Source organism: Psychroserpens mesophilus (genome assembly GCF_000826645.1).
In the GTDB taxonomy this organism is placed as follows: domain Bacteria; phylum Bacteroidota; class Bacteroidia; order Flavobacteriales; family Flavobacteriaceae; genus Psychroserpens; species Psychroserpens mesophilus.
Genome location: NZ_JXJP01000003.1, coordinates 346,028 through 449,207, shown reverse-complemented (window position 1 = coordinate 449,207; position 103,180 = coordinate 346,028). Strand labels below are relative to the sequence as shown.

General features: G+C 33.7%; 74 protein-coding genes and 3 tRNA genes (1 of these 77 only partly in view). 32 read left to right on the top strand and 45 right to left on the bottom strand.

Annotation, left to right across the window (positions count from 1 at the left end; all coding sequences use genetic code 11):
- The coding region (locus TD18_RS17180; RefSeq protein ID WP_040249709.1) for a T9SS type A sorting domain-containing protein at positions 1 to 2,292 on the top strand (2,292 nt) is incomplete at its 5' end.
- A gap of 265 nt (positions 2,293 to 2,557) precedes the next feature.
- Here TD18_RS17180 and TD18_RS05790 read toward each other — a convergent pair.
- Positions 2,558 to 2,941, bottom strand: a complete 384-nt coding sequence (locus TD18_RS05790) for a hypothetical protein (RefSeq protein WP_040249706.1) — start codon at positions 2,939 to 2,941, stop codon at positions 2,558 to 2,560.
- Between the two features lie 83 nt (positions 2,942 to 3,024).
- Complete coding sequence (locus TD18_RS05785) at positions 3,025 to 5,574, bottom strand: ATP-dependent Clp protease ATP-binding subunit (protein ID WP_040249821.1); 2,550 nt, start codon at positions 5,572 to 5,574, stop codon at positions 3,025 to 3,027.
- 257 nt (positions 5,575 to 5,831) lie between these two features.
- Between TD18_RS05785 and gyrA the strand changes: the two genes are divergently transcribed.
- A complete protein-coding gene (gene gyrA / locus TD18_RS05780; RefSeq protein ID WP_040249703.1) occupies positions 5,832 to 8,381 on the top strand; it encodes a DNA gyrase subunit A in 2,550 nt (849 codons plus the stop codon).
- A gap of 32 nt (positions 8,382 to 8,413) precedes the next feature.
- On the top strand, positions 8,414 to 9,679 hold the full coding sequence (locus tag TD18_RS05775) for a tetratricopeptide repeat protein (protein WP_040249701.1): 1,266 nt from the start codon (positions 8,414 to 8,416) through the stop codon (positions 9,677 to 9,679).
- Positions 9,680 to 9,733: 54 nt separating this feature from the next.
- On the opposite strand, the gene TD18_RS05770 is transcribed toward TD18_RS05775, so the two are convergent.
- Both TD18_RS05770 and TD18_RS05765 read right to left on the bottom strand, forming a co-directional pair.
- Entirely contained in the window at positions 9,734 to 10,483 is a 750-nt protein-coding gene (locus tag TD18_RS05770; RefSeq protein ID WP_040249698.1) for a C40 family peptidase, read from the bottom strand.
- Between the two features lie 9 nt (positions 10,484 to 10,492).
- The gene (locus TD18_RS05765; RefSeq protein ID WP_040249819.1) at positions 10,493 to 11,671 is read right to left on the bottom strand and encodes an acetyl-CoA C-acyltransferase; all 1,179 of its coding nucleotides are present in this window, start codon (positions 11,669 to 11,671) and stop codon (positions 10,493 to 10,495) included.
- A 163-nt stretch (positions 11,672 to 11,834) separates the two neighbouring features.
- Between TD18_RS05765 and TD18_RS05760 the strand changes: the two genes are divergently transcribed.
- The 5 genes from TD18_RS05760 to TD18_RS05740 all read left to right on the top strand — a co-directional run bounded on the left by TD18_RS05760 (position 11,835) and on the right by TD18_RS05740 (position 14,887).
- The gene (locus TD18_RS05760; protein WP_040249695.1) at positions 11,835 to 13,877 is read left to right on the top strand and encodes an HD family phosphohydrolase; all 2,043 of its coding nucleotides are present in this window, start codon (positions 11,835 to 11,837) and stop codon (positions 13,875 to 13,877) included.
- A gap of 94 nt (positions 13,878 to 13,971) precedes the next feature.
- Positions 13,972 to 14,056 (top strand) — tRNA-Ser (locus TD18_RS05755).
- Between the two features lie 25 nt (positions 14,057 to 14,081).
- Positions 14,082 to 14,156 (top strand) — tRNA-Pro (locus tag TD18_RS05750).
- Between the two features lie 42 nt (positions 14,157 to 14,198).
- Positions 14,199 to 14,272 (top strand) — tRNA-Arg (locus tag TD18_RS05745).
- A gap of 186 nt (positions 14,273 to 14,458) precedes the next feature.
- A complete protein-coding gene (locus TD18_RS05740) occupies positions 14,459 to 14,887 on the top strand; it encodes a hypothetical protein (protein WP_040249693.1) in 429 nt (142 codons plus the stop codon).
- Here TD18_RS05740 and TD18_RS05735 read toward each other — a convergent pair.
- The 7 genes from TD18_RS05735 to TD18_RS05705 are packed head-to-tail and all read right to left on the bottom strand — an operon-like array spanning position 14,874 to position 20,713.
- Entirely contained in the window at positions 14,874 to 16,055 is a 1,182-nt protein-coding gene (locus TD18_RS05735; RefSeq protein WP_040249691.1) for a class I SAM-dependent methyltransferase, read from the bottom strand. The two genes, TD18_RS05740 and TD18_RS05735, sit on opposite strands and share 14 nt — an antisense overlap.
- Before the next feature lie 5 nt (positions 16,056 to 16,060).
- Positions 16,061 to 17,149 carry an AI-2E family transporter gene (locus tag TD18_RS05730; RefSeq protein WP_040249688.1) on the bottom strand — a complete coding sequence of 363 codons (1,089 nt, stop codon included), beginning with the start codon at positions 17,147 to 17,149 and terminating at the stop codon, positions 16,061 to 16,063.
- A gap of 21 nt (positions 17,150 to 17,170) precedes the next feature.
- Positions 17,171 to 17,671, bottom strand: coding sequence for a TrmH family RNA methyltransferase (locus TD18_RS05725; RefSeq protein ID WP_040249684.1), 501 nt, complete (start codon positions 17,669 to 17,671; stop codon positions 17,171 to 17,173).
- Entirely contained in the window at positions 17,672 to 17,878 is a 207-nt protein-coding gene (locus TD18_RS05720) for a hypothetical protein (protein WP_040249683.1), read from the bottom strand.
- 8 nt (positions 17,879 to 17,886) lie between these two features.
- The gene (locus TD18_RS05715) at positions 17,887 to 18,546 is read right to left on the bottom strand and encodes a DUF4159 domain-containing protein (RefSeq protein WP_040249682.1); all 660 of its coding nucleotides are present in this window, start codon (positions 18,544 to 18,546) and stop codon (positions 17,887 to 17,889) included.
- A 49-nt stretch (positions 18,547 to 18,595) separates the two neighbouring features.
- Entirely contained in the window at positions 18,596 to 19,714 is a 1,119-nt protein-coding gene (locus TD18_RS05710) for a hypothetical protein (protein ID WP_040249681.1), read from the bottom strand.
- 12 nt (positions 19,715 to 19,726) lie between these two features.
- Complete coding sequence (locus tag TD18_RS05705; protein WP_040249679.1) at positions 19,727 to 20,713, bottom strand: transporter; 987 nt, start codon at positions 20,711 to 20,713, stop codon at positions 19,727 to 19,729.
- A gap of 66 nt (positions 20,714 to 20,779) precedes the next feature.
- Between TD18_RS05705 and TD18_RS05700 the strand changes: the two genes are divergently transcribed.
- The 4 genes from TD18_RS05700 to TD18_RS05685 are packed head-to-tail and all read left to right on the top strand — an operon-like array spanning position 20,780 to position 26,341.
- Entirely contained in the window at positions 20,780 to 21,094 is a 315-nt protein-coding gene (locus TD18_RS05700) for a DUF4834 family protein (RefSeq protein ID WP_316931626.1), read from the top strand.
- Between the two features lie 28 nt (positions 21,095 to 21,122).
- Complete coding sequence (locus TD18_RS05695; protein WP_040249675.1) at positions 21,123 to 23,579, top strand: YfhO family protein; 2,457 nt, start codon at positions 21,123 to 21,125, stop codon at positions 23,577 to 23,579.
- Positions 23,566 to 24,861: a glycosyltransferase family 4 protein gene (locus tag TD18_RS05690; protein WP_040249673.1), complete on the top strand. Its 1,296-nt coding sequence runs from the start codon at positions 23,566 to 23,568 to the stop codon at positions 24,859 to 24,861. The genes TD18_RS05695 and TD18_RS05690 overlap by 14 nt, the downstream gene beginning before the upstream one ends.
- A gap of 19 nt (positions 24,862 to 24,880) precedes the next feature.
- Complete coding sequence (locus TD18_RS05685; protein ID WP_040249672.1) at positions 24,881 to 26,341, top strand: polysaccharide biosynthesis C-terminal domain-containing protein; 1,461 nt, start codon at positions 24,881 to 24,883, stop codon at positions 26,339 to 26,341.
- 105 nt (positions 26,342 to 26,446) lie between these two features.
- Here the strand turns inward: TD18_RS05685 and TD18_RS05680 are convergent, their stop codons facing one another.
- Positions 26,447 to 27,619, bottom strand: a complete 1,173-nt coding sequence (locus TD18_RS05680) for a hypothetical protein (RefSeq protein ID WP_040249670.1) — start codon at positions 27,617 to 27,619, stop codon at positions 26,447 to 26,449.
- 173 nt (positions 27,620 to 27,792) lie between these two features.
- Entirely contained in the window at positions 27,793 to 28,473 is a 681-nt protein-coding gene (locus TD18_RS05675; protein WP_040249668.1) for a hypothetical protein, read from the bottom strand.
- A 222-nt stretch (positions 28,474 to 28,695) separates the two neighbouring features.
- Between TD18_RS05675 and TD18_RS05670 the strand changes: the two genes are divergently transcribed.
- Positions 28,696 to 29,793, top strand: a complete 1,098-nt coding sequence (locus tag TD18_RS05670) for a DUF3667 domain-containing protein (RefSeq protein WP_052461055.1) — start codon at positions 28,696 to 28,698, stop codon at positions 29,791 to 29,793.
- On the opposite strand, the gene uvrA is transcribed toward TD18_RS05670, so the two are convergent.
- Complete coding sequence (gene uvrA, locus TD18_RS05665; RefSeq protein ID WP_040249666.1) at positions 29,790 to 32,573, bottom strand: excinuclease ABC subunit UvrA; 2,784 nt, start codon at positions 32,571 to 32,573, stop codon at positions 29,790 to 29,792. The genes TD18_RS05670 and uvrA overlap by 4 nt on opposite strands.
- A 230-nt stretch (positions 32,574 to 32,803) precedes the next feature.
- Between uvrA and TD18_RS05660 the strand changes: the two genes are divergently transcribed.
- A complete protein-coding gene (locus TD18_RS05660) occupies positions 32,804 to 33,388 on the top strand; it encodes an RNA polymerase sigma factor (RefSeq protein ID WP_040249664.1) in 585 nt (194 codons plus the stop codon).
- Between the two features lie 57 nt (positions 33,389 to 33,445).
- The gene (locus tag TD18_RS17375) at positions 33,446 to 33,589 is read left to right on the top strand and encodes a hypothetical protein (RefSeq protein WP_162835790.1); all 144 of its coding nucleotides are present in this window, start codon (positions 33,446 to 33,448) and stop codon (positions 33,587 to 33,589) included.
- Between the two features lie 28 nt (positions 33,590 to 33,617).
- On the opposite strand, the gene TD18_RS05655 is transcribed toward TD18_RS17375, so the two are convergent.
- Entirely contained in the window at positions 33,618 to 34,169 is a 552-nt protein-coding gene (locus tag TD18_RS05655) for a hypothetical protein (RefSeq protein ID WP_040249662.1), read from the bottom strand.
- A 66-nt stretch (positions 34,170 to 34,235) separates the two neighbouring features.
- Positions 34,236 to 34,892, bottom strand: coding sequence for an endonuclease III domain-containing protein (locus TD18_RS05650; RefSeq protein WP_040249659.1), 657 nt, complete (start codon positions 34,890 to 34,892; stop codon positions 34,236 to 34,238).
- 35 nt (positions 34,893 to 34,927) lie between these two features.
- Here TD18_RS05650 and bcp point away from each other — a divergent pair, with 35 nt between their 5' ends.
- The gene (bcp, locus tag TD18_RS05645) at positions 34,928 to 35,383 is read left to right on the top strand and encodes a thioredoxin-dependent thiol peroxidase (protein WP_040249656.1); all 456 of its coding nucleotides are present in this window, start codon (positions 34,928 to 34,930) and stop codon (positions 35,381 to 35,383) included.
- A 142-nt stretch (positions 35,384 to 35,525) separates the two neighbouring features.
- On the opposite strand, the gene TD18_RS05640 is transcribed toward bcp, so the two are convergent.
- Positions 35,526 to 36,977 (bottom strand): hypothetical protein, encoded by a 1,452-nt coding sequence (locus TD18_RS05640; RefSeq protein WP_040249653.1) that lies wholly within the window; start codon positions 36,975 to 36,977, stop codon positions 35,526 to 35,528.
- A gap of 94 nt (positions 36,978 to 37,071) precedes the next feature.
- Here TD18_RS05640 and TD18_RS05635 point away from each other — a divergent pair, with 94 nt between their 5' ends.
- Positions 37,072 to 37,833 carry an MBL fold metallo-hydrolase gene (locus TD18_RS05635; RefSeq protein WP_040249650.1) on the top strand — a complete coding sequence of 254 codons (762 nt, stop codon included), beginning with the start codon at positions 37,072 to 37,074 and terminating at the stop codon, positions 37,831 to 37,833.
- Positions 37,834 to 37,842: 9 nt separating this feature from the next.
- The gene (locus TD18_RS05630; RefSeq protein WP_241480647.1) at positions 37,843 to 38,358 is read left to right on the top strand and encodes a hydrolase; all 516 of its coding nucleotides are present in this window, start codon (positions 37,843 to 37,845) and stop codon (positions 38,356 to 38,358) included.
- Here the strand turns inward: TD18_RS05630 and TD18_RS05625 are convergent.
- From TD18_RS05625 to TD18_RS05555, 15 genes are all read right to left on the bottom strand, one after another.
- Positions 38,355 to 40,073 carry an FAD/NAD(P)-binding protein gene (locus tag TD18_RS05625; RefSeq protein ID WP_040249645.1) on the bottom strand — a complete coding sequence of 573 codons (1,719 nt, stop codon included), beginning with the start codon at positions 40,071 to 40,073 and terminating at the stop codon, positions 38,355 to 38,357. The two genes, TD18_RS05630 and TD18_RS05625, sit on opposite strands and share 4 nt — an antisense overlap.
- A gap of 31 nt (positions 40,074 to 40,104) precedes the next feature.
- Positions 40,105 to 40,752 carry an alpha/beta hydrolase gene (locus tag TD18_RS05620; protein WP_040249642.1) on the bottom strand — a complete coding sequence of 216 codons (648 nt, stop codon included), beginning with the start codon at positions 40,750 to 40,752 and terminating at the stop codon, positions 40,105 to 40,107.
- Positions 40,753 to 40,758: 6 nt separating this feature from the next.
- The gene (locus tag TD18_RS05615) at positions 40,759 to 41,088 is read right to left on the bottom strand and encodes a membrane protein (protein WP_040249639.1); all 330 of its coding nucleotides are present in this window, start codon (positions 41,086 to 41,088) and stop codon (positions 40,759 to 40,761) included.
- A 12-nt stretch (positions 41,089 to 41,100) separates the two neighbouring features.
- Positions 41,101 to 42,357, bottom strand: a complete 1,257-nt coding sequence (locus TD18_RS05610) for a dihydroorotase (protein WP_040249636.1) — start codon at positions 42,355 to 42,357, stop codon at positions 41,101 to 41,103.
- On the bottom strand, positions 42,354 to 44,279 hold the full coding sequence (locus tag TD18_RS05605; RefSeq protein ID WP_040249633.1) for a BatA domain-containing protein: 1,926 nt from the start codon (positions 44,277 to 44,279) through the stop codon (positions 42,354 to 42,356). The genes TD18_RS05610 and TD18_RS05605 overlap by 4 nt, the downstream gene beginning before the upstream one ends.
- A gap of 85 nt (positions 44,280 to 44,364) precedes the next feature.
- Complete coding sequence (locus TD18_RS05600; protein WP_040249630.1) at positions 44,365 to 46,695, bottom strand: choice-of-anchor L domain-containing protein; 2,331 nt, start codon at positions 46,693 to 46,695, stop codon at positions 44,365 to 44,367.
- Between the two features lie 81 nt (positions 46,696 to 46,776).
- Complete coding sequence (locus tag TD18_RS05595; RefSeq protein WP_084205851.1) at positions 46,777 to 52,443, bottom strand: T9SS type B sorting domain-containing protein; 5,667 nt, start codon at positions 52,441 to 52,443, stop codon at positions 46,777 to 46,779.
- A 160-nt stretch (positions 52,444 to 52,603) separates the two neighbouring features.
- Positions 52,604 to 57,448 (bottom strand): T9SS type B sorting domain-containing protein, encoded by a 4,845-nt coding sequence (locus TD18_RS05590; protein ID WP_040249628.1) that lies wholly within the window; start codon positions 57,446 to 57,448, stop codon positions 52,604 to 52,606.
- 511 nt (positions 57,449 to 57,959) lie between these two features.
- Positions 57,960 to 59,756: a gliding motility-associated C-terminal domain-containing protein gene (locus tag TD18_RS05585; protein ID WP_040249625.1), complete on the bottom strand. Its 1,797-nt coding sequence runs from the start codon at positions 59,754 to 59,756 to the stop codon at positions 57,960 to 57,962.
- Between the two features lie 40 nt (positions 59,757 to 59,796).
- Positions 59,797 to 63,192, bottom strand: a complete 3,396-nt coding sequence (locus tag TD18_RS05580; protein WP_052461053.1) for a T9SS type B sorting domain-containing protein — start codon at positions 63,190 to 63,192, stop codon at positions 59,797 to 59,799.
- A 174-nt stretch (positions 63,193 to 63,366) separates the two neighbouring features.
- The gene (locus TD18_RS05575) at positions 63,367 to 64,191 is read right to left on the bottom strand and encodes an ABC transporter permease (RefSeq protein WP_040249619.1); all 825 of its coding nucleotides are present in this window, start codon (positions 64,189 to 64,191) and stop codon (positions 63,367 to 63,369) included.
- Between the two features lie 68 nt (positions 64,192 to 64,259).
- Entirely contained in the window at positions 64,260 to 65,156 is an 897-nt protein-coding gene (locus TD18_RS05570) for an ABC transporter ATP-binding protein (RefSeq protein ID WP_040249615.1), read from the bottom strand.
- Positions 65,157 to 65,271: 115 nt separating this feature from the next.
- Complete coding sequence (locus TD18_RS05565; protein ID WP_040249611.1) at positions 65,272 to 65,790, bottom strand: IS1096 element passenger TnpR family protein; 519 nt, start codon at positions 65,788 to 65,790, stop codon at positions 65,272 to 65,274.
- A gap of 14 nt (positions 65,791 to 65,804) precedes the next feature.
- A complete protein-coding gene (locus tag TD18_RS05560) occupies positions 65,805 to 66,821 on the bottom strand; it encodes a COX15/CtaA family protein (RefSeq protein WP_040249811.1) in 1,017 nt (338 codons plus the stop codon).
- A 97-nt stretch (positions 66,822 to 66,918) separates the two neighbouring features.
- The gene (locus tag TD18_RS05555; RefSeq protein ID WP_040249608.1) at positions 66,919 to 67,482 is read right to left on the bottom strand and encodes a hypothetical protein; all 564 of its coding nucleotides are present in this window, start codon (positions 67,480 to 67,482) and stop codon (positions 66,919 to 66,921) included.
- A gap of 39 nt (positions 67,483 to 67,521) precedes the next feature.
- Between TD18_RS05555 and TD18_RS05550 the strand changes: the two genes are divergently transcribed.
- Entirely contained in the window at positions 67,522 to 67,995 is a 474-nt protein-coding gene (locus TD18_RS05550; RefSeq protein WP_040249605.1) for a heme-binding domain-containing protein, read from the top strand.
- Between the two features lie 14 nt (positions 67,996 to 68,009).
- On the top strand, positions 68,010 to 69,248 hold the full coding sequence (locus TD18_RS05545; RefSeq protein ID WP_040249602.1) for a glycosyltransferase: 1,239 nt from the start codon (positions 68,010 to 68,012) through the stop codon (positions 69,246 to 69,248).
- A 34-nt stretch (positions 69,249 to 69,282) separates the two neighbouring features.
- On the opposite strand, the gene TD18_RS05540 is transcribed toward TD18_RS05545, so the two are convergent.
- The 10 genes from TD18_RS05540 to TD18_RS05495 all read right to left on the bottom strand — a co-directional run bounded on the left by TD18_RS05540 (position 69,283) and on the right by TD18_RS05495 (position 78,272).
- A complete protein-coding gene (locus TD18_RS05540; protein ID WP_040249599.1) occupies positions 69,283 to 69,993 on the bottom strand; it encodes a flavodoxin family protein in 711 nt (236 codons plus the stop codon).
- Positions 69,994 to 70,075: 82 nt separating this feature from the next.
- Positions 70,076 to 70,750 carry an aspartate/glutamate racemase family protein gene (locus tag TD18_RS05535; RefSeq protein WP_040249596.1) on the bottom strand — a complete coding sequence of 225 codons (675 nt, stop codon included), beginning with the start codon at positions 70,748 to 70,750 and terminating at the stop codon, positions 70,076 to 70,078.
- A gap of 1 nt (position 70,751) precedes the next feature.
- Entirely contained in the window at positions 70,752 to 71,699 is a 948-nt protein-coding gene (locus TD18_RS05530) for an L-histidine N(alpha)-methyltransferase (protein ID WP_040249808.1), read from the bottom strand.
- A 34-nt stretch (positions 71,700 to 71,733) separates the two neighbouring features.
- Positions 71,734 to 72,882, bottom strand: a complete 1,149-nt coding sequence (gene egtB, locus TD18_RS05525; protein ID WP_040249594.1) for an ergothioneine biosynthesis protein EgtB — start codon at positions 72,880 to 72,882, stop codon at positions 71,734 to 71,736.
- A gap of 86 nt (positions 72,883 to 72,968) precedes the next feature.
- Positions 72,969 to 73,691 (bottom strand): hypothetical protein, encoded by a 723-nt coding sequence (locus TD18_RS05520; RefSeq protein ID WP_040249590.1) that lies wholly within the window; start codon positions 73,689 to 73,691, stop codon positions 72,969 to 72,971.
- Complete coding sequence (locus tag TD18_RS05515; RefSeq protein ID WP_040249588.1) at positions 73,681 to 74,589, bottom strand: ATP-grasp domain-containing protein; 909 nt, start codon at positions 74,587 to 74,589, stop codon at positions 73,681 to 73,683. Before TD18_RS05515 ends, TD18_RS05520 begins: the two co-directional genes overlap by 11 nt.
- Before the next feature lie 56 nt (positions 74,590 to 74,645).
- Positions 74,646 to 75,203 carry a GNAT family N-acetyltransferase gene (locus TD18_RS05510; RefSeq protein ID WP_040249585.1) on the bottom strand — a complete coding sequence of 186 codons (558 nt, stop codon included), beginning with the start codon at positions 75,201 to 75,203 and terminating at the stop codon, positions 74,646 to 74,648.
- Positions 75,204 to 75,215: 12 nt separating this feature from the next.
- On the bottom strand, positions 75,216 to 75,941 hold the full coding sequence (locus tag TD18_RS05505; protein WP_040249582.1) for an acetolactate decarboxylase: 726 nt from the start codon (positions 75,939 to 75,941) through the stop codon (positions 75,216 to 75,218).
- Between the two features lie 28 nt (positions 75,942 to 75,969).
- Complete coding sequence (gene ggt, locus TD18_RS05500; RefSeq protein WP_040249579.1) at positions 75,970 to 77,673, bottom strand: gamma-glutamyltransferase; 1,704 nt, start codon at positions 77,671 to 77,673, stop codon at positions 75,970 to 75,972.
- Positions 77,670 to 78,272: an acyl carrier protein phosphodiesterase gene (locus TD18_RS05495; protein WP_040249576.1), complete on the bottom strand. Its 603-nt coding sequence runs from the start codon at positions 78,270 to 78,272 to the stop codon at positions 77,670 to 77,672. Before TD18_RS05495 ends, ggt begins: the two co-directional genes overlap by 4 nt.
- Before the next feature lie 74 nt (positions 78,273 to 78,346).
- Between TD18_RS05495 and glmM the strand changes: the two genes are divergently transcribed.
- Both glmM and TD18_RS05485 read left to right on the top strand, forming a co-directional pair.
- Positions 78,347 to 79,735, top strand: a complete 1,389-nt coding sequence (glmM, locus tag TD18_RS05490; protein ID WP_040249574.1) for a phosphoglucosamine mutase — start codon at positions 78,347 to 78,349, stop codon at positions 79,733 to 79,735.
- Positions 79,736 to 79,878: 143 nt separating this feature from the next.
- The gene (locus TD18_RS05485; RefSeq protein ID WP_040249572.1) at positions 79,879 to 81,384 is read left to right on the top strand and encodes an aminotransferase class V-fold PLP-dependent enzyme; all 1,506 of its coding nucleotides are present in this window, start codon (positions 79,879 to 79,881) and stop codon (positions 81,382 to 81,384) included.
- A 1-nt stretch (position 81,385) separates the two neighbouring features.
- Here TD18_RS05485 and TD18_RS05480 read toward each other — a convergent pair whose 3' ends face one another.
- Entirely contained in the window at positions 81,386 to 82,276 is an 891-nt protein-coding gene (locus TD18_RS05480; protein WP_040249569.1) for a lysophospholipid acyltransferase family protein, read from the bottom strand.
- 56 nt (positions 82,277 to 82,332) lie between these two features.
- Between TD18_RS05480 and TD18_RS05475 the strand changes: the two genes are divergently transcribed.
- A complete protein-coding gene (locus TD18_RS05475) occupies positions 82,333 to 82,983 on the top strand; it encodes a rhomboid family intramembrane serine protease (protein ID WP_040249565.1) in 651 nt (216 codons plus the stop codon).
- A gap of 12 nt (positions 82,984 to 82,995) precedes the next feature.
- On the opposite strand, the gene TD18_RS05470 is transcribed toward TD18_RS05475, so the two are convergent.
- Complete coding sequence (locus tag TD18_RS05470; RefSeq protein ID WP_040249563.1) at positions 82,996 to 84,162, bottom strand: TlpA disulfide reductase family protein; 1,167 nt, start codon at positions 84,160 to 84,162, stop codon at positions 82,996 to 82,998.
- Between the two features lie 5 nt (positions 84,163 to 84,167).
- Positions 84,168 to 85,331 carry a TlpA disulfide reductase family protein gene (locus TD18_RS05465; protein WP_040249561.1) on the bottom strand — a complete coding sequence of 388 codons (1,164 nt, stop codon included), beginning with the start codon at positions 85,329 to 85,331 and terminating at the stop codon, positions 84,168 to 84,170.
- 120 nt (positions 85,332 to 85,451) lie between these two features.
- On the opposite strand from TD18_RS05465, the gene mnmE reads away from it, so the two are divergent.
- The 9 genes from mnmE to TD18_RS05420 all read left to right on the top strand — a co-directional run.
- Positions 85,452 to 86,843 carry a tRNA uridine-5-carboxymethylaminomethyl(34) synthesis GTPase MnmE gene (gene mnmE / locus TD18_RS05460; RefSeq protein ID WP_040249559.1) on the top strand — a complete coding sequence of 464 codons (1,392 nt, stop codon included), beginning with the start codon at positions 85,452 to 85,454 and terminating at the stop codon, positions 86,841 to 86,843.
- Between the two features lie 306 nt (positions 86,844 to 87,149).
- A complete protein-coding gene (locus tag TD18_RS05455) occupies positions 87,150 to 89,903 on the top strand; it encodes a helix-turn-helix and ligand-binding sensor domain-containing protein (protein WP_241480646.1) in 2,754 nt (917 codons plus the stop codon).
- A gap of 338 nt (positions 89,904 to 90,241) precedes the next feature.
- On the top strand, positions 90,242 to 93,397 hold the full coding sequence (locus TD18_RS05450) for a glycoside hydrolase family 2 TIM barrel-domain containing protein (protein WP_040249555.1): 3,156 nt from the start codon (positions 90,242 to 90,244) through the stop codon (positions 93,395 to 93,397).
- 11 nt (positions 93,398 to 93,408) lie between these two features.
- Entirely contained in the window at positions 93,409 to 95,367 is a 1,959-nt protein-coding gene (locus TD18_RS05445; protein ID WP_174435319.1) for a carbohydrate-binding protein, read from the top strand.
- Between the two features lie 42 nt (positions 95,368 to 95,409).
- A complete protein-coding gene (locus TD18_RS05440) occupies positions 95,410 to 96,237 on the top strand; it encodes a glycoside hydrolase family 16 protein (RefSeq protein WP_040249552.1) in 828 nt (275 codons plus the stop codon).
- A 112-nt stretch (positions 96,238 to 96,349) separates the two neighbouring features.
- Positions 96,350 to 99,814, top strand: a complete 3,465-nt coding sequence (locus TD18_RS05435) for a hypothetical protein (RefSeq protein WP_084205850.1) — start codon at positions 96,350 to 96,352, stop codon at positions 99,812 to 99,814.
- A 13-nt stretch (positions 99,815 to 99,827) separates the two neighbouring features.
- The gene (locus TD18_RS05430; protein WP_040249550.1) at positions 99,828 to 101,120 is read left to right on the top strand and encodes a glycosyl hydrolase family 17 protein; all 1,293 of its coding nucleotides are present in this window, start codon (positions 99,828 to 99,830) and stop codon (positions 101,118 to 101,120) included.
- Between the two features lie 24 nt (positions 101,121 to 101,144).
- Positions 101,145 to 102,662, top strand: a complete 1,518-nt coding sequence (locus TD18_RS05425) for a glycoside hydrolase family 30 protein (RefSeq protein WP_040249547.1) — start codon at positions 101,145 to 101,147, stop codon at positions 102,660 to 102,662.
- 4 nt (positions 102,663 to 102,666) lie between these two features.
- On the top strand, positions 102,667 to 103,180 hold the 5' portion of the coding sequence (locus TD18_RS05420) for an MFS transporter (RefSeq protein WP_040249544.1). Its footprint extends 1,052 nt past the window's final position; the window shows 514 of its 1,566 coding nt (coding positions 1-514); it begins with the start codon at positions 102,667 to 102,669; its stop codon lies off the right edge, out of view.

Below are 103,180 nucleotides of genomic sequence, written 5' to 3'. Positions count from 1 at the left end.
CCACCAACAGAGCAGGAGATAGAAGCATTATTTACAGATAACTGTGGTAATGTAAATGCGACCTTAGAGATTGTATCTCCAGCGGAGAATACAGATTGTCTATGGGCAGTATTATACAGATATACTATTGTAGATGACTGTGGAAACTATGCAGCACCAGTTAAGATCTACCATAATGGTGGAGATAAGACAGCACCAGAATTGGTAGGAGACTTACCAGAGGGTGTAACAGGATTACAGTGTTTAAGTGAAAACCCAGGAGCACCAGATTTAGGAGCTATCCAGGCCGCTTATACAGATAACTGTGGTGATGTTGTAGTAACACCATTTGAGCCTAATATTGTAGGTGACGATTGTGGATGGACAGCGACTTACGAGTATGAAATTAAAGATACTTGTGGTAACAAGTTACCAAACTTGGTAATTGTGAATAGTGGTGAAGATACTATGGCACCAGAATTAGACGGAGAGATCCCAATGGGAGAGAATACGGTTAACGCTTGTAAAGATTCTGATTTAGGAGAGCCAACAGAGGAAGAGATAGCAGCGTTATTCTCAGATAACTGTACAGATATCACAGCTGATAATGTATTGAAAGTAGAGAAGTTAGCAATCGGATCAGATTGCGAGTGGATTAGAGTATTTGAATATACAGTGTCTGATAACTGTGGTAATCTATACCCAACATTCAAGATCAACTACCAAGGTGGTGATTCAGAAGCTCCAATGGCAACAGGTGAGTGTGCTGATGAAGTGATGGTAATTGGAACAGAGAATGGTGCAGTATGCCCAGCTGATGCTTCAATCTCACTAAACATTGGTGATGAAATCTCTGCAGGTGATAATTCATGGTCTGTTGCTGGAATAACAGTAGCTCAAATGAATGGTACATTAGTACCTTGCTTTACAGACAACTGTGCTGATGTTGATGAATTAACGTTTAGAGTAATTGGTAAATCAACAGCTCAAGGAGATTGTTCTACAACTTTAACAGTAACATTTGAAGTGGAAGATTTATGTGAAAACGTATCTGAACCTTTCTTATGTACATTTATCGTTGTCGATGACACAGCTCCAGTAGTAGAGTGTCCAGAAGGTGAAGATTTTGGTTTAGTTACTGAAACTCCAACTGAGTTTGCTGATAAAGCAACTTGGACTGACAACTGTCAAGGTTCTGGTGAAACTGAAGCGTATTCTGATGATTTACAAGAAGATCAAGGTGAAGTTGTATATGTTGGTGGAGACTATGTCTTTACTTTTGAAGCAGGATATGTGCTAACATTAGAAGGTCAGCCAGCTGGTACTCAAAATGATGAACCATATTACACAGGGGCGATTACTAACTTAAACGGAGCCATATTAACAGAATATGGAACTTTCGAAGTTATTTACAATCCTTCTAGTGGACAGTATGATGTATGGCAAGACTTCGGTAACGGAAACGGACCATTCGTAGCAGGAACAGCAAGTGCAGATGCATTTGAAATTTGTGATGCTAATGCATGGTACTTTGAAGCACAAGATGGTCATAATAAAGCATTTACTTTACAGTGTCCTGAGTATACAAGTACAACCATATTTACATTAGTTCGTACGTTTACAGCAGATGATGGTTGTGGTAATGTTGGTACATGTGATGTAACGTACACTTGGTCTATTTCTAATCAGTGTAATGAAGAACCAATAATTACGTGTCCTAATCAAACTGGAATATTATTTGATCCATGGGGCTTTTTAGGGGAACCTCAAGAAACATTTGATTCATCACCTGATAATGCTGGGTATGCAGTAGCAACCAATGGTTGTGGTAATATAATTTCTGCTATATCTTATACAGATGAATTAGGTGAATCTTTGTTGTTTGACAATCCTTTTGGAGGAGAACCTTTGGAAGTAAACCAAATAATTCGAACTTGGACTGCAACTAATGCCGCTGGTCTTAGCTCTAGCTGTATACAAATAATTAGTGGATCCCCTATTTATTTTAATATTAATAGAGAAAGTGGGCTAGATCATCAAGAAGAGAAAATCGATTTCAAAGCGTTCCCAGTACCATTTGATAATGAGGTAACGATTACTTATGAATTTGATTACAGAACAGATGTGACTATTGAGTTCTTCGATACTAAAGGATTATTAGTATTAACAGAAACGAACACAAGATATGTTGCAGGTTCAACAGGTAGAACGACATTAGATCTATCAAGAACTTCTAATCAGGTATTCTATGTGAAGTTAACGACTAATCAAGGTTCGGTTACTAAGAAGATTGTATCTTCAGGTAAGAAGTAATGAGTAATGAGAATTAAATAATTAGGGAATTCCCTAAGGGTATATATAAAAGACAGCTAGAAATAGCTGTCTTTTTTTATGCTTTAGGTTGTAAAAGAATATTAATCATTTATAGTGAAAACAAATTTCAAATTAATAAGACAAAAAGATATATGATATTTAAAGAGTTCTAGATTTTTTTTTACTAAAGAAATGCTCTTAAAGATAGGGGTACTTGAATGGTATGGAATAATTTTAATAATTGGAGGCTAAATAAAAACGATATCTAGATTTGATTTTGTTTTGTATTCAAAATAGAATCAGCCCAAGATGTGGCCTCATCAATAGTATCTAAAATTTCAAAAGGTTTATTTAAAAACAATTTTTCTATTTCCGCGTTGCGTTTGGCTTTGTAATCTGAAGAAACTACACAGAAGCCAGCAAGGTTCTCAATTTTAGATGTCTCTCTATAAACAGCAGGATCAACGGCATAAGAATAAAGCCGATGTGTAATGTAAACGAATCTGGTGTTTTTATAATACGTATCTGCTACATTTAACAATACAGAATTATGCTCAGGTGTAACTGTCACACCTTCATTTATAACTACAATCATGTAGTGATCATAAATATGCATTGTACAAAAATCATATTTTAAAACATCAGTCATACTTAAAGTTAACAATATCTTCTGTTAAAGCAAAAAAAAACGTCTAGAAATTTTCTAGACGTTTATCAATTTATGTGTAAAATTTACGATTCAGAATGCTTTTTTGGCTTTTCAATTTTTATGGTTAATTCATCAGATTTTGTATCCAGATCCATAATTATTTTATCGCCTTCCTGCAACTGTGAATTAATGATTTCTTCAGCCAATGCGTCTTCAATGTATTTTTGAATAGCGCGCTTTAAAGGTCTTGCACCATATTGTTTGTCAAATCCTTTTTCAGCAATATAGTCTTTAGCTTTATTTGACAGTTTTAGTTCGTAACCCAAATCTTTGATTCTCTTGATAAGAAATGCTAATTCAATATCAATAATCTTATTGATGTCTTCTTTTTCAAGAGCATTAAAAACCATAACATCATCAATTCTATTTAGGAATTCAGGAGCAAATGCTTTTTTCAGAGCATTTTCTATGATGCTACGGCTATTGTCATCGGCTTGTGCTGTTTTGGCTGCTGTTCCGAAACCAACTCCTTGTCCGAAATCTTTCAATTTTCTAGCACCAATATTCGAGGTCATGATAATGATCGTATTTCTAAAATCAATTTTACGCCCTAAACTATCAGTAAGATAACCATCATCAAGTACCTGAAGCAACATATTAAAGACATCAGGATGTGCTTTTTCAATTTCATCTAAGAGAATAACAGCATAAGGCTTACGTCTCACTTTTTCAGTAAGTTGTCCGCCTTCTTCATAACCAACATAACCAGGAGGTGCTCCAATAAGTCTGGAGATTGCAAATTTCTCCATATATTCACTCATATCAATTCTGACTAAGGCATCCTCGCTATCAAATAGCTCACGAGCTAATACTTTAGCTAATTGCGTTTTACCAACACCAGTTTGACCTAAAAATATAAATGAACCAATTGGCTTATTAGGATCTTTAAGTCCAGCACGATTACGCTGAATGGCTTTAACAACCTTTGCGACAGCTTCATCCTGACCAATAACTTTTCCTTTTATCAATTCTGGTAGTTGTGCGAGCTTGTTGCTTTCGGTCTGAGCAATTCTATTTACAGGAATTCCTGTCATCATAGAGACCACATCTGCAACATTATCCTCTGTAACAATTTCTCTATGCTGTTTCGTTTCTTCTTCCCATTTTTCCTGAGCTAAAGCTAAATCTTTCTCCAAGCGCTTTTCATCATCTCTTAATTTAGCAGCTTCCTCGTACTTTTGTTTTTTAACAACCGTATTTTTAGTTTCTTTGACTTCTTCCAGTTTCTTCTCAAGCTCCAGGATTTGTTTTGGCACATCTATATTTGTGATGTGTACACGTGAACCAGCTTCATCTAAAGCATCAATCGCTTTATCTGGTAAGAAGCGTTCAGTCATATATCTGTTAGTTAATTTTACACACGCTTCAATAGCTTCATCTGTATAATCAACATTGTGATGTTCTTCGTATTTTCCTTTAATATTATTAAGGATTTCAATGGTTTCTTCTACAGTAGTAGGCTCGACTATGACTTTCTGAAAACGACGCTCTAAAGCACCATCTTTTTCGATGTATTGTCTGTACTCATCAAGCGTAGTTGCACCAATACATTGAATTTCTCCTCTGGCTAAAGCAGGCTTAAACATATTAGACGCATCTAAACTTCCAGTTGCGCCTCCAGCACCAACAATAGTGTGAATTTCATCAATAAACAAAATGATATCGTCATTCTTCTCAAGCTCGTTCATAACGGCTTTCATACGTTCTTCAAATTGTCCTCTGTATTTTGTTCCAGCGACTAAGCTCGCTAAATCTAGAGTAACCACACGTTTGTTGAAAAGAATACGTGATACCTTACGCTTTACAATTCTAAGCGCTAAACCTTCAGCGATGGCAGATTTACCAACACCTGGTTCTCCAATTAATAAAGGGTTATTCTTTTTACGTCTGCTTAAAATTTGCGAGACACGTTGTATTTCTTTTTCACGACCTACAACGGGATCTAATTTGCCTTCCTCAGCCATAACCGTTAAATCTCTACCAAAATTATCTAAAACAGGTGTTTTGGATTTTTTAGTAGACTTAGAACCAGTCTGACCAAATGGATTTTGTTTAGCATCATCATCTTCAGTTGGTTCATCATCTGAAAAAGATTCTGCTTTTGGCTCGTCTATAAAATCATCTTCGTTTGTTATCATAAATTTGAATTGTTCTTTAACATTATCATAATCTACTTTCAACTTATTTAAAAGTTTAGTTGTAGGATCGTTTTCATTTCTTAAAATACACAATAATAAATGTGCAGTATTAATAGAAGTGCTTTGAAAAAGTTTAGCTTCTAAAAAAGTAGTTTTTAAAGCGCGTTCAGCTTGTCTCGTAAGATGAAGATTCTTCTTTTCATTAGAGGTTATCGTAATATTAGGGTTGGCAGGACTTAATATTTCTACTTTGCGTCGTAGGTGATTCAGATCTATATCTAAAGCACTTAAAATATCAATTGCCTTTCCGCTACCATCGCGAAGTAAGCCTAACATTAAATGTTCGGTACCAATAAAATCGTGGCCTAAACGTAAAGCTTCTTCTTTGCTAAACGCAATTACGTCTTTGACTCTTGGGGAAAAATTATCATCCATAGTAAACTCTTTCTGCATTAAAAATAGTAAAAACAAGTATAAAAAGGCAAAAACTATACCTTAAAATATAATATTAGTCTAATAGACTAAAAAAACTTTACAAAATCAAAGTTTTTAACAAGTAACTTATTAAAAATAAATGCCAAATTTTGTTAATAAAAAATATTAAAAAAGAGTTTTATAAGTTCTGTAAACACTATGAAATTGGTTATCTTAGCATGTTTTGAAAACCTACAAAAAATCTAATTATTTTATTTATGGCAGAAGGAGAAAAATTGATCCCTATTAACATAGAAGATGAAATGAAATCGGCTTACATTGATTATTCAATGTCAGTCATTGTGTCACGTGCATTACCAGATGTGAGAGATGGTTTAAAACCTGTTCATAGACGTGTGTTATACGGTATGCATGAATTAGGAGTTAGATCGAATACAGCCCACAAAAAGTCGGCTAGAATTGTTGGAGAGGTACTTGGTAAGTATCATCCCCATGGCGATACTTCGGTTTATGATGCAATGGTGCGTATGGCTCAGGAATGGAGTTTGCGTTACATGTTAGTTGACGGACAAGGAAACTTTGGTTCTATCGATGGTGATAGTCCTGCAGCAATGCGTTACACGGAAGCTCGTATGCGTAAGATATCTGAAGATATGCTTGCTGATATTGATAAGGAAACTGTTGATCATAAATTAAATTTTGATGATACTTTACAAGAGCCTACGGTGTTACCTACTCGTATTCCTGGGCTTTTAGTAAATGGAGCATCTGGTATTGCAGTAGGTATGGCTACCAATATGCCACCTCACAATTTAAGTGAAGTGGTTGATGGAACAGTAGCTTATATCGATAATAATGACATTGAAATTGACGAGCTCATAACGCATGTCAAAGCTCCTGATTTCCCAACTGGAGGTACGATCTATGGTTACGATGGTGTTCGCGAAGCTTTTAAAACAGGACGCGGACGAATTGTCATGAGAGGAAAGGCTATTATTGAAGAAGTTCAAGGTAGAGAAACCATTATCGTGACTGAAATTCCATATCAGGTGAATAAAGCTGATATGATTAAAAAAACAGCAGACCTTATTAATGATAAAAAGATTGATGGGATTTCGTTAATTAGAGATGAGTCTGATAGAAATGGAATGCGCATCGTTTATGTATTAAAACGTGATGCTATTCCAAATATCGTATTGAATATGTTGTATAAATATACAGCATTACAATCGTCTTTTAGCGTTAACAATATTGCATTAGTAAAAGGTCGTCCACAATTATTGAATCTTAAAGATATGATTCATCATTTTGTGGAACACAGACATGAAGTTGTTGTTAGACGTACAAGATATGAATTACGCAAAGCAGAAGAACGTGCTCACATCTTAGAAGGTTTAATTATAGCTTCTGATAATATTGATGAAGTTATTGCACTTATCAGAGCCTCTTCAAATGCAGATGAAGCCCGAGAAAAGTTAATCGAACGCTTTAAGCTTTCAGAAATTCAAGCGAAAGCTATCGTAGAAATGCGTTTACGTCAATTAACTGGACTGGAGCAAGATAAGCTACGTAGTGAGTATGAAGAATTGATGAAAACCATTGAAGATTTAAAAGACATTCTTGATAAGAAAGAGCGTCGTATGGACATCATCAAAGAAGAACTTTTAGTTGTAAAAGATAAATATGGTGATGAGCGTCGCTCAAAAATAGAATATGCTGGAGGCGATTTAAGTATTGAAGATATGATTCCAGATGAGCAGGTTGTGATTACAATCTCTCATGCAGGTTACATTAAAAGAACATCACTTACAGAATACAAAACCCAACATAGAGGAGGCGTTGGTCAAAAGGCTTCAACGACTAGAAATGAAGATTTCTTAGAACATTTATTTGTTGGTACAAATCACCAGTATATGTTGTTCTTTACTCAGAAAGGAAAATGTTTCTGGATGCGAGTTTATGAAATTCCTGAAGGAAGTAAAACGTCTAAAGGACGAGCTATTCAAAACTTGATTAACATTGAGCAAGATGACAAAGTCATGGCTTTTATCTGTACTCAAGATTTAAAAGATGAAGATTACATTAATAGTCATTATGTCATTATGGCGACTAAAAACGGTCAGGTTAAGAAAACAGCTTTAGAACAATATTCTCGTCCGAGAACTAATGGAATCAATGCCATTACAATCAAGGAAGATGATGAACTACTAGAAGCAAAATTGACGACTGGAAACAGTCAGGTTATGCTTGCGCTTAAGTCAGGTAAAGCGATTCGATTTGAGGAAGCCAAGACGCGACCAATGGGAAGAAATGCTTCAGGAGTTAGAGGAATTAAACTGGCAAATGATAAGGATGAAGTAATTGGAATGGTTGCTATAGAAAATCCTCAAGAAGAATCTGTTCTTGTGGTTTCTGAAAAAGGCTATGGAAAACGAACCTATATCGATGATCCAGAAGATGGTGAAGCTGTTTACAGAATAACTAATCGTGGAGGAAAAGGTGTTAAAACTATTTCTATTACTGAAAAAACAGGACACTTAGTAGCTATTAAAACAGTAACAGATGACGACGACTTAATGATTATTAATAAATCAGGTATTGCAATTAGAATGGCGGTTAATGATTTACGAGTAATGGGTCGTGCCACACAAGGTGTGAAATTAATCAACCTTAAAGGAGGTGATTCTATTGCTGCAGTGGCTAAAGTTATGAAAGATGAAGATGAAGACGATTTAGATTTAAATGCTACCGATATTCAAGATGTTAATGAAGATGGCACAACTCTTGATATCAACGAAGAAGAATAACTATAATTAACACTAATTAAAACTATTTAATAATGAAAAAGCAAATCATAATTGCTTTAGCACTTCTAGTAAGTACTTTTTCCTTCTCTCAGAAAGATGAACTGAAAGCTGCTGAAAAAGCAATTAAAAACAAAAATTTCGCAGATGCAAAAGCTGCAATTCAATCTGCTGAAGCACTCATCGGCTCAGCGGATGATAAGACAAAGGCTAAATTCTATTTTTTAAAAGGAGAAGCACTCTATGCTAATGGAGCTGGTTCTAATGAAGATACAGATAAAGCTATTAAAAGTTTCAATATGGTAAAAGATATTGAAGCCAAGTCTGGTAAAATAAAATACTCTTCCAATGTTGAAGACATGAAAAAAACCATGTTAGGTAATTTTCTAACAAAAGCAAATACAGCTTTACAGGAAAAGCGTTACATGCAGTCTTCTGATGGTTTTAATAAAGCGTATCGCATGTCTCCAAAAGACACCTTATATCTTTACTACGCTGCGTCAACTGCAGTTACAGGTCAAGATTATGATACTTCTTTAAAGCTTTATGAAGAATTAAGAGATTTAGGTTATACAGGTATTGAGATGGAATATTCAGCAACTAATAAAGAAACTGGAGAACCTGAAAATTTTGATAATAAATCTCTGAGAGATTTTGCAGTTAGAGGCGGAACGCATATTGTTCCTAAAGAAAAGAAAACAGAGTCAAGATCTGGTGAAATCATAAAGAACATAGCTCTGATTTATATCAGTAAAGGAGAGGATGAAAAAGCGATTAAGGCAATTAAAGAAGCTAGATCTGAAAATCCGGATGATGCATCATTAATTATTTCAGAAGCTAATATTGAATTGAAATTGGGTAATAATGAAAAATTTAAGAGCTTAATGGAAGAAGCAACCTTAAAGGACCCAAATAATGCATCACTTCGTTATAATATAGGTGTGATGACGATGAAAGAAGGTGATTATGAAGAAGCTAGAAAAGCTTTTAAGAAGGCTTTAGAATTAGATCCTTCTATGAAAGATGCAGCGCTTAATATTTCTACTACTTACATTGAAGAAGGAAATAAATTAGTAGAAGAGATGAACAATCTAGGTACGTCTAACGCTGATTTTCAAAGGTATGATGAATTAAAAGAACAGAAAGTTAATTTGTTTCGAGAAGGAGCTAACATATTAATTAAGTTTTTAGATGGTAATCCAAGTGGGAGTAATGATATTTACCAACAATTGAATAACATTTATCTAGCTATTGGAGAAGTCGATAAAGCTAAAATGTACAAATCAAAGATCAAAGAATAGATATATATATCTATTGTAATAAAAAAAAAGCCACTCATTTCGAGTGGCTTTTTTTTATATTATTTTCTTGATAACTCTGAGTTTATGCGTATGACTGTTTTTGTCAACATTATATATACCAGAATGATCTAATCTGTCAATTCGTACTTTTCCGTGAGCATGAATAATATAATTATTTTCCATAATGATACCAACATGAGTAATTTGCCCTTCACTATTATCAAAAAACGCTAAATCTCCAGGTTCACTTTCTTCAATAAAACTTAAGGCTAGTCCTTGATTAGCTTGTTGAGAAGCATCACGCAGAAGATGATAACCATTTAATTTATACACCATTTGAGTAAAACCAGAACAATCAATACCAAATGGCGTTTTTCCTCCCCAGAGATAAGGTGCATTTAAATAGGTGAATGCTGTTTTTATAAGATTTTCTTTAGGTTGTTTTGTAGATATAGAACTGCCTTCAAAAGTATGCTTTAATAAACTTAAACCATTCAGTGATGCACCAAATGGGATGGTTGTTAATTGCTTATTTTCGTCTTCTACATATTCAATTAAATCATTAGAAAGTATATGAGCTTCACTTTGTATGGAAATATAGGACTCTTCAGTTATTTCTAAGTACTGCTTATTGTCAATCCAACCTTCATAGTTATCATAAGCTAAACGAATTCGACTCCAAGATTTACGTGGTTCCAAAACTTTAAAAATTTCACCATAAAGCACCTGAGAGACTAACTCACAAGTGTCACTAGGTTCAACTCTAAGTGGAACAATACTCAGATGACAAATTCCGTATTGCATCAATATAGGTTAATTGCGTTCTAATACTACAGCAGAAGCACCACCACCACCATTACAAATAGCAGCAGCTCCAATTTTAGCATTGTTTTGCTCAAGAACATTAAGTAAGGTAATCAAAATTCTAACACCAGAACAACCTAATGGATGACCTAAAGAAACGGCACCGCCATTAACATTTACATTACTGTCATTAAGTCCGAGAATTTTCATATTAGCCAAGCCAACAACAGAAAATGCCTCATTAAATTCAAAATAGTCGACATCATCAATCGAGATTCCAGCTTTATCTAATGCTAGTGGTAAAGCTTTAGCAGGAGCAGTAGTAAACCATTTGGGCTCTTGAGCAGCATCAGCATAACTTTTTATTGTAGCTAAAGGTTTTAATCCTAATTCTAGAGCTTTTTCTTTACTCATTAATACCATCGCTCCAGCACCATCATTAATGGTTGATGCATTAGCAGCAGTTACAGTTCCTTCTTTAGTAAAAGCAGGACGTAAAGCCGGTATTTTTTCTATTTTGACATTGGTATATTCTTCATCTTTTGATACGACAATAGCATCACCACGACGTTGAGGCACTTCAACAGGAACAACCTCATTATCAAATTTGCCAGCATCCCAAGCAGCTGCTGAACGTTTGTAAGATTGAATAGCAAAAGCATCCTGATCTTCACGGGAGAAATCGTATTCAGTAGCACATGCGTCAGCACAAACTCCCATAGCATTGTTATCGTAAGCATCTACGAGTCCATCTTTTTGCATGCCATCTTCCATAGTGGCAGGACCAAATTTAGTTGCTGTTCTGGCATGGTAGTAATGTGGTATTAAACTCATATTTTCCATACCACCAGCTACAATGATATCAGCATCGCCTAAAGCAATAGATTGTGCCGCTTGCATTACAGCTTTCATTCCAGAAGCACATACTTTATTTATTGTGGTACAAGGAACAGTATCAGGAATACCTGCATAGATGGCTGCTTGTCTTGCTGGAGCTTGACCTGTACCAGCTTGAACAACATTACCCATTAATACTTCTTGAACCATTTCTGGCTTTAAATTAATTTTATCTAAAGCGCCTTTAATAGCGGTTGCTCCAAGTTTAGGCGCTGGAACTGTTGATAATGCACCTAAAAAGCTTCCTATTGGTGTTCTTGCTGCTGAAACAATAACGACTTCTTTACTCATTTCTATTCCGTTTTTGTTAATTGATGCAAAATTAATCATTTTTAATAGATTTTTTGCTATCAATTTGAGAACATCAAAAGTTTAATCTATTATATTTTATTACTTTTGAATGAATACAAATACACCTTAACTTAAAGGTATAAGTAACTCCTTAATACACAAGATGGAAGATTTCATTAATAAATGGTACAAAAACCATTCACTTTTATATAAAGTCCTTTTGTTTTTGAGTACCACTTTTTTAATTGTGTATTTATTTCCAAAAAGTGGAAAATTTAAATATGATTTCGATAAAGGAAAGCCATGGCAATCTGAAAATTTGTATGCGCCTTTTGATTTTGCAATAAAAAAATCATTTGATGAGATCCAAAAGGAAGAACAAGACATTAAAGCAGTAAGTCCAATATACTTTGATATTAATACAAATGTAAAGTCGGAAGTTTTTAAATTGTATAATGAGAAATTTGATGATATATTTCTGGATACAATTCCCCAAAAAAGAATGCTTAAGGATGTTGGGAAATCTGCAATAGATAATTTATACCGTTTTGGTGTTCTTGATGAGAATTATAAATATCCAGATGATAAGAGCATTATTCTGGTTGAAGACCAAAAACAAGTAGCAGACATTAATTACGGACAATTAACTAAAATAGATGAATTTAGAACAATCATTGAAGACGCTTTAGTTTACAATGATTTATTAAAGTATGAACCTGCATTTATCTCTTTGTTTTTTGACATTATTTCACCTAATATTTCTCTTAATTCATCACTTACTGAAAATGCACTTCAAGAAGAATTAAACAGCATTTCAACGGTTAGAGGTAGTATCGAAAAAGAAACCTTAATCATTTCCAAAGGGGAAATTGTTGAAGGAAATAAATATGATATTTTAAAATCTTTAGAATCAGAATATGAGTCTCAGGTTTGGAATTCTTCCAACTATAATTTAGTTGTATTTGCTTACGCCTTGCTCGTCGCTTTAGCTCTTTTAATGCTGTTGCTTTTCTTACGAAAGTATCGAATTGAAGTGTTTTTAGACAATACTAAAGTCACTTTTATATTTTTCAATATTTTATTGATGATTCTTTTAACCACTTTAATTATCAATTACAATTCTAAGCAGGTATATGTTATTCCACTATGTATTTTACCATTAGTGTTAAAGGCCTTTTTTGATGCACGACTAGGATTATTTGCGCATGTACTTACTGTCTTATTGTTGGGATTTATTGTCCCTAATAGTTATGAGTATATGTTTCTTCAAATTATTGCAGGTATTGTAACTATTCTTACGGTTTCAGAGTTATATAAACGTGCCAATTTATTTATTTCGGTTGGACAAATAACATTAATTTACATCATTGCATATTTTGCTTTTTTTGTCATTCATGAAGGAAATATAACGAGTTTGAAACTGGAAACTTTTGGTCTATTTATTTTATGCGGATTAGCAACCTTATTTGTTCAGCCTCTTATCTATATTTATGAAAAATTATTTGGTCTGGTCTCAGACGTTTCCCTTCTTGAATTATCAGACACAAATACAAAACTTTTAAAAGAATTATCAAATAAAGCACCAGGCACATTTCATCATTCATTAAATGTGGCTAACTTGGCGGAAGCTTCAGCAAATGAAATAGGCGCAAATGCCATGTTAGTTAGGGTAGGAGCTTTATATCATGATATTGGTAAAATGAAAGCACCTACTTATTTTACCGAAAATCAAGCCACAGGAATAAATCCACATGACGAACTATCATCTCGAGAAAGTGCAAAGATTATTATTGATCATGTAATAGACGGAATAGAAATAGCCAAGAAAAATAATTTGCCAGATCGCGTCATAGATTTTATAAGAACCCATCATGGAACGAGTATGGTTTATTATTTTTATATGAAAGAGAAAGAGCTCGATGCTACCATTTCTGATACCGACTTTAGATATCCTGGGCCAAAACCATATAGTAAAGAAACAGCTATATTAATGATGTGTGACAGTGTAGAAGCTGCTTCTAAAAGTTTGAAAGATCCATCCTCAACAAAAATTGATAAGTTTGTGGAGTCTATAATTAGCAAACAAATGGATGACGGACAATTTTTGAACGCAAATATTACATTTAAAGAGATACAATTAATAAAGAAAGTCCTTAAAAATAAACTCGCTAACATATTCCATCTCAGGATAGAATACCCAGAATAGAAAAACTACAAGAAAAAGTTTTAAAAATAGTTGCGTTCTTGGTAATGAAAAGTTACATTTGCAACCGATTTTAAAGTACGTTCTTTATAAAATAGGAGAGTTGCCAGAGTGGTTAATGGAGCAGTTTGCTAAACTGTCGACGGGTAACTGTCGCGCGGGTTCGAATCCCGCACTCTCCGCTTATATAATAATAGATAACCATTTCGGAGTGTAGCGTAGCCCGGTTATCGCGCCGCGTTTGGGACGCGGAGGTCGCAGGTTCGAATCCTGCCACTCCGACTAATTGATAATAATATTCAGTAAATTGAATATTAGAGTTACGGGCTCGTAGCTCAGCTGGATAGAGCACCTCCCTTCTAAGGAGGCGGTCATAGGTTCGAATCCTATCGGGCTCACAAAAAGACTTAACTTAATTGTTAAGTCTTTTTTGTTTTTAGTCGAATTATGAGTGCATTTCATCGATATTTGATCGTTAAATATGTATTTCATCGAATAAAATACACATTTAGACGATAATTTTGTTTGTTATTGAGAAAATTTAACCTACATTTGTTCTATAATTTTCATTAAACCCCAAACCAATGAAAAACCTACTTAAAGCAATTGCTTGCGCAGTTGTTATTTCTACGTGTTATAATTGTTCTGTAGAATCAGCAGCAGAACCAATGCAAGAAGATTCAATAGTTTCTCAAGAAGAAATAATTGATTTTGAAATGCTTGAAGAACTTTGTTCTAACCAAGATCCTCAAGCAGTACTAACTAACAACAGTTTATTGTCAGTAGATTTTGAAGTATTCGATCAGTTCGGTCTTCTTATGACGCATGCCTACGGTGTGCCAGCTGGAGGTGTATCACCTACGTTAACATTTCCAGATGGTGTTACAACATTTATCGTTAGCACTTCTGCTTCTGAAAAGGAAGTTAAGATTGATATGGATAACTGTATGATATACGATGTTGTTATTAATGAGAATAACAATTTAAATACTGATGTACCTACACAACTTTAGTACATTTTAAAACAATTTTTTCGTTTGTAAGATTTGTAGTAAAGAAGAGGTAAGTATGACCTCCTTCTTTAATATTGAGTTTTTTGCGAATGGATTGGACGGTTTCAGGAAAGTTCCGGGATGTAATATTAGCTTTTGTAGTCAATTCTTTTTTTAAACGTTTTCTGTGATAGGGTAATTCATTATCTATTCTAAAACGTCTCCCTGGAAAATTTATAAGTTGATCAGATGTGTAAAGATGGCTGTTATTATGTAGTTTAGAAACACCTAGTTTTGACGCAACCAGTTTAAAGGCACCAGACTTATATATGGCTACATTTGGTTCGTATAAATATGTAAGTGGCTTGCTATAAGACGGTTCTGCATGTTGCTCATCATCTAAAAAAAAATCGAATAGCTCTTTGTTGTCATTCGTAATGTTAACTGTGCATATTTTGATAGCATCTGAATACCCTTTTTTTAGAATCCATAATAATTCTTTGACTTCATTTTTTACTGAAACAATATGCAGGGTTGCAACATTCTTTAATTCTTTTAGTCCGATGGATAAATCTAACAAAGGCGATGTTTTAACCATAATTTGATCTGTTTTTGTAAAGAGCATATCCAAATGTTCAGGGACATTGGGTAAACAATCTTCTAAGAAAAACACTTTTCCTTTTTGATCGTGTCGTCTTGAAGGATCAATATAAATCCAATCAAAATAATCAATGCTCTTTTTTAAAAAAGCAATGCCGTCTTCTGGCACAAAATCAATACTTTTTGCTTTTAATAACTGTGCATTGTGCGCTACAATTGCTGAAAGCTCTTTGTTGATTTCGCAATAAATTACTTTAGAGAATTGCTTTGAAAAATAGTAACAATCAATCCCAAATCCGCCAGTAATATCAATAATTGTATTTCCTGAAATCAATTCAGCTTTGTGTTTTGCAGTAGTTTCTGAAGACGTTTGCTCGATATTTAGCTTATTCGGAAAATATATGCCTTCAGTTTGAAACCATGTGGGTAATTTATGTTTACTTTTCTGTTTAGCTTCAATTTGTTCAACAATAGCTTTCATGCTTACACCTCGAATCTGTTGTCCTTTCAATAAAAGTATAGTAAGATCGTCATTAAGATGCGAATTAATAAACGTTTGAACCTCATTATGTAAAATATGTTGATTCAAAAGTATTAGAGATCTTTAGTGAGTTTTTTGACTAATCTATTTTCTGAAAGAAATTCCTTGAGTATTACTTTTATAGCTGTGTACGAAGGTACAGCGACTATCATTCCTATGATTCCGAATAATAAACCAGCAATGATAATTACTAAAAATATTTCGAGAGGATGAGACTTTACGCTTTTGGAAAATATAAAAGGCTGGCTAAAGAAATTATCTACTAATTGGGCCATGATAAATCCAATCATTACGTAGGTTGTTTTGGGTAAAATTACATCACTAAAACTTTCACCCAGATTGCTGGACATGGTTAATACAACCATTAAAACACCACTAACCAATGGCCCAACATAAGGTACAAGGTTTATTAGTGCACATAAAAAGGCTATGACTATGGCGTTTTCTATTCCAAAAATTAAAAGGACTATGGTATAAATAATAAATAGAATTAAAATTTGAAAAATCAAACCAACAAAGTATCTGGATAGTAAATCTTTTATTTTTTCAGAAGACTTTTTCCATCTAGATTCTTTAGATTCTGGTATGAATGTGATAATTCCGGTTTCAAAAAGTCTGCTATCTTTTAGGAAGAAAAATGAAATAAATAATACAGAAAACAGACCAATTATAGATTCTCCAAGACCACCAATAAAGGTGTTTAAAAAATTAGGAATGATTGAATAGTCTAGTTTAGAAAGCATTCCAGACTCTTTTATAGATTGTTCAACATCTACCTTACTAAGGTCAAAATAAGTAATGATTTCAGAATATAGATTTTCGGCGTTATTTTGAAGTTGGTCAATATCTAAAAGTGATAGATTTTGACCTTGTTCAACTATTAGAGGTATAAACATTCTAATGAGTCCTAAAAATAAGGCAATAAAAAACACCATTGTAACAATAACAGCTAACGTGTTATTAAATTTTAATTTATGTCTCAAAAATAGGATTATAGGTCTTCCAATAAGTGAAATTACAGCTGCAATGGCTATATATACAATTACAGATTGAATTTTATATAAAAAGAGAAGAACCAAGCTAATGCCAATTAACACAGCAAAAGCTCTTAATATTCCGTTAGCGATGATTTTTGAATTCATAATCTAAAGATATAAAAACTGTTATAAGAATTGATTGCTTATTTCATATAAAGCTACAGTGGTTGCCTGAACGACATTCATACTACTATTTTGACCATACATTTCAACATGAATTACGTTGTCACACAAGTGAAGTATAGTTTCAGAAACACCAAAATTCTCATCACCAATAATAAGAGCAATAGGTTGCTTTGTTGAAAATTTAAAGGTGTGAATCGGCTTACTCTTATTGGTGATTTCAAGCGCAATGATTTGATAACCTTCTGTTTTTAGCTGACTGACTTCATCAAGAATATTCTCTGATATTTTATAATTTACCGACTTCTCAGTAGCTCTTGAGGTTTTGGTCATTTTGCGTCCGAGTGGAATGTGCTCACCACATAATATTAATTGTTCGACTCCATAAGCATCGGCAGTTCTAAACAAACTTCCAACGTTTGGAGCATTCGTGACATTTTCACAAACCAAAGTGATTGGAAATGTGCGTTTGGTAAATGATGTAGAGTAGTGGTCGAGTTGCATTTATAAATGAAACGTTTTGCCACAATCATAACTCATATGAATTGGTGGTCCAGCAAAAAAACACGAGACTCTACTGAAAGGAGCTTGATGAAAGTTTGAAAATCCAGTAGAATGAGAATGGTTGTTAATTTCTGGTAGCGATTCAAAAGCAAATACGATTGTAATTAGTACAGCTAAAAATTTTGATATGTAATTGTGTGTTTTCATGCTTAGATTTAATTCTCAAAAGCATATTTGACAATATTGGCTCCCATTTGCAGCGCTTTTTCTCTAACGCTTGGAGGATCATTATGTACTTCAGGATCTTCCCAGCCATCGCCTAGATCGCTTTCAAAAGTAAATAGCAATACCATTCTGCTTTCATGGAATAAGCCAAAAGCCTGAGGTCGTTTCCCATCGTGTTCATGAATTTTCGGTAAACCATCTGCAAATGTATAAGCACTATAAAAAATCTCATGATTGGCAGGTAATTCAACCAGTTCCTGATTCGGAAAGACTTTTTTTAATTCCTTTATAATATAAGGCTGCATACCATAATTGTCATCAATATGCAGAAAGCCACCAGATATCAAATAATTGCGAAGGTTTTCAGCATCTTCATCACTAAAAAAAACATTTCCATGACCAGTCATGTGTAACAAGGGAAACTGATAAATATCGATGCTACCAACATCAACAGTTTCCGGTTTAGGATTCATTTTAGTGTTTATGTTGGCGTTGCAATAATTAATTAAATTAGGAAGCGCTGTTGGATTGCTATACCAATCACCTCCACCTTTATACTTTACTATTGCTAAGTCTTGCGCATGAGAATTAAAGTAAAGAGATGAAACTAGACCAACGAAAATTAATAAAGATTTACAAAATTTTGACATATTCCAAAAATATAAAATAACAACTGGTAATCATTGCTTTTAACGTAAATTAAAGATTTTTTCTGAAGGTCTTTCGACGTCTAAACACGACAGGATTGAAATGCTTCCAGATTTTCTGAATAGCTTCGTTATCTTCGAGCTCAGGTGTTCTGTAGCAGGTCTGAATACCTTTTTTAGTAAAAATGTCGTAGTACTCGTTAAATATTACGGCATGAACACCTTTGTTTTGATATTCTGGATGTATGCCTATCAGGTAAAAAATAACATCTTTACTGTTCTTTTTAGCTTTTAAAATATGTGTAAAGCCAAATGGGAATAATTTTCCATTTGCCTTTTGTAGTGCTTCTGCAAATGCAGGCATTACAATTGCAAAACCAATTAAATCATCATTTTTATCCACTACAAATTTGATGTATTCAGGATTTACAAAACTTATAAATTTCTTTTTAAAATACGCTTTTTGAATGTCTGTAATTTTCACAAATGAAGAAAGTGAAGCATAACTTGTATTAAACAAATCAAACATCTTATCTACATAAGGCATTACTTCTTCTGTTTTCGAAAATTTTAACGCTTTTAAATTGTAGCGACGTTTAATTAACTCTTGTGCTTTTGCGAATGTTTCCGGATTGACATTGGAAAATGGAAATTTACTTTCTATATAACCTTTTTCAATGTGATAGCCTAAGGCTTCGTAATGCTTAACATAATAGGCATGATTGTACCAGGTGACCATAGGTGCTATTGTATCAAATCCTTCAGTAATGACGCCTACTTTGTCTAAGTTTGAAAATCCTACAGGTCCTTCTGTGTAATCTAGTTTATGAGCTTTTCCAATAGTTTCAACTTCTTCTAGCAATGCTTTTGATACCTCTAAATCATCAATAAAATCAAACCAGCCAAACCGCATTTTTCTTTGGTTTTGTCCATCAACTTCTAACCAGTTAATTATAGCTACAACACGTCCAACAATTTCATTGTTTTTGTAGGCCAAAAAAAAGCGAGCCTCGGCATCTTGAAAGATTGGGTTTTTCTTTTTATCAAAGGTTTGTAATTCCTGACTAATAATAGGAGGTACCCAATATTTAGAATCTTTGTAGAGTTTAAAAGGAAACTTTACAAATAGCTTCAGGTCTTTTTTAGATTGAATTTCTTTAACTGTAATCATATAGTTTCAATCTTAAATACTTCCATCATCGTCAAAGTCAACATCATCTTTTTTCTTCTTTTTTTTCTTTTTCTTTTTAGGCTTTCGATTGTCTGCATCCTCTTTAGAATTTCCATTATCCATTTCTTTGTCTTTGTGAAAGTCAAGTCGGTAGGAGATGCCTAAATTCACACTAAAAACTGAAGGTGTATCTTTTGTGTTTAAAGTTAATGCTGTATCAAGTTGAAAGTCCTTACTCCATAAATACGCACCACCAAAACGAAATAAATTATCGGCATAATATTCACTATCGATGCCTTGAGTTTCAGCAAAAATAACCCATTGAGGATTGAAAGAGTGTGTTAAAGTTAGAATGTATTGAAATTCAGAAAAGTCAGTTCCAATTCTATCTTTTATTAGGTTCATTACAAATACCCAACCACCCGAGAAATTATTTTGAGTAGCGATCATGACTTTAGGACTGAAACCTTCTATGCCTGGTGGTAAGTATGAATTCATCTTGGTGTCAAAATTTGCTCCAGCATACACAGCAACTGCAGGAATTAAAGAGCTCCATTTAAATGATCTGTTGGCATGGTAACTGTATAAATTAGGTTTTTCATCTTCTGCATTTTTATAAGGATCATATACGAGATATTTTGCTCCAATTGCAAAATTCTTAAAATTTGAACGCTTACGTTCTTCAACTAAAAAACCTCTATTGTCCGTCCAAGTATCATTTTGATAAATTCCTTCAATATTGATTTCTAATTCCTCAAAAAGTAATCCGTAACGCGCAGCAAAATCTACTCCAAAACCAGACACATCATACTTTAAAGGTGTATGTTCCTCTTTGATAATGTAAGGACCAACTTCAATCTGGGCAACGTTAGTTCCAACAGAAAAAGCACTTCTAGATACTCCTGGTCTGTTAGAATTAATAACTTCGGTATATTGTGCAAAAACAGAATGAGAAACGAAAACTAGGAGTAAGGTAAAGTATACTTTGATGAAATTCATAGGCTTTTGATTTAATTCAAATATAGAGATTTTATATTTTTTTTAAGTATTTAAAACTGTTTTTAAATGCTTATAATTGTATTTTTGTTGAAATATCTATTTATGTTACAAACAGCATCATTCGTGGGTTTTTTTAGAACTATTTTAATCATTCTATTGGTATATTATGGGATTAAAATTTTGTCACGCCTTTTAGCACCATATTTCTTAAGGTATATGTCTAAAAAAATGCAAGAAAAATTTGGAGGTCAGTTTCAACAACAACAGCATCAGAATACCAAACATAAAGAAGGAGAAACAGTTATTGATAAAGTTCCACAGCAACACAAAACTTCAGATAAAAGTGTTGGTGAATATGTAGATTACGAAGAAATTGAGTAAATTTCGGGTTCATTGATAATTCTATTCCATGCCATTATCTTTCAAAAAAAATCTGCCACACCTTTTAGTTCTAATTGGTTTTGTGGTTATTTCTTTAGCATATTTTAGTCCTGTTTTACAAGGCAAACAAATCTTTCAAAGTGATATCATGCATTACACTGGTATGGCGCAACAACAGAAAGATTTTAATTCACAAACGGGTCAGGAAACTTATTGGACCAACAGCGCTTTTGGAGGCATGCCTACCTATCAATTGGGTGCAAAATACCCACACAATTACATTAAAAAATTAGACCTAACTCTTCGGTTTTTACCTAGACCAGCAGATTATCTATTCATCTATTTTTTAAGTTTTTACATATTATTACTTGTATTAAAAGTTGATTACAAATTAGCTGCATTGGGAGCCTTGGCATTTGGGTTTTCTACGTATCTCATAATCATCCTTGGAGTTGGTCATAATAGTAAGGCTCATGCTATAGCATATATGCCTTTAGTGTTAAGTGGTATCATACTAACATTCCGTAAAAAATATATATTTGGATTTCTATTAACGACCGTTGCTTTAGGACTTGAAATTTGTGCCAACCACTTTCAGATGACTTATTATTTAATGCTATTAGTCATTGTTTTAGGTATCGCGTATCTTATTGATGCCTATAAGAAAAAGCTACTACCACATTTTTTCAGATCGTTAGGAATACTGGTTGTTGCAGCAATTCTCTCAGTAGCCTTAAATGCCACTAATGTGTTAGCAACTCAAGAGTACGTTAAAGAAAGTACACGTGGTAAGAGTGAATTAACTATCAATCCAGATGGTTCTCCACGAGAAATTACTTCAGGTTTGAGTAGAGATTATATTACCGAATACAGCTACGGAATTTTAGAAACGTTTAACTTGTATATTCCTAGATTCCTAGGAGGTGGAAGTGGAGAAGATGTTGGCAAAGATTCGGAAATGTATAAATTTTTCACCGGAATTGGTGCTAGTCCTATTGAAGCATTAAACGAAACAAAAAACACACCTACATATTGGGGAAATCAAACTATTGTTGAAGCTCCAGCTTATGTTGGCGCAGTTGTATTATTTTTATTTGTATTTGCACTTTTTTTAGTTAAAGGTCGATTGAAATGGTGGCTGGTAGGAGGAAGTTTAGTATCCCTAATTTTATCTTATGGCGATAGCGAGCCATTTGCCTTTATTACTAATTTCTTCATTGATTATGTGCCATTATACAACAAGTTCAGAGCTGTAAGTTCTATTCAGGTCATATTAGAATTATGTATACCAGTCCTGGCTATTTTCGGATTATCACGATTGTTTAATCAATTTGAAAAGGACGAAGACAAATTGAGAGCTTTAAAGTATTCGGCCATAATAACTGGTGGTATTGCTCTAATATTCTTATTGTTTAAATCGTCGCTTGGTTTTATGGGTGTTGATTTTGTTGGTGGAAATGATGGGTATTACAGACAGGCTTACGGACAATTTGGTGAAGCGTTTGTTGAAGCATTACGAGAGGACCGAAAATCCTTTTTTGCTCAAGACACCTTAAGAACACTTGTTTTAGTACTATTATCTGCCGGAACAATTTTTATGTTTTTAAGAAAAAAACTTTCTGAAACTTTAGTGATTGTTGTGTTTGCTGCTTTGCTTGTATTTGATTTGGTAGGAGTTGACAGACGTTATGTAAACAGCGATAATTTTGTTTCAGCTCTCAAAGTTAAAAAGCCATATCAGGCAAATGCCGCAGATAAGGAAATTTTGAAAGACAAAGGTCATTTTAGAGTTTTAGATTTCTCTTCGGAAGGCAGTAGAGCTCCAGCAAGAGCAGCGTATTTTCATAATTCATTGAATGGTTATCATGCTGCAAAACTAAAACGTTTTGATGAATTGTACGATTTTCATATTGCCAGAAATAATATGAATGTACTAAATATGCTTAATACAAAATACATCATTGCAGAAGAAGAAGGTCAGGTGTTTCCTTATACCAATGAAGACGCAAATGGAAATGCGTGGTTTATCAATGATTTAGAAAATGTTGGCTCTGCTAATGCAGAAATAAAAGCTCTGGATAGTTTAAATACAGCTGTTAAAGCAGTTACAACATCTGAATTATTGAGCACAAAACAATATATAGTTGATTCCACTGCAACTATCAAATTAACAGAATACAAGCCGAATTATCTAAAATATAACACTTCAAACCCAAATGAAGGTTTTGCTGTATTTTCAGAAATGTTCTACGATCAAGGCTGGCAAGCTTATTTAGATGGACAGGAAGTATCTCATCAACGTGTAAATTATGTTTTAAGAGGAATGGTAATTCCGTCTGGAGAACACACCATCGAATTTAAATTTGAACCACAAGTTGTAAAAACTGGAAGCAGTATAGCATTAGCAAGTTCCATCTTATTCGGAATATTAGTACTTGGTGGATTTTTTGTTGCGTTTAAAAAAAGAACCAATGAAAGTGCATAAAAAAGCACTCATCATCACGTATTACTGGCCACCAGCAGGAGGACCTGGAGTACAACGTTGGTTAAAATTTGCAAAGTATCTTCCAGAATTTGGTATCGTACCTATTGTTTATTGCCCGGAAAATCCGAGTTACCCAATTATTGATAATAGCTTGGAGAATGAGGTTTCAGAAGGAATTACCGTTTTAAAACAGCCTATCAAAGAACCTTACGCTTTGGCTAATTTGTTATCTAAAAAGAGTTCAAAGCAAATTAGTTCTGGTGTTATACCAAAGCAGAAAAAGCAGACGTTTATTCAAAAATTAATGCTTTATATTCGTGGTAATTTTTTCATTCCTGATGCACGTAAAAACTGGGTGAAACCTTCAGTATCATTTCTTTCAGAATACATCTCAAAACATAAAATTGATACAATAATTACCACTGGTCCACCACATAGTTTGCATCTTATCGGACTTCAGTTAAAAGAAAAACACAATATAAGTTGGTTGGCTGATTTTAGAGATCCTTGGACGACCATTGGCTATCACAAGCAGTTAAAATTGACAAAATCCTCTTCTGAGAAACATAAAAATTTAGAATCAAAAGTTTTACAAACAGCTGATCACATTATAGTGACTAGCGCGAATACAAAAAAAGAGTTTGTATTAAAAACCAAGCAACCGATAACTGTAATAACAAACGGTTATGATTCTCATCAAATTGAGCGACCAGAGAAAGATTCAAAATTTACGATAGCACATATTGGTTCGTTGTTGTCTGAACGTAATCCAAAGATGTTATGGGAAGCAATGAGCGAGTTGGTAAACGAAAATCGAACGTTTTCAGAAGCATTTCAATTACATTTCATAGGACTTGTGAGCGATGAAGTTTTACAGACGATTCAGCAGTACGGATTAAGTAATCATGTTCAAAGGTTAGGTTATGTGTCACATGATGAAGCAATAATGGCACAAATGAGCTCCAGAATATTGTTATTGGTTGAAATCGATTCCGAAGATACCAAAGTTATTATTCCAGGAAAATTGTTTGAGTACATGGCTTCAGATACGCCAATTCTGGCTGTTGGTCCGAAAGATTCAGATGTTGAGACGATTTTAAAGACCACGAATACAGGTCAGTACTTTTACTATAATCAAAAGCAAGCTATTAAATCTCAGATTTTGTCGTATTTTGAAGCTTATAATACCAATTCATTATCAGTAAATGCTATTGGTTTGCAGCAATACAGTAGAAAGGCATTAACAAAAACGCTTTCAGATGTACTTAAAGATTCGCTTTAAAATTTTAGAATTTTAATATATGGGAATAGTCATTAACCAGTCGTTTAAAAACACAATTACCACATATCTTGGTTTCGGACTTGGTGCTATTAATACCTTATTCCTTTATACCGAATTTATGAGTGATACCTATTATGGTCTGGTCGCTTATATTTTATCTACAGCTAACATTATGATGCCTTTGATGGCTTTTGGTGTTCAAAACACACTCATTAAATTTTATTCTACATTTAAAACCAAGAATTCACTCAACAGCTTTATGACCTTAATGTTATTTCTGCCTTTGGCTTTAACAATTCCTATAGGAATTATTGGCTATATCAGTTACGACTCTATTGCAAACTGGTTATCTCAAAAAAATGATATTGTTGGTGATTACCTCTGGTATATTTTTATTACAGCATTGGCAATGGCTTATTTTGAAGTCTTTTTCGCTTGGGTAAAAGTGCAAATGAAAACTGTGTTTGGCAATTTTATGAAAGAAGTGTTTCATAGAGTAGGTGTAATGATTTTGTTGTTTGCTTTGTATTTGGAATGGATTACTGTTGAGCAATTTCTAATTGGATTAGTTGGTGTGTACGTGTTAAGAATGTTGGCCATGTTAGTTAATGCGTTTTATATCAGGCTTCCAGTATTCAGGTTTTATAAAATTGATAAACTTAGTTCTATTTTAAAGTATTCCAGTCTGATAATTATTGCAGGCTCGATTGCAACTATGATTTTAGATATCGATAAATTTATGTTGAATAATTATATCGAAATCGAAAAAGTCGCCTATTACAGTGTGGCTGTTTTTATTGCAACTGTAATTGCAGTTCCGCAACGTGCCATGCATCAAATTATGATGCCTCTGACAGCCAAATTTATCAACGACAATAATAGAGAAGAATTGAAGGATTTATATGAACGTAGCTCGCTTACCTTGTATATTATCAGTGGCTTTATTTTTTTACTGATTGTATTGAATGTAAACGAATTATATCATATTATTCCAGAAGAATTTTCAGGTGGAATATCCGTAGTTTTTTTGATAAGTATCGCTAAACTCTATGACAATCTCTTAGGAAATAACAATGCTATTTTATTCAATAGCGATTATTATAGAATGGTTTTGGTTTTTGGAGTTATACTGGCTATAAGTGCCATAGTGCTCAATATGATCTTAATTCCTTTATATGGCATAAATGGTTCGGCTGTTGCAACTTTAATTGCAGTTGCGGTTTATAACACTATTAAAGTGATATTTGTTAAATTGAAATATGGTATGCAGCCTTTTACCATTCAGACGTTAAAAATTTCAGGATTACTTATACTTTGTGTTTTAGTCTTTTATTTTTGGGAATTTCCTTTTAACCCTTACATTAATATAACTCTAAAATCTATGGCTATTGGCATTGTATATGCATATTTAATTTATAAACTTAAAGTTTCAGAAGATATTTCAGATATGTTCAACACTTACTTAAGGCTGAATAGGTAAAGAATTTCATTTAATGCTATAAATGGGAAAATCCCACAAGGTGCTTTGAGGCATACTCTTATGGGAAGTTCCACTAACCAACCAAAAATTTATAATCTTTCGAACTTATCTTGTTCTTTTAGTTCTTGAACCCGAACGGTTTTGCGTTGTTCTTGAACTTGCTGTTGTAGCTCTAGAATTAGATCTACCACTAGTTTGAGTTACAGCTCTTGTTGTTCTTGTACTTCGCTTGTTACTAGATATACGAGAATTAGAGGTTTTTGGTTTTCTAATGGTCGTATTTTTTTTAACCGTTCTAGTATTTGTTCTATTGTTAGACACAGAATTAGTGCTTCTGGTCACATTTTGTCTTGTATTTGTAGTATTTCTATCATTAGTTCTTCTAGTTGTCGTAGATAAACTCATATCATTTGCGCTTCTAATACTGTTATTTGATGTAGAAATTCTGCTGTTATTATTGCTTCTCGTATTAGTTGATAAGCTTCTACCATTAGAACGTCTAGTATCATTAGTATTTGATTGGGCACGAGTATTTGTTCCTCTGTTAGTTGTGCTTCTAATACTTCTATTGTTACCTCTAGTTGTAGCTTCTTGACGATATCTTGTATTAATACTGTTTCCTCTTCTGCTAGTTGTTGCCACTGTATTACGACGACTATTAACTCTTACAGGTTGTCTGTAGTTATCTCTGTATGGTCTGTAATACGTATGTCTAACAGGTGTATAATATTGTCTGTATGGTCTTGCATATACTACACAATAATTTACTGGAGGAATCACATAATAACTATGCCAAGGTCTATATACATAAGCTCTGTTGTAAATATTTATATAACCTGTATAGTGAGTAAATACGCGATGACTGTTATAATGAACATATAGTCCTCCAACTCTTGCAACGCGACCAAAGTTATTATAATGAATGTTTACATTACCAACTTGGGTAACACGACCATAATAATCATAGAAGATTGGTGTGTTTTCAATTTGAATAATTGCCCCAAAGTCATCGTACTGTACATAAGGATTATAATCATAACCAGAGTTAAAGCTTATCGACACTCCAGGAGCATTGACACCAACACTTACTTCAGGTCCGTAATTTTGCATGTAAAAATCAAACTGGCCATCAGGGAAGATTGAAAACTCAATCCCGTTTTCTACAAAAATGAAAGAATTGCCATAACCTCTAACAAAATTGTTTGATGTGTTGTTGGTAGCGAAAACTGTTGTTCCTCCGAGGAATAAGACAGTCATAAGTAAAACTAATTTTTTCATAATTGTAAGGGTTTTATTGTTACATGTAATTCTAAACAATTAACGTGCCAAAAAACATGTAAGCTAATTAATATATTGATATTCAAAGTTTTAAATAAAAAAAATCCCAAAGGCTTGGGGAAGCGCTTTGGGATTGTCTAGCTGAACGCTTTCAATTAGCGAATGAGCTATTATTATTTAACTTTTTTGTGTTTTTTCGTTTTTTTTATTGTTCCATCTTTTCTGTAGTAATAAAAATCGTCATCGTACTGATCTATATCATTAATTCCGATAAAATTGTTTCCACCATATACTGAACCAACACCACCATTTAAATTTGCATTATAATGGTTCACAATTCCTGTAAGGTGAATAATTTCTCCCCAACGATTATAGTTAACGTGCAATCCGCCTACTTGTTTGAGTAAACCGTTCCCTCTTTGGTAGCTCATATATACTGAGCCAGCTCTTTTAATTCTTCCTTCTCTGTCGTAGTTAATAAAGATATTTCCAATTCTACGTACTTTACCTTGACTGTCATGTGTAATAAGAACACCTGTTGGTCTTGGGTTAGAATAATGTATCCTGTTAATTGTTCCAGGAGCACCGTAAGTCGTGTTAACTGAACTTCTTCGTGTATTCGATCTGTAATAGACGTGTGATGTATTGTATACAAGTTCAGTATTGAAATCGAAACTTCCATCTGGAAAAATTAAAAATTCTACACCACGCTCAATGAACAAAATAGGTTCGGCAAAACGATAACGCGTATTATTGAAATCTTCCCCATTCGAAACAGCATATCCTGCTGTTGTTGCTGATGCTGATGTTAATCCTAGTAACATCGTTGCAATAAAAAGTAATTGCTTTTTCATAATTATAGGTTTTTAGATTTCACCATGTATTTCCAACTCGTTTGGAAACTTATAGGTGTTTAAGATATGTTTGTAATTATTCAATATGTGTGCCAAAAATACAGTTTATTGATATTCAGCATATTATGCGGTTTTTTTGCTTGATGAACTATTTCATAAGTGCAACTTCAATCAATAACATTTAATTTTTCACTACATTTATATCACTAACCAATAGTTAAAATGGCAGACCTAGAATTAGTCACAGCGAATGAACCTTTGCATTGTCAAAACTGTGATTCTATAATAGAAGAAGCATTTGAGTTTTGTCCAAATTGTGGACAAAAAACAAATGATCGGCTTACTATAGGTGTTTTGTTTTACAATACTATTAGTAATTATTTCTCGTTTGATGCACGTTTTTTAAAAAGTTTTGTGCCTTTAATGTTTAAGCCAGGTTACTTGGCCGAAAAGTTTTTGGAAGGTAAGCGTCTTTTATATTTGCATCCAGCTCAGATGTATTTATTTATTTCCGTGATTTTCTTTTTTATTATGTCTTTTAGCACAAGAGACTTAGTTCATGAAGCCAATGTTATTAACGAAAAAGTTGTCAAATCTGAATTCGTACCGAAAGCTAAGGATTCGTTAGCATCTGAATTGGATTCTGTTCAAATTCAACAAATCATGAAACCTATTAAAGACAATCAGAAGATTTTAGGGCTTAAAGATTCCGATTTGAAAATGGCAGATTCATTAATTAAATTAGAAGCTGCTGAACCAAAAAACCTGAATACTTCATGGGATTTTGATAAAGAGAAAGTAGATTCTTTACTGGCTGTAGGCGCGGATAAGGAAGTCATTTATAAAGAAATGGGCATGTCTGATGATGCAGGCTTTATTGAGCGACGTCTCTATACCAGAATGTTAAGTTTGGCAGAAGGGAAAGGTGCAGGATCTATTGTTCAAGCTTTTTTTGATAGTATACCTATTTCGATGTTTTTCTTGCTTCCTTTTTTTGCATTGATACTGAAGATATTTTACTACAATAAAGGAAATTATGTACACCATTTGGTGTTCAGTTTTTATTATTTTTCATTTTTATTTATGGTTTTTAGTATTCTATTTGGAATCAACTATCTATTTAAAGACATGCCAGCGTGGATTACTTGGTTGATAGCGTTGTCTACCTATGTATATTTTTTAATTGCACTGATTCGATTTTATAAACAGCATTGGTTTCTAACTTGGGTTAAAAGCGGCTTCATAAGTTTTGTGTTTTTGATGCTAGTTTTGCCAACTACAGCAGGTATACTAATGGCATTTTCATTTTTAGCCTCTTAAAGTTTTTCTTTTAGGAATTCTCCGGTAATGGAGTTTTTGTTTTTAACAATCTCTTCAGGAGTTCCCTGAGCTACTAATTGTCCGCCACGTTCTCCACCTTCTGGACCTAAATCAATAATGTAATCTGCACATTTAATCAAGTCAATGTTGTGTTCAATTACGATTATAGAATGTCCTTTTTCAATTAAAGCCTGAAACGATTTTAATAATTTTTTGATATCGTGAAAATGTAAACCAGTTGTTGGTTCATCAAAAATAAATAAGGCATTGTCGCTTTTTGAGCCTTTCCCTAGAAAAGAAGCTAACTTTATTCGCTGAGCTTCACCACCAGAAAGTGTAGAAGAACTCTGCCCTAAAGTGACATAGCCTAAGCCAACATCTTGTAAAGGTTGCAGTTTGCTTTGAATTTTTGTTTCCTTATGTTCTGTAAAAAACGAAATGGCATCATCAATAGTAAGATTAAGAATATCATCAATAGATTTTCCGTTGAATGTTACCTCTAAAACTTCTTTTTTAAAGCGTTTGCCATTACATGTTTCGCAAGTTAAATGCACATCTGCCATAAACTGCATTTCTATAGTCACTTCACCTTCACCCTTGCAGGTTTCACAACGTCCTCCATCAACATTAAAGCTAAAATGCTTGGCTTGATAATTTCTGATTTTACTCAATTTTTGTCTAGCAAACAAAGCTCTTATGTCATCGTAAGCTTTAATGTAAGTCACAGGATTTGAACGTGATGATCGTCCGATTGGATTTTGATCAACAAATTCAATATGTTTTATGTTACTAAAATTTCCTTTTAGTTCTGTAAACTGACCAGGTTTATCTCCAAAATCGGTTAATTTTTTTTGCAATGCAGGAAAAAGTATTTTTTTAACGAGTGTACTTTTTCCACTTCCAGAAACACCAGTAATGACCGTTAGCATATTTAAAGGAAATGTGACCTCGATATTTTGAAGGTTGTTTTCTCGTGCGCCTATAATTTCAACATGGTACTTGGAAGACCTTCTAGTTTTTGGGACTTCAATTTCTAATTCACCATTGAGATATTTAGCCGTTAGTGACGAAGATGACAAAATATCTTTATAGGATCCTGTTGCAACCACTTCACCTCCAAAAGTACCAGCTTCTGGACCGATATCTATAATTTCATCTGCAGCTTGCATGATGTCTTCATCATGTTCTACAACAATGACAGTATTACCTAAATCACGTAAAGCTTTAAGAACTTTAATCAGTTTTTGAGTGTCTTTTGGATGTAGTCCAATACTTGGTTCATCAAGAATATACATTGAGCCAACTAAGCTGCTCCCTAAAGACGTTGCTAAATTAATTCGTTGACTTTCGCCACCTGATAAGGTGTTAGATTTTCTGTTCAAAGTGAGATAGTCTAATCCAACATTAGTAAGGAACGACAATCTGTTGGTGATTTCCTTTAATAATCGATTAGCAATTGTAGTATCGTAGTCGTTAAGATTTAGCTGTTCAAAGAAATTAACAAGTTTATTGAGTGGCATTTCTACTAAGTCTGTAATAGTAGTTTGTCCTATTTTAACATAATTAGCTTCAGGACGAAGTCGTTTTCCGTGGCATACGCTACATTTTGTTTTGCCTCTATAACGTGACAGCATTACACGGTTTTGAATTTTGTAAGCTTTAGATTCCAATTCTGCAAAAAAAGAATTTAGACCTTCAAAATATTGATTTCCGTCCCAAATAAGCTGTTTTTGCTGTAACGTTAATTCAAAATAAGGTTTATGAATGGGAAAATCAAATTTATGCGAATTATTGACCAATTGATCTCTGTACCAGCTCATACTTTCACCTCGCCAAGGAAATATAGCATTATCATACACAGATAGTCCTGTGTTTGGGATGACTAAGTCTTCATCAATACCTATAACATCTCCGTAGCCTTCACATTTAGGGCAGGCACCATAGGGATTATTGAAGCTAAACAAATGCACGTTTGGTTCTAGAAATACCATACCATCCAATTCAAACTTGTTATTAAATTCAACACGTTTTTTATCTGAAAGCGATTCAATAATACACGTGCCTTTACCTTCAAAAAAAGCAGTTTCAATGGCATCTGCTAATCGGTTATAAAAATCATCTTCGTGTTTAACGACTATACGGTCGACAACAAGGAAAATATCTTTTTTGAGTTTTTTATCAACGGCGTCATCAATTCTTAAAACTTCTTCTTTGTATTGAATTCTGGCATAACCTTGTTGTTTTAGCACATTGAGCTTATCTTCCATAGTGCGTCCTTCTTCCAAACTGATGGGCGAAAGGAGTAAAAGTTTTTCACGTTCGTCAAAAGATCTCACCAAATCTAAAACATCTTTCGTGCGATGCTTTTTAACCAGATTTCCAGAAACAGGTGAATAGGTTTTTCCGATTCTGGCAAATAATAGCTTTAAATAGTCGTAAATTTCTGTGGATGTACCAACTGTTGATCTTGGATTTGTTGAGTTCACTTTTTGCTCTATGGCAATAGCTGGAGCGATACCTTTAATAAAATCGACCTTTGGTTTGTTAAGGCGTCCTAAAAACTGCCTCGCATAACTCGAAAGACTTTCTACATAGCGTCTCTGGCCTTCTGCGTAAAGCGTGTCGAATGCTAAACTAGACTTTCCTGAGCCTGATAAACCCGTAATAACTACCAGTTTTTGTCTTGGTATAATAACATCGATATTTTTTAAATTATGCAATTTCGCACCTTTAATAATGATGTTTTCTTTAGGATTAACGTCTAAAATGTTAGTATTCATAGGAGTTTGCGCAAATTAAGATGTGCAAAGATACTATAAGTATTTTATCCAATAAAATGGATTATTGCTTATTAAAATGTTAAAGTTTGTTAGTTTTTTTTGGAATTTCGGAATGATTGTTGTTATATTTGGGTTCATAACATATTAAAACAGAGAAGCCTATTTCATAATATTACTTTATAACGTTTAACCCCAAGCTAAGATTTATTCTTTGCAATAAAGTAATAATTATGAGACACGAACTTATCACAGACGCTGTTTTAGTTAGAAACTACATGGATGGAGACGAAAGTGCTCTATCAGTCCTAATCAACAGACATAAACAAAGAATTTATAGTTTTATCTATTCCAAAGTATTTGATAGAGATATTACTGAAGATATTTTCCAAGACGCTTTTATTAAAGTAATCAAGAATTTAAAACTTGGTAAATACAATGAAGAAGGTAAATTTTTACCTTGGGTGATGCGTATTTCACATAACCTTGTTATCGATCATTTTAGAAAGAATAATAGGATGCCAAAATTTGACAATACTGGAGAGTTTAGCATTTTTTCTGTTTTAGGTGATAGTACTCTAAATGCAGAAAAACAAATTATAAAAGATCAAGTAGAATGTGATTTACGACGCATTATTGAGGAGCTTCCTGAAGACCAAAAAGAAGTGCTAGTGATGCGTATGTATAAAGACATGAGCTTTAAGGAAATCTCTGAGCGAACGGGAGTTAGTATTAATACGGCGTTAGGAAGAATGCGTTATGCACTTATTAATTTAAGGAAGGTCATAGATAAAAATAATATCATTTTAACAAATTGATACAATAAGTTTAGTTTTCCTGCGTTTATTGAGATATAACAAACAAAAAAACGTAAAATGGCAAAACTTTACTCTGAATGTCCCCAAAAAAAAGACAACCTTAACCCAAAAAAAGAAACAATTGAGTTTCTTTTAAATTATTCGAAGGCTTTAAGTGTTATACATTATAATAATTTGAAGTTTGAAGCACTTCAAAACTAAATTTTGAAAAGTCCTGATTCGTTAGTCATCAGGACTTTTTGTTTAGTAAAAGTTCATCGTAGTTCTGTACTTTAAAATATTCCATTTGTAAAGCTTTTAGATATTCAATGGTTTTGTCTTTTAAACGATGCGTATTCTTTAAGCAATTTTCTATTTGCTCGTCATAGACCGTTATTACAATATACCAATGTTCATTGTTTGATGTATGACTACGTTCAAATAAAGAAGAATTTCCATTTGCTTGACGTTTTGCATCAACTGCGACTAAAGGAAGATTTATGGAGGTGTCATTTCTGCTAATTTCGGTATAACTTAAATAAAGCGTTTCGTTATTTAGTTGAAATGGTACATTAGTGCCAACATCTTTATGTTGTAGTTGAAACTTTTTATTAAGGTACTTGTAAAACTCTTCAGCATCCTTAGGGTCTTTAAATATGAAGGCCATTTCTCTTTCTAAGGTTCTTTCAAATTTTTTAGCTAAGGTAACTTTGTAAGTTTTATTCTTAAATTTTGGAGCAATTTGGGTTGGAATGCATGAAGAGAAAACTAAAATAAAAAGCAGAAATACTAAGCGATTCATGAATTGTTAATTTCAATATAAGCTTCAATAATTATACCATGTTATACCATGAAAGCTCTAAGACAATTATTTTTTTTTAGAGTAATAGTCTTTGAGTACCGAAGCTCTTCCAATAGTTTTTGTAATAATATCTTTGTCTAAGTTCCAGCCTCTTGCAGGCGAGTATTCTCTCCCGTACCAAATAATCTGAAGATGTAAATCATTCCATAATTCTTTTGGGAATAAGCGTTTGGCATCCTTTTCCGTTTGTACTACATTTTTACCGTCAGTTAAATTCCATCGATACATCAATCTGTGAATATGGGTATCTACAGGAAAGGCAGGAATCCCAAATGCTTGCGACAATACAACTGCTGCAGTTTTATGTCCGACAGCAGGTAAAGCTTCTAAGTCTTCATACGTTTGTGGTACTTTTCCATTGTGTTTTTCAATAAGAATATGAGATAAGCCATGAATACCTTTACTTTTCATTGGCGACAGACCAACAGGTTTAATGATTTCTCTAATCTCCTCAACTGATAGTTTAATCATATCATAAGGGTTGTCAGCTTTGGCAAAAAGGAGAGGTGTAATCTGGTTAACACGAACATCTGTACTTTGGGCAGACATCAGCACTGCAATAAGCAATGTGTATGGGTCCTTATGATCTAAAGGAACAGGTATGGTTGGGTATAGTTCTTTTAACGTATTAATAACAAAATCTACCTTTTCTTGCTTGGTCATAAGTCGTATTTTTACAAAAACCAAAGTTAGTAATTATGACACAATTAAAAGCAGGAGATAAGGCTCCAAATTTTTCAGCAATCGACGAACAGGGGAACACGATTTCTTTAGGTGATTATAAAGGAAAAAAATTAGTTATTTTCTTTTATCCTAAAGCCAGTACGCCAGGTTGTACAGCGGAAGCATGTAATTTAAATGATAATTTTGAGCGATTCCAGAAGCAAGGTTATGAAATTTTAGGTGTAAGTGCAGATAGTGCAAAAAGACAATCTAATTTTAAAAATAAATATGGTTTTAAATATCCTTTGCTAGCTGATGAAGATAAAGCAGTTATTGAGGCTTTTGGAGTTTGGGGACCAAAAAAGTTTATGGGTAAAGAATATGATGGCATTCATCGCACAACATTTATTATTGATGAAAAAGGTATCATTGAAAATGTCATTACTAAAGTAAAAACCAAAGATCATACAGCGCAAATATTGACAGATTAGGGTATTGGTTAGGCTAATTTTTGAAGTGTCTTATTAATTCGTCTCAGATGTGAACCTTAACATATAATTAGAATGATGTTATATATTAAACAAAAAGCCACATGATATTCAAGTGGCTTTTTAAATTTTATGGACTTATGAGTTAATCTCCTAAATGAACTTGTTCCGTTTCGCAGCCAAACAAACTCTTTTCTTTAATTAATTTGGCAACGCCTTCAGGTAACATTCTTTCCCATTCATCATTTCCATCGGCAATCATTTTAAGCACAGTTCTTGAGAAAATAGCTAGAATCGAATCGTCATAATCTGTAATATCAACTACTTTTCCATTGTATTTAAAGAACTTGTAAAGCTCTTTCATTCTAGGATGTACTTTTAGATTTTCACTCGTAGTTATCGTATCGTCATCATTTTGCATAGGATACAGATATACTCTTAAGTCTTTGAAGAATAATTTTCCAAAGGCTTCTAAAATACCACCACTTAAATGGCGATAGTACTTCTCATCAAAAATATCTACAAGATTATTAACTCCCATAGCTAATCCCATTCTTGCTTTCGTATATTGAGAGAAATATTCTACAAGTTTATAATATTCTTGGAAGTTAGAAATCAATACCGTTTGACCAAGAGAACAAAGCAATTTTGCTCTATCCATAAAGTCTTGTTCATCAATTTCACCCTCAGCTCTTAGATTAGATAAAGTTATCTCGAAGATAACTTGTGTTTTATCAACATCAACTTTATTTTCCTTTATGAACATGTCGTAAGACTTCTTGTACATGTCCATATTTACCTTTGTTACTGGTCTGAAACTACCACGAAGCGCCAATATGTTTTTCTTGTACAATACTTTAGCGGGCAAGACGTTATTTCCGTCTGGAGCAAACATAACAGCATCTGTCATTCCATTTTTAACAAGTTGTAAACTCATTAAACGGTTATCAACATCTTCGAAGACAGGACCAGCAAAGTTTATGGTGTCAATTTCAACCTGATCTTTATCCAAATGATCGTACAGATATCGCAGTAATTTCTTTGGTTCGTTATATTTATAAAAGGCGCCATAGATAAGGTTAGTACCTAAGACACCAAGTGTTTCTTGTTGTAGTCTGGCATCTGTTTCTTTAAAACGTAAGTGTAAAACAATTTCGTTGTACCCTTGATTGGCATCTACTTGATATTTGATACCTACCCAACCATGACCTTTATATTTTTTTGCAAAATCGATAGTTGCAACAGTATTTGCATACGTAAAAAACATTTTATTAGGATGTTCTTCTCTTGAAAGACGCTCTTCAACCAAGTTTATTTCATGATCTAACATCTTACGTAAACGTGCTTCAGTTACATAACGTTTGTCATCTTCGATGCCATAAATTGCATCACTAAAGGCTTTATCATAAGCAGACATTGCTTTTGCAATTGTTCCAGAAGCACCACCAGCTCTAAAGAACTGACGAACAGTTTCTTGACCTGCTCCAATTTCAGCAAATGTTCCGTAGATGTTTTCGTTTAGATTAATTCGTAGGCATTTCGTTCGTAACGAAGGAATCTGATCAAACTCTCTATCTCCTTTTAAGGTTATCTCCATGTTTAAGTCTGGGTTTTGTCAACATTACAAAGGTATTAAAATAGGAGGTATAAGTAAAAAAATTAGTTTTATTTTTGTTTTAAATTAAAAACCATTGAAAATAACATTTTTAGGTACAGGCACTTCTCAAGGAATTCCAGTTATAGGAAGTGATCATCCCGTCTGTTTGAGTTTAAATCCTAAAGATAAACGCCTGAGAGTCTCTGTTTTAGTAGAATGGGATGATTTTGCTTATGTCGTTGATTGTGGTCCAGATTTTAGACAACAAATGCTTAGAGTAAATTGTAAGAAAATTGACGGGATTGTTTTTACTCACGAGCATGCTGATCACACTGCTGGATTAGATGATATTAGACCATTTTATTTCCGACAAGGCGATATTCCATTTTATGCGCACAAACGTGTGTTAGGGGAGCTAAGAAAGCGTTTCGACTATATTTTTACAACTAAAGACAAGTATCCTGGTGTTCCAAGTGTAATTCAACACGAGATTAAAAACGAACCTTTTATGCTTGGTAACTTGCAAGTGATTCCGATTAATGGTTATCATCACAAATTGCAGGTATTCGGATTTCGTTTTGGTGATTTTGCATATTTAACAGATATGAAGACGGTTGCTGATGAAGAAATCAAAAAATTAATAGGCGTAAAAGTATTGGTTGTGAATGCTTTAAGAGAGAAAGAACACTTGTCGCATTTTAATGTCGCTGAAGCTCTTGATTTCATTGAAGAGGTAATGCCGGAAACAGCATATTTAACACATATTAGTCATTATTTGGGTTTTCACGATGAGGTACAACAAAAACTACCTGAAAACGTTTTTCTGGCATATGATAACTTACAATTAGAACTCTAAACTATAATTATGAAACAACGACTGTTTATGTATTTATTCATATTCACTTTATTACTGGTGATTTTTCAATTTGTAAATTCGAAAAATATCATTGAAGGTTATGATCAAAAGCTAACAAATTATATGGAAGCTAATACGAGGCTCAAAGATTCCATTGAGTCTATACAAGATGACCGAGTGTCAGATTTATATACGTTTAGATTTGATACGAATGAAGATGCTATGATTTACTGGGAAGATCAAGGGTTTCGAATTTCTGAATTTGTACCATTAATAAAAGATGAATTGATGAATCTTAATATTTATGAAACCGAAGACCATCCTTTAGTTCCCTATGCATCGATGACAGGAGAAAAAATGTTAATTGATCAAATACGAATGCTAAATCACAAATGGATTATCGCCAGTTTTACAGATGGCGAATATTGGGGAGAAATGCTTTTGTCATATGATCTAGAGACTGTTGAAGACCAGAAAGAACTTAAGTTTCAAGTTATAAAATCTATTTTATATCAACCTAATTAATTTAGATTCCGCACGTAATTTATTGCCCAGTCCTCAACTCGTTTACCAAAGCATTCTAAAATTGCATCAACTCCTATAACGCTTCCTTTAGATAAGCGACCCAATAATGCAATGGAAACGGGATGTGTTTCGTTTGAATTTTGAACAATTCCATAGGTGTCCGTTTCTATACCTAACTCTGAATGGATGGGCTGAATTAAATCATCATGCAATAAGTTTTTAATTAAGGGTGTATCTATTTCTAATAATTCTGGAGCATCCAAAACACTGTTAATCATAGATTTCGTTGTTATGGAGTCATCTTTAGAGTTTATTAATTGCCATCCTTCATCACATAATTCAATTTTGGGATTTTTAACGAAATCTAAGTTCAATACCTTAGCATCGACAAGAGCAAGCATTTGCTGCATACTTTGAATTGGAGGACCATAAGAATAGCGTTTGATTCTATCATCAAGATCGATTATTTTCTTGATAAGATCATTATTTAATTTAGAATGCGATAAAGACTTATAAATTGTGGGTTGACAATGTCTCCATACTTGACCTATACAATAATCAAGACTAATGGCGCATCTATTTGAAGCCATTTCAATAAAAGCTTTGATAAGATTGTAAGTTGAATTTTTCTTGTCGATGATCAGTTCATGTTCAATGTTTTCGTTATTAAACCAGGTTATAACAAGATTTTTTATTTGTTCCTTATTTAAAGCGTGTGATTTAGTTTTAAGTTTTGTATTTGTAAAAATTTTAGCCGAAATTTCAGCTATTGGTTCTGTTAAAAAGCCAAAATCTGAAACATCTGAATTTATCTTAGCTACAGTTTCAATTTGTATTTTAAGAGACTCAAGGACTTTGTCACTAGGCTGAAATAATTGATCAATTACGCTATTAAGCGGCTTTGGTGCAAGTGGCATTCCGTCTAATGAAAATGGAACTATAGTTATTTTTTTGTCAGGATTATTAATGTATATTGTTTTCAGAGTGTCTGAATTAGTTATTTCAAACTTTCCAAAAACTTCAGTTGCTAATGCTCTCATAACATCCACCATTGCAAGCCCGAATCCACGAATTCCAATTGTTACGTCATTTTCTCGCTTTAGAAAATTAAATTGTGATATTGGATACGAATTTTCAAAAGCATGCAAATCTTTCTTAAAAGACGCATGTTGTTTCCATGATTTAAGTTGCGATGAAAGTTTGGTAGATTGATGTCCTATAGTTATTAAAACGTCGTCTACCTCGCTACAATTTCCATTATCTGTGATGACATGTAGTTTGGTATTAACATAAGTAACTTTTGTGACTTTTTCTTTAATCAATTTAAAAGTAATATCATCCAGCTTTTGAATTTTCAGAGAATTATATCTTTCATTTAAATAGGTGCCAATTTTTGACCTGGTAGGATATATATCTGGATCTGAATCATTTTGATTGTAATTAATCCAATCTGTGAATGCTGGAAATGGTTCAATAAGATTATTTTTAAAGGCTATTTCCGGTCTCCCTTGAAAATCCTGCAATGCTCTTACTGTGATATTTGCCCAATTAGATTCCGATTGTTGTTTTCTCCAAACTTGGCCTGCGCCTGGATCATCTTCAGGTTCAAAACTTATGATATGTAATTTCTTTTCAGAAACACTAAGTTGTTGAATAAGTTTTTCTAAAGCATATAAGCCACGTGGTCCAAGGCCAATAATAGCAAGCGTATTCATGGTTTAAATATAGGATTGAATCCCATAAAGATTAAATTCGTTTTTCAAGCCAGCTTTTAAATTCATAAAAGTTTTGAGGAGCCACACCATGACCTACCGGAAATTCTGAATAGGTGTTTTTGATGTTTAAATTGTTCAGGAATTGAGGTGCTTTTCTTGCCCAATCCACAGGGATCACTTGGTCGACACTTCCGTGAGAGCAATAAAAATCTAAATGTGATACGTCCTTGTGTTCAAAATTATCGGCTATCATGTCTTCACTGACATAGCCACTTAAAGCGATGATATTTTTTACTTTTTCTGGATAGGTAAGTGCTACAGCATAACTTAAAATAGTGCCCTGACTGAATCCTAAAAGAGTCACATTGTTCTTGTCAACTGGATATTCAGCACAGGCTTCATCAATGAAATTTGCAATCGTATCACGTGAACCAACAGCTTGTTCAACATCATTCCATTTGTTTTGATTGGCATCAAAATTAATAGCATACCAGGCATTTCCATAAGGTTGCATAGGATAAGGCGCTCTAACCGAAATTATAAATAGTTCTTCAGGTAATTCTTGAGCAAACGAAAACAAATCGTTTTCATCACTGCCATAGCCATGGCACATGATCAATAATGGTGCATTTACTTTTAAAGAAGACGGTCTGGTGATGTGGTGCAATGATAAATTCATAATTTATTATTCGATTGTAGCAAATAGTTTTTGAAAGAAAGGTCCTAAAACAGGTACTTCATTCATTTTTTTTCCAACAGCACCTAAAATGCCATACAGGAATAACACAATAAAGAAAATCCAAAAGGACATCGAAATCATCCAGCTATCAAATGCTCCGATAAAATATCCTAAAACCATTTGTAAAAGCCATAAGCCAAGTGCCTGACGAACGTGAAAAGAAACTAAAGGATTGCGTTCTTCACGATTCATGTAGAAGGCTACTAAAGTTCCTATGAGTGTAATGTATGCAACAATTGCTAAGCTATCATTATTTTTATTGGATGTATTTTGCATGATGAAATGGTGTTATTTTGATAGGATTATTTTATTATTTGCAATAATGCCGTAAGCCATTCCTTTTAATTCCTTATTGTCAAATATTGAATTTTTAGATCTTGAAAGAATGTGTTCTCTAGAAAACATATAATTCTCATTAGGATTAAATAATGACAAATTCGCTTTGTTTCCAACAACTATAGGAAAAGACTCAATTCCGAATCGCTCTTTGCCCTTGGTTAACAACTCAACAGCTTTTTTTATTGTAAACACAGAATTCAAGGCTCCAAAAGCACTTTCTAATCCTATTGTTCCGTATTTAGCATAATCAAACTCAATCTTTTTGTCTTCAATGTCAATAGGATTATGATCGCTCGTAACCATATCAATTGTACCATCTTTTAAACCTTCAATTAGAGCATCTATATCACTTTGAGACCTTAGAGGCGGCAACACTTTAAAGTTGGTGTTAAAGGTTGTGAGTTCTTTGTCGGTAAAGATTAAATTATGAAGTGCAACACTACAAGTGACATCTAACTTTTTCTGTTTAGCGGCTTTAATTAATGCAACTGATTTTGCAGTGGATATCGTTGGAATATGAAGTTTACCTTCAGTATATTCCAATAAAAATAAATCTCTTGCCACTTGCAATTCTTCTGCTAATGCTGGATTTCCTTTTAATCCGAGAGACGTGCTGGTCACATTTTCATTCATAACTCCTAATCCGCTAATTCTCGATTCCTGAGGAAAAGAGCAAACCAAACCATCAAAATTACTAGCATACTGAAGGGCTAGTTTCATTAAGTTCGGATTTTCAACGGGATGCTGATAATCGTAAAACGCAACGGCTCCAGCATTTTTCATGTCAAACAACTCTGCTAAATCTTTTCCCTGACCATGTCTTGTTAAAGCTCCAATTGGATACAGACTGGTTGCGTGTTTTTCTGCTTTCGATTTTAAAAATGAAATATCAGCGTTAGAATCAATTACTGGATTTGTATTTGAATTCACAGCAACAGAGGTAAAACCAGAATATGCAGCTGTTTTAAGTCCGTTCTCAATTGTTTCACGTTCTTCAAAACCAGGCTCACCAAAACTTACGCTACTGTCGAACCAACCTTGAGAAACATGTAAATTATCCAGTTTAATTTCTTTGTAATTTTTCGGATTTGAAATGCGTTTGGAAATATTAGTAATGACACCTTTTTCGATTAAGATGTCAACTGTTTTATTGTGAAAATCGCTTTTAGGATCAACTATAGTGGCAGATTTTACAAGTGCATTCATTTCAGAAATTTTAAGATGAGCATTTCAATAATTAAAAATGCCAATGCAAAAATAACAAACCATTTCCATAGCTCATTAACATTAGTGGCACTTTTTATATCATTTATGGTTGATGTAATCGAATCATTCACTGTTGCGTTTTCTACAGCATTTAAATTTAAATAGGAGAGATTGCTTTCATTTCTATTAAAATTAAAACTTAGATTTTTCAGAAAAGTGTCCTTATTCTTAACAGCAATTATTCCTGACGTATTAGGATAATCACTGGTTTTTAGGGCTACTTTGTTGGTGTAGGTCTGTTGTAGAGGAATAACAGTATTGTCACCATTAACTAAGGTTAATATATCGTCTTGCTGAAGTTTAGTAGTAACATCAATACTATTTTCTTCTCCTAAAGTGTAATATAACTTAGAAACTTTTAAGCTTTGCTTACCAATATTATAAAGCACAGGAACAATTAAAGGTGAGTTTTTAAAATTAGAATTATCTGCGTTTAAAGCAGCTGAAAAACGATACACATTTTCAGATTGAGATAAAAATGATGATCCATCTTCATAGCTTAAAATTGCAGTTCCAGAACTAGAAGCATTGCTATACAAAGAATTAACCTTAGGATACTGAAAATTTCTGATTTGCTTGTCAAATACATTCGCTAATACGGGATGAGAAAAATGTATTGTGGTTACTCTTTTTTCTTTAGGATTTAAAGAACTAAATCCTGATAAATTGTAATTTGTAAATAATTGATTATAAGTATTTAGAGTAGAGTTGTTTGAAGGGATTATTAACAAGTTTCCGCCATTATCTGTGAATGCTTTTAAAGCAGTAATTAGTGATAATGGTATTTCTTTTAATTCATTTAAAACAATAAGATTTTGATCATCAAGACTATTGTAATTCAAAGCGTTGAAAGGAGCCGACATATAATCAAACTCATCGTTGGTATAGATCTTTTTTAAAAACGTATCATCGGCTTCATTGATAGCCAAAACTTTAATTGGTTCACGTTGATCGATGTTAAAGTATAATTCATTATCATACTGAAGATTGGTGTCTTCAATCGTAATTTTACCGTTAAATATTGAATTTGCAGGAATTGTAAATATCGTACTTGTTTCGTTTTCAATAGTTACTGCACTTTTTGCAATTAGTTTGTCATCATTAAATAACGATACAGGTAGCGTTTCAATTGGTTCACCTTGATTTTTAAGTTTGACAGTGAGTTCTAAATTTTCAACAGTTGATTTTGAAATGTATAGACTATCAATAGTAATGTTCGATACATTTGCTGGTTTTAGCTGAACTAATTTGACATTGGTTGAGCTATCCGCTGGAATAGTAAGGCGATCCTCTTTTTGTTGAAAATCTGAAATTAATACTAGGTTTTTAATTGTGCTTTTATCTTCAGAAAATGCATTCTTTCCTTTCAAAAGCACTGCATCATAACCAAGCTGACCTGGAGAATGTTTAAGCTGAATAATATCGTTTTTGATGGCTTTAATACTCGTGTTGTAAAAGCTAGCATCGTTTGTAAATATAGAGATTGCTTCGTTTTCACCCATATTTTCAATGACACCCTGAATGGCGCTATTTAGCAGAGTTCCATTACTTCCTTGCGCTTGCATACTGAATGAATTGTCTAAATAAATAACTGTTTCACTTTTGGTATTAAAACTTTCAGAATTAGAAATATATGGTTGAGCAAACGCAATAATAACACAAGCCAGCAGTAACATTCGTGTTAATAAAGTAAGCCATTTTTTTAATTGAGAACTTTTACGCGTTTGAATGGTGAGTTCTTTTAAAAACTGAACATTTGTAAAAGCAACTTTTTGAAACTTGCGAAGTTGAAATAAATGAATAATAATAGGAATGATGAGCAGGAGTAAAGCGTAGAGAATTTCTGGGTGTTTAAACTGCATTCCTTGGTTGTAATTTTTTGAATAATTAGTTAAAGCTCAAATATAGAAAATGATAAGGGATTTGTAGCTTTTGCTTTTGAGAAAATTAACGTTTTAAAGTGAAATGACCAGTAAAGGTTCTTCCATCAATTAATGTTGCAATAAACCAATAATCTGAAGTAGGTAATGGTTTGCCGTTGAGTGTTCCGTCCCAACCTGGACTTAAATGGTTGAGTTGGGTAATTAATTTTCCGTAGCGATTAAATATTTTAACGTCAATACCTTGGTTATACTCGGCATTCACACCATACACATGCCAGCGATCATGATAGTCATCACCATTTGGTGTAAAAAATTTTGGAAACCCTAAAACTGAAATATCTTGTTCAACTATGCCACATCCATATACATCTCTAACATACACCGTATGAAATCCTGGTGTCACATTTGTAAAAACGTTACTCTCCTGAAAAACAGCTCCAAATTCATCTAATGCAAATTCATAAACACCTTCACCAGAAACCATAACTGTAATCGTGTTAAAACCAGATCCTTCCTGAACGATGATATCTTCAATTGTGGCAGTGTTAGACGGATTAACAGTAATAGTTCTGCTGGAAGAACATCCATTTGGATCGGTTACAATAACAGTGTAAACTCCTGGTTGATTAATTTCATTAAAAGAAGTGTTTACAGAAGTCGAGACACCATCTAATAACCATTCGTAATAATAATTACTTGGTGAGTCGTTAAGTACACCTCCAACTAATATGATGGTTTCAGGAAACGAATTTAGACAGTAAATAATTGCGTCATCTTCAGTAAGCAAAGGTGTATATAGAACTTCAAGTTGAACAGAAGCGATAGCGTAACACTGATTATTATTTTCAACTTTAATAAAAATCGTCTGACCATCTGGAATTACATTTTGATAAGTTGCACTTAAGGCGTTAATTTCAGCAAAGGCATCACTTTCAGTTTCATAATACGACACGGTTGCTCCAGGTGGAATTTGATTTTGAATGGAATTGGTAATTTGATTTAAATCGAACTCAGCAAAACCATCTACTGGGTCACCATCACAAGCTTCCAGTGTTGGAATGTTTAAAACATTATTCGAGATTTGAAGTTCAATTTCTGCAATAGCAAAACATCTTGACTGATTCTCAACACGAGCATAAATCGTTTGAAACGGAACGGTATTTTCAAAACCACCCGTATTCACAATTGCATTTGCATTCTGGAGTGCATCGATTTCAGTTAAGTAAAAGTCTTCAATAAAAATAGAACTATCGTTATTAGTGACCATGCCTTCACTATCAAAAAGATTATACATGGTCAAGCCGTCTTGGTTTTGATCACATTCGATTAAAACGGTATCAAATACGATAGGATTGCTGGTATATTCTACAACCACTTCACCATAAGAAATACAATTATTATCAAGTGTTACTTCTACATTATAAGTTCCAGCTTCAGTTACAGTATAGGTGGCATTAGTTTCGGTAGTTAACTCAACACCATCTTTAAACCATTTAAAGCTATCGCTATTAAGTTGAGAGGCATCGAGAGTTAACGTGTCGTTTTCGCATAAACTATTTTGAGTAGATACCAAGCGATTCGGACCTAAATCTGTTGATAATTGAAAACTTCCGGCTTCTAGAAACACAGCAGAATCATATCTAAAATTTTGTTCATCTGCAATAACTAGTTTGACATGATAGGTTTGATTAGGAACTACATCTGCAGTAGCTGTCAATACTTTTGTTTGACCGTTGAAATTGATAGGTACATTACTACCATTCCAGCTTTCAAAATAAAATTCATTTTGTGGCTCACAACCACCTGGAATTCCAGCATGTACAGTTGTAACTTTAACAGGAGTTTGCGTGTCTGGCACTAGGGCAATGTTGGTATATTGCTGTTCATTAATTGGTCGAATAAGGAAACCAAACAAATCTGAAAACTGACAAGTATTAGCATTGCCTTCCTGGTATTCTTCGGAAGCAAACAAGTATTTGAAACTAATTTGAGACGCTATAGACGTAAAATCGAACTCAATGATAGTGGCATTGATGGTATTTGTTTCATTAAGTACAAACTCCAAATCGGAATCGCCTGTCCAGCCATCGGCATTATCATCACTCAAGGAGTTGTTTGGTCCAGGCACGTTAGATAAGCGACCCGTAGTTAATACAATTCCACTTTGAAATGGAAACGTAGTTCCTGTCGCATCGAAATAGCCATAACTTTGATCCAGGTTATTAAAGTCGCCTCCAACAACATTGTTAACAACTACATTTTCAATACAATCACTATCAATTAGAATATCTTCAATAAGTTGTTGGGCAGTAAAGCTCTGACTGTCTACCTGTATATTTTGTCCAGACAGAGTCAAACCTACCAGTAAACAAGTAAGAAAGAGTATTCGTTTCATTTGCAATTTTTCCGATTGCAAAGATACGCATAGCCCAAATTTAAATAACCAAAAATATTGTTAATATGAACTCTTTTATTTTTAATAACGTAAGGCGAAATGACCTTTTACTTCAAACGTATTATTGCCGTCTTTTACTTTTGCTAAAAACCAGTAATCAGAATTAGGCATTAGCTTTCCGTTATAGTAGCCGTTCCATCCTGGAGAATTTGAAGTCAGTGTTTTGAGGAGTTTTCCGTAGCGATCAAAAATATAAATGATAGTTCCAGGTAAGGTTTCTACACCTGTAATATGCCAGGTATCAAATTTACCATCGTCGTTAGGTGTCATGAATTTTGGAACGTCAACAACAATAATATTTTTAGTTATCGTATCACAGCCATTTAAATCAACTACAGTTATTGTATGATATCCTAAACTTACGTTTTCAAATACATTAGAAATTTGAGGATCATTATCATCTAATTGATATAAATAATTACCAATGCCATTTACTGTAACGATGATATTGTTAGGGTCTGAAAAATTGATGCTTTCTGTAATGACCATAGTTGCAGCCTGAGACTCGGTAACCGTAAAAAATTCCGTGGTTTCACAACCAGAAGGCGAAGTAACTGTTACAGAATACGTACCAACCTCTGTAATTTCAATATCTGGAGTTGTTTCATTTGTTGACCATACATATGAATCACCAATTTGATTTGTATTTGCACTTACGATTAATGGCAAGTTATCTAAACAAATGACCTGTGAATCAATATTAACTATGGGTTTAGGATGAATAATGATGTTAAAAGAAGTGATGTCATAACAACCAGTCGTATTATTTTCTAAGCGAACATAGATGGTTTCACCATTTGCGCTTACATAAGAATTGTCTAATGCATTAATATTGTCTTCAGCAGAAAGTAAATCGCTATGATAGCTAACTGTGAATTCATCAGGATTTTGTCCGTTTAAAATGGTAGCATTTTGTGAGGTCAATTCGAAACTAAACAAACCATCGTTGTCATCATCACATGCAGTAAGATCATCAGGTGTATTTGCTATTGGTAACGGATTTATAATTAAATCAAACGCATGGATGTGGTAACAATGTGTGGTTGAAAATTCAACACGAGCAAAAATCACATCACTTGTAGATTGGTACTCGTAATTATCGTCTAATGGATTGGTTTGATTTAAGGCATTAGCTTCCGAAGCATAATATTCTACGACAACATTAGCAGTTTGCATGAGTAAAGGTGAATTTAAATCAGAAAGAGTCACTATTCCTGTATCAGTTTCACATAACTCAAATGAATTTAAAGCATTAATAGCTGGAGGCAAGTTCACTTCTAATTCTAAAGGAACATACATGTAACAATTGGCAACGGTATTAAATACTTTGATGTAAACTGTTTGTGGACTTATTAGATTAATATAGTTTGTTGGGTCAGCAATTGCATTTACACCATTTTGAAGATCTTCGAGAGATTCAAAATACGATATTATATGATCTGGGTTGACAGTATTGAAAAGTTCTGATTCGGCCTGTGTTAAATCAAAAGATGTAACAGCATCGTAATCTGTATCACAAGTAACAAGAAGTGAAGGTACATTTGGATATTCGTTAACAATCAAGTCGAATTGAGTTACACTATAGCATCCAGTTGAATTGTTTTCTATACGAGCATAAATTGTTTCTCCACCTTGGCCCGAATAGTTGTAGGGAAGAGGGCTGTTTCCTAAATCGGCCTCAGCTTCTACACCATAATAGGTCACCGTAAAATCATTAGCACTTTGAGCGCCCAAAACAGCATTATTGACTAAGAATAAATTGAATTCTCCTGCATTGTCATTCGATTCATCATCACAAATTTGTAAATCAGGAGGTTGATTAGCGACTGGTAGCTCATTCACAATCAGCTGAAAAGGATATACATAAAAACAACCCGTTTCAGAATTTTCTATTCTTGCAAAAATAGTATCACTAAAGGTAACGTAGGTATAATTAGTGTTTAGTGTATTTGAACTAGTTTGAGCATCGGAAAATGAAATGTAATAATCAATTTGAACATTTGTGTCATCATCTACCAGAACATCATTAATTTCATTTAAATCAAAGCTGTTGCTTGCATTCATACAAGTATCATAGGTTTGAAAGTCGTTAATTGGAGGAGGTAAATCGACAATCAAATTCACAGGGACTAAGCTATAGCAATTTGAAATGGTGTTGTTGACTTTCAAATATACAATTTGCGGATTAGCTAGATTGCTGTAGTTTGTTGGATCTGAAATAGTTTCAGAGTTAGTCTCTGCACCATCAATAGTTTCATGATAGGTAAGAACAATATCATCTGCTCTAACATCTAAGACACTGGTTTCAATAATTGTTATGTCCATTTGAGTTAAGCCGTCATAATTAGAATCACAGACAATAACATCTGGAGCGTCATTTATTTCAGGAACCTGAACAACATTAATCATAAAATCTGTAATAGAATAACAAACGGTTCCATTATCAACTCTAACAAATATGTGTTGAGGGTTTATTGTGTTGGTGTAATTTAACGGTAAATCATTCACACCTAAATCGGCATCATTGAAACTTTCATGAAATGTTATGTCCAGGTTTTCTGTAATTCCATTAGTAATTTCCTGTATTTTTAAATTCAAGTCAGACGTTACAATTCCGTCATTTGAAACATCATCACAAACTGAAATTTCAGTCGGAATATTAAATGTTGGTAACTGAGTTACTGTTATTTGAAATGATGACGTTCCAAAACAATTAATATCTGTGATATTTTCAACTCTAGTAAATATTGTTTGAGGATTAGAAAGGTTTTGGTAGGCTGTATTTTTATCGATACTGTTTGTTCTATTCATAGCATCTTGAGCAGTTTCGAAGTAGAGGACTTCTTTACCAGTTTGACCATTTAATATTTCTTCATCTTTTTGAAAGAAAAGAAAATCACTCATTTCGTCACCATCATCTTCACAAGCTACAAACGTGGATATAGGAATGAACTCAGGAAGCGTATTGATTATAGTTTCAAAATCAACAATACTATGACAAGTCGTAATATCACTTTCTACTCTCACGTAAATTGTTTGTGTTTGTGTGTTGAAATTATTAGGTATTGGGATGGCATTTGTCCCATTGTCTGCATCAGAAAAGTCCAAATGAAATGATATGGTGAGATCTGTTATGTCTGGAACGATTTCAGAAATCTTACTCTCTAAATCTACAATTGAAAATCCATCCTGATCGTCATCACAAATGATAATATCTACAGGTTGCATCACCACAGGAGGATCAATAACCAGTATTTCAAAAGGAGAAATGTCATAACAATCTGTTTCAGTATTCGTTACTCTAATGAAAACGGTTATAGGATTAACAATATTAGTGTAACTTTGAGGTAATGCATTTTGATCATCTATAGCATCTTGTTCTGTTAAATAGTATTTTACATTAGGAGAATCAATTCCTGTACTTACATAACTATTAAAACTTGATAAAACTATAGGCGTGAACCCATCAAAATCATCGTCACAGTAATCTACAGTTGCAAGAGGTTGAATCTCAATTGCAGGATGTATAACAAGTTCCATTGATGTGTATTGAACACAAGAGTCTAATGTAACAGCGATGTAAATTGTTGTTATAATTGAGGTGGCCGTAAATGGAATGGCTTTATTAAGTGCATTATTATTATTGAGTTGGTCATTTACAGTTTCATAAAAAGAAATATCATAACCTAAATAATAGTTTATTAATGCCGTTTCAACGTCATTTAAATCAAAATCAGCTATGCCATCATTTGACTCATCATCACAAACACCAAAATCGCTCTTATCAAAACCTGTTTCCACAATGTTAGTGTGCAGTTCTATTGGCATAATTGATATGCAACCTGTAGCGTCGTTGGTTACTTTAATATATACAAGTTGAAAATAAGGAATAGTGTTTTGATAAGCTGTTGGGTCTAAAATTTCATTGATGTCTTCTTCGGCATCAGTTTGAGTTTCATAAAATGTTACAGATACTCCACCTAGACCTTGAAGAATGTCATCTACAACCGAAGTTAAATCGAAGATTTCGAAACCATCATCATCGCTTTCACAGGCATCAATCCATTGAATTTCTTCATTAATAACAGGGTTTTCTAAAACATTAATTACAAATGAAGTAATATCATAACATCCAGTAAACGTATCCTCAATTCTAATAAATAATGTTTCAGATGGATTGGTGTTGACATAAGGAAGTTCAATAGGAGTAAGTCCTAATTCAGCATCAATAAAAGACGTGTAATAGGACACCAGAAGGTTTGGATTATCTGATGTTATCTGAGTAATCATAGCTTCAAGATCAATTGAAGTTATACCATCTTGAACAGTGTCATCACAAATGTTTAAATCTGAAGGCTGATTGTAAACAGGAGAGTTATTCACTATTAAATCAAAACTTGTGAATCCTAAGCAACCTGTATTTGTTTCTTCAGTTCGAACATAAATAGTCTGTGGATTAGAGGTATTTGGCCATAATGAAACAATGGTTGACGTATCGTTGATAGCTCCAACACTGGTAAGGTGATAACTGATATCATAAGTTCCACTTGGAATTGCTGCTAAAATTTCATCATCTTTAGTTGTCAAGTCAAAAATCTCGACGCCATCATTAGAAGCGTCATCACATACAACAAAATCAGTTATTGGAGCAACATCTTGTTCAGAACCTAGGTTAATGATAATTTCATCTTCAATAATACAAGAGGTATTATTTATAGGAATATCTACTAAAAGGCTATAAGTACCAGATTCATTAACAGTATATATTGGACTTGTGGCTCCAGGAATCGCCAATCCGTCTTTGAACCATTGATATAATGCAATATTATTAGAAACATCACCATTAAGTACTACAGATTGTGAACACGTATTAATATCTGGACCTAAATCTACAGATGAAAGTGTACTCGTACTCTGAATAAACACGGCAGAGTCGTAATTTTGATCAGTTTGATCGGCTATAATAAGCTTTATGCGATATAGTTCATTTGGAAGAATATCTGCAGAGGCAGTTAAAACGGTTGTTCTTCCGTTATAATTTGTATCACCAATATTGTAACCTTCAAAATAAATTTCGTTTTCAGCAGGACAAAAACCAACTATTTCATCATGAATGGTATTTGTATTAACAGGAATATTAGTTCCGGGAATTAGAGCAATATTTACAAAAGGATCAGTTGAACCAACACGTTTAATGAGGAAAGCAAACCCATCAGAATATTGACATGGAAAATTTGTATTATATTCTTCTGAAGCTAATATATAATCAAAGGATATAAAGTTTGTAGTAGAAAGGAAATCAAATTCTATAGAGGTCGCATTTAGAGTTCCTGAAATCCCTAAAACTGTTTCTAAATCTGAATCTGAAGGCCAGTTCGTAGAGCCTTCATTTAAATTAGCTGTATTTACATTATTTCCACCAGAATGGATGCTGCCAGTCGACAAAACAACGCCATTTTGAAAAGGAAAATTTGAATCACCTTTTTCAAAATAACCATAACTATCAAGTCCGTCAAATTGACCATTAACTGAAGAGGATACATTAGATATATCCACACAGCCTTGCCCTAAATTAGCTTGAATTAAAGCTTCAAGGGTTCCTGAGTTTTCAGTAGTAATCTGTTGTGCTGATAATGTAAAAATTGAACAAAGAAAAAGTCCAAAACACAAGCACTTTATTATTTTCATTTATTACAGTTAGCTATAATAATTAGTTAGATTAAATAGAATTATCGGGTTGATAAGTTTCGAACTAATGAAAATACTAAAAAAATAGATTTATTAAAATTTATAGTGTTTAAAGGAGATTTTATTGGTTAAAATGCACTATTTGATAGTGCTAACTGTATTAATATCTTAATGCGAAATGGCCTTTTACTTCAAAAGCAATGCTTCCTTTTCTAACTTTCGCTAAAAACCAGTAGTCATTTGCAGGCATAAGATTTCCGTTATATCGTCCATCCCAACCATTTGAAGACGAAGTTAATTGCGTTAGTAATTTTCCGTAACGATCGTAGATATAAATAATTGTTCCAGGTAAAGTTTCAACACCTGTAATATGCCAAGTATCAAAATAACCATCGTTATTAGGTGTCATAAATTTTGGTGCATCAATCACAACAATTTCTTTAGTTACTTCAGCACATCCATTTAAGTCTATAATTTTGATGGTATGATATCCAATACTTACGTTTTGGAATACATTTGAGAGTTGTGGTTCTTCATCATCTAATTGATAGATGTAATTACCAATACCACTAATGGTTACAGTTATATTATTAGGATCTGAAAAATCTACAGTTTCCATGATTTCAATTGTTGCAGTTTCAGATTCGCTAACATTAAATACTCTTGTTGTTTCGCAACCAAAAGGTGAGGTTACGGTTACAGAATAGGTTCCAATTTCGGTAATTTCAATTTCTGGTGTTATCTCGTTTGTAGACCATAAATAAGTGTCTCCAGCCTGATTTGTATTTGCACTTACAAGTAGTGGGACATTGTTTAAACAGATCACCTGATCTTCGATATCTACAATAGGCTTTGGGTTTACGAAGCCTGTAAACTGAGTAAGTGCGTAGCAACCAGTTGTGTTATTTTCTATACGGACATAAATTATTTGGCCATCAAAGGTATCGTAAAGGAAAGGTAACGGATCATCACCTACTTCAGCTAATAAGTTGTCATCGTAATAACTCACAGTAAAATTTGCTGGATTTTGCCCTCCAAGTATGACTGAATTTTGCTGACTGAGATCAAATGTATAAAATCCGTCGTAATCATCATCACATGTTATCAAGTCAGCAGGCTGATTTGCAATTGGAGCAGGATTAACTAAAAGTGTAAACTCATGAATATAATAACAATGTGTTGTTGAAAATTCTATGCGAGCAAAAATGGTATCACTCGTTGTTAAATAACTGTAATTAGAATTTAAAGGATTTGATTGATTTTCAGCATCTTGAAAAGTAGGGTAATAATTTAATAATACGTTGGCACTTTGCTCTAGAATGGTTGAATTGATTTCCATTAAATCTGTTACGCCAGAAGTAGTTTCGCATATTTCATAACTCGCAATAGGATTGATAGCAGGAGGTAAGTTAACTATTAATTCTAATGGAATTGAAACAAAGCAATCTGAAATAGTATTTGTTACGCGAACGTATACAGTTTGTGGGTTAGTTAAATTCGTGTAATTTTCAGGATTTGCTATAGCATTGGATTGTAAGTATGAATCTTCCAGAGTTTCATGATAAGAAATTTCAATATTATCTTGTCTTACGTCTAGAATGTCAAACTCAGATAGTGTTAAATCAAAGGTAACAATGCCATCATAATTGGTATCACACTGAATTAAAGGTTGAGGCATGTTGACATCAGGCGCAGCAATAACATTAAGAACAAAAGAGGTATACGATTCGCAGATAGTTCCGTTATTTATGCGCACATAAATCTGTTGTGGATTAACCGTATTACTAAAATTTAATGGTAATGGATTTGAATTAGTTTCAGCATCTGTTTGAGAGGCGTGAAAGCTCACTTCTTCAATATCGCTGATACCTTGTGTAATTTCGGCAATTTGTACGTTAAAATCAAACTCAACACTTCCGTCGTTGGTGATATCATCACAAATAAAAATGTCAGTAGGCTCATTAAATACAGGATTTGTTCCAACTTCTATTGGAAACGAAGATGTTGCATAGCAATTTGAATCTGTAATGTTTTCAACTCTAACATAAATAGTTTGAGGATTGGAGATATTAACATATATATTGTCTTTATCAATTGGATTTGTATTGTTTTCTGCATCTAGAGCTGTTTCAAAATAGAGGACGTCCTTTCCAGTTTGACCATTTAAAATGTCTGCGTCCTGAGTTGAAAATAAAAATTCACCAAAACCATCATCTCCAATTTCACAAAATTTAAATAGGTTAATGTTATTAATAACTGGTAATGTATTGACAATTACTAAAAAGCGTTCAGTTGAATAGCATCCAGTAGTTGCATTTTCAATTCGAATAAAAATATCGTCTGTCTCACCTAAGTGTGAAGAGGTATTACTTATTAAGTTTGTACCATTATCAGCATCAGATTGGCTATAGTGAAATGTGATGATTTTATTAGTGGTATCTGTTACAACTTCTGAAATTTTATCGTTTAAATTTATGATCGATATTCCATCCTGATCATCATCACAAATAATAATATCAGTAGGAGAATTGCTTTCAGGAGCTGGAAGCACTTCGATTTCAAAAGAATTAATATCAGCACAGCTTGTTAGATCATATCTAATCTTAGCAAAAACGGTTTGAGGATTTGATGTGTTTGTAAATACTGTAGGCAGTTGGTTAGAGTTAGATTCTGCATCTTCTAGAGTTGGAAAATAGCTCACTGTGAAATCGGGTTGATTATTCGAGACCTGAGCATCAAACTGACTTAAATCAATAGCTGTAAATCCGTCTTGATCTGAATCACATACAGAAACTAAACCAATAGGATTAAATTCTACAATAGGATTTATCATGAGCTCAATTTCATCGACTTCTTGGCATGTTGGACTCGTTAAAACTAAATAAAGTGTTTGTGGCGCAGAAGTTGGAAAAAATGGTTGTGATTGATCTATAGCATTGACCTGATTGTCTCTGTCTTCTTCCGTGAGGTAAAAATCAATCGTAATATCGATTTCTAATAGGTCTTCCAAATCCCCAATAATTCCTAAAGCTATAGCGACTAAATCAAATTCTTCTTGGCCGTCATTACCAACGTCACATAAATTAATATCTCTTAAGTTGGTTGCTGTAAGAAGTAAATTGGTATGAAGTTCAATAGGCGTAATACTTGCACATCCTGTAGTTTGATTTTCAACTCTGATAAATACGATTTGCTCATAACTAATGATATTTTGATAATTTGTTTCATTGGCAATCGCATTGACACCTAAGTCGGCATCTTCCTGAGATAAATGAAAAGTAACATTAACACCAGTTATGCCTTGCAAAACATCAGCAATAACAGAAGTTAGGTCAAAAGTTGCAAATCCGTCATGATCGGCATCACAAGCATCAAGGTATTGTGGTTCTGTATTAATAGAAGGATTATCTAAAACTTCAATATCTAATGTTGTCGTACTTGAACAACCAGTATTGGCATTAGTGACATTTACAAATAACGTTTCAGTGATATTTGTATTTACATAAGGTAACGGAATAATATTGGTTCCATTTTCAGCATCAGTTTGAGTTAAGTGATAGGTGACTATTAAATCGAAGTTTCCTCCAGTAATTTCTTCGTCTTTTTGAGATAAATCAATAGTGGTAACACCATCAGACGTTGAATCGTCACAAACTATTAAAGGAGTTGGATCTATAACATTAGGTAATGGGTTTACAATTAAATCAAAACTTTGAAAGGCCAGACAACCATTTACAGTGTCTTCAATTTTTACAAATATGGTCTGAGGATTCGTTGTATTTTGAATTGGTGATGTTATAGCATTCACACCATTCAGTGCATCATTTTGTGTATAATGGTAACTAAGTGTATAACTTGAAGATGGAACTGAAGCTAAGGCTTCAGAGTCTTTAGTTGATAAATCAAATAATTCAATGCCATTGCCACTTGCATCGTCACAAAGTTCAAAATCTGAAATAGCATCAGCAGATTGTGTAGAACTTAGTAAAACGTTTACAGTATCTTCAATAACACACGTAGAGTTGGTTAATGGGATTTCAATCGAAACGGTATAATCTCCAGATTGAGTAACGTTTAATGTTGGTAAATTTTCTCCTGGAATTAATACATTATTAAAATACCAAGAATAAGTGGCTAAAGGATTATCAATATTACCATCTAAAGTAACATCACTCGCACAGGTTTGAATATCATTTCCAAGATCGACATTAGCACTAAAGCTATTTCCTTCAATAAATACTGCAGAATCATAGTTTTTGTCCGTTTGATCTGCAATAACAATCTTGATATGGTATTGTACATTTGGTAGAATAGAAGCCGTTGCTGTCATAACAGCTGTACGACCATTATAGTTTGTATCACCTAAATTATATCCTTCAAAATATTCTTCATTTGAAGCGGCACAAAACCCAACAATTTCATCATGAATTGTATTTGTATTTACTGGTGTTGTAGTACCAGGTATGATAGCAATATTTGTGTAAGGATCACTTGTTCCTGCTTCCTTTATAAGAAAAGCAAAGCCATCAGAATACTCACAAGGGAAGTTACCGAAGTATTCTTCCGAAGCTAAGATGTAATTAAATTGAATTTGGTTTGAAACTGAAATAAAGTCAAATTCGATGGATGTTGCATTTAAAGTTCCAGAAATTCCTAATGCAGATTCTAAATCAGAATCTGTTGTCCAGTTTGATTGTCCTTCATTTAATATGTTATTATTCTGAGTATTACCTCCAGATAGCGGATTTCCGGTGGAGAGCATGATTCCATTTTGGAAAGGGAAATTTGATCCAGCCTTTTCAAAGTAAGCAAAACTGTTGAATCCATTAATAGAACCATTAACCTGCGAGCTGATGTTTGAGGTTTCAACACAACCTTGAACCAAATTGTTTTCGATAAGTTGTTGTTCGGTAAATGAATTGTTGATACTTATCTGCTGTCCATAAGCCATAAGGCCAATAAATAAGCAGATAAAGACTGCGAGGGATTGTTTTAAAATATTCATTATTAAGCGGTTAAGTTCATGGTGTCTAGCCATGAGGTTTGGGACTTTGGGCTAATTTGTTTATTTCAATGGGCGAAATATAAAACTGTATTAGATGAAATGCAAATATTTACGACGAAATACACAAAACATTAACATTTCGCTTTTTTCATAGAGAGAATTTCTGAAGCTTTTTTGATTAATAATTTACGCTCTTTGGGCTTAAAAATGAATAAGTAAATCATAACATAGATCATGGAGTAGAATTTTAGTTGGAGTAGGATTGGGGCTTAAGTCGTTAATAATGCTATATTATTTGTAATGCGGATTTACATCGCTATTGTAAATGAGTTTGGAATAACAACAACCGGAAAGTAAAAGATATCTTTTCATAACGAGTAGTTTAGAAATCATAACTAAGTAAAACAATACTGAGGGAAAAGATTACTTGATGAATAAATTCCTTATGAAATTAGAATATAAGAAGCTAAATGACAAATATATACGATGAATAGCGTCAAATTTTAACACTTTAGTAGTTTACATACACCCAACCAACTTCAGATTGGTAGTTGGGATCATTAAAGTTAATGATATAAAAATAGGTGCCAACAGGAACAAGTTTACCATGATTATTTAAACCTCTATTAATTAAGCCATACCAAGGGTTATCATTATTCCCTTCAAAAATAAGTGTTCCATACCTATTATAGATCTTTAATTCATGCCTTTCAAATATATTATAGAGTCCTTGAATATTAAACCAGTCGTTTGTATGATCTCCATTAGGAGAAAATCCGTCAGGTATATGTGGTGGACAATTTTCAACTAAAATATCAAAAGCATATACATTATAACAAGGAGGATTTTCAATTCTGGCATAAATGGTTTGAGGGTTGCTTGTATTCGAATAATTTTCAGGAATTAGAATTTCATTGCTATTCATTTCTAAATCGGCAAGTGTTTCAAAAAACCTCACATTATTACTCATGTTGATATTATTAGAATTTAAGATATCAACCAGATCGAATGTTGCCGAATTAAAAGCTTTGTCACAGGACAAGGTTTGTGGTAATGTCTCTATGGGAGGAATTATTAGTAAATCGAGATTAATTTCAAAACTATTATTCGTTTCAATAATTTCAGTAATAGCACTATTTCCAAATCCATCGTCATCAACGACTAAAGTTAAAGTAAAGGAATCACCAATGCTTTCAGGAATAAATAACGAAACGGTTCCATTTTCAAAGTCATTTATTGGAACGTCGTTTTGGGTTGCAGTCAAACCAACCAAAGTATTATCGGCATAAAATGCGACTGATGTATTAGCTGGTAAAAAATCTGTACTATTGGTATTAAAAACAGTGAATTCTAAATCTATAGTTCTGTCTCCACAAAATATGTCGTAATCATTGACTAGTATTGTAGCATCTGGGAGCTGACTATTGAGTACTGTAATAACATTATTAATCATAACAAAGTCTTGACCAGAAGTAAGTGTGATCGTTGCTGAAGTATCTCCAATGTTTATATTATTTTGAATGTCATACACATCAATATCCATATTAAATAAATCGGAAGATCCAGTAAAACTGTTGGTGCCATTAAAGGCATTATTAATTGGATTTAATGGTGGATTTCCAATGACATTTCCATTAATGCTAAGCTGCTCATTCACTGCTAATCCAGAATCTCCTTCCCAAGCAACAAATCCAATTTTAGCACCTTCGTTATCAAGAACATTCAAGTTGTCTAAGACAATGGTTAAGGTCTCTGGAACACCTTGTAACCCGTCGTATACATTCAACTGATTTAATGGTAAATTGAAATCTTCATAAATGACTGTAATTGCCCAGCCGCCAAAGTTTGTTCCACTACCACTGACTACACAATAGGGAAAAGCCATGACGTCAGAAAGATCAATTTCCGAAACTGTATAAGTTGTATTGCCTTGATTTTGTATTATGGAAGTAATGTCAGCAAATGCAGCAAAAAACACTCGTAATTCATCTAGAGTATGATTAAATGTTCTGTCTGCAGTGACTGGTATTCCATTAACTTCAATGTCAAAGTCACCAGTTCCAGGTCCTGCCCAATAGATATAGGCAGCAACAACGTTTTGGTTGGAATTTAAAGATAGGTTTGAAGATGATGAGGTAAGGATATCACAAGGAGTAAATGCTTGATTTTCTACAATATTTAGTGTGTTTCCAATAGCTGTGTAATCATATCTGCCATTAAACTGCTGAAACAATTCAATATTTTGAGCAAATGAAGACAATGAAAAAGCTAATACGAAAACTACTATTGCAAATTTGCTTAACCTCATTATCAATTGTTTTGATATGTGAATTTACATAAAATAATTTTTAACGTTTCAGAGTAAAATGGCTTTTAAAAACGCGACCATCTTGAAGGGTTACAAAAAACCAGTAATCACTAGATGGCATATCAGCACCATTATAGGTGCCATCCCAACCTGGACCTAATGGATCTAATTCAGTAAGCAGTTTTCCGTAACGATCAAAGATTAATATTTGGGTATTATGCTGAAACTGTTCTGAAAGTCCTTTAACCTGCCAAAACTGATTGTAACGATCTCCATCAGGTGTGAAAAATTTAGGAAAACCAATTACCGAAACTTCTTCTTCAATAATGCCACAATCGTTTTCAATGTCTCGAACATACACTGTATGGAACCCAAAATCGACATTTGTAAATACATTGCTTTCCTGATAAGGTCCCATAATATTATCTAATGCATAATCATAAATGCCTTCACCAGTTACAAAAACAGTTATAGTATTGTTTGACGTCGCATCTGTAATTTGAATATCTGTTATTGTAGCAATATCTGCAGGTATAACCGTTATGGTTCTATCTTTAAAACAACCATCAGTATTGGTTACTCGAACAGTATAAGTGCCAGGTTCATTGACTTCAATTTCAAACATATCTTCACCTGTTGACCATTCGTAATAATAGTTATTTGGGATGTCATCAATTAAGCCACTGGTTAAGGTTATGGTCTGCGGAAAGTCATTCAGGCAATACAATAATTCGTCTTCAGTTTCAATATTAGGTAATTCAAATACTGTTAAGTCAATTGCGCTTATACCAAAACAAGCATTTGCATTTTCAACGCGTGCATAAACTGTTTGATTATAAGGAATGGTATTGATGAAATTTGTGCTTATCGGATTATCTTCAATAAGCGCATCATCATAAGTTTCATAATAGGTAATATCCAGACCAGCTGGCAATCCAAATAGAATATCACTTTCAGCATCTGTAAGATTGAAATTTGAAAAACCATCTTCAATACCATCGTCGTCACAGGTTTCTAAAAAGGTGTCATTGGAAGCTGTAGAGCTTGTTTCGAGTGTGATTTCCGCAATATTAGTACAACCAGTTATTGTATTAGTGACTAATGCATATAGGATTTGCGGATTCAAATAATTTTCAAAAGCATCAGGATTTAGCTCGTCTTCATTGTTTTCTAAATCTGAAAGCGACACGTAAAAATTTATCGATCTGTCTGAAGCGTTATTCGTAATGTCATTAAAGACCTGATTCAAATCATAAGTTGTAAATCCTTCCGGAATACCATCTTCATCACATTGAAAAATAGTCGTGTTTATAGCTTCTGGAGCATCATTTACTGTGAGAATGAAGGAATCTGTTGAATAACAATCTGTATTTGAATTATTTTCAATACGAACAAAAATTTCTTCAGTATATGCTGTTGTATTGGTATAAGAATTTGGAAGTGCATTGGTATTAGCATCGGCATCTTGTTGAGTTGGATGATAGGTAATAGTATTGGCCGTTGCACTTTGATCAATTAAAATATCAGCATTCAAATCGGATAGCGCTATTGTTACAAAACCATCCATACTATTGGTGTTAAAATCGGTATCACAAATGCTAAGATCTTCTAATGACGCTACAACAGGCGTAATAAAAACAATTAACTCAAAAGTTGTTGTAGCAAAACAATTTGGGTTTTCATTATTCTCTACTCTGGCATAGATGGTTTGAGGATTTGCGGTACTATTAAAGATTCCAGTTATTTCATTTTCGTTAAGATCGGCATCTTCCTGAGTCCTGAAATAACGTACAGTATAATCATCAGGATTTTGAGTATCCAGTATTTGAGCATCTTGTATGGTTAAATCAAAAGGTGCCGAAGGAAATTCACTACAAGCAATAATATTGTCTGGCTGAGTTGCTATAGGAATATCAAAAATACCAACAACCGCTTCGCCTTCAATAGGACATTCTCCATTATTTTGTTCTATAAATACCTCGTAAAACCCTGGAGAATCCACAAATAATTGAAACGATGTTTCAGCTAAAGGCAATCCGTCTTTAGTCCATGAATAATCGGCGCCAGAGATATCTTCAGCTAGAAGCGTATAACTGTCACCTACACAGAGTTTTAATTCTGTAGTGCTAATGCCGTTTTGAATAATATCAATTCGAGAATTAAATAAAGACTGTATGAAAGGCGGTAAGCCAATACGACCAGTATTTTGAGAATTATTGTTTATATCTAATAAAACCGCAGTTTCATCATAACCAGCAGCTGCACCATCGGCTTCGGGATTAAGTATAGCTCCAATAAAACGACCATTTTGTGCACCTCCTGAAAAATCAAATTGAACCCTATAAATTCGTCTGTCAATACCTAATTGCAAGGCACCAGCATTAAATGATGATGATGAATGAACAACCGCCTGTGAGGCAGGAATATCGGCAGCTTCTAAATCCCATTGTAAAATACGACTAGCGCCATTTCCATTAGGACCATCATTTATAGAAGCATATACTTTTTTGTTTTCAGCAGAAAATTCAACACCATACGGACTATCATTATTTACAGGACCATAAAGTTCTAAAGAGTTGGAGACAATACCTGTATCATTATCAAAGTCAAATAAATAAACACCTCCAGCCGCATTGGCAGCTGTTGTATTTGCAAATCCAAAATGAGCGACAGCAATTTTAGAGCCATCAGGAGATGCTTTAATGTATCCCAAAGAATTTCTGCGGTAGCCTTGAACCGGAACAGTTGGACCTACAGTGGAAATCACAGGATTAGTATCAACACCATTTATATCTACTTTAAACGCATAAAACCGATCAACAAAATGTGTAATCACCCAAAATGAGGAGCAATCATCAGCTTTTACTGCTGTAATCTTTTCTGAGCACTTATAGGAGATTTCGTCTAAATCAGAAGGGTTGTAAGTTACTAATGGAATATTCTTCTCAGTAGTAACCACATCACCTAAACCTCCATTCAGCGTCATATCTACCAGTGAATAATTTAAGCCATTATTAAAGCCATCATCTTGAATTGGTACGCTTCCTCCACTGTCATAATTCCCGGTAAACTGATTTGGATACACGCTCGCGTTGTCATGATGAGGTTCATCAACTGTAAAAATGTAAAACTGGGTTTGATCTTGTGGTTTTGGAACTATGAGCCCGGAAGAGGTACTTGAAGGATCGCCTAAAAGCCCTGTGCCTCCAAAATAATCACCATTTTGCATGATTTGATGATTTTGGTTCCAGACAGTTTGACCATCTGTATAAAATAAAAGATTTCCAGTAGTATCAGAAATGGATGTGCAACCTTCTAGTGTGTTGATTTGACCATCGGTTACAGCTGTAACTGTTCCTGCTCCAGCATTAAAACGTAAGCCTGCGTTTTGACCAAAATACCAATAGGATGCTTCTTGTTGGGCGTAAGTAAACATACTGCATAGCAGTATTGTTAAGAATAGATAGGGATTCTTTTTCATTTTCGTAATAGCAATTATACGGCAGTTCTATGTATAGAACAAGTTAATCACTAAAACTCCTCAATTTTACACGAAACTTTTAAGCAGATAAGACTTGAATACATAAAACATACTCGATTGCTAAAGATATTACAAATCTCTCTTCTTTAATAATCTATAGGATAAAAAGATAAAAAGTGCAGTCCAACCCAAAACTATGGCAATTTCATACCAATGTACGGCAAAGTCATACATAAATTCTTGTCCGTTAGGTGCTTTTGAAATAGCAATCCTTTGAAACGGCTGATCTATAAGTTTGTACATGGATTTCAACGGGAAAAAATTCTGAATTTTCTCTGCAATATCTATGTTTGTCTGCCAAGTAAGCAAACCAAAAATAATCCACTCTAAGATGTAAAGTACAAATAAAAATGCCAGTGCAAATGCTGAACGTTTGACCAACATGCCAAGAAATAAACACAAACTAAAAAAGCCTACAAGTTTAACGAAATATGCCAATAAGAACTCTGTTTCCCTAAAGATTAAGCTTGGTTCATTGATGCTTGAATAATACAAACCAATACACAGGCAAATGATAAATATCAAAAATGTAGCTATAGCAGAAAAGAAAACGATAGTATAAAATTTAGAAAGAATGAATTCTTTTTTACTAAGACCGTCAATAAGATTTTGTTTAATGGTCTTGTTGCTATATTCATTACCAATCATACTAACGACCACGATAGCAAAGAAAAATTTAAACTGTGATGCAAAAAAGGTTGTGATATGCCATACAATTGGAAAGTTAAAGAGGCCGTAATGTCCTAATTCAAGCGTAAAAAATCCAAAAAAATCAATACGTAATGATGATAATATGATGACAAAAAATGGCAGTACAAATGATATAAAAATCAAAACCTTACTCGCTCTGTTGAGTAAAAGTTTCTGTAGTTCTAATTGTAAAAGTCTTAGCATGGTGGCTTGGTTTTATACTGATTACATTCAGTAAATAATGATTGATTGATTAATTAATTGATGATTAGTTATTTATGGTCTGTTAGCTGTAAAAATTGTTCTTCCAAACTTTCTTTACGTTTTACCAGATGTGATAATACAATGCCTTTTTCAAACATCAATTTGTTAAAAGATGGAGCATCCATAGGCTGGTTTAAAAAAGCAGTGATGAGCTGCCCTTCAACTTTAACGTTTCCGAAAGAAGTATCCTGTTCTAGAATCTGTATCAATTCTTCGTGTTTTTCAGCCTTCAATTCAAAAAAGCCATGACTGGAAATCATTTCATCAACACGACCAGAATATAATTTTTCTCCTTTTCGTAACACCACGACATGCGAACATACTTTTTCGACTTCATCTAATAGGTGAGAGGCTAACAGGATGGTGGTACCTTGACTTGCAATTTGTTTTATGATAGCTCTAATCTGATGAATTCCTTGAGGATCGAGACCATTTGTAGGCTCATCAAGAATTAGAATTTCAGGATCGTTCAACAATGCTGAAGCAATTGCCAGACGTTGCTTCATACCTAAAGAATAGGTTTTGAACTTATGATCTTTTCTATCTAATAATCCAACAATCTCTAATTTTTCAGCAATTTTACTCTGATTGACATCTTTAATTCTGCAAACCAGTTTTAAATTTTGTTCTGCTGTCATGTAAGGATAAAAGTTTGGTCGCTCAATAATCGCACCTACTTTTTTTAAGGCATCATGAGTACTCGTATTGCCATCAAACCAATGAAAATCACCTTGTGTTTTGTTAACGACATTTAAGACGATACCTAGTGTTGTAGATTTTCCACTTCCGTTAGGTCCTAAAATACCATAGACATTGCCTTTGTTAATAGTGAATGATAAATCTTTGACTGCAGTGAGGTAGCCAAATTTTTTGGTAAGATTATTAATGGTTAGTATAGATTCCAAATTTGATTGATTTTTAACTGAAAAGCATTCAGTAAAGGTTGATTATAAAAGTAAGACGACACTGTGAAAGTTTTGTTACAATGTCGTCTTAATTATTATCGTATCACCAGAATTTCTAATTCCAGTTTTCGTCAAAATCTAAATTGTCGTAATCGCCAATATCTAAATCGTCATCAAATTCGTCATTATAATCATCAAAATCTTCAGCTTCGAAGTTCTTTTCTGGAGCAGAATCTGGAATTTGACCATGAACAAACATCAGGTTAGGGTAATCTGCACCTTCAGCTTCTTCAACAATTTCTGCAAGTTCAACCAAGAAAGTCCACATGCTCAGGAAATCGTAAACGTAAATCAATTTGGTTTGTGCTTCATGAACCACATCGTTTAAAGCGGTTTCACTCATTAGCCGAACAGACGAGTTGCCTTCGCTCACATCAAACATTGAAATTTCTTCACCTTGATCCCATTCATCATTACTGATATAAAATGACGCCATTTCTAAGCCATCAAAGCCAAAAGACTGCGTGATAGCATTATGTAAGTCTTCGAGAGAGTCTGTTTCTTGAATTTCTATATCTCGAAACACATCTTCTTCGGTATCATTATCTAGTATAATTCTAAATCTGTATATCATATTGCAAAAGTAAATTATTTACTGAAACGATGCAAAGTAAATGTCATTGCAGTTAGTAACAAAAACGCACCAACTTGATGAACCACGCCAAGCCAAACTGGTACAGCGTATATAATTGTAAGTACACCTAATAAAAACTGAATACCTACCATAATTAATAACGCATTGATGCCATGAAATTGGTTTGTGGTCAATATCAATCGTTTTGCTCTATACCATATCAATAGAATAATGGCAACCACAATATAAGCTAAAGTTCGATGTACAAATTGAACACCACTTTTGCCTTCTATAAAATTTTTATACAAGGGGTTTTGTTCTATATAGACTGTTTCATGCATAAATTTTCCTTCACTCATCATTGGCCAGTGATTATGTATAAATCCAGCATCTAATCCAGCAACGAAAGCACCATATATAATTTGAAGAATTAAAATCGCTAAACCAAATCTTATGATATTTCGTACACTTTTATCGATGTCTTTATTATTAGGGAATATCAAATCTAAAGCCACCCAAAACGTATAAGCAAAAGTTATGAAGGCTGTAGTTAAATGCATTGCCAGTCGGTAGTGACTCACATCTGGATTGTCAACCAATCCACTTTTGACCATATACCATCCGAGGAATCCTTGAAAACTCCCAAGACACAGCAGAACAATAGATTTTTTAATGGTAGATTTTGAGAGTTGTTTTGTTACCAAAAAATATATAAACGGAAGTAGAAATACTACACCAATAAATCTTCCAATCACGCGATGAATCCATTCCCAAAAGTAAATATCTTTAAAATCTTCAAGGTCAAAATGGGTGTTGAGCTTTTGGTATTCTGGATATTGCTTATACAAGTCGAAGGCCTCTTGCCATTCCACCTCATTCATAGGAGGAATGGTTCCTGATATTAACTTATAATTTGAAATTGATAAACCAGAATGTGTTAATCTGGTGATGCCACCTACAATGACCATAATAAATATCAAGATACATCCAGTTAGTAGCCAATAAATCACTCGTTTGTTATCCTTTTTCATTTCTTTTTCTTTTTCTTTTTCTTTTTGCTTTGTCATTCTGAAGAATTGAAGAGTCTTATGTGGTTTTAAGCTATCCTTCACATCATTCTGAATTGTATTATATTTTTATTTTCTTCAAGATATGTCTCGCTCTAGCCTTAAAGCCTGAACTTTGTATCTGGTAATCTCTTTCTAATATTAATTTCAGTTCAGGATGAATCCAGTCAATCTCATTGCCCAATAAAAACAAAGTATTCATTGCATAAGCTTTGGGCGCAATTTTTTCGTCATTTATCATCCAGTCAAAACAGGCTTCAACGATTTTTTCTTTATGTCTTGCGTTTAAAGCCGTTTGAATTGCATTTTCAGATTTTGAATAATATGCTGTGATGAGGTATTCGCATATTTTAGCAACAGGTCTTACAGCCGAATCTAAATGCACTTTATGCATGTTTTCAGTAAACTCGTCTAGATATGGGATTATAGCTTCTAGTTTTTCACCACACATAAACTCAAAAACCCAAGCAGCACGACAAGATATTTTATCATTAACGTTAAATAAGACTGCTAATAATTCTGAAATAAGCTCAGGTTGCGAGATTACTAAATTGGCATAGTAAAGGCGTTTTTCTCGCGAATGGTTGACGTAATTTAATTCCTTGTAAAGTTGCGATGGTGTCAATCCTTTTTTTTAATTTTAAGCACTACAAAAATAACGAAAATGAAACTCATAAAAAAGATACTTTTAGCATTACTTATTGTGTTTATTATTGCACAATTTTTCGGACCAGATAAGAACGAAGGTGATTACGCTTCTATTGAAGCTTTTATAGCAGAAACAAAACCGTCACCAGAAGTCAAAGGCATTTTACAAGAATCCTGTTTCGATTGCCATAGCGATGTAACACGCTATCCTTGGTACAATAATATCACACCTGTGAACTATTGGTTAGCAGATCATATTGATCATGGCAAAGGACATTTTGATGTGTCTAAATGGAGCGCGTATAGTGTTAAAAAGAAAGATCATAAACTTGATGAATTGATCGAAATGGTTGAAGAAAAAGAAATGCCTTTAAATTCATATACTTGGACACATTCTGAAGCGAAACTAACTGATGCTCAAATTAAGGCAGTGGTAGATTGGGCAAAAGATGTACGAGCAACGTACGCTGATGAACTTTCAAACCAATAATATCAGATAATTCTGTGCAACAAACGCTTCTCATTCTTGGGTTTGTCTGGCCAGAACCTTTTAGTTCTGCAGCTGGAAGCAGAATGATGCAACTCATTTCCATTTTCAAATCTGAAAATTTCAGCATCACATTTGCCAGTGCTTGTGCAAAAACAGATAATGCATCCGATTTAAAAGCTTTAGGCATCGAGCAAGTTGCTATAGAATTGAATGCTTCTAGTTTTGATGATTTCATTGTGAAACTTCAACCTGATGTCGTTCTTTTTGATCGATTTATGACCGAAGAACAATATGGTTGGCGAGTTGCTGACCAGTGCCCAAATGCCTTACGAATTCTTGATACGGAAGACTTACATGGTTTGAGAAAAGGTCGTCAGCAAGCATTTAAAGATGAACAACCATTTGACTATTCATATTTGAATAATGATACAGCTAAACGTGAAATAGCAAGTATTTACAGATGTGATTTAAGTTTGATTATTTCTGAAGCTGAACAGGAAATTCTTACACAGTTTTTTAAAGTAGATGATTCACTTTTATATTATTTGCCTTTTTTGTTAGAACCTCTTTCAGAAGAGTCAATTAATAACCTAGCTCAATTTAATGAACGACAACATTTTGTAACCATCGGGAACTTTTTACATCCTCCAAATTATCAATCGGTTTTATATCTAAAAAAATCGATTTGGCCATTATTACAACATCAACTGCCAGAAGCAGAATTGCATATTTATGGTGCCTATGCATCAGAAAAAGTGTATCAGTTGCATAGCGATAAGGATAAATTTCTAATAAAAGGTTATGCTGAAAAGGTTACAGAAGTAATGCAACGTGCCAAAGTATGTTTAGCACCTTTACAATTTGGAGCAGGATTAAAAGGAAAATTGATTGATGCTATGAATAATGGAACTCCTTGTGTGATGAGTTCTATTGCTGCTGAAGGTATGTTTGGAACATCGGAAGCTAACGGATTTATTACAGATAATCTATCCGACATTGTGGATTCGGCAATTGCTTTATATACCAACGAAACCCTCTGGGACGATGCTCACAAAAAAGGGTTTAATATTATAAACACTCGGTTTCAGCTTAAAGATTTTCAAAGTGATTTTATTCAAATGCTGAATGATCTTCAGTCTATTCTCAACAAACACCGACAAGGGAATTTTATCGGACAAATGCTTCAGCACCATAGCTTGCAAAGTACGAAATTTATGAGCAAATGGATTGAAGAGAAACATCGCAAATCCTAAGAATACAAAGCCGCTCATAAATCGAAATCCAGATTTAACGATACTCTGGGTTTTCAAAGTTCCAGCGGTTTCCTTCATCCCAACGTTCTCTCGAATTACCGTAGGCAGAATAGCCATTATTTTCTTTAAGCATATAAGCTAAATGCATTAAGTTGTAAGTCATGAACGTCGTATTTCTGTTGGTAAAACTATTAGTTTTTGCGTTAGATTCGTCATCTAAATAGCTTGGCCCAGGACCAACTTCACCGATCCATCCACAATCGGCTTGAGGCGGAATTGAATATCCAATATGTTGTAAGGCATACAAAATTCCCATAGCACAATGTTTTACACCATCTTCATTGCCGGTTATCACACAGCCTCCAACTTTTCCATAAAATAAATACTGACCCTTATCGTTGGTTTTTCCACTCATACTGTATAAACGTTCAATTAATTTTTGAGCAACTGATGATTTTTCACCTAGCCATATTGGCGTTCCGATGATTAAAATATCAGCATCAAAAATGGTCTTAAAAAGCTTTGGCCATTCATCAGTGTTTGCACCATGTTCTGTCATATCTGGATATATACCATAGGCAACATCATGATCTACAAACCGGATGTGTTTAATAGCGACACCTTCCTTTTCCATAATATTTTTAGAGACTTGCATCAAGCCGTCAGTATGACTTTGTGTTGGCGATTTTTTTAAGGTGCAATTAACGAATACGGCTTTGAGTTTGGAAAAGTCTGGTGTTCTCATGTGGTCTGTTTTTAATTATAAGATAATCATAATACTAAAACAAAACCAGGAAACCAATAACTATAACATAGCCTTAAGACTTTTAAGGGTCTTGCGTTAAAACTTTTTCAATCTGAAGCAAAGCCATATCTATAACTTTAGAATTTTTGAGTTGTACATGATGTAATGAAAGCTCTGTACAAGCTGTAATGACGTGAGAAGCACTAGTATATTTCTGAATTAGTTGTTTATAACTTCTGTAATCAGATTCGGTATCATTACTGGCATAGGTTTTTGTTCTAAAATGGTCTATTAGTAATTGGTCTTCTTCAGAAGGTTTTATAATAGAAAGCCCTTTGGCTTTGAACATCTTTGGAATATAATTTGACGACATCGTATAGCGCGATCCAAAAAGTACAATCTTGTCAATGTCATGCGATAAACAATAGGTTATTGCGATTTGGACAGGATGCGCAAAATGTAAGTGATGATCAATTTGATCAAGGGTTTCATGTAAAGTAATATTCGGTATGAGATACTGTTTGGCATTAAATATTGAAATAGTATCTAAAATGCCGGTTAGTTCAGGTATTAATTTATCAAATTGATTTGGTAAAAACCGATTGATGGCATCAAAATCGATTTGATACATCAAAAACGGAAACGTATGATACTCGCCCAATTTCTCATAGTATTTTTTATGTAAAGTAGTAAGATAATATTTTGTACTTCGCTCACCTAGTCCTAAAATGCATGTATGAAATGGCAGATTTTTCATTTTAAACCTTCTCCAAAATGTAATCAGCAAAGTACTGCTTGCTGTCGGTAAGTTTTGAAATGATTTTCAAATGACTATCTTTTAAAATCGTATTTAAAATAGTGTCGTTATATTTTCTGGAGATTTCAGTATGAATCTTTTCACCTTTTTTAAAATCAAATACTTTCTGTAAAGCTCCAATAGTCACTTTCTGGTCGATTTTACTCACAAGGAAACTTTTAGCAATGCCTTCCTCTTCGGTATACTCTGGTACATGATCAAATTCATCAAGATTAAAATTAGCTCGAAGTTCTCTGTTAATACGTTCTAAGACGTTTAAATTGAAGCGCTTTGTAATGCCTTGTTTGTCATTATAGGCAGGTAGAACAATATCAGCAGATTTAATTAGATCGACACCTAAAAGTACTTTATCATTAGTATTAAGCGATTCACTTAGAGACGTAATGAAACGTTGGGCATTTTCATCTAAAAGATTACCAATATTAGAACCTAGAAACAAGACTACTTTTAGGGCTTTTGTGTCTTTAAAAGAAGATAAAACTTTAAAATATTCACCTTGACGTTTAGTAACGTTCACGTGAGGTAATTCTTTTCGTAAGCTGGTTTCCAGTTGATGTAATGCATTTTGAGAAATATCAATAGGAACATATTCAAAATGATAACCGTCATCATTGAGCTTTTTTAAAAGCTGCTTGGTTTTAGTACCATCACCTGCGCCAAGTTCTACCAATTCAAAAAAAGTTTTCTTTTCCAATCCTAGGTTATCGATGAGGTCTTGTGTTTGATTTTTGAAAATATCCATTTCTGCATTGAAGAGATAATATTCTGGCATTTTCATAATCTCAACAAAAATGGCATCTCCTTTTGTATCGTAAAAGTATTTTGAAGCCAGAGTTTTTTTGGATTTACTTAAACCTTCGTCAACATCATTTTTAAAATTATCTATCATGTATTTGGTATTAATTACTAGAGAAATTAACCATTTACTTAGCAAGTCTAATTCCTGAAAATTGCCATTGGGTTTCAGGAGCGAAAAAATTTCGATATGTAGCTCTGCTGTGGTGATTGGCGGTGGCACTTGAGGCGCCTCGAAGCACCATCAAATTAATCATAAATTTCCCGTTATATTCTCCAACAGCACCTTTGGCTGTCTCAAATTTCGGATAAGGCAAATAGGCAGAATTAGTCCATTCCCAACGCTGTCCCCATTTCAAATCCTTCGATGCAACTTCCCATTCAAATTCGGTTGGTAATCGCATGCCTTTCCAGAAGGCGTAAGCTGAGGCTTCATAAAATGAAATATGACTTAAGATTTCATTTGGATGAATTTCATCTAATCCTGAGAGTGTGTAATGAAACCAACGCTCATCTTTTTCAATCCAGTAGAGTGGATGCTTAATCTGGTTTTGGTTAACCCAACTCCAGCCATCATCTAACCAGTATTTTGGATTTGTATAGCCATCTGCTTTAATAAATTCTAGGTAATCACCATTAGTTACAAGCGATTTCGAAATCTCAAAAGGTTCTAAAAATACGCGGTGCTTACCGAGCTCGTTATCAAAACAAAAATCATTTCCGTCATAACCAATGCTATAAATACCTTCATGTATGCTTAGCCAACCGGATGCATCATTTGCTTGACTTATAAAATTTCCCTTTGCATATTTTGGATATAAGGGATTACAAGAAAACGTATATTTTAAATCGGTTAGTAATAATTCTTGATGCTGTTGTTCATGATTGATGCCCAAAATAGTGAGTGCATCTATAGTTTTAGAAGTCGAGGTTTCTAAAAGTTGAGCCATAGCATTATCTACATGAGCTCTGTATTTATAGATGGTTTCAACATCTGGACGCGTTATTAATCCTCTGTTCTGACGTTCAATACGTTGTCCTAAACTATTGTAATAGCTGTTGAATAAATAGCCATAAGACTCATCAAATTCAATATAGTTTTCAATGAATGGTTTCAAAAGCATTTCTTCAAAAAACCAAGATGTATGCGCCAAATGCCATTTGGGTAGACTTGCGAACTCGGCAGATTGAGGTGTGTAATCTTCACTTTGAAGGGGTTTACACAATTGTTCTGTGCGAGATCTTGTAGTTTTAAAACGGAGTAACGTAGTGTTCATGTAACTTTTGAGTGTGCCACAATTGTGGTAATAGTCAAAGATAAGTAAGATTACTTACATGTGTAAGTGAACAAATGTTAGGATTATTATAAATTTTTAGTATAGATATCCTCAATCTCTAGGCCAAGAAACAGTAATTTATGAAAAGTGGGTAACTGGACTTCTGTAGATGTCGTTTTCCAATCTGTCCACGAAGCTTCTAAACCGTCAATAGGTAAAATGTCAACCCACATTTGAAAACTTTTAGGTTTTCCGCTGTCATCAAAATGCCATAAATAAGAATCTCCAGGCGTTGATCCTCCAGAGGTGTAAGTAACTAATAAAGCGTCTTTATTTGCTTCCGTTTTAACAAGACGTCGTTCTACACCTTCATCAAAAACTTTGAAAGGTGCAACTAACCAAAACGTGTCATTATTAAAGTACTTTTGTGCTATTTGTGTGAGTTCTTGTGTGTCTTTTGGGTCTTCAACTTTTAAATTATAGGCATATACGACACTATTAGACGGAGTTAATAAATCTAGATTGACCTTATAGTTTTTCCATAGTACAAAACAGGTGTTTTCAGATTTTTTCCATTTATAATGGTGGCGTTTCTTAAACGTAAATTCAATATAATCGGTTGCTTTGTAGGCATCGTAATTGAGTGCATTTAGCATTGTTTTCGCCAAAGTATCTGCCGCTTCTCCTGATGTTCCTTGAGGTAATTCTTCATTATATTTCAGATACATAAAACCGAAGAAAAGTAAGGTTGGCAAAGTAAAAAAAACAATAAGTCCGCCAATAATTTTTAATATGCGTTTAATTTTCATGTGCTAATTTATATTTAATAGCTTGAGCTAAAATTTTAGCCGCATCAGGATTACTTCTAAACCATAATTCGGGTTCTATGAGTTCTAATTCGGAAAGAGCAATACATCCTTGATTATCTTCAAAAATATCAACTCTGGCATATATAGGTAACTCGTTACACGCTTTAACTGAAGCTTCGGCAAAGGCAATTTCTTCATCACTAGGTGAATAATCTTGAATACTTCCACCAAAATCGTCCTGAACTCTAAAATCACCAGCTTTTGCTTTTTTGAGAATAGCATGCGAAAAATGTCCGTTAAATACCATCATTGAAATTTCACCTTTGGTTACAATATGGTATTGAAAGGGTTGTAATATCATGGCTTCATTCGCAATCAATTCTTGAAAAACGGTCTCATGTTCGTGTAAATTATCAGGATTTAATCTATAGGTATGTCTTGCTGCTCCTGAAACACAAGGTTTTAAAACGGTTTCTTTCCAGTTTAAAATGTCGTGAAGCTGTTCTAAAGTTACCTTAGCACCTTTTTCGATAAAATGACTTTCAGCTATATGAACCCCTTTTTTTTGTAGGTCTAACAAATAATGTTTATCGATATTCCAGCGAATGATTGTTTCAGAATTTAACAACGTAGTTTGCTTAGAAACGGTTTTAAGCCATTCTGAAAATTCATCAAAACGATCAAAATAATCCCAAGTGGTTCGAAACAACACTGATTTTGTTGTAGACCAATCAAAAAACATATCGTCCCAAGCAAGACGTAGGGTTTTGAGTCCGAGTCCTTCTAAGGCATGATAAACCAAACGATCTTCAAAATACACGTTATGCTTATAAGCATCGGTTTTCGAATCGTTTAAATAGCGTTGATCAGTAAGAATGACACAATCGTATATGAACATGGTGTTTTGATTATAAAACGAAATTATGAAAAGATACTGAATTGCGTAAACAAAAATTACTTAAGTTCCTGCCAGTTGGTTTTTGTAATTTGGTAACAGATACATTTTTCATAATTGGGATATGCTTTTAATTTGGGATGGTTAAAACTTCCAATTTTTTCCATGCCAATTTTTTTCATGATGTTTTCAGATTTGATGTTTTTTTCTGTGAAAACAGAGATAATTGTGGTTAGTTGTAATTCTTTAAAGGCATATTCCAAGCATTTTTTTGCACCTTCAGTTGCATAGCCTTTTCCCCAAGCCCTTGATTTTAGTCGCCAGCCAATATCTGTTGCTGGCGTGAATTCTGATTGATAGTCTTGATACACTAAACCAATAAAACCAATGAGTTCACCAGTTTCTAATAATTCTGTAGCAAAGTAAGTATAACCTTTTTCGTTATAGTGTTTTTTAAGACGATCAATGAGAGCTAAGGTTTCATTTTTGGTCAGTGGCTTTGGAAAATATTCCATAACCTCTTCATCTGCATTTATTTTGGCAAATTCATCTAAATCTTTAGCTTTCCAATTGCGAAAGCCAAGTCTTTCAGATTTAAATATGTAATTGGTTTTCAATAGTTTAAAAGATTATTTAATTGGTAAATATAACTTCATGTCCTCAATTATCATGTCATCCAAATGGCCCATTTTATCTGCATTTTTAGTTATTAAATGCATATGAAGAAACGAATCATGATGTGTAAAAACTCCTTTATGTTCAGTTGAGAAAAACCCGATAATGTCTACCACTTCGTTTTTTAGATTATAGTTTACTTGTCCTTGATGTGCTTCATCAGGTGAAGAGACTTGTGTTCCTTCAGGAAGATTTTGAATGTGAATGTTTGCTTTAGAAACAGTGCCTGTAAGTTTAAATGCAAACGGACGTTTATACTGTTTTGTTTTCTCATCAATATAGCTTTCTAAATCTTTTATGCTTTTAATGTCTGGATTTAATTTTAGATGTACCCATTCGTAAACATTAGCATATACAAAGAATGGCGCAGAAGCATGAAATGTTTGTTCAACGTGCATTGTCGAATCTGAAGTGACTTTTGATACATAACTTTTTCCATCATTTATAAGTAATTCGCCTTTAAGAAAACTTTCAGGCCCAAGTCCGTAAAGTCCGTTTTTGTTTGAAAGGGTATCCAGTTGAATACTGCTTCCTAATTCGCCTTTCCACATGACATGTTTCATAGCTCCAACGATGTTGACATCAGAATAATCGCCTTCGGAAGTCTGCTCTTTTTTCGTAGAATTACAATTAAACAGACAAATTGTAATGAATAATAGTATTATTGTATTTCGTCCCATTAGTTCGTTAGTAGTTTAAAAATTAAAATTAAAACCCAATTGCAGTATCATCACCTCTATAATCTGCTCCACCTTCAAGTGTTCCATCTTCTAAGACTAATATAGCTTCAACTCTTGCAGTAATAGGAGCAGATGCTTCATTGATATCATAGCCTTTAATTTCAAGTTGTTCTTTGAGATCTTCAGAAAATAAATCCACTTCCATTCTAATGTTATCAGGTAACCATTGATGATGTAGACGAGGAGCATCGACAGCTTCCTGCATGCTCATATCAAATTCAACCACATTTAAAATGGTTTGTAAAACAGATGTAATGATGGTAGAACCTCCAGGCGATCCCAGAACCATGAAAAGTGTTCCGTTTTTTTCAACAATAGTCGGTGTCATAGCACTGAGCATTCGTTTTTCAGGTGCAATACTATTTGCTTTTCCACCTATCAATCCGTAGATATTAGGCTCGCCAGGTTTGCTGCTAAAATCGTCCATTTCATTATTCAAAAAGAAACCGAGTTCATCCACATATAATTTAGATCCATAACCACTATTTAAGGTTGTGGTTACTGAAACTGCATTTCCGAAGGCATCAACAATGGAGTAGTGTGTGGTTTCTTCACTTTCATAGCCTAAAATTTCACCATGGGAAATCGAATCAGAAGGCGTAGGCTTGTCAAATGAAAAATCTTCCATTCGTTTGATTAAATACGCATCACTCAATAGCTCTTCAGTTGGAATGTCAACAAAATCGGGATCGCCTAAAAAATAACTTCGATCTGCATAGGCACGTCGTTCAGCTTCAACCATAACCTGAATACTCTTTACAGAATTGTGTCCGTAAGATTTTAAATCGAAAGGTTCCATCATCTTCATAATCTGAGCTAAACACAAGCCACCACTCGAAGGAGGCGACATTGAAATGACATTATAATCTTTATATTTAAAAATTACAGGATCTCTCCACTTAGCTTCATAACGCTCTAAATCATCCATGGTCATTATGGTGCCTTTATCTTTTAAAAAAGAGATGAGTTTTTTTGCTGTTTCTCCTTTGTAAAACTCATCTTTTCCATGGTTAGCGATACGTTTTAAAGTTTCAGCAAGTTGTAGATTTTTAAGGCTGTCTTTAGCCTTAATATTTTGGGTAAATAAAATGTCTTTACCGTTTACGATTCTCATGATACTGTCGTAATGCTTTAATTTTTCATGTTGTTTTTCAGTGATGATAAAACCTTTTTGAGCGAGTTTAATTACAGGCTGCATCAGGTCTTTAATTGGAAGAGTACCAAATCTGTCATGTGCAGCAAAAATGCCAGCAATAGTACCAGGTACGCCAACTGAATGAATACCAACTGTACTCATATTATTTATAACTTGTCCGTGGTCATCTAAATACATAGTTTCGTGTGCGGCCAATGGTGCTTTTTCTCGATAATCTAATGCACCCGTTTGTCCGTCTGAAAGCCGATATACCATAAAACCGCCACCTCCTAAATTCCCAGCATACGGATAAACTACAGCCAAAGCCATTTCAGTTGCAAACATGGCATCGAAGGCATTTCCACCTTTTTTTAAGATGTCAATTCCTATTTGTGAAGCTTCTTTTCTGGCAGTAACTACCATGGCATGTTGAGCAATTACACCACGCTTTTGGAGGGTAGGAATACCATTACTAATTTCCTTTTTACAAGCATGTAGGCATAGTAATATGAGTACTAACGGCAATAATTTTCTCATAAATTATAAGCTTTAATAAGAGTCAAGCGTTTGGCATTAGAGGTTTCTATAAGATCTTCAAAGAAAAGGGAAAACTCATTTTCAAATTCAGAATAGAACTCTTTTAATTCATTAGTCGCTAAATTCATTCCAGATTTGTGCTTAGTACGTTTATTCATACCATTTAAAACACGTTGAATGCCTTCAACTTCAGCGTAGCTCAATAACCAATTGTCGGCAATCATAAATGGCATAAGTTTTTGAAAGCGCTCTGGTAAGATGTCAAAATGTTCTTTTAAAGATTCATAAAAATTATCAACATAGGATTCTAAAGGAATATTGGAATACTTACTCCAGTTTTTAGCTAAGAAATGGTCATATAAAATATCAACAATAACACCACTATAATGACTGTAGTTCTTGTGTAAGCGTTTCGTACTTTGCCTCACAACAGGATGTGCATCGGTAAACGTGTCTATGTGGCGATGTAATTTCACGCCAACCTGAAATTCTGGAGAAAGCACTTTGTATTTATTCCCTCGGATTGCATCAGCTACAAAATTGCCAATCGTAATGAGTTCGTTATCTCCTGAAAGATAAATATGGGCTAGAAAATTCATAGGTGTAATTTACGAATTGTGAGTTAAGATTTACGGTTTTGAAATAGTATATTTGCTGAAAATATTAACAAGATATGACACTTATAAAATCAATTTCAGGAATTAGAGGAACCATTGGAGGCGAAGTGGGTGAAAACTTAACACCTATTGATGCTGTAAAATTTGCTTCTGCTTATGGCACATGGATTAAACAACAACGCGAGAAGGATCATTACCGAGTTGTGGTTGGTCGTGATGCTCGAATTTCGGGTGAAATGATTCAGAATTTAGTTATGAATACTTTGGTTGGATTGGGAATTCACGTGGTTGACTTAGGATTGTCAACAACTCCAACCGTTGAAGTTGCCGTTCCTATGGAACATGCTGATGGCGGAATTATTTTAACGGCAAGTCATAACCCGAAACAATGGAACGCCTTAAAGTTACTTGATGCAAAAGGTGAGTTTTTAAACGGAGAAGAAGGTGCAAAGATTCTAGAAATAGCGGAAGGAACTGATATGAGTTTTGCTGATGTTGATAGTTTAGGAAAAATAACTATTAATGACGCCTACATAGATTTACACATTGATGAAGTATTAGATATGGAACTGGTTAATGTTGAAGCCATTAAGAAAGCCAAATTTAAAGTGGTTGTTGATGGCGTAAATTCAACAGGTGGTATTGCAATTCCTTTATTATTAGAACGTCTGGGAGTGCATCCTGTAAAATTATTTTGTGAGCCTAACGGACATTTTCCTCATAATCCAGAACCGTTGAAAGAACATTTAACAGATTTGTCGAAAGCAGTGGTTAAAGAGCATGCAGATTTCGGGATTGTTGTAGATCCAGATGTAGATCGTTTAGCATTTATGGATGAAAAAGGAGAGATGTTTGGTGAAGAATATACCTTGGTTGCTTGTGCAGATTATGTACTTAGTAAAACCAAAGGAAATACAGTTAGCAATATGAGCTCAACAAGAGCCTTAAGAGATATTACTGAAAAGCATGGTGGAACTTACGAAGCGAGTGCTGTTGGTGAAGTGAATGTTGTTGCACTTATGAAGAAAAACAATGCTGTTATTGGTGGAGAAGGTAATGGAGGCATTATTTATCCTGAATTGCATTATGGTCGTGATGCTTTGGTTGGCGTGGCTTTGTTTTTAAGTCTCTTGGCTGAAAAGAAAATGGATGTGAGTGATTTAAGAGCATCATATCCAAATTATTTTATGAGTAAAAAGAAGATTCAGTTAACTCCTGATTTAGATGTGGATGGAATTTTGAGCACGATGGAAAGCAATTATTCGCATGAAAATTTAACAACGATAGATGGTGTTAAAATTGATTTTACCGATTCTTGGGTGCATCTAAGAAAAAGTAATACCGAACCTATTATTCGTATTTATACCGAAGCGCCTTCGCAACACGAAGCAGATTCATTAGCAGATAGAATCATTTCTGAAATAAAAGCTATCGCAAATATTTAGTATCTTTAAATAAATCTATGTGTTTGAATAATTTATAGTATTGTCAATTTGGCTTCGTTTCAGACGATCAGAACTAGATTAATTAATGACCTTCTGAAAATAAATTCAGAATAATACTTTTTTAGAATTTAAAAAGAATAATAATGATTTCCACAGAAACTTCAACCTCTAAACCTTCACAACTTGAACAGCATTTCCAGGCGTTCAGACAACACATTATAGGTATAGATCAAGAGTTTGAATCGCCTTTTGGTAGGAAAAAAATAATTTATACAGATTGGACAGCTTCAGGTCGTTTATACAGACCAATTGAAGAAAAACTATGTAATGAATTTGGACCATTTGTGGCAAACACACATACCGAAACTACAGTTTCTGGCACTGCCATGACGAAAGCGTATCATGAAGCTAAACACATCATTAAGAAGCATGTGAATTGTAATGACGATGATGTACTTATTGTTTCAGGGAATGGTATGACAGGTGTCGTAAATAAGTTTCAACGTATTCTCGGACTTAAAGTTCCTGAGAATTTAAGAAAGTTTACTGAAATACCTGACGAGATTCGTCCTGTAGTTTTTATATCGCATATGGAGCATCACTCTAATCAAACATCATGGTTAGAAACCATTGCCAAAGTCGAAGTAATTCCACCAGATGACGAAGGTTTATTCAGTTTAAAAAATCTTGAAGCTCTATTAATACAATACAAGGATCGTACATTAAAAATTGCGTCTATTGTTGGAGGTTCTAATGTTACTGGAATTCAAACACCATATCATGATGTTGCCGAATTGATGCATAAACATGGTGGCGTTTGTTTTGTGGATTTTGCATGTTCAGCACCTTATGTAAATATCAATATGCATCCCGAAAATGAAGATCAGGCTTTGGATGCAATTTTCTTTTCCCCTCATAAATTTTTAGGAGGTCCTGGAACATCTGGTGTTTTAGTTTTTAATAAGAAATTATATCATAATATGATTCCTGATTGTCCAGGAGGAGGAACTGTGAGCTGGACGAACCCTTGGGGAGAACATAAATACATTGATAATATTGAGGATCGCGAAGATGGTGGTACTCCAGGTTTTTTACAAACTATAAAAACTGCACTTGCCATTAAGCTAAAAGAAGCCATGGGAGTTGAGCCTATTTTAAAACGCGAACATGAGTTGACCTCAATCATTTTTAGAGCGCTTTCAGATATTGAAAATATCAATATTTTAGCTGGTCAACATCAGGATCGTTTGGGAGTGATTTCATTTTATATTGATGATTTACATTATAATTTAGGTGTGAAGTTATTGAATGATCGCTTCGGAATTCAAACACGTGGAGGTTGCAGTTGTGCTGGAACTTACGGACATTTTTTACTACATGTAGATCAAAAAACAAGTCATGAGCTTACCAATGAGATTTCAATAGGTGATTTGGTTAGAAAACCAGGCTGGATTCGAATGTCTATCCATCCAACTACTACCAATGAAGAAATGAATTTTGTATGTGAGAGTATTAAGGCCTTGGCGAAACATCACAAAGAATGGGCTTCTGATTATGAATACATAGGCGCTAATAATGAGTTTGTCCATCATTTAGTAAAAAATGATGTAACACAGGATACTACTGTAAAATCTTGGTTCAGCCTATAATTTATTGAAATTCTTTCGGGACATGATTTCTGTGTTTCCAGCGTTTGTGCGTCCATAAATAATATTCAGGCGCCTCATGAATCTGTTTTTCAACCAGTTTCAGAAAAATATCAGTAATTTCATAATCTTTAAAATCATTTGGCGATGTCGTAATGGTTTCAAACGTTGTTTCGTAATACCCTCTTTTTAATTTTTTCACTCTGAAGAAAACGACTGCCATATCTAATTTTTTAGCTAACATTTCGGCACCAGTATGAACAGGGACTTTAATATTCATAAATTCGGTCCAATGAAAAGCCTTATCACGTCTTGGCGATTGATCTGAAGCAAATCCGTTAATAGTTAATTCACCTTTTTGTTTCGCTTCAATTAGAATTGGAATTGTTTCTTTCGTAGTAATTAAATAGCTATTGTATTTGGCTCTAATTCGTTTTACAAGACCATCAAAATATTTGTTTGCTAAACGTTTATATATAGCATACCCTTTAGCTTTAATATGAGTTTGTAAAATGAAAATCCATTCCCAACTCCCATAATGAGCGCACATCAAAACGATACTTTTATTGGTATTCTCAATGGCATGAATTTCTTCAATATTCGTAAATGTAAAACGCTTTTTCATTTCAGATTCTGAGATGCTGAGTGATTTAATAGACTCCACAATCATATCACATAAATGGTGGTAAAACTTTTTTGTAATCGCTTTAATTTCCTTTTCAGGTTTTTCAGGAAAGACTAGATTAAGATTACTTTTTACAACTTTTTTTCGGTAGCCAACGATATAGTAGAGTAGAACGAATAGTCCATCAGAAACAGCATATAAAAGTCTGAACGGTAAAATCGATACCAACCACAAAATGGGATAAATAAGAATGTAAGCTAGAAATTGCATTTATTAACCTTAAATTTGCAAGAGCAAATATATGTATAATTTAATGTTTAAAGTCTATGGGCAACTTAAGTTTAGTTACCATTGTGATAATTGCTGCTAATGTATTAATATCTTACAAAGGTTTTAATGATTACAGTTTTTTTGAGCGCTATAAGTTTAATGTTGGAAGCGTTAGACGAGGTGAACAATTTAGAATGTTTAGTTCTGGGTTTTTACATGCAGATATGTCTCATTTATTCATGAACATGCTCACCTTGTACTTCTTCGCAGATGTCGTAATCTATGGCGTTGGTGAGTTGAATTTTATTGTAATTTATATCGTTAGTTTACTTTTAGGCAGTTTACTCTCCTTATATTTTCATCAAAATGAATTCCATTATAGTGCTGTTGGAGCAAGTGGTGCTGTAACTGGAATTTTGTATGCAGCCATATTATTAAATCCTGGTATGAGTTTGTATTTGTTTTTTATTCCCATACCAATTCCTGCGTATATTTTCGGAATAGGATATTTACTGTATTCTATTTATGGCATGAAAAACAGAGTAGGAAATATTGGTCATGATGCTCATTTTGGTGGCGCAATAGGAGGTCTGGTAGTAACTCTAATTCTAGTGCCAACACTTTTTCAAACCGATGTATTAATGATTGGCCTCTTAATTATTCCTATCATTATTTTATTTGTGATGCATAAAATGGGTAAGATATAGTGCCACTGAGTTTTATTTTAATAACGCTTTTAATTTATCCTCTAATGAGTTTCCTTGGAGATTTTTACCTACGATAACACCATCACTGTCTAATAAGAAAGAAGCAGGTAAGGATCTTACATTATAAGCATTTGAGATTGAATCATTAAAATATTTAAGGTTAGAAATCTGACTCCAAATTAATTTATCTTCTTTTATAGCTTGTTTCCAATCTGATTTTGGATGTGTTTGATTTGTATTTCCATCTAGAGACACACCAATCATTTCCAATCCTTGATCGTGATACTTGTCATACAATTTAACTAATCGTGCATTATCTCTTCGGGACGCTTTATACCATGATGACCAAAAATGAACCAGTGTGGCTTTTCCTCTAATTTTATTTAATTCAATAATATTACCATTTGGATCAGGAGCAGAGAAATTTGGAGCAACTCTACCAATATCAGTTGCCGCAATAATGGCATATTGAATTCTAATATTCGGAATGCTTTTCGCAACACGTTTTCCTAAGTTAGATGTCTTTAGGTCTTCATTAATAGCATCATAAGATTCGACAATAAAACCTTTGTCTGAAGCACTTCTTCTTATCATATTATTCAACAATACCAAACCATAAGGACTATCTGTGTTGTTTTGAATAAACTCGTGAGGAAACTTTAAAATCACTTCTTTCAGGTGTTCTACTTTATCAGACATACCTGTAACATTCTCTTTATTCAGAATCATTTGTCTGTAGCGCTCGCTCGTATGACTTAGGGAATCTTCTAATTTTTTTAATTGAATATTAAATTCATTGATAGTGTTATTGACTTGATTACCCTTAATTACCGACTGTTTAATATCATCTTTATTAATTTCAAAACTCAAGTTGACATTATCAATTACAAAAGGTAGAGAACCATCTAAACTATTAATTTCTAAGAACCAAACTTCAGAATGATCAACGTTACCTTCAAAGGTAAACGCTTCATTCATTATGATAGCAGTATCTTGAGACTTTAAAAACCCTTTTTCGTCAGTAGATTTAAGATATGCTCTTAAACCATTAAAAAGGCCAGGAGCAGAACCTTGAATGGTATAGTGGTCTTGGTTTACTTCAATGAATTCTGTTTTTTTGTCTTCTTTACAAGAAATAAGAAGAACAAAGATGATGATACTGTAACAGGTTAGTTTCATTATGTTTAATTAAGGTATTCGGCGACTTTCTTTTCTAGTGCATCACCTCTGAGGTTTTTGGCAACAATCTTACCATCCTGATCTAATAAAAACGTAGCAGGAATAGAACGAATATTATAAGCTTTAGCAACAGGATCATTAAAATAGCCCAAATTTGATACATGACTCCAAGTAAGTTTATCGTCTTCAATTGCCTTAATCCAGGCAGCTTTTGGATCTTTTTGAGTACGACTTCCATCCAGAGAAACACTAATAATCTCTAGTCCTTTATTATGATATTTGTTGTAAACTTTCACAACATTTGGATTTTCCCTTCTACAAGGTTTACACCAAGATGCCCAAAAATCGATGAGTGTTAATTTCCCTTTAACATCGTTTAAAGATAACATTTTTCCATCTGGAGTTGGTGCAGAAAAAGGAGGTGCAACCTGACCAATTTCAGTAGCTCCAACAGCTGCCTGTTCAACTTTCTTTATATGTAATTGAGTTTTAAGCATCGTTGCTGCAATAGATGTTTGCTGTTCATCACTTAAAGAATTTAAAGCCGATTCAATTCTGTCATAATCGGCTTCTTTTGAATCAGCCAATTGCTTCAGTAATATAATAGAGAAGGGATTGTCACTGTTTTCCTTAATAAATTCAAAAGGAAAATCTTTCATTTTTTGATTTATTTCGGTCATTTCAGAATTCTGTCCAACAGCATTTGGGTTATTGTCTTTTGGTCTTGCAGAACGTAACTGTTTTCCCATTTCAAAACGTTTTGAACTTAATTCATTTGCTTTTTCATTATATGAATTTAAGGCAGCATTAGCCGCTGAGCCTTCAATTGTAGAATTATTTATGTCATCCTTATTGATAGTGACCTTAATTTCTTCATTCTCTAAGATTAAAGGTTTAGATCCTTTAACGCTATTAATTTTTAGATAGAGCATTTCTGGATAATCGACTTTACCTTCAAATACAAATTTTTCGTTCATGACAATGGCGGTATCCTTTGCAATTTTTCTTCCGCGATCATCTGTGGTTTCTAAATAGGCTCTAATCCCATTGTAAACACCAGGCGCAGTTCCTGAAATATAATATCCATCTCTTTTAACAGTTTGTTTTTCTTCGGTTTTACAAGACGACACAAGTAAACACAATACCAAAATAGAAATAATACGTTTCATAATTTATAATTTTTACTACTACAAATATAACAAGTCAATTGATAATAAAAACTTAAAGAACTTTTATAAAATGCTTTAGAAAGTTAAAATTGCAATACTTTTGTAAAAAATGCCTTTATAATGACTCATCATGATACTATTATTGCGTTGGCTACAGCAGCTGGAAGTGGAGCTATTGCTGTGATACGTCTTTCAGGAACTGAGGCGATTTCTATCGTTGATGCGCATTTTAAATCGGTCGTTAATCACAAATCGCTTATCGACCAAGCTACGCATACCATACATTTAGGTCATATTGTCGAAGATGAAAGAGTTCTGGATGAAGTTTTAGTCTCAGTATTTAAAAACCCGAATTCTTACACAGGAGAAAATGTTATTGAGATTTCCTGTCATGGCTCGAATTATATCCAACAGGAAATTATTCAGTTGTTTCTCCGGAATGGATGCCGAATGGCGAATGCTGGAGAGTTTACCTTGCGCGCATTTTTAAATGGAAAATTAGATTTGTCGCAAGCTGAAGCTGTAGCCGATTTGATTGCTAGTGATAATGAGGCGTCTCATCAAATTGCTATGCAACAAATGCGTGGTGGCTTTTCTTCGGAAATTGCTAAGCTAAGGGAACAATTACTAAACTTTGCATCGTTAATTGAACTGGAATTGGATTTCGCAGAAGAAGATGTAGAGTTTGCAGATCGCTCTCAGTTTAAAGCACTTGTTGAAAGAATCACCTTTGTTCTTAAACGTTTGATAGATTCGTTTGCTGTTGGTAATGTGATAAAAAATGGGATTCCTGTTGCCATTGTTGGTGAACCCAATGTTGGGAAATCGACTTTACTTAATGCTTTATTAAATGAAGAACGTGCTATCGTTTCTGAAATTGCAGGAACAACCAGAGATACCATTGAAGACGAAATTTCGATAGGAGGAATAGGCTTCCGATTTATTGACACAGCAGGAATCAGAGACACTGATGACGTCGTTGAATCGATTGGTATTAAAAAAACCTTTGAAAAAATAGATCAAGCCCAAGTTGTTATTTACTTATTTGATGCACGTGATTTTAAAGATCAGAGATCGGTTTTAAAAGTAGAATTGGAGAAAATCAAGAATAAGTATCCGCAAAAGCCACTTCTTGTAATTGCGAATAAGATAGATAAGGTTGATGATATTTTAATCTCTAAAATACAATCTGAAATTTCAGAAATAAAATTACTATCTGCTAAAACGGGTTTTGGAGTAGAGCAGTTGACGAATTCACTTTTAGACTTAATCAACACAGGTTCGCTTAGAAATAATGAAACCATCGTAACAAACTCACGACACTTTGATGCCTTGTTGAAGGCTTTTGAGGAAATTCAGAAAGTTAAACACGGACTAGAAAGTGGGCTTTCAGGCGATTTATTAGCGATTGATATACGACAAGCGTTGTATCACTTTGGCGAGATTACAGGTGAAATCACTAATGACGATTTGTTGGGTAATATTTTTGCTAATTTCTGTATTGGTAAATAGCTAATTGATCAATAGAGAGTTTAAAAATTCAAAAAGTCGACAAGTCATTTGCGATTTGCAATCATGATCTAAGAAGAAATCACTAAGTTTTAGTACATTTTATTTGTGATCATTTTGGTTTGGGTTGTTTAAAAATCCAATGTGTTTAGTATTTATGTATGGCTGTTATTTAATTTTGTATAGTTCAAAGGCTACATTTATTTTTCCTATACAAATTGCGTATATTGGCTATTGATTAATAATGACAGTCGACTTATGAAACTATTCAAGCACATTTGTGGTCTTCTTTTTTGTGTAGTCATAAATATGGCAACAGCTCAAGAAATACCTCCTATTGAAGTATTCTCAAATTCGGCTTACGATGCTGAAAACCAAAATTGGTCGATATCTCAAAGCGCTAATAAGTTTATTTATGTTGCTAATAATAATGGATTATTAGAATACAATGGAGCTCGCTGGCAATTGTATCCTTCTCCAAACAATACAATTATAAGATCTGTAAATGTTATTGATAATCAAATTTATACAGGTTGTTACATGGAGTTTGGTTTCTGGGAGCATGATGAATACGGACATTTGACTTACACATCTTTATCAAAGTCCATACAAGACGATTTGATTGAAGATGAACAGTTTTGGAATATTATAGCCCTAGATGACTGGATATTATTTCAGTCCTTAAATAGGATATATAGCTTCAATAAAATCGACAAATCCTTCCGAATCATTGATTCTAAGACACGATTAACCAAAATGATTAAAGTCGAAAATGCTATCTATTTTCAAAAACTTAACGACGGGATTTATAAAATTGAAAATGGAACAGGTCAACTCGTCAACAACAGCAACATACTTAAAGAAAATACCGTTGTAAATATTTTTGATCACAATAATTTGTTTTTAATTCAAACACAAAAAAAAGGTTTTTTTGTATTGAACAATAACGAACTGACACCGTGGAATACTCCTGCAAAAGAATATTTATCAACTATAAGTGTGTACTACAGTCTGAAACTTAGAGATAATCGATTAGCATTAGGGACTATTTCCAATGGTATTGTTTTTCTAAAAGAAAATGGAGAAATAGATTATACTATCAACAAATCTAAAGGAATTAGCAACAATACTGTGTTATCTATTTTTGAAGATATTGATCGTAATATTTGGCTAGGTTTAGACAATGGAATCAACTGCATAAACACAAATTCACCGTTTAAGTTTTTCGATGATGCGAAAGGAACTTTAGGCACCATTTACACGTCAGCAATTCATGACAATATTTTATATCTCGGCACAAATCAAGGGTTATTTTATAAACCGTATGATTCCATTCAGGATTTCAAATTCATTGAAGGTACAAAAGGTCAGGTTTGGTGTTTAGTCATTCATGAAGGTACTTTATTTTGTGGGCATGATGATGGTACTTTTCAAGTCCGTAATGGTAAAGCAACATTAATAGCAAATACACCAGGTACTTGGACAATCAAACCAATTAGAAACTTACTAGTTCAAGGAAATTACAATGGGTTAAATGTATTAGAGAAACAAAATGATACATGGCAATTTAAACATAAGGTTAAAGGATTTGATATTTCTTCAAAATATTTTGATTTCTTGAATGATACAGAATTATTTGTCAATCATGAATATAAGGGCGTTTACAAATTAAAGCTAAATGATGATTTAACCGAAGTTGTAAAAGTGAGTAATGATAAAACCATTCAAAAAGGTCTAAATTCTTCATTAGTCAAATACGAAAATGATATTCTCTATGCCTATAAAGATGGTGTCTTTAAATATGATAAATTCGACAATAGGTTTAAAAGGGATTCCATATTGAGCTTGCTCTATGATAAAGAATCTTACATATCTGGTAAATTAATACTAGATAAGAAACACAACAGACTTTGGGGTATTTCTGAAAATAATTTAAGTTATGTATCCCAAGGGCAATTGAGTAATACTAAGAAAATTAGTAGCATTTCACTACCACATAAAATAGCTAAAATGATGATTGGGTATGAAAATATTCTGAGCATTCAAGATGAAAAATATTTGGTAGGAACATCTGTAGGATATATTATAATAGACTTAGATAAGGTGCATGATAAAGTTTTTGATGTTTATATTAATTCTATTAAGAACTATGATTTAAATTCTGAAAAGAAATCAATTAATTTATCAAAGGCTGAAGAATTTGGAAACGCATTTAATAATATAGAATTTACATTTAGTGTTCCGGCATACTATAAGTTAAATAAACCGGAATACACTTATCAATTAGAAGGTTTATACGATCAATGGAGTGAGTGGTCTGATGAAGCATCAGTACTGTTTAAAAATCTGCCACATGGCAATTATACATTCAATGTTAATGTAAGAGTAGGTGGTATGACCTCTAAGAGTATATCCAGTTATTCGTTCATTATAAAAAAACCTTGGTATATCACTAATGTCATGTTGTTATTTTATACCATTGGATTAATTCTCTTATCTGTGGTGATTCACAATGTTTACAAGGCTTACTACAAGAAACAAAAGAAAGAATTAGTATTAAAAAATAAACGTGATTTGGAGTTGAAACAACTTGAGAATGAACAACAATTAATGCAGTTAAATAACGAAAAGCTAAAACAGGATATTGAGAATAAAAATAGAGAATTAGCTATATCTACAATGAGTTTGATAAAGAAAAACGAATTTTTAAATAGTATTAAAGACGAACTTAAAAAAGCAAATGAAGCTGAAGACACTCAGTTAAAGCCAGTAATTAAGATCATTGATAAAAATCTCAATAATACAGATGATTGGAAATTTTTTCAAGAAGCATTCAATAATGCAGATAAAGACTTTTTAAAGAAAGTAAAATCGAAACATCCAAATTTAACACCAAATGATCTTAAATTATGTGCATATTTAAGACTGAATCTATCTTCAAAAGAAATAGCTCCTCTACTTAACATCTCACCGAGAAGTGTTGAAGTAAAACGATACAGACTCAGAAAAAAAATGGATTTACCACACGAATCCAGCTTAACAAATTATATTTTAGAAATATAGAGGCTATACATAGCACATTCTTTACTATACATTACCTATACAAAACACTTATTTTAGAGTTTACAACGTTGTAGTTGGTCACTTGCGATTAGCTTACCTGCTAAGTATTTAATATGAAAATTTAAAGATTTAATAAAAAAAACGTTGTTTTTTTATGATGTATGTTTTTTGTTTAGGTCTTTTTTATTGATTTAATAACTCTTAGCTTTAAATTTAGGTTTGTGTAACTTGAATTCAATTCTTGTCTTGTCCAAGAGAACTATTTCAAATCTGCACATGACCAAATAATTAGATTTACAATTGGATAAAATCTATTAATCAACTAAAAAAACAATACAATGAAGAGAACTATTTTAAGATTAATTCTTCTGTTAATTACAACTTCAATTTATTCTCAGGCAGCGAAAGTTTCAGTCCACAAGGACACTGATGGGATGAAACTTGTTGTAAATGGTGAGGATTTCATGATTAATGGAATGAATTGGGATTATGTTCCTATTGGCACAAATTACTCATACAGTTTATGGGATCAACCAGATGATATAATTAAAGCGGCTCTTGATGACGAAATGAGTTTGCTTAAAAACATGGGTGTTAACGCAATTCGAGTTTACGTTGGTATTCAACCACGTTGGATTCAATACATCTATGAGAATTACGGCATATATACAATGCTTAATAATTCTTTTGGTCGTTATGGTCTGACCATAAATGGTGTATGGACGCCAGTAACAGATTATAGAGATCCTGCAACTAAAGAATTGTTGATGGGAGAAATAACTGAGATGGCTGAAACTTATAAAGACACTCCAGGATTGTTACTGTTCTTATTAGGTAATGAAAATAATTATGGACTCTTTTGGGCTGGAGCAGAAACTGAAGATTTTCCTGATGAAGAAGATAAAAAACGGGAAGTTGGTGAAAAGCGAGGACGTCCTATGTATAAACTTATGAATGATGCCGCTGTGAAAATGAAATCTATTGATTCATCACATCCAGTTGCAATTTGTAATGGTGATTTATTATTCGCAGAGATCATTGCTGAAGAATGTAAAGATGTAGACATTTATGGAACTAATATGTACCGAGGCAAGTCATTCGGTGACGCGTTTGAACGTGTGAAAAATGAACTTGACAAACCTATTATGTTTACAGAGTTTGGAGCTGATGCTTTTAATGCACTATCAAACCAAGAAGACCAAAAGATGCAAGCATTTTTTATGGTTGAAAATTGGAAAGAAATATACCAAAATGCTGCTGGATTAGGTAAATCTGGAAATTCAATTGGAGGTTTTACTTTTCAGTTTAGTGATGGTTGGTGGAAGTTAGGTCAAACCAAAAACTTAGATATTCATGATAATGGCGCTTCTTGGTCTAATGGAGGTTATTATTTAGATACTGAAAATGGAAGTAATAATATGAATGAAGAGTGGTTTGGTATCTGTGCTAAGGGACCAAACAATGCAAGAGGACTGTACACATTGTATCCAAGGGCAGCATATTATTCATTAAAAGAAGCACATGGTTTAAACCCATATGATGAAGGGGTCACCTTAGACTTTGTTAACAATTACTTCTCAAATATTAATTTAATGGATGGTGTTTTAAGAGCTAGAGGTGATAAAGCCGCAATGGGAGGAAATGAAAAAATCAGACTTAGTCAACTACGTGCAGAATTCACAACCTTCAATACAGGAGGTTCACTAATCACAACTCCTGAAACGGCTGATCCGGATTCGAGTGCTTACCCGAATCAATTAGGATTTGATCATATGCAATCTTATTTTGTTGGCGTTGAAGGTAATCCTGCGCCTAACATGAGAGCCAATGTAAACTTTAATATTATTGGTAAAGTTGCTGAAAATCCAATCGATGAGATTTTTTATGAAAATAGAGCACGACCAGTAACGTCACTGGATAACAATAACCAACAAGTGATTGAGAGTGATATTAACAGAGTAAATGTTTACAATGCCGAATTTGAATGGAATGGTAAAGACTTTGACGTTAGAGGTTTTTACAGAACTGGTCACTATCACTGGCAATATGAAGGTGATTTTTTTGGGTTATATCCAGAAGCAAATTATGGTCCTAACTTAGATATCTATGGTGGTGAAATTTTAGGAATGGAGTTTGACGGTAAAGGTTCATTAGATGGTTTAAAAGCTGCATTTGGACCACAACTTTGGTGGGGAGCTAACCCAACCATGCTTTTTAAATACAGAAAAGAATTAGGGAATTATCAAGTTACAGGAATCTACCATAGAGATGTGCAAACTGAATTAGAATTTGATGAAAATGGTCAACGTATTCTGAATCAAAACCAGGTTAGAAGTGGTATTATTCCAGCATGGCCTACAGAAAGAGCAACACTTGTTGTAGAAAGAGATTTTGGTAAGTTTGGAGTAATGTTAGGTGGTATTTGGGGAGGAAGTCCATTAAATGGTAGCTCATATCAAGATTTTAAGGACGGACAAGTTTTTGTTGATAAGATTCAAGGAAAAGATAATTGGGGAGGAAAAGCAAAAATAACTTATCAAGAAGGAAAAGTTAACTGGTATGCTCAAGGCGCAATTATGGGCCTTGTAGCAGGAGGAGGAGCTGATGCTACCCAGACATTCACAGGTTGGAGATTAAAAGATTCTGGAAGTGGAAATCAATCAAACTTTTTAACTGGATTAACTTATTCCATTGGTGATTTTCAAATAGCACCAAACTTTATGTGGCAAATGCCTCTTGTGGATCCAATGCCAAATGGTGTAGCAGCACCAGGAAGATTGAGGAATGTGATTGATGATCCCTTTGCTGTTAGAAACGGTAATCGAAAAACAACAGCAGGAGAACTGTTATTAACATTTGATCCTACTCCAGGTACATGGATGTATGAATGGGATAATGATAGATCTGAAGATGCAAAATTTGCAATGAATTTGGGGTTTGTATATCGCCATCTTTCAACAGCAATGGATGCTCATATTGGTTTTCAGGCCGATCGTACATTTTTTGCCTTTCCAACTTCAGCACCTGCTGAGGATTTATGGGAGGTTCATTCAAGAATGGTTTCAAAAGTATCCCCAGAATTAGGCATTATTGGAAATTTCTATTACGGCAATGGCCAAGGTAATGGCGATAGTGATCGATTGATCAAACGTTTTGGTGGCGACATTAGAATGATTTATAAGAAATGGAAATTTCAGTATACACAAAAAATTAATGATTGGGGACCTTTCGATTATCACAGAGATTTCAACCTTACGTTTCCAATGCAAATCATGCTAGATGTGTCTACATCATTAGGAAAACCAGATTGGTTTATTTTGCCAAACACTCAAATTGGAATTAGAGGAACTTGGAGATCATTAAATGAATTCTCACCGAGATATTCTCCATTACAAGCTCCAGAATTTGGAGTACCACCTCTAAGTCCTGTAGGATTTCCTAATGGCTCTGAATGGGAAATAAGAACATATGTACATATTAATATTGGAAAATAAAAATCAGAAAAATGAAAAATATAAAAATTTATAATTCAAAAGTCTTATTTCTGTTAAGCTTTATTATGCTGGCTTTAGTAGGATGTGAACGAGATTTATCAGATGATGCTGTTCCAGCTACATTCTCTACAATTGGTGATATTTTTACAGATAATTTTGTCGCAATGGGAACAGATTTTTATTTGCCTTTTGCCGATTCTAAATTAGATGCCTTTTCTGTAGATGATGAGGAAGGTTTTGAAAGTTCAGCTTCATATCGTGTAGATGTGCCAAACGCCGATAACCCGAATGGAAACTATGCTGGAGCAATCTTAAGAGTTGATGGTGCAGGAAGAGATTTATCAGGATATGATGCTTTAACTTTTTATGCTAAAGCGTCTCAAGGTGTTAATTTGGGAGAAGTTGGATTTGGGTTAGATTTCTTAGAGAATAAATACCAGGTTACGGCAAGTAATTTAAGTATCGGTACGAATTGGACAAAATATACAATTCCTATACCTGACGCCTCATTGTTATCAGAAGAGAGAGGTGTGTTTTGGTATTCAACTGGAACGCAAAACACAGGTGGCTCTGGTTACACAGTTTGGTTTGACGAAATGAAATTTGAAAAATTGGGAACTGTTGCTCAGCCAAGACCTAAGATTTTAAATGGACAAGATCAGTTTTTAGAGACATTTAACGGATCTGTATTACCCATTGGCGGTTTAACTCAAACATTTAACTTAGCTTCTGGTTTAGACCAAGTTGTTGCCGCTGCGCCTGGCTATTTTCAGTTTACATCTTCAAATACTAGTGTCGCAACAGTTAATGACTTAGGTGTGGTCACTGTTGTGGGACCGAGTGCAACAGATCCAGATACCGGAGAGTTTATTCCAACAGTTATTACTGCCACGTTAGATGGCGTCGTAGCAGAAGGGTCATTGAGCTTAGTGTCTTTAGGACCTTTTACAGAAGCTCCGGTTCCAACACAATCTCCTGAAAACGTTATCTCACTATTTAGTGATGCTTATACCAACGTGCCTGTTGATTATTATAACGGTTTCTTTAATGGTGATGGTCAAACGACTCAAGGAGGTGCACCTCCAACAAATGTTGGTGGTGGTGAAGTGATTAATTATACCAATTTAAATTTTGTTGGTATTGGAACATTTTTAAATGTGCAACCAATTGATGCTACTCAAATGACGCACTTACATGTTGATATTAATGTGCAAGAAGCTATTGATTCAGGAGATTTTATACGATTACAACTTCTTAATGGGGTTCAAACGAGTAACGAAATCTCTGGATCTAGAACAATTCCAGGTACCGAATTGGCACAAAATGAATGGAGAAGTTTTGATATTCCCTTAGGAGAATTTTCAGGACTATCAACTAGAGATGCTTTAGGGCTTTTGTTCTTTATATCAGATTCAACTATCTCGAATATTTATGTGGATAATATCTACTATTATAAAGAAGTTGTTGATCCTTCTCCAAATGTTGATGACTCCGCTGCTACGCAAGTAGAATTACCAATTGGTTTTGAGTCAAGTTTAACCTATAATTTTGTTGGATTTGAAGGTGCTGATACAGCTGTTGAGTCTAATCCAGATCAAAGTGGCATCAATCCGACTGCTACTGTTATGAGGTCTACAAAAACTGTTGGAGCACAATTTTTTGCAGGTACAGCTTTAGAGTTAGATGCTCAGGTGGATTTTTCGACTTCCCAAAAATTTAGAATGAAAGTTTGGTCACCAAAATCGGGTATACCTATAAAAGTCAGATTTGAGAATGCTGGAAATACAGTTGGAATAGAATTAGATTCTAATACAACTACCATGAATGAATGGGAGGAATTGGAATGGGATTTTAGTGATTTAAATACATCAGCAAGTTTTGTTAGAGTCGTAGTCTTTTTTGAGTTTATACCTGGCACACCTGGAGATGGAAGCACGTATTATTTTGATGACTTAAAAATATTAGAATAGTAGTGTTATTGCGAATTTGAAAATTAATTAAAAAAAATAAATATGAAAAAGGTATCAATTATTACTTGTTCAATCATATTAGGATCTGTTTTTCTTTTTACGAGTTGCTCAACCGATGAAAATCAAACAGTGACAACCTTTGACAATCTTGTAAAATCAGATGAGTTTAATTCAGTTTCGGCTGAAGTTCCTGATTCAAATATGTGGAACTTTGATATTGGAAATGGTGCTGAACAAGGTATTCCTGGATGGGGAAACAACGAGTTACAGTATTACACCGATCGTCCGGAGAATGTGATTGTTGAGGATGGCATGCTCAAAATAACTGCCATTCAAGAATCATTTATGGGTTCTGGTTATACTTCAGCTAGATTACAAACTAAAGATAAATTCGAAAAAAAATATGGTCGTTTCGAAGCGCGAATAAAACTACCTTGGAGTCAAGGATTATGGCCAGCTTTTTGGATGTTAGGACAAAATTCTGATGACGTCATCTGGCCTCAATGTGGAGAGATTGATATTATGGAAAATAGAGGACAAGAGCCGACCATAATAAATGGATCAGCACACGGACCAGGTTATTCTGCAGGAGAAGCCGTTACCAAAGCATATGAATTAACTGGTGATCGTTTTGATACTGGTTTTCATGTATTTGGTATTGAATGGGGCGAGAATTATATCAATTATTATGTTGATGACGTGCTGTACAATCAAATTACACCTGATGATGTTTCAGGCGAATGGGTATTTGATCAACCATTCTATATCATATTAAATGTAGCCGTTGGAGGTAATTATGTTGGCTCTCCAAATGAAAATTCTGTATTTCCACAAACAATGTATGTGGATTACGTTAGAATTTACGAATAGAACAATTACTCATGGTTTTAAAGGTCGAGCAATAACTCGACCTTTTTAAAAATCCATCTCTATTATTAAATCTTAATCAGTCCAAATTATTAATAAAATAGTTTGGTTAATAATGACAGACCAATCATTACCAATGAAAAACAGTACTATCGAAAATAATAAAACCAGCACGTTAATGGAACATGTTCTCATTGACAATGAGATGTATTTCAAAATTGCCAATAGTAATGCAATGCGACCATTTTTTATGAGTATTGTAAGTGATTCCAATCACTGGATGTTTATTTCAAGCAATGGTGGTTTAACTGCTGGTAGAAAGAATAGTGAATATTCATTTTTTCCTTATTATACGGATGATAAAATTACCGAATCTTCAGAAATCACAGGCAGTAAATCTATTTTTTTAGTTGACCATAAAAAGCTTTGGGAACCTTTTTCAATTCGTCAAGAAGATCGTTATGAAACGAGTAGAAATCTGTATAAAAATATTTATGGAAATAAAGTCATTTTTGAAGAAGTTAATCACGATTTAAATCTAACATTTAGATATCAATGGAATTCTAGTAATGAGTTCGGCTTTGTTAAAAAATCAAGTTTAATTAATCATTCTGAAAGAAGTGTAACTATTTCATTGTTAGATGGATTTCAAAACATTTTACCCTTTGGTGTCCCATCAGACACGCAAACTAGAGTAAGTAATCTTGTAGATGCTTACAAAAAGAGTGAGCTTGAAAAAGATGCTGGATTGGGAATTTATGCCTTGAGTGCTATAATTGTTGATAAAGCCGAACCTAGTGAGGCTTTAAAAGCAAATATTGCCTGGTCTTTAGGTTTAGATAATGTAAAATATTTATTGTCATCACTTCAGCTTAAAGATTTTAGGAATAAAAAGTCTCTCACTGAGGAAATTGATGTAAGAGCTGAAAAAGGTGCTTATTTTGTGAATGCCGAAATTATATTAGATCATAAGGAGGAGAAGAACTGGATGTTGATTGGTAATGTGAATCAAGATCATTCGTCTGTCGCTCAAATCATTAATCGGATAAAAAGTGATAAGAATCTTGAAGCAGCTGTTCAGTCTGATATAGATAATGGAACAAAGCGATTAATAGAACTTAATGCATCCGCTGATGCGCTGCAACTTACTGCAGATAAACAAAGAGATACAAGACATTTTGCAAACACTTTGTTTAATATTATGCGAGGTGGAATCTTTGATAATAATTATAATATTGAGAAATGGGATTTTTGTAAATATCTCTCTCATGCTAATAAAAATGTATTTCTTAATAACGCTTCAGTTCTTGATACATTACCAGATACGTTTTCGGTGTCTCAAATAAAAAAGAAAGCATATCAAAGTGAGGATAAAAATTTCCGAAGACTTTGTCTAGAATATATGCCTCTTAAATTTAGCAGAAGACATGGAGACCCAAGTCGACCATGGAATAAATTTTCTATTAACACCAGAAGTGAAGTGGATGGATCAAAAATTTTAGATTACGAAGGAAATTGGAGAGATATTTTCCAAAATTGGGAAGCTCTAGCTCATGCGTATCCTATGTTTATTGAAAATATGATTCATAAATTTTTAAACGCTACAACTTTTGATGGTTATAATCCTTACCGTGTAACTAAAGGAGGTTTCGATTGGGAAACTATTGAGCCTGATGATCCGTGGTCATATATTGGGTATTGGGGCGATCACCAGATAATATATTTACTTAAGTTCTTAGAGTTTATTGAAGATCACAACCCTGGAAAATTGGCAAGCTATTTTACAGAAGATGTATTTGTCTATGCCAATGTGCCTTACAAAATTAAAAGCTATCAAGACATACTTAAAAACCCGAAAGATACCATTGATTTTGATGAAGAATTAGATGATAAAATTCGACTAATGCGCTCAGATTTAGGTGCTGATGGTGCTTTGCTAAAGAACCAAAAACAAAGTATATGCCATGTAAATTTCATAGAGAAAATACTAGCAACTGTGCTAGCAAAAGTATCTAATTTTATTCCTGAAGCAGGTATTTGGTTAAACACACAACGCCCAGAATGGAATGATGCAAATAATGCTTTGGTAGGTAATGGTGTGTCTATGGTGACATTAAATTACCTCAGACGATTCTTAAATTTCTTTGACAAGATAGTTTCAGATACTCATGTTCAATCTATAGATGTTTCTGAAGAATTAGCCGTGTTTTTCAATCAAGTTGGCGATACGCTTTACGCTCACCAACATCTTTTATCGGATACTATTTCTGATAGCGATAGAAAAACCATACTAGACGGTTTGGGAGAGCCTGGAAGTGCTTATAGAACTACGATATATAAAAATTCGTTTACGGGTAAAAAAGAAAGTATCTCATTAGAACGATTAAAACAATTTATTGAAATTACGCAGAAGTATTTGGAGCATACTATAGATGCAAATAAACGAAATGACGATTTACATCACGCATACAACTTAGTAACTCTTGTAGATAATTCTGAAATTTCAATATCACATCTAGATGAAATGCTTGAAGGCCAAGTTGCCGCATTAAGCTCAGGATATTTATCATCTTCAGAAGTGCTTGATGTGCTTGATGCTATGAAGAAAAGTGCATTGTTTAGAGAAGATCAATACAGTTATTTATTATATCCTAATAAAAAACTTCCACGTTTTATTGCTAAAAATACCATTCCTAATAGAGCTGTAGAAAATTCTAAATTATTGAAGCAACTGCTTCGTGATGGTAATACTCAAATCATTTCTAAAGATATTAATGGTGTTTACCATTTCAACGGCAATTTTAATAATGCCAATAGCCTATCAGAAGCTTTATCAGCTCTTAAAAATACAACCTATAAATCGCTTGTAGAGGAGGAGGAATTGCAATTACTTCAAACTTATGAAACGGTTTTTAATCATAAAGCTTTTACAGGACGTTCAGGAACTTTTTATGGCTATGAAGGTTTGGGTTCTATCTATTGGCATATGGTATCTAAGTTACAATTAGCTGTTCAGGAATGTTGTTTAAAAGCTATTAATAATCATGAAAATGATGAAGTCATCGGAAGGTTATTAGAGCATTACTATGAAATAAATGAAGGTATTGGAACCCATAAACCACCTAAATTATATGGTGCGTTTCCAACCGATCCGTATTCTCATACTCCTGAAGGTAAAGGAGCTCAACAGCCTGGTATGACAGGACAAGTTAAAGAGGATATTTTATCTCGAATTGGTGAGTTAGGTGTATTTGTGAAAAAAGGGCAATTAACCTTCAAACCAAGTTTGTTACGACAGGATGAGTTTCTGAAACATAAAAAAAGCTTCAATTATGTCGATGTCGATAAAAACTGGAAGCAAATTGACTTGGAAGTGGGTTCATTAGCCTTTACATATTGTCAAGTTCCTATTGTTTATAAGCTAGGAAATGACAATGCAATTGAAGTTGTTTTTAAAGATAACTCGGTTACAAATTTTAATAACCTGACTCTTGACAATAAGACGAGTACTAAACTATTTAACCGTTCTGGCTTAATTGAAAAATTAATTATTTCAGTTCATAAATCAATCATCAAATAAACTATAAGCCATTATGAAATCTAAGGTGAACCTTTTAGTAATTACTATTGTTTCAATATTCATATGGTCTTGTAATCAAATTTCAAAAGAAGAAAAAGAAATGCAGACACGACAAAAAGTGACAGCTAAAGATATATTAGGTAATCCACATTATTTAGCAATTTCTTACGGAGGTTATCGTGAAAAGTCAAGAGATAGTCAACCTACTGTTAAAGAGCTAAAAGACGATTTGAAGTTATTGTCTGCAATGGGTATTAAAATATTGAGAACCTATAATGTACAACCTAACCTTCCTCACGCATCAAATGTTCTAAAAGCTATAGATGAACTTAAAAAAGAGGATTCAAATTTTGAAATGTATGTCATGCTGGGCGCTTGGATAGATTGCCTTAATGCTTGGACAGATCAACCTGTAAATCATGATATCGAAAGTCCGAATAATGCAGGAGAAATTGAAAGAGCAGTTGCTTTAGCAAATCAATATCCTGACATTGTAAAAGTAATAGCTGTTGGCAATGAGGCCATGGTAAAATGGGCAACAAGTTATTATGTGCAACCCAATGTCATTTTAAAATGGGTTAAATATTTACAATCATTAAAAAAAGAAGGTAAACTTTCAAAAGAATTATGGATTACAAGTTCTGATGACTTTGCTTCTTGGGGTGGAGGAGATAATTTATACCATGTAAAAGATTTAGAAGACTTAATTAAATCTGTTGATTATATCTCAATGCATACCTATCCTTATCATAACACACATTATAATCCTGAATTTTGGGGAGTTCCACAAAGCGAAGAAAATCTGTCCAGCAAACAAAAAATTGATGCGGCAATGAAGCGTGCCATTGAATTCTCTAAACGACAATATGATAGTGTATACAAGTATATGAAAAGCATTGGCGTACATAAACCAATACATATAGGTGAAACCGGTTGGGCAACTGTGTCCTCAGGGTTTTATGGATCTAATGGGTCTAAGGCTACAGATGAATACAAACAAGGTCTCTACTATAATTTAATGCGTGAGTGGACTAATAGTGAGAGAATTTCATGTTTTTACTTTGAAGCATTCAATGAAAAATGGAAAGATGCTGAACATCCCAATGGTTCAGAAAATCATTTTGGTTTATTTACAATAGATGGAAAAGCAAAATATCCTATTTGGGATTTGGTCGATAAAAATGTGTTTATAGGATTATCAAGAAACGGCCAACCAATAACGAAAACTTACGAGGGTGATATTAATGCACTAATGAAAGATGTTTTAGTACCACCAGCTTTAAGTGAAATTATGGTTAATCGCTAGGTATGTTAGTAAAATTAGTTCAATATGAAAACAGTAAACTATGTAATTTATTCTCTGTTAATACTAGTTATGACAAACTGTAACGACAAACACGATACAGATAAATCTTTAAAAGTAGAAGTTTACGAAACTTCAGCTAGTGGAAATAAGCTCACTAAAATTAACGAGTTTCCATCGTTAGATTCGACTGTGGTTTTGAGAATAAATCCAGAAAAAAAATATCAAACGATTACCGGATTTGGAGGAGCATTTACAGAATCTTCTGCTTACTTATTGAATAAACTGAGTAAAGAAAATCGGGAAAAAATATTAAAAGCTTATTTCGCTAAAGATCAGGCAAATTATTCGTTAACCAGAACACATATGAATTCGTGCGATTTTTCATTAGGTCAGTATTCTTATGCCCCTATAGAGGAGGATATGAATCTGGAGCATTTTACCATTGAAGAGGATATGAATGACTTAATTCCTATGATTAAAGATGCGATGGCTGTATCTCAAGATGGATTTAAAATTTTTGCTTCGCCATGGACAGCTCCACCTTGGATGAAAGATAATAAAGAATGGGTTGGAGGTAAATTACTTCCAAAGTACTACGATACTTGGGCATTGTTTTTTTCTAAATATGTTGATGCCTATAAAGATGAAGGAATTGATATCTGGGGTTTTACTGTAGAAAATGAACCTCATGGAAATGGAAACAACTGGGAGAGTATGCATTTTACTCCTGAAGAAATGACTGATTTTGTTATGAACCATATGGGACCAAAACTTGAAGCGGATGGAAAAGGAGATGTGATCATTCTAGGATATGATCAAAATAGAGCGGGTTTAAAAGAATGGGTTGATGTCATGTATGCCACTGAAGAATCATCAAAATATTATGATGGAACTGCCATACATTGGTATGAAAGTACTTACGATTACTTTCCTGAAGCGCTCCAATATGCACATTCAAAAGCACCAAACAAACTCTTGATTGAAACTGAAGGTTGCGTAGATTCGGAAGTGCCGAAATGGAGAGATGATTTATGGTATTGGTCTAAAGAAGCAACAGATTGGGGTTGGGATTGGGCTTCAGAAGAAGAAAAATATTTGCATCCTAAGTATGCTCCAGTAAATCGTTATGCCAGAGATATCATTGGATGTCTAAATAATTGGGTTGATGGTTGGGTAGATTGGAATATGGTTCTTGATCGGCAAGGAGGACCAAACTGGTTTAAAAATTGGTGTGTGGCACCAGTAATCGTTGACCCTGAAGCTGATGAAGTTTACTTTACACCGCTATATTACACCATGGTTCATTTTAGTAAATACATACGACCAGGAGCCGTAATTATTGATGTTGATAATCCTGATAAAGATCTTATGGTAACGGCTGCCATGAATCCAGATGATTCAATAGCAGTAGTCGTTTTCAACGAAGGCCAAACACATAAAAGGTTCACTGTTAATTTAAATGGAAATGCAATAGATATTACAATAAGTGCACAAGCCTTGCAAACTATTATAGTACCAGAGCCTAAAACTAACAAAAACTAAAACTATGTCGAAAATTAAAACCGCAGCTAAAGATAAAGTTCCTGTTGGACAAAAAGCAGCCTTTGGTGCTGGTCATTTTGTACTTAATCTTTTACCAGGAGTATTGGGAGTTTATCTTCAAGTATTTATTTTAACCGCTTTTGGAATGGATCCTGTTTGGGCAGGTCTTTTGGGTGGTTTGCCAAGGATTTTTGATGCTTTAACTGATCCCGTCATGGGCTTTATATCTGACAATACAAAGTCTCGTTATGGTCGAAGAAGGCCCTATATTTTTACAGGTGCTATAATTAGTGGGATACTCTTTATCTTGATGTGGCAACTTGATGAAAATGCATCACAGACCTTTAATTTTTGGTATGTAATGATTTTGCAAATCTTATTCTTGGTTGGTAATACAATGTTCGCAACACCATTAGTCGGTTTAGGATATGAAATGACATCAGATTATAATGAACGTACTAGACTAATGAGTCTCGCTAATAGTATGGGGCAAATCGCTTGGATGATTGTGCCATGGT

Coding starts and splice junctions, on each gene's coding strand:
- TD18_RS05485 (WP_040249572.1), top strand. CDS start 79,879: ATGATTTCCACAGAAACTTCAACCTCTAAACCTTCACAACTTGAACAG.
- TD18_RS05470 (WP_040249563.1), bottom strand. CDS start 84,162: ATGAAACTAACCTGTTACAGTATCATCATCTTTGTTCTTCTTATTTCT.
- TD18_RS05715 (WP_040249682.1), bottom strand. CDS start 18,546: ATGTCAAAATTTTGTAAATCTTTATTAATTTTCGTTGGTCTAGTTTCA.
- TD18_RS05480 (WP_040249569.1), bottom strand. CDS start 82,276: ATGCAATTTCTAGCTTACATTCTTATTTATCCCATTTTGTGGTTGGTA.
- TD18_RS05680 (WP_040249670.1), bottom strand. CDS start 27,619: ATGAAAAAATTAGTTTTACTTATGACTGTCTTATTCCTCGGAGGAACA.
- TD18_RS05585 (WP_040249625.1), bottom strand. CDS start 59,756: ATGAGGTTAAGCAAATTTGCAATAGTAGTTTTCGTATTAGCTTTTTCA.
- TD18_RS05495 (WP_040249576.1), bottom strand. CDS start 78,272: ATGAATTTTCTAGCCCATATTTATCTTTCAGGAGATAACGAACTCATT.
- TD18_RS05450 (WP_040249555.1), top strand. CDS start 90,242: ATGAAGAGAACTATTTTAAGATTAATTCTTCTGTTAATTACAACTTCA.
- TD18_RS05550 (WP_040249605.1), top strand. CDS start 67,522: ATGAAACTCATAAAAAAGATACTTTTAGCATTACTTATTGTGTTTATT.
- TD18_RS05765 (WP_040249819.1), bottom strand. CDS start 11,671: ATGAGTAAAGAAGTCGTTATTGTTTCAGCAGCAAGAACACCAATAGGA.
- TD18_RS05430 (WP_040249550.1), top strand. CDS start 99,828: ATGAAATCTAAGGTGAACCTTTTAGTAATTACTATTGTTTCAATATTC.
- TD18_RS05590 (WP_040249628.1), bottom strand. CDS start 57,448: ATGAATATTTTAAAACAATCCCTCGCAGTCTTTATCTGCTTATTTATT.
- TD18_RS05600 (WP_040249630.1), bottom strand. CDS start 46,695: ATGAAACGAATACTCTTTCTTACTTGTTTACTGGTAGGTTTGACTCTG.
- TD18_RS05560 (WP_040249811.1), bottom strand. CDS start 66,821: ATGAAAAAGGATAACAAACGAGTGATTTATTGGCTACTAACTGGATGT.
- TD18_RS05595 (WP_084205851.1), bottom strand. CDS start 52,443: ATGAAAATAATAAAGTGCTTGTGTTTTGGACTTTTTCTTTGTTCAATT.
- egtB (WP_040249594.1), bottom strand. CDS start 72,882: ATGAACACTACGTTACTCCGTTTTAAAACTACAAGATCTCGCACAGAA.
- TD18_RS05435 (WP_084205850.1), top strand. CDS start 96,350: ATGACAGACCAATCATTACCAATGAAAAACAGTACTATCGAAAATAAT.
- TD18_RS05530 (WP_040249808.1), bottom strand. CDS start 71,699: ATGATAGATAATTTTAAAAATGATGTTGACGAAGGTTTAAGTAAATCC.
- TD18_RS05690 (WP_040249673.1), top strand. CDS start 23,566: ATGAAAGTGCATAAAAAAGCACTCATCATCACGTATTACTGGCCACCA.
- TD18_RS05540 (WP_040249599.1), bottom strand. CDS start 69,993: ATGAGAACACCAGACTTTTCCAAACTCAAAGCCGTATTCGTTAATTGC.
- TD18_RS17375 (WP_162835790.1), top strand. CDS start 33,446: ATGGCAAAACTTTACTCTGAATGTCCCCAAAAAAAAGACAACCTTAAC.
- TD18_RS05675 (WP_040249668.1), bottom strand. CDS start 28,473: ATGAAAAAGCAATTACTTTTTATTGCAACGATGTTACTAGGATTAACA.
- TD18_RS05605 (WP_040249633.1), bottom strand. CDS start 44,279: ATGCAGTTTAAACACCCAGAAATTCTCTACGCTTTACTCCTGCTCATC.
- TD18_RS05730 (WP_040249688.1), bottom strand. CDS start 17,149: ATGAATTCAAAAATCATCGCTAACGGAATATTAAGAGCTTTTGCTGTG.
- TD18_RS05630 (WP_241480647.1), top strand. CDS start 37,843: ATGAAACAACGACTGTTTATGTATTTATTCATATTCACTTTATTACTG.
- TD18_RS05515 (WP_040249588.1), bottom strand. CDS start 74,589: ATGTTCATATACGATTGTGTCATTCTTACTGATCAACGCTATTTAAAC.
- TD18_RS05785 (WP_040249821.1), bottom strand. CDS start 5,574: ATGGATGATAATTTTTCCCCAAGAGTCAAAGACGTAATTGCGTTTAGC.
- TD18_RS05655 (WP_040249662.1), bottom strand. CDS start 34,169: ATGAATCGCTTAGTATTTCTGCTTTTTATTTTAGTTTTCTCTTCATGC.
- TD18_RS05565 (WP_040249611.1), bottom strand. CDS start 65,790: ATGATATACAGATTTAGAATTATACTAGATAATGATACCGAAGAAGAT.
- TD18_RS05610 (WP_040249636.1), bottom strand. CDS start 42,357: ATGAATGCACTTGTAAAATCTGCCACTATAGTTGATCCTAAAAGCGAT.
- mnmE (WP_040249559.1), top strand. CDS start 85,452: ATGACTCATCATGATACTATTATTGCGTTGGCTACAGCAGCTGGAAGT.
- uvrA (WP_040249666.1), bottom strand. CDS start 32,573: ATGAATACTAACATTTTAGACGTTAATCCTAAAGAAAACATCATTATT.
- TD18_RS05475 (WP_040249565.1), top strand. CDS start 82,333: ATGGGCAACTTAAGTTTAGTTACCATTGTGATAATTGCTGCTAATGTA.
- TD18_RS05760 (WP_040249695.1), top strand. CDS start 11,835: ATGGAAGATTTCATTAATAAATGGTACAAAAACCATTCACTTTTATAT.
- TD18_RS05650 (WP_040249659.1), bottom strand. CDS start 34,892: ATGACCAAGCAAGAAAAGGTAGATTTTGTTATTAATACGTTAAAAGAA.
- TD18_RS05640 (WP_040249653.1), bottom strand. CDS start 36,977: ATGGAGATAACCTTAAAAGGAGATAGAGAGTTTGATCAGATTCCTTCG.
- TD18_RS05620 (WP_040249642.1), bottom strand. CDS start 40,752: ATGAATTTATCATTGCACCACATCACCAGACCGTCTTCTTTAAAAGTA.
- TD18_RS05770 (WP_040249698.1), bottom strand. CDS start 10,483: ATGCAATACGGAATTTGTCATCTGAGTATTGTTCCACTTAGAGTTGAA.
- glmM (WP_040249574.1), top strand. CDS start 78,347: ATGACACTTATAAAATCAATTTCAGGAATTAGAGGAACCATTGGAGGC.
- TD18_RS05740 (WP_040249693.1), top strand. CDS start 14,459: ATGAAAAACCTACTTAAAGCAATTGCTTGCGCAGTTGTTATTTCTACG.
- TD18_RS05790 (WP_040249706.1), bottom strand. CDS start 2,941: ATGACTGATGTTTTAAAATATGATTTTTGTACAATGCATATTTATGAT.
- TD18_RS05700 (WP_316931626.1), top strand. CDS start 20,780: ATGCTTATAATTGTATTTTTGTTGAAATATCTATTTATGTTACAAACA.
- TD18_RS05580 (WP_052461053.1), bottom strand. CDS start 63,192: ATGTTTACTTACGCCCAACAAGAAGCATCCTATTGGTATTTTGGTCAA.
- TD18_RS05695 (WP_040249675.1), top strand. CDS start 21,123: ATGCCATTATCTTTCAAAAAAAATCTGCCACACCTTTTAGTTCTAATT.
- TD18_RS05775 (WP_040249701.1), top strand. CDS start 8,414: ATGAAAAAGCAAATCATAATTGCTTTAGCACTTCTAGTAAGTACTTTT.
- TD18_RS05455 (WP_241480646.1), top strand. CDS start 87,150: ATGGCAACAGCTCAAGAAATACCTCCTATTGAAGTATTCTCAAATTCG.
- TD18_RS05725 (WP_040249684.1), bottom strand. CDS start 17,671: ATGCAACTCGACCACTACTCTACATCATTTACCAAACGCACATTTCCA.
- TD18_RS05520 (WP_040249590.1), bottom strand. CDS start 73,691: ATGAAAATTAAACGCATATTAAAAATTATTGGCGGACTTATTGTTTTT.
- TD18_RS05705 (WP_040249679.1), bottom strand. CDS start 20,713: ATGAATTTCATCAAAGTATACTTTACCTTACTCCTAGTTTTCGTTTCT.
- TD18_RS05425 (WP_040249547.1), top strand. CDS start 101,145: ATGAAAACAGTAAACTATGTAATTTATTCTCTGTTAATACTAGTTATG.
- ggt (WP_040249579.1), bottom strand. CDS start 77,673: ATGAGAAAATTATTGCCGTTAGTACTCATATTACTATGCCTACATGCT.
- TD18_RS05685 (WP_040249672.1), top strand. CDS start 24,881: ATGGGAATAGTCATTAACCAGTCGTTTAAAAACACAATTACCACATAT.
- TD18_RS05445 (WP_174435319.1), top strand. CDS start 93,409: ATGAAAAATATAAAAATTTATAATTCAAAAGTCTTATTTCTGTTAAGC.
- TD18_RS05660 (WP_040249664.1), top strand. CDS start 32,804: ATGAGACACGAACTTATCACAGACGCTGTTTTAGTTAGAAACTACATG.
- TD18_RS05505 (WP_040249582.1), bottom strand. CDS start 75,941: ATGGGACGAAATACAATAATACTATTATTCATTACAATTTGTCTGTTT.
- TD18_RS05625 (WP_040249645.1), bottom strand. CDS start 40,073: ATGAATACGCTTGCTATTATTGGCCTTGGACCACGTGGCTTATATGCT.
- TD18_RS05465 (WP_040249561.1), bottom strand. CDS start 85,331: ATGAAACGTATTATTTCTATTTTGGTATTGTGTTTACTTGTGTCGTCT.
- bcp (WP_040249656.1), top strand. CDS start 34,928: ATGACACAATTAAAAGCAGGAGATAAGGCTCCAAATTTTTCAGCAATC.
- TD18_RS05710 (WP_040249681.1), bottom strand. CDS start 19,714: ATGATTACAGTTAAAGAAATTCAATCTAAAAAAGACCTGAAGCTATTT.
- TD18_RS05575 (WP_040249619.1), bottom strand. CDS start 64,191: ATGCTAAGACTTTTACAATTAGAACTACAGAAACTTTTACTCAACAGA.
- TD18_RS05615 (WP_040249639.1), bottom strand. CDS start 41,088: ATGCAAAATACATCCAATAAAAATAATGATAGCTTAGCAATTGTTGCA.
- TD18_RS05670 (WP_052461055.1), top strand. CDS start 28,696: ATGGCAGACCTAGAATTAGTCACAGCGAATGAACCTTTGCATTGTCAA.
- TD18_RS05720 (WP_040249683.1), bottom strand. CDS start 17,878: ATGAAAACACACAATTACATATCAAAATTTTTAGCTGTACTAATTACA.
- gyrA (WP_040249703.1), top strand. CDS start 5,832: ATGGCAGAAGGAGAAAAATTGATCCCTATTAACATAGAAGATGAAATG.
- TD18_RS05440 (WP_040249552.1), top strand. CDS start 95,410: ATGAAAAAGGTATCAATTATTACTTGTTCAATCATATTAGGATCTGTT.
- TD18_RS05535 (WP_040249596.1), bottom strand. CDS start 70,750: ATGAAAAATCTGCCATTTCATACATGCATTTTAGGACTAGGTGAGCGA.